97 protein-coding genes and 1 pseudogene (1 of these 98 running past the window's edge) are annotated in these 115,343 nt (G+C 66.6%); 34 read left to right on the forward strand and 64 right to left on the reverse strand.

The features are described from left to right. Positions 1-397: 397 nt before the first annotated feature. The 10 genes from RKE50_RS00005 to RKE50_RS00050 all read right to left on the reverse strand — a co-directional run bounded on the left by RKE50_RS00005 (position 398) and on the right by RKE50_RS00050 (position 13,218). A complete protein-coding gene (locus RKE50_RS00005; protein ID WP_350033354.1) occupies positions 398-1,558 on the reverse strand; it encodes an acyl-CoA dehydrogenase family protein in 1,161 nt (386 codons plus the stop codon). Between the two features lie 68 nt (positions 1,559-1,626). Next, positions 1,627-2,541: an alpha/beta fold hydrolase gene (locus tag RKE50_RS00010; RefSeq protein ID WP_350033355.1), complete on the reverse strand. Its 915-nt coding sequence runs from the start codon at positions 2,539-2,541 to the stop codon at positions 1,627-1,629. A 326-nt stretch (positions 2,542-2,867) separates the two neighbouring features. Then, positions 2,868-5,045, reverse strand: a complete 2,178-nt coding sequence (locus RKE50_RS00015) for a TonB-dependent receptor (protein WP_350033356.1) — start codon at positions 5,043-5,045, stop codon at positions 2,868-2,870. Between the two features lie 222 nt (positions 5,046-5,267). Continuing rightward, the gene (locus RKE50_RS00020; protein WP_350033357.1) at positions 5,268-6,380 is read right to left on the reverse strand and encodes a helix-turn-helix transcriptional regulator; all 1,113 of its coding nucleotides are present in this window, start codon (positions 6,378-6,380) and stop codon (positions 5,268-5,270) included. 58 nt (positions 6,381-6,438) lie between these two features. Then, positions 6,439-6,822 (reverse strand): rhodanese-like domain-containing protein, encoded by a 384-nt coding sequence (locus RKE50_RS00025; protein WP_350033358.1) that lies wholly within the window; start codon positions 6,820-6,822, stop codon positions 6,439-6,441. A gap of 24 nt (positions 6,823-6,846) precedes the next feature. Beyond that, positions 6,847-7,209: a RidA family protein gene (locus RKE50_RS00030; RefSeq protein WP_350033359.1), complete on the reverse strand. Its 363-nt coding sequence runs from the start codon at positions 7,207-7,209 to the stop codon at positions 6,847-6,849. A gap of 31 nt (positions 7,210-7,240) precedes the next feature. Further along, entirely contained in the window at positions 7,241-8,047 is an 807-nt protein-coding gene (locus RKE50_RS00035; protein ID WP_350033360.1) for a hypothetical protein, read from the reverse strand. Further along, positions 8,044-9,027, reverse strand: a complete 984-nt coding sequence (locus RKE50_RS00040) for an electron transfer flavoprotein subunit alpha/FixB family protein (protein WP_350033361.1) — start codon at positions 9,025-9,027, stop codon at positions 8,044-8,046. Before RKE50_RS00040 ends, RKE50_RS00035 begins: the two co-directional genes overlap by 4 nt. Positions 9,028-9,272: 245 nt before the next feature. Then, a complete protein-coding gene (locus tag RKE50_RS00045; protein WP_350033362.1) occupies positions 9,273-11,165 on the reverse strand; it encodes a DUF3483 domain-containing protein in 1,893 nt (630 codons plus the stop codon). A 4-nt stretch (positions 11,166-11,169) separates the two neighbouring features. Beyond that, the gene (locus RKE50_RS00050; RefSeq protein ID WP_350033364.1) at positions 11,170-13,218 is read right to left on the reverse strand and encodes an oxidoreductase; all 2,049 of its coding nucleotides are present in this window, start codon (positions 13,216-13,218) and stop codon (positions 11,170-11,172) included. Between the two features lie 264 nt (positions 13,219-13,482). Between RKE50_RS00050 and RKE50_RS00055 the strand changes: the two genes are divergently transcribed. Both RKE50_RS00055 and RKE50_RS00060 read left to right on the forward strand, forming a co-directional pair. Continuing rightward, positions 13,483-14,181: a GntR family transcriptional regulator gene (locus RKE50_RS00055; RefSeq protein ID WP_350033365.1), complete on the forward strand. Its 699-nt coding sequence runs from the start codon at positions 13,483-13,485 to the stop codon at positions 14,179-14,181. A gap of 130 nt (positions 14,182-14,311) precedes the next feature. Continuing rightward, positions 14,312-15,529 (forward strand): spinster family MFS transporter, encoded by a 1,218-nt coding sequence (locus RKE50_RS00060; RefSeq protein WP_350033366.1) that lies wholly within the window; start codon positions 14,312-14,314, stop codon positions 15,527-15,529. Between the two features lie 68 nt (positions 15,530-15,597). Here the strand turns inward: RKE50_RS00060 and RKE50_RS00065 are convergent, their stop codons facing one another. The 8 genes from RKE50_RS00065 to RKE50_RS00100 all read right to left on the reverse strand — a co-directional run bounded on the left by RKE50_RS00065 (position 15,598) and on the right by RKE50_RS00100 (position 26,966). Beyond that, positions 15,598-16,947, reverse strand: a complete 1,350-nt coding sequence (locus RKE50_RS00065) for an acyl-CoA thioester hydrolase/BAAT C-terminal domain-containing protein (RefSeq protein WP_350033367.1) — start codon at positions 16,945-16,947, stop codon at positions 15,598-15,600. Next, positions 16,944-17,777 (reverse strand): VOC family protein, encoded by an 834-nt coding sequence (locus RKE50_RS00070; protein ID WP_350033368.1) that lies wholly within the window; start codon positions 17,775-17,777, stop codon positions 16,944-16,946. The genes RKE50_RS00065 and RKE50_RS00070 overlap by 4 nt, the downstream gene beginning before the upstream one ends. Before the next feature lie 14 nt (positions 17,778-17,791). Further along, positions 17,792-20,176, reverse strand: coding sequence for a S9 family peptidase (locus tag RKE50_RS00075; RefSeq protein ID WP_350033369.1), 2,385 nt, complete (start codon positions 20,174-20,176; stop codon positions 17,792-17,794). Between the two features lie 23 nt (positions 20,177-20,199). Further along, positions 20,200-21,246, reverse strand: coding sequence for a serine hydrolase domain-containing protein (locus tag RKE50_RS00080; protein ID WP_350033370.1), 1,047 nt, complete (start codon positions 21,244-21,246; stop codon positions 20,200-20,202). Positions 21,247-21,491: 245 nt separating this feature from the next. Then, positions 21,492-23,186 carry a M14 family metallopeptidase gene (locus RKE50_RS00085; RefSeq protein WP_350033371.1) on the reverse strand — a complete coding sequence of 565 codons (1,695 nt, stop codon included), beginning with the start codon at positions 23,184-23,186 and terminating at the stop codon, positions 21,492-21,494. Beyond that, a complete protein-coding gene (locus tag RKE50_RS00090) occupies positions 23,187-24,758 on the reverse strand; it encodes a class I adenylate-forming enzyme family protein (RefSeq protein ID WP_350033373.1) in 1,572 nt (523 codons plus the stop codon). 3 nt (positions 24,759-24,761) lie between these two features. Next, complete coding sequence (locus tag RKE50_RS00095; protein ID WP_350033374.1) at positions 24,762-26,015, reverse strand: thiolase family protein; 1,254 nt, start codon at positions 26,013-26,015, stop codon at positions 24,762-24,764. A 192-nt stretch (positions 26,016-26,207) separates the two neighbouring features. Continuing rightward, entirely contained in the window at positions 26,208-26,966 is a 759-nt protein-coding gene (locus tag RKE50_RS00100) for an enoyl-CoA hydratase/isomerase family protein (RefSeq protein ID WP_350033376.1), read from the reverse strand. 75 nt (positions 26,967-27,041) lie between these two features. Here RKE50_RS00100 and RKE50_RS00105 point away from each other — a divergent pair. Continuing rightward, positions 27,042-27,128, forward strand: a pseudogene (locus tag RKE50_RS00105) (integrase core domain-containing protein); the annotation flags it as partial. A 234-nt stretch (positions 27,129-27,362) separates the two neighbouring features. After that, positions 27,363-28,004: an MSMEG_1061 family FMN-dependent PPOX-type flavoprotein gene (locus RKE50_RS00110; RefSeq protein ID WP_350033378.1), complete on the forward strand. Its 642-nt coding sequence runs from the start codon at positions 27,363-27,365 to the stop codon at positions 28,002-28,004. Between the two features lie 188 nt (positions 28,005-28,192). Here the strand turns inward: RKE50_RS00110 and RKE50_RS00115 are convergent, their stop codons facing one another. The 3 genes from RKE50_RS00115 to RKE50_RS00125 all read right to left on the reverse strand — a co-directional run bounded on the left by RKE50_RS00115 (position 28,193) and on the right by RKE50_RS00125 (position 29,840). Continuing rightward, positions 28,193-28,675 (reverse strand): DUF4345 family protein, encoded by a 483-nt coding sequence (locus tag RKE50_RS00115; RefSeq protein WP_350033380.1) that lies wholly within the window; start codon positions 28,673-28,675, stop codon positions 28,193-28,195. 295 nt (positions 28,676-28,970) lie between these two features. Further along, the gene (locus RKE50_RS00120) at positions 28,971-29,357 is read right to left on the reverse strand and encodes a Sir2 family NAD-dependent protein deacetylase (protein WP_350033609.1); all 387 of its coding nucleotides are present in this window, start codon (positions 29,355-29,357) and stop codon (positions 28,971-28,973) included. Further along, a complete protein-coding gene (locus RKE50_RS00125) occupies positions 29,358-29,840 on the reverse strand; it encodes a DUF2165 family protein (protein ID WP_350033381.1) in 483 nt (160 codons plus the stop codon). A gap of 271 nt (positions 29,841-30,111) precedes the next feature. Here RKE50_RS00125 and RKE50_RS00130 point away from each other — a divergent pair, with 271 nt between their 5' ends. Together RKE50_RS00130 and RKE50_RS00135 are read left to right on the forward strand one after the other, a co-directional pair. Further along, entirely contained in the window at positions 30,112-31,161 is a 1,050-nt protein-coding gene (locus RKE50_RS00130; RefSeq protein ID WP_350033382.1) for a DUF1214 domain-containing protein, read from the forward strand. Between the two features lie 108 nt (positions 31,162-31,269). Further along, on the forward strand, positions 31,270-32,076 hold the full coding sequence (locus RKE50_RS00135; RefSeq protein ID WP_350033383.1) for a hypothetical protein: 807 nt from the start codon (positions 31,270-31,272) through the stop codon (positions 32,074-32,076). A gap of 260 nt (positions 32,077-32,336) precedes the next feature. Here RKE50_RS00135 and RKE50_RS00140 read toward each other — a convergent pair whose 3' ends face one another. From RKE50_RS00140 to RKE50_RS00150, 3 genes are all read right to left on the reverse strand, one after another. Then, on the reverse strand, positions 32,337-33,137 hold the full coding sequence (locus tag RKE50_RS00140; protein WP_350033384.1) for an SIR2 family NAD-dependent protein deacylase: 801 nt from the start codon (positions 33,135-33,137) through the stop codon (positions 32,337-32,339). A gap of 1 nt (position 33,138) precedes the next feature. After that, positions 33,139-35,421, reverse strand: coding sequence for an NADP-dependent malic enzyme (locus RKE50_RS00145; protein WP_350033385.1), 2,283 nt, complete (start codon positions 35,419-35,421; stop codon positions 33,139-33,141). A gap of 73 nt (positions 35,422-35,494) precedes the next feature. Further along, the gene (locus RKE50_RS00150) at positions 35,495-36,502 is read right to left on the reverse strand and encodes a metal-dependent hydrolase (protein ID WP_350033386.1); all 1,008 of its coding nucleotides are present in this window, start codon (positions 36,500-36,502) and stop codon (positions 35,495-35,497) included. Between the two features lie 185 nt (positions 36,503-36,687). Here RKE50_RS00150 and RKE50_RS00155 point away from each other — a divergent pair, with 185 nt between their 5' ends. From RKE50_RS00155 to RKE50_RS00165, 3 genes are read left to right on the forward strand one after another with little or no spacing between them, the layout of a single operon-like run. Further along, entirely contained in the window at positions 36,688-39,120 is a 2,433-nt protein-coding gene (locus RKE50_RS00155) for an acylase (protein ID WP_350033387.1), read from the forward strand. A 4-nt stretch (positions 39,121-39,124) separates the two neighbouring features. Continuing rightward, positions 39,125-40,159: an NAD-dependent epimerase gene (locus RKE50_RS00160; RefSeq protein ID WP_350033388.1), complete on the forward strand. Its 1,035-nt coding sequence runs from the start codon at positions 39,125-39,127 to the stop codon at positions 40,157-40,159. Next, the gene (locus tag RKE50_RS00165) at positions 40,156-41,454 is read left to right on the forward strand and encodes a UDP-glucose dehydrogenase family protein (protein WP_350033389.1); all 1,299 of its coding nucleotides are present in this window, start codon (positions 40,156-40,158) and stop codon (positions 41,452-41,454) included. The genes RKE50_RS00160 and RKE50_RS00165 overlap by 4 nt, the downstream gene beginning before the upstream one ends. Positions 41,455-41,473: 19 nt before the next feature. On the opposite strand, the gene galE is transcribed toward RKE50_RS00165, so the two are convergent. Beyond that, on the reverse strand, positions 41,474-42,502 hold the full coding sequence (gene galE / locus RKE50_RS00170) for a UDP-glucose 4-epimerase GalE (protein WP_350033390.1): 1,029 nt from the start codon (positions 42,500-42,502) through the stop codon (positions 41,474-41,476). A gap of 23 nt (positions 42,503-42,525) precedes the next feature. Then, positions 42,526-43,347 (reverse strand): alpha/beta hydrolase, encoded by an 822-nt coding sequence (locus RKE50_RS00175; RefSeq protein WP_350033391.1) that lies wholly within the window; start codon positions 43,345-43,347, stop codon positions 42,526-42,528. Positions 43,348-43,648: 301 nt separating this feature from the next. On the opposite strand from RKE50_RS00175, the gene RKE50_RS00180 reads away from it, so the two are divergent. Next, a complete protein-coding gene (locus RKE50_RS00180; protein WP_350033393.1) occupies positions 43,649-46,006 on the forward strand; it encodes a putative bifunctional diguanylate cyclase/phosphodiesterase in 2,358 nt (785 codons plus the stop codon). A gap of 11 nt (positions 46,007-46,017) precedes the next feature. On the opposite strand, the gene RKE50_RS00185 is transcribed toward RKE50_RS00180, so the two are convergent. Further along, positions 46,018-46,284, reverse strand: a complete 267-nt coding sequence (locus RKE50_RS00185; RefSeq protein ID WP_350033394.1) for a DUF3144 domain-containing protein — start codon at positions 46,282-46,284, stop codon at positions 46,018-46,020. 124 nt (positions 46,285-46,408) lie between these two features. On the opposite strand from RKE50_RS00185, the gene RKE50_RS00190 reads away from it, so the two are divergent. After that, positions 46,409-47,326 (forward strand): hypothetical protein, encoded by a 918-nt coding sequence (locus tag RKE50_RS00190; RefSeq protein ID WP_350033395.1) that lies wholly within the window; start codon positions 46,409-46,411, stop codon positions 47,324-47,326. 1 nt (position 47,327) lies between these two features. On the opposite strand, the gene RKE50_RS00195 is transcribed toward RKE50_RS00190, so the two are convergent. Then, on the reverse strand, positions 47,328-49,217 hold the full coding sequence (locus tag RKE50_RS00195) for a S8 family serine peptidase (protein WP_350033396.1): 1,890 nt from the start codon (positions 49,215-49,217) through the stop codon (positions 47,328-47,330). Between the two features lie 132 nt (positions 49,218-49,349). Between RKE50_RS00195 and RKE50_RS00200 the strand changes: the two genes are divergently transcribed. Together RKE50_RS00200 and RKE50_RS00205 are read left to right on the forward strand one after the other, a co-directional pair. Next, complete coding sequence (locus RKE50_RS00200; protein ID WP_350033397.1) at positions 49,350-49,853, forward strand: RNA polymerase sigma factor; 504 nt, start codon at positions 49,350-49,352, stop codon at positions 49,851-49,853. 20 nt (positions 49,854-49,873) lie between these two features. Beyond that, positions 49,874-50,599, forward strand: a complete 726-nt coding sequence (locus RKE50_RS00205) for an anti-sigma factor family protein (protein ID WP_350033398.1) — start codon at positions 49,874-49,876, stop codon at positions 50,597-50,599. 476 nt (positions 50,600-51,075) lie between these two features. Here the strand turns inward: RKE50_RS00205 and RKE50_RS00210 are convergent, their stop codons facing one another. Then, positions 51,076-51,504 carry a CBS domain-containing protein gene (locus RKE50_RS00210; protein ID WP_350033399.1) on the reverse strand — a complete coding sequence of 143 codons (429 nt, stop codon included), beginning with the start codon at positions 51,502-51,504 and terminating at the stop codon, positions 51,076-51,078. Between the two features lie 138 nt (positions 51,505-51,642). Here RKE50_RS00210 and RKE50_RS00215 point away from each other — a divergent pair, with 138 nt between their 5' ends. After that, positions 51,643-52,476, forward strand: a complete 834-nt coding sequence (locus tag RKE50_RS00215; protein WP_350033400.1) for an SDR family oxidoreductase — start codon at positions 51,643-51,645, stop codon at positions 52,474-52,476. On the opposite strand, the gene RKE50_RS00220 is transcribed toward RKE50_RS00215, so the two are convergent. Both RKE50_RS00220 and RKE50_RS00225 read right to left on the reverse strand, forming a co-directional pair. Continuing rightward, positions 52,473-52,799 (reverse strand): hypothetical protein, encoded by a 327-nt coding sequence (locus RKE50_RS00220; RefSeq protein ID WP_350033401.1) that lies wholly within the window; start codon positions 52,797-52,799, stop codon positions 52,473-52,475. The two genes, RKE50_RS00215 and RKE50_RS00220, sit on opposite strands and share 4 nt — an antisense overlap. Before the next feature lies 1 nt (position 52,800). Beyond that, positions 52,801-54,105: a sulfite oxidase gene (locus RKE50_RS00225; protein WP_350033403.1), complete on the reverse strand. Its 1,305-nt coding sequence runs from the start codon at positions 54,103-54,105 to the stop codon at positions 52,801-52,803. Positions 54,106-54,183: 78 nt separating this feature from the next. Between RKE50_RS00225 and RKE50_RS00230 the strand changes: the two genes are divergently transcribed. Next, on the forward strand, positions 54,184-54,861 hold the full coding sequence (locus tag RKE50_RS00230) for a hypothetical protein (protein ID WP_350033404.1): 678 nt from the start codon (positions 54,184-54,186) through the stop codon (positions 54,859-54,861). Between the two features lie 42 nt (positions 54,862-54,903). Here RKE50_RS00230 and RKE50_RS00235 read toward each other — a convergent pair whose 3' ends face one another. Together RKE50_RS00235 and RKE50_RS00240 are read right to left on the reverse strand one after the other, a co-directional pair. Beyond that, positions 54,904-57,054, reverse strand: coding sequence for a 3-hydroxyacyl-CoA dehydrogenase NAD-binding domain-containing protein (locus RKE50_RS00235; protein WP_350033406.1), 2,151 nt, complete (start codon positions 57,052-57,054; stop codon positions 54,904-54,906). A gap of 34 nt (positions 57,055-57,088) precedes the next feature. Then, entirely contained in the window at positions 57,089-58,297 is a 1,209-nt protein-coding gene (locus tag RKE50_RS00240; protein WP_350033407.1) for an acetyl-CoA C-acetyltransferase, read from the reverse strand. A 160-nt stretch (positions 58,298-58,457) separates the two neighbouring features. Here RKE50_RS00240 and RKE50_RS00245 point away from each other — a divergent pair, with 160 nt between their 5' ends. Both RKE50_RS00245 and RKE50_RS00250 read left to right on the forward strand, forming a co-directional pair. After that, on the forward strand, positions 58,458-58,886 hold the full coding sequence (locus RKE50_RS00245; protein WP_350033408.1) for a globin family protein: 429 nt from the start codon (positions 58,458-58,460) through the stop codon (positions 58,884-58,886). A gap of 10 nt (positions 58,887-58,896) precedes the next feature. Further along, positions 58,897-59,712, forward strand: coding sequence for a DUF547 domain-containing protein (locus RKE50_RS00250; RefSeq protein WP_350033410.1), 816 nt, complete (start codon positions 58,897-58,899; stop codon positions 59,710-59,712). Here the strand turns inward: RKE50_RS00250 and RKE50_RS00255 are convergent. From RKE50_RS00255 to RKE50_RS00290, 8 genes are all read right to left on the reverse strand, one after another. Then, positions 59,709-60,890 (reverse strand): urate hydroxylase PuuD, encoded by a 1,182-nt coding sequence (locus RKE50_RS00255; RefSeq protein ID WP_350033412.1) that lies wholly within the window; start codon positions 60,888-60,890, stop codon positions 59,709-59,711. The two genes, RKE50_RS00250 and RKE50_RS00255, sit on opposite strands and share 4 nt — an antisense overlap. 1 nt (position 60,891) lies before the next feature. Next, positions 60,892-62,223, reverse strand: a complete 1,332-nt coding sequence (gene guaD, locus RKE50_RS00260) for a guanine deaminase (protein WP_350033413.1) — start codon at positions 62,221-62,223, stop codon at positions 60,892-60,894. Then, a complete protein-coding gene (gene uraH / locus RKE50_RS00265) occupies positions 62,213-62,548 on the reverse strand; it encodes a hydroxyisourate hydrolase (protein ID WP_350033415.1) in 336 nt (111 codons plus the stop codon). The genes guaD and uraH overlap by 11 nt, the downstream gene beginning before the upstream one ends. After that, positions 62,527-63,105, reverse strand: coding sequence for a 2-oxo-4-hydroxy-4-carboxy-5-ureidoimidazoline decarboxylase (gene uraD / locus RKE50_RS00270; protein WP_350033416.1), 579 nt, complete (start codon positions 63,103-63,105; stop codon positions 62,527-62,529). The genes uraH and uraD overlap by 22 nt, the downstream gene beginning before the upstream one ends. Next, on the reverse strand, positions 63,102-63,944 hold the full coding sequence (gene xdhC, locus RKE50_RS00275) for a xanthine dehydrogenase accessory protein XdhC (RefSeq protein ID WP_350033418.1): 843 nt from the start codon (positions 63,942-63,944) through the stop codon (positions 63,102-63,104). Before xdhC ends, uraD begins: the two co-directional genes overlap by 4 nt. Continuing rightward, positions 63,944-66,283: a xanthine dehydrogenase molybdopterin binding subunit gene (gene xdhB / locus RKE50_RS00280; protein WP_350033420.1), complete on the reverse strand. Its 2,340-nt coding sequence runs from the start codon at positions 66,281-66,283 to the stop codon at positions 63,944-63,946. The genes xdhC and xdhB overlap by 1 nt, the downstream gene beginning before the upstream one ends. Next, positions 66,276-67,691 (reverse strand): xanthine dehydrogenase small subunit, encoded by a 1,416-nt coding sequence (gene xdhA, locus RKE50_RS00285; RefSeq protein ID WP_350033422.1) that lies wholly within the window; start codon positions 67,689-67,691, stop codon positions 66,276-66,278. The genes xdhB and xdhA overlap by 8 nt, the downstream gene beginning before the upstream one ends. A gap of 70 nt (positions 67,692-67,761) precedes the next feature. Further along, entirely contained in the window at positions 67,762-69,006 is a 1,245-nt protein-coding gene (locus tag RKE50_RS00290) for an MFS transporter (RefSeq protein WP_350033424.1), read from the reverse strand. A gap of 140 nt (positions 69,007-69,146) precedes the next feature. On the opposite strand from RKE50_RS00290, the gene RKE50_RS00295 reads away from it, so the two are divergent. From RKE50_RS00295 to RKE50_RS00310, 4 genes are all read left to right on the forward strand, one after another. After that, complete coding sequence (locus RKE50_RS00295; protein ID WP_350033425.1) at positions 69,147-70,106, forward strand: sugar ABC transporter substrate-binding protein; 960 nt, start codon at positions 69,147-69,149, stop codon at positions 70,104-70,106. A 12-nt stretch (positions 70,107-70,118) separates the two neighbouring features. Next, complete coding sequence (locus RKE50_RS00300; protein WP_350033427.1) at positions 70,119-71,663, forward strand: sugar ABC transporter ATP-binding protein; 1,545 nt, start codon at positions 70,119-70,121, stop codon at positions 71,661-71,663. Continuing rightward, positions 71,647-72,612, forward strand: a complete 966-nt coding sequence (locus RKE50_RS00305; RefSeq protein WP_350033428.1) for an ABC transporter permease — start codon at positions 71,647-71,649, stop codon at positions 72,610-72,612. The genes RKE50_RS00300 and RKE50_RS00305 overlap by 17 nt, the downstream gene beginning before the upstream one ends. A gap of 86 nt (positions 72,613-72,698) precedes the next feature. Continuing rightward, positions 72,699-73,763 (forward strand): esterase-like activity of phytase family protein, encoded by a 1,065-nt coding sequence (locus RKE50_RS00310; protein WP_350033429.1) that lies wholly within the window; start codon positions 72,699-72,701, stop codon positions 73,761-73,763. Here the strand turns inward: RKE50_RS00310 and RKE50_RS00315 are convergent. Then, positions 73,748-74,761 (reverse strand): adenosine deaminase, encoded by a 1,014-nt coding sequence (locus RKE50_RS00315; RefSeq protein WP_350033431.1) that lies wholly within the window; start codon positions 74,759-74,761, stop codon positions 73,748-73,750. The genes RKE50_RS00310 and RKE50_RS00315 overlap by 16 nt on opposite strands. Positions 74,762-74,865: 104 nt before the next feature. Between RKE50_RS00315 and RKE50_RS00320 the strand changes: the two genes are divergently transcribed. Next, positions 74,866-76,236: an 8-oxoguanine deaminase gene (locus RKE50_RS00320; protein WP_350033432.1), complete on the forward strand. Its 1,371-nt coding sequence runs from the start codon at positions 74,866-74,868 to the stop codon at positions 76,234-76,236. Positions 76,237-76,263: 27 nt separating this feature from the next. On the opposite strand, the gene RKE50_RS00325 is transcribed toward RKE50_RS00320, so the two are convergent. From RKE50_RS00325 to RKE50_RS00360, 8 genes are all read right to left on the reverse strand, one after another. Next, positions 76,264-77,475 (reverse strand): esterase/lipase family protein, encoded by a 1,212-nt coding sequence (locus RKE50_RS00325; RefSeq protein ID WP_350033434.1) that lies wholly within the window; start codon positions 77,473-77,475, stop codon positions 76,264-76,266. Positions 77,476-77,647: 172 nt separating this feature from the next. Then, on the reverse strand, positions 77,648-79,756 hold the full coding sequence (locus tag RKE50_RS00330) for a nucleoside hydrolase (protein WP_350033435.1): 2,109 nt from the start codon (positions 79,754-79,756) through the stop codon (positions 77,648-77,650). After that, positions 79,756-81,045, reverse strand: coding sequence for an allantoate amidohydrolase (locus RKE50_RS00335; protein WP_350033437.1), 1,290 nt, complete (start codon positions 81,043-81,045; stop codon positions 79,756-79,758). The genes RKE50_RS00330 and RKE50_RS00335 overlap by 1 nt, the downstream gene beginning before the upstream one ends. A 16-nt stretch (positions 81,046-81,061) precedes the next feature. Then, positions 81,062-82,303, reverse strand: a complete 1,242-nt coding sequence (locus RKE50_RS00340) for a pyridoxal-phosphate-dependent aminotransferase family protein (protein WP_350033438.1) — start codon at positions 82,301-82,303, stop codon at positions 81,062-81,064. A gap of 10 nt (positions 82,304-82,313) precedes the next feature. Next, on the reverse strand, positions 82,314-83,156 hold the full coding sequence (locus tag RKE50_RS00345; RefSeq protein WP_350033439.1) for a sulfite exporter TauE/SafE family protein: 843 nt from the start codon (positions 83,154-83,156) through the stop codon (positions 82,314-82,316). Then, positions 83,153-84,757: a gamma-glutamyltransferase family protein gene (locus tag RKE50_RS00350; RefSeq protein ID WP_350033440.1), complete on the reverse strand. Its 1,605-nt coding sequence runs from the start codon at positions 84,755-84,757 to the stop codon at positions 83,153-83,155. Before RKE50_RS00350 ends, RKE50_RS00345 begins: the two co-directional genes overlap by 4 nt. Beyond that, on the reverse strand, positions 84,754-85,872 hold the full coding sequence (locus RKE50_RS00355) for a purine nucleoside permease (protein WP_350033441.1): 1,119 nt from the start codon (positions 85,870-85,872) through the stop codon (positions 84,754-84,756). Before RKE50_RS00355 ends, RKE50_RS00350 begins: the two co-directional genes overlap by 4 nt. Then, positions 85,869-87,389 carry an adenosine deaminase family protein gene (locus RKE50_RS00360; protein ID WP_350033442.1) on the reverse strand — a complete coding sequence of 507 codons (1,521 nt, stop codon included), beginning with the start codon at positions 87,387-87,389 and terminating at the stop codon, positions 85,869-85,871. The genes RKE50_RS00355 and RKE50_RS00360 overlap by 4 nt, the downstream gene beginning before the upstream one ends. 224 nt (positions 87,390-87,613) lie before the next feature. Between RKE50_RS00360 and puuE the strand changes: the two genes are divergently transcribed. The 3 genes from puuE to RKE50_RS00375 all read left to right on the forward strand — a co-directional run bounded on the left by puuE (position 87,614) and on the right by RKE50_RS00375 (position 91,854). Continuing rightward, a complete protein-coding gene (gene puuE / locus RKE50_RS00365) occupies positions 87,614-88,549 on the forward strand; it encodes an allantoinase PuuE (protein WP_350033443.1) in 936 nt (311 codons plus the stop codon). After that, positions 88,542-89,168 carry a cupin domain-containing protein gene (locus tag RKE50_RS00370; protein ID WP_350033445.1) on the forward strand — a complete coding sequence of 209 codons (627 nt, stop codon included), beginning with the start codon at positions 88,542-88,544 and terminating at the stop codon, positions 89,166-89,168. The genes puuE and RKE50_RS00370 overlap by 8 nt, the downstream gene beginning before the upstream one ends. Positions 89,169-89,463: 295 nt before the next feature. Further along, entirely contained in the window at positions 89,464-91,854 is a 2,391-nt protein-coding gene (locus RKE50_RS00375) for a TonB-dependent siderophore receptor (RefSeq protein WP_350033447.1), read from the forward strand. A 102-nt stretch (positions 91,855-91,956) separates the two neighbouring features. Here the strand turns inward: RKE50_RS00375 and RKE50_RS00380 are convergent, their stop codons facing one another. Then, the gene (locus RKE50_RS00380; RefSeq protein WP_350033448.1) at positions 91,957-93,303 is read right to left on the reverse strand and encodes a uracil-xanthine permease family protein; all 1,347 of its coding nucleotides are present in this window, start codon (positions 93,301-93,303) and stop codon (positions 91,957-91,959) included. 162 nt (positions 93,304-93,465) lie between these two features. Here RKE50_RS00380 and RKE50_RS00385 point away from each other — a divergent pair, with 162 nt between their 5' ends. Genes RKE50_RS00385 through RKE50_RS00405 form a run of 5 tightly spaced genes read left to right on the forward strand, consistent with a single transcriptional unit; the run spans position 93,466 to position 98,077 of the window. Beyond that, entirely contained in the window at positions 93,466-93,684 is a 219-nt protein-coding gene (locus tag RKE50_RS00385) for an AtzG-like protein (protein WP_350033449.1), read from the forward strand. After that, positions 93,681-95,063, forward strand: coding sequence for an AtzE family amidohydrolase (locus RKE50_RS00390; protein WP_350033450.1), 1,383 nt, complete (start codon positions 93,681-93,683; stop codon positions 95,061-95,063). Before RKE50_RS00385 ends, RKE50_RS00390 begins: the two co-directional genes overlap by 4 nt. Before the next feature lie 55 nt (positions 95,064-95,118). Then, a complete protein-coding gene (locus RKE50_RS00395; protein ID WP_350033451.1) occupies positions 95,119-96,132 on the forward strand; it encodes an adenosine deaminase in 1,014 nt (337 codons plus the stop codon). A 1-nt stretch (position 96,133) separates the two neighbouring features. Beyond that, entirely contained in the window at positions 96,134-97,432 is a 1,299-nt protein-coding gene (locus RKE50_RS00400; protein WP_350033453.1) for an NCS2 family permease, read from the forward strand. A gap of 15 nt (positions 97,433-97,447) precedes the next feature. Next, positions 97,448-98,077: a phosphoribosyltransferase gene (locus RKE50_RS00405; protein ID WP_350033455.1), complete on the forward strand. Its 630-nt coding sequence runs from the start codon at positions 97,448-97,450 to the stop codon at positions 98,075-98,077. An 18-nt stretch (positions 98,078-98,095) separates the two neighbouring features. Here RKE50_RS00405 and RKE50_RS00410 read toward each other — a convergent pair whose 3' ends face one another. The 6 genes from RKE50_RS00410 to RKE50_RS00435 all read right to left on the reverse strand — a co-directional run bounded on the left by RKE50_RS00410 (position 98,096) and on the right by RKE50_RS00435 (position 105,749). Next, entirely contained in the window at positions 98,096-99,703 is a 1,608-nt protein-coding gene (locus RKE50_RS00410; protein ID WP_350033456.1) for a SulP family inorganic anion transporter, read from the reverse strand. 294 nt (positions 99,704-99,997) lie between these two features. Continuing rightward, positions 99,998-100,666, reverse strand: a complete 669-nt coding sequence (locus RKE50_RS00415) for an aspartyl/asparaginyl beta-hydroxylase domain-containing protein (RefSeq protein ID WP_350033457.1) — start codon at positions 100,664-100,666, stop codon at positions 99,998-100,000. After that, on the reverse strand, positions 100,663-102,495 hold the full coding sequence (locus tag RKE50_RS00420; protein WP_350033459.1) for a 7TM domain-containing protein: 1,833 nt from the start codon (positions 102,493-102,495) through the stop codon (positions 100,663-100,665). The genes RKE50_RS00415 and RKE50_RS00420 overlap by 4 nt, the downstream gene beginning before the upstream one ends. Next, entirely contained in the window at positions 102,492-103,685 is a 1,194-nt protein-coding gene (locus RKE50_RS00425) for an HlyD family secretion protein (protein ID WP_350033460.1), read from the reverse strand. Before RKE50_RS00425 ends, RKE50_RS00420 begins: the two co-directional genes overlap by 4 nt. Further along, positions 103,672-104,550 (reverse strand): alpha/beta hydrolase, encoded by an 879-nt coding sequence (locus RKE50_RS00430; protein ID WP_350033462.1) that lies wholly within the window; start codon positions 104,548-104,550, stop codon positions 103,672-103,674. The genes RKE50_RS00425 and RKE50_RS00430 overlap by 14 nt, the downstream gene beginning before the upstream one ends. Further along, a complete protein-coding gene (locus RKE50_RS00435; RefSeq protein ID WP_350033464.1) occupies positions 104,547-105,749 on the reverse strand; it encodes a hypothetical protein in 1,203 nt (400 codons plus the stop codon). The genes RKE50_RS00430 and RKE50_RS00435 overlap by 4 nt, the downstream gene beginning before the upstream one ends. A 174-nt stretch (positions 105,750-105,923) precedes the next feature. Between RKE50_RS00435 and RKE50_RS00440 the strand changes: the two genes are divergently transcribed. Genes RKE50_RS00440 through RKE50_RS00450 form a run of 3 tightly spaced genes read left to right on the forward strand, consistent with a single transcriptional unit; the run spans position 105,924 to position 109,117 of the window. After that, a complete protein-coding gene (locus RKE50_RS00440; protein ID WP_350033466.1) occupies positions 105,924-106,838 on the forward strand; it encodes a ChaN family lipoprotein in 915 nt (304 codons plus the stop codon). A 24-nt stretch (positions 106,839-106,862) separates the two neighbouring features. Further along, a complete protein-coding gene (locus RKE50_RS00445; protein ID WP_350033468.1) occupies positions 106,863-107,456 on the forward strand; it encodes a nucleotidyltransferase family protein in 594 nt (197 codons plus the stop codon). Between the two features lie 32 nt (positions 107,457-107,488). After that, positions 107,489-109,117, forward strand: a complete 1,629-nt coding sequence (locus tag RKE50_RS00450; RefSeq protein WP_350033469.1) for a GGDEF domain-containing protein — start codon at positions 107,489-107,491, stop codon at positions 109,115-109,117. On the opposite strand, the gene RKE50_RS00455 is transcribed toward RKE50_RS00450, so the two are convergent. Genes RKE50_RS00455 through RKE50_RS00475 form a run of 5 tightly spaced genes read right to left on the reverse strand, consistent with a single transcriptional unit; the run spans position 109,097 to position 112,764 of the window. Further along, on the reverse strand, positions 109,097-109,756 hold the full coding sequence (locus tag RKE50_RS00455) for a tetratricopeptide repeat protein (RefSeq protein WP_350033470.1): 660 nt from the start codon (positions 109,754-109,756) through the stop codon (positions 109,097-109,099). The two genes, RKE50_RS00450 and RKE50_RS00455, sit on opposite strands and share 21 nt — an antisense overlap. A 47-nt stretch (positions 109,757-109,803) precedes the next feature. Then, positions 109,804-111,150, reverse strand: coding sequence for an ATP-binding protein (locus tag RKE50_RS00460; RefSeq protein WP_350033471.1), 1,347 nt, complete (start codon positions 111,148-111,150; stop codon positions 109,804-109,806). Next, positions 111,147-111,830 (reverse strand): response regulator, encoded by a 684-nt coding sequence (locus RKE50_RS00465; RefSeq protein WP_350033473.1) that lies wholly within the window; start codon positions 111,828-111,830, stop codon positions 111,147-111,149. The genes RKE50_RS00460 and RKE50_RS00465 overlap by 4 nt, the downstream gene beginning before the upstream one ends. Before the next feature lie 3 nt (positions 111,831-111,833). After that, positions 111,834-112,208 carry a hypothetical protein gene (locus RKE50_RS00470; RefSeq protein WP_350033475.1) on the reverse strand — a complete coding sequence of 125 codons (375 nt, stop codon included), beginning with the start codon at positions 112,206-112,208 and terminating at the stop codon, positions 111,834-111,836. A 40-nt stretch (positions 112,209-112,248) separates the two neighbouring features. Continuing rightward, on the reverse strand, positions 112,249-112,764 hold the full coding sequence (locus tag RKE50_RS00475) for a glycine zipper 2TM domain-containing protein (RefSeq protein ID WP_350033477.1): 516 nt from the start codon (positions 112,762-112,764) through the stop codon (positions 112,249-112,251). 167 nt (positions 112,765-112,931) lie between these two features. Here RKE50_RS00475 and RKE50_RS00480 point away from each other — a divergent pair, with 167 nt between their 5' ends. Then, positions 112,932-113,462, forward strand: a complete 531-nt coding sequence (locus RKE50_RS00480) for a hypothetical protein (protein WP_350033479.1) — start codon at positions 112,932-112,934, stop codon at positions 113,460-113,462. Positions 113,463-113,475: 13 nt separating this feature from the next. On the opposite strand, the gene RKE50_RS00485 is transcribed toward RKE50_RS00480, so the two are convergent. Both RKE50_RS00485 and RKE50_RS00490 read right to left on the reverse strand, forming a co-directional pair. Beyond that, a complete protein-coding gene (locus RKE50_RS00485; protein WP_350033481.1) occupies positions 113,476-115,191 on the reverse strand; it encodes a gamma-glutamyltransferase family protein in 1,716 nt (571 codons plus the stop codon). A gap of 80 nt (positions 115,192-115,271) precedes the next feature. After that, positions 115,272-115,343, reverse strand: the end of a protein-coding gene (locus tag RKE50_RS00490; protein WP_350033483.1) for an Lrp/AsnC family transcriptional regulator. 357 nt of this gene lie beyond the right edge of the window; the window shows 72 of its 429 coding nt (coding positions 358-429); its start codon lies off the right edge, out of view; the stop codon is at positions 115,272-115,274.

The raw sequence follows: 115,343 nt of genomic DNA on the forward strand, positions 1-115,343 counted from the left end.
ATATGTTCCCCCATCTGTACCAGCTATAGGTGACAACAGCTGACACAGGCTTACAACAAGAAAACATCATAACCGTATGTATATATTGAGGTTTTGCAACTTGTCGCAACGCGTCACAACAGCAAATCGGGGCAGGTCTCCGGTACCACTGACCCTATTTATCCATATTTTACAAAGGGTTAAGCCGACGTTCCCCCAACCACCCCTCCGAAAAGGCTCGCGCTTTCGACTCACTGCTGTATAGCAGCTCCCTTCACCCAGCACCTCCCCAAGACTTCGCCGATACGACCGATAATGGCCGAAACTCCGACCATGCACGGAGCTGATTCAGGGGTACTTTCAATAGCGCCAGCCGTCCGAACCTCACAAACAGCGTCGACGAGTTGAATTCAGCCACCTACCTATCCAGTGATCGAGCGATCAGCTCCTTCATGATTTCGTTGGTTCCCCCGTAGATTTTCTGCACCCGGGCGTCTGCGTAGGCTCTGGCGATCGGATACTCGCTCATGAATCCATATCCGCCGAACAACTGAAGACACTCGTCAACTACTTCATTTTGCACCTGCGCACCCCACCACTTGGCCATTGACGCCGTCGATGCATCAAGAGTGCCGTCGTCCAGCCTCGCGACACATTCCGTAATGAAGGCCCGTAGCACCTCAGCCTTGGTTGCAACCTCGGCCAGCTTGAAGCGCGTATTCTGGAAATCGAAGATACGCTGGCCGAACGCCTTGCGCTCTTGCGTGTACTCGAGCGTTTTCTCCAGCGCGCAATCAATCGCCCCCAACCCCATGATGCCAGCCATCAGGCGCTCCCAGCCCAACTGTTCCATGAGCTGGTAAAAGCCAAGGCCCTCTTCCACTCCGAGCAGATTGGTCTGCGGCACGCGCACGTCCTCGAAGAACAGTTCCGCCGTGTCCTGGCCCTTCATCCCGATCTTCTTGAGATTCTGTCCACGGCGAAACCCTTCCAGCCCCTCGGTTTCGACAAAGATCAAGGAGATACTCTTCGACCCTTTGGCGTCGTTGCCGGTGCGGGTCACCACGCAGATCAGATCAGCCGTTGCGCCATTGGTGATAAAGGTCTTGGATCCATTGATGACGTAATACTCGCCATCCTTCACTGCCGATGTCTTGACAGCCTGAAGGTCCGACCCCGTACCAGGCTCGGTCATAGCTATCGCGGCAACACTTTCGCCAGTGGCGAGGCGAGCCAGCCATCTTTCCTTCTGCGAAGCATTCCCATAGGCCTCAAGGTAATGGGCAACGATAGTTTGGATCGGAAAGCCCCAGCTGGTGTCACCGGTACGTGCATAGTGATATACAGCAACTGCATCAAAACTGCGCGCCAACCCGGAACCGCCGTATTGCTCCGAAATGGTGCTGCCCAGAAGGCCTATGGCACCGGCCTTGTTCCAGAACTCACGGTCTACCACCCCCTGCTCGTACCAACGCTCAATATTGGGCGTGGCCTCCGCCTCATAAAACTTCGAAATCGTATCGGCAAACATGCTGTGATCTTCGCTGTACCACGCCGACTTGTTAAATCCTGTGTTCATTTCATCCCCCTATGAACACTCCTTGATTGTGGAAAGCCGCTTCGAGTCTGACTCTCTCATCGGCTTCGCTAACTGTTCGCGCTTTGCTTCTCCAGAATGTCTCGAACCGCACTTACAATTGCGTCGGGTCGATCCAACGTCATCATGTGACTAGCCCCGTCAACGGGACGAAACTCTCCAAGCGGCGAAAGCAGGGCCATTGCCCTATGCGCTTCGACCAGGGTTTCATTGATCAACGGCGGATTTGCCGAATTTATAGTTGCGCTCAGCACGATCAGAGGCACGTCTGGGAATTCACCGCCCATCCTCCCGGCAGCGATTTCGCAGGATTCCGGGAGAGATTCCAATTCCCGGCTCGCCGGAGCCGACGCCAGCCCCCGAAGGGAGTCAGCGTAACGAGCCAACACGGCGTTATCGGTTATCTGTCCCGAGTGTTTCACTAGAAAATCCCGCATGGCGTTCCTACCCCAGAGTCGGCCAAAGCCCAATCGACTCAGGAGACGCTGCAAGCGCAACTGGCGCTTGAAGTTCGGTGCGAGACGTTTGCTCTGTGGGTCAGAATAAAGCGTATGGGGTGTTGGATCGACCAGCACCAGGCCAAGAACATCTTCTGGATACTCAAATGCATGTAGCAAAGCACTCAAGCCCGTCAATGACCAGCCCACTATAACTGCCGGCCGCTGAGCGGGGATCAGCTCGATCATGGCGTGCAAGTCAGCCGCGAGCAGGTCGATTGTTCGCCTATCATTTGCGATATCGCTTCTACCTACACCGGCACGATCATAGACAAGCACCGTGGAAAACCTCGCCAGAGCCTCCACCACCGACCCCCATGTGCCTCCGCCCGAGGCACCGAGTTCAAGCACGACCAGGGGCCCGCTACCACGGAGGGTGGCGTACAGCTCCCGCGAACCTATATTGATTTTTCCTGCAAAGTGGGGGGACGGTTGATATTCGTCTGCTGGGCTTAATTTCCTTGGCATGAACCGTTGATCCCATAACCTGGAGGGGCGGCTTTTCTTTGTGCTCTGCCCGCCTGGTCTCCTGATGCCCGAGGGGTTAAAACAACCTGTGCTCGGCTGCAACCATCCCGGACAAACTCAGAACGTCATCGCTCTCAAAAGACAAAACGCAAACCTGACGAACAAGCGCTTTGCTTACCATTCCAGCAAAAACCCAGACCAACTAAAGATCTAAGAAAAAGCGCTGGTCTGAGTATCAATGACTTCATATCGCCCGGACAGCTTTGGTATGCCGTTGAATCCCCGGCTTGAGCTCGAAATTCCGGGCGGATGCCGGTCATTGGATGTTAGAAACCGAGCTGCAGGTTCACCCCAATTGTGCGCGGACGCGCCCGGGTCATGGGGACGCCGGCGTTCGCATTCGTCGCAAGATTTGTGACGCCGGCATCTTCGTTGAACAGATTCTCACCGGTGAGGTATAGCGTCCAGTTTTCCCCTTGCACCCCCAGCCGGGCTTGCGCAAGCGTGACGGCATCGCTTGTTACGGGGGGAAAGCCCAGGCCATAGTCCGCACGCTCATCAACATACTGAGCGGCGAGGAATGCCATTCCTCTCAACCCAGCCACGCCGAGGTCCCAATTGTAAGTCGCGCTCGCGGCCCAGGTTACTTCCGGCGCGAAAGCCACCTGATCGCCCGACTCAATCCCTGCTCCGGGGAGATCCTCTTGATACTCGGTTCGGTTTACGTTGCCCCCGAATTGCAGCGTCAACCCTTCGACGCCGCGGTACACGAGATTAACCTCAGCACCGATGCCCTCAACATCACCGGCGTTCTCCGAGAAGTTAATTGGTGTGTTTGTGATGGGGCTGATTACGCCCAAAAGAGTAATGACGTCCTGCCAGTCTAGATAGTAAGCAGCCGCCTCGACCGACCATCCACTGTCACTGAGTGTAAGCTTCCCGCCGATCTCGTAACTGATGAGATCTTCTTCATCGGTAAATGACCCGACGGGAATACCGGAAATGGCGCCCGTTAAAATCGACGAGCCTGCGTTAGCGGCCCCGCTTCTAAAACCCTGTGCAATATTGAGGTAGTAAAGAGCGTCATCTGTGGGAGTCCAGCTTAAGTTCAACCTCGCGGTTGGCTTGCTAAAGCTCTCAGTGCGGCGTGCCGGTATACCGAGTTGCTCCAGCGGATCCGTTATTGATGGCAAAAGATCCTCAGCCGAACGGTCATCCTCAAAATATCTTGCGCCCACTAACACGCTGAAGCTGTCCGACAGTTGGTATTCGACTTCACCAAAAAGTGCCCACTGCTCTGACACCAAGCGTGTTTCAGAGGCGGGACTTATGACCTCGCCTATACCGGCCAGCACAAAGCCCGAGTTGAGTCCCTGGTCCTGCTCCATATCCAGGTAGAACGCACCCAAGGTCCAGCTCAAGGCGCCATCGCCCTTGGACGACAACCGCACCTCCTGACTGAATGACTCGTTTTCCAGCGGAAGATTTAGGGGCACTCCATAAATATTAAGCTGCAGATCCTGCGTTGCGTCAATCCAGGAGCTTGCGCTGTAAAGGGCAAATTTTTCGAAGTCATACTCTATAGTAAGACTGTAAAGATCAAACTCAGTCGAGCTTTCAAGTTGAGCCGCCGTAACGGGCTGAACTCCAACAGGTGCAAAGGTCACAGGATCAAAGACCGCGAAAACCGGGGAGAACTCGTAGTCCTCAGTGGCTTCCATTCGACCGCCTTCGTTCGTGTTGTGCCACCACGCACCCTTGACACTCAGCCGGTCGGTCGGTGTGAGAAGCAATTTCGCCCGATAGGTCTCTGACTCAAAACCGTTGTAATCGTCCTCTCCGGTCAGGGGCAAGTCGATAAACCCCTCTCGATCGACCGTGGACGCCACGACTCTTGCCGCTAGAAGATCGTCGACGATGGGAATGTTCAGAGCCCCTTGCGCCTGATAACTGTCCCCTCCTCCGTCAGTGCTGGAGAGCGCCAGGTCCAGCTTGCCGGAGAATTCATTCATGACCGGATCGTTAGTGATGATCCTGACGGTTCCGCCCTGGGAACTCGCCCCATAGAGCGTGCCTTGCGGCCCCCTCAGAACCTCCACTCTCGCCAGGTCAAAGGGGTTAAGTTCAGGAACAAAGGTCTGTCCCACTTGCGTATAGGGCAGGTCATCCAGGTAATAGCCGACGGTAGAATCGCCAACAAGCGCAGAAACACCACGTATCTGGATCGTCGTGATGTTCTCATTTCCGGAAGCCGGACTCACACCCGGAACCTGGGACAAGATATCTGATGTTCGGGTGAGCCCCTGCATCTCGATGGTGGCTCCACTGACTGCGCTGATGGAAAAGGAGGTATCCATCACGGTGGCGGCACCCCGCTTTTCAGCCGTTACGAGCACCTCCTCCAATACGGCCTCTTGCGCAGCGGTTGTCAGTGGAAACACCAGCGTTGCCAGCGCAATATTGCCGCACAGGCGAAAATCGACTTCCTGCTTTTTATCTTGCATTCCCCGTCCCTCGTAAGACGTCAGCTTGTGACACGGACGTTACTCGTGGTTGACGGTTTCATGCTTCCTTGATTGCACCTAGACTTAGGCATCTGCCACGGGAGGCATACGTGAGTCTCCTCCGGGAACGACGCCTTTAGCGCCGCATCACGCGCTAGCAACACAACAAAATGGAGGTCGCAGGGACGAGGGGCCGTCCCCCGGGATTACTGGTGTTGGCGCCTAGGAATGACGAGATAGCCTGAACTGGCTCGGGGTGCAGCGATACGCCTGCCGGAATGCGTCACTGAAACTACCGGGCTTGTCGTAACCGATAGTCAAGGCAATGTCGGTGATAGGTAATGCTGTTTCTTCAAGAAGCCTGCAGGCCTGCGACAACCGCTCCTCGTGGACATACTGGCCCAGGGTTGTACCGAACTCAGCTTTGAACGCCCTCATTATTGTGTTTCTGCTTACGCCAATCTCAGCCGCTAGCGCGTCTCCGGCTACGCTCTGGGACAAGTCTGAATCGACGCGGGCCTTTACCAGGCGGGCAACGGTACCTTGATCCAATCTACGTGAGTGTCCTCTGGGTGTGGCACGAGTTTTACTTTCTCGACCGCTGATCACGTAGCAGGCTAGCTCCCTCGCCTTCCCGGCCATGTAGAGCTTCCTCAGCGTTCCCTCAAACGGACACTCGATAATATCCTGCGCAACGCTCAACGCATGGGCGTCGACATCAATGAGTGCCGGTATATTTGAACGAGTGAATGTCTCGATACGCCGCAGGAACGCCTCGCAATCGCGAGAAGCGGGAAACCCGAACTTGTTGAGCGCGCGGACGTCTTTGAAGACAACTGAAACAAGATGCACATCCAGATCAGCGGCGACTGACGAACAGGCGAGGCATCGCTGAGGGTTGAAGCCCGCCAAGGCAAACGGCGCCCATATCCAGGAACCCTCTGGCTTCTGAACCCCAAGACTCAGCCCCCCGCTCAAGAGTACGGTAAAGACCACATCGCCCTCATGGCAACTCCATACGGAATAAGGGTCTTTATGTACGGAATTCCTGACGCGCAAAAACACGCCGTCATCCAGGTCGATAATCTCGGAAAATCCGCGGCCGAAGCTGGGTTCAAAATCAAAGCGAACACCGGAACCTCCGCAGGTCTGGCGCCAACACCAGGTCTCGCACTGCCCCTGGGGGATGAGCCTCGCTTGCTCGACCTTGAGTGAGAGCTCATCGACAAAGGTAGTTTGCAGATCTGGACATCTGCCCCCTAAAAGCTCGGCAGTGTTGCACAGCCTGTACTCCGAGTTGAAAGGCGTCAGTGATGGCTTCTCGCTCAGTTTCATAAGATCTACCGTTCAAGCCCCGGCTTGAAGAAGAAAACCTGCTGACAGTTTGGCCGCATCAGCCTTTGCCATGCAATTCCAGGTCGGAAGCACGCCATGCCTTCATCCCGCCCTCCATGCATGATGCAGGCAGACCGTAGTCCAGGGCCAGCTTTGTCGCCAGTGCGGCTCGCCCCCCCGACCCACAGACCATGATTAAGGTAGCTCCGGATGTCAGCCTTTCATCGCACATCGGTGATGTCGGATCGAGCGCAAACTCGAGGCCACCTCGGTGACTGTGCACAGATCCGGGAATCACCCCGCTGGCCAGCTCTGCGCTGTCTCTAACGTCGACTACGACGTAGCCAGGATCATCGAGTCTCTCGCTGACCTCGTGCACGCTGATGTGCTCAATGGCAGCCCGTGCGTTCTCTACGATTTCTGCGGATGTTAAGTTGCTCATCTCAAATCTCCTGAAAAAACCGGTTCATGCCCGAGCTGCCACCGCCATGATTTCAACCTTGATTCTCGGGTCGAGCAGCTCCGCTCGTACGGTTGCTCTGGCAGGCAGGTTTTCCGTATCTACCCACTGTGCGTACGCCTCTTTGAATTCTCCGTAATCCTCGAAGGACTGGATAAAAACCTGAAGGGAGAGTAAACGTGATCGATGGCTTCCAGATTTCTGCAGCAGGTCATCAATCTGCGCAAAAATCTCCTTGGCTTGGCCTTTCATATCAAGGTCCCAGTTCTCAGGTATCAGTCCCGCTAGGAACACCAGGCTCCCGTAAGCCACAGCCTTGGAGTACTGGCCCGATACCTCACCGGTTCTGTCGATCTTGTCGTCTGTCATGATTCTCCCTCCTCCAGTGTTTGCAAGAGCTTCAATCAGGGGTGACACCGAGCGCTTTCAGTCGGGCGAGAATCTCGGTGGCGATTAACTCTGGTTCCATCGCATCGTGAAGCTTTCCGGCCCCGCCCTTGAGCGCCGTCACCGCTTTAAGCCGGTCCTCCGCGCTTGCATTGGGGTCAAACGTCGCCAGCGATTTACGCATAGGTAACGCAGCACGCATCTTTGGCGATTGAAGAACTTCCGCGCTTGGGTCGATACGGCGTTCATCGTTGCTGTTAACCCAGCGAAGAGTCCCCTCCCTCGCAAGGACAAACGAGGGGAGTCTCGCCGCCGGCGCCAGCGGTGAAACAGTCATCAACGATCGCCCACGCACCTCAAACTTCTGCCGCACACCGCGCTCTCTAGCCTGCTTTGCCATGAGCACACCATCAGACTCCTCCAGGTGTGTGACATCCGGCAAAACCGGCAAAGCCATCTGCTTTGCCACTTGGTAAGGGAAGACACCGCTGGCACCACCGTCCCGGGCGGCCGACCCCGCAAGGACCAGGTCGTATTCGGCCTCTGAAAGATGAGCGGCCGCCGTTGCCGCAGGCTCGACCCCTGGCTCAGGTGCAAGAATGGAGAGAGAGCCGAGCCCCATCCCCAGGTAATCGCGCAGGGAGCGCTCATCGCTCGGACTACCGACGTGTAGGGCATCAACACAGGCACCGTCGTTCTGTTCGCCAAAGCGTAGGGCGAGCTCAAGTGCCTGGGCGTCCACGCTGGAACGACGCCCTCGACAATTCGCCGGATTTACTCCCACCGCGAGCAGCACGCAAATTCTCGTCAACTTGGTCATTCCGGCGCCACTAACTGCCTTAGCATTTCGCTCATTACCTCATCCGCGTCAGCGATATAGCTGGTGTCTGCGCGCTTGATGATCGGTGCGGCTGCATCGGTGTTGACAGCGAGGACCTCCTCACAATTCTCGATCCCCTGGAGGTGTTGAACTGCGCCTGACAGACCCAGGGCAAGGTATACCTTTGCACTCGATGATCTGCCCGATGCCCCAACCTGCCGATCACGGGGCAAATGACCAGCATCGCAGACGACGCGCGAGCCAGCGCGCGTGGCGTTCAAGGCCACAGCTAAATCATTGAAGAGCTGCCAATCTCTAACTCCGCCACCCCCGCAGAGCACAAAAGGCGCCTCCTCGAGAGCCACATCATCAGCGGGAGAGAACTCGGGCCCGAGGTCGACAAGGGAGCTTTCCGCAGGGGCCAGGCTGACTCCCGACTGGAAAGGAGCCGCCTCAAAACTCATCGACAGGACAGGCGGTACAAACCCCTCCTTCGCAGTCAGCACCATCAACCCTTCATGTACCGCATCGCTCTCGCCAGACTGACAGCGAGTGACGCAGTAGTTGCTTCCAATATCATGCGCCCCAATCGCGGGCGTGACCCCGAGCTCAGCAGCGAGCGACCTCGCTGTGTGCCGACCCAATGCCGTGTCAGAAAACACGAAGGCGCGACAGGTCATCTGAATGCTCAAGGAGCAAAGAGCAGCTTCCACGGCAAACCGGCCATCGCTGGCACGAAGACCCGGGATTACCTCATACCGATCGGCACCGGCCTCAGGCAGCCCGACAGCGTCTGAATCCGACAACGCGATCACGGCCGTGCCCGGGTCAAGCCCTGCAATCTGTCGGGCGGCCGCAAGGCATGTCTTGTCAGCAGCAGTTAGCCGTCCTGCCTCGAGGTCCAGTACGGCAATGACGAAACGCTCGGGGTCGACAACACGATGGACAGGCTTTGGTGTTGACGTGGCGCCGGCTTGCATGACTTTCTTTGAAAGACCCGCATTTACATCAAGCCTTGGACGACCTGACGCAGCGACAGTGTACCGACGGCGCGCCCATGGGTCCTTTCTCAACCGGCGTGAGGCCTGCGAGGTGTAAAATCCCCGCGACTGAATCGGCATCTGAGCAAGATGGATCGCAGCTCGAAGGTCTTTTCGGTCGACCTGCCGTTGCAGCTCACTGACGAGCCTGGCCAGGCTATAGCGGCGACGCGCTACACTATCGCTCATTGGCCCATACCCGTCGGTAGCGCCATGTCGACTAACTCAATGACATCGATCACGTCAGCGTTCTTTTCCGCGACACCATCGAACATCAACGCGCAGTTCGGGCACGCGACCGCTACCAGCGAAGCGCCGGTCTCATGGACTTCCTGCATTCTCAAATCGGGGACACGGATTTCTGACGCGATATCCGTGTAGGCAGCACCTCCTCCCCAGCCACAGCAAAACGACTTCTGCCTGCTTCTTGGCATTTCCTGAAGGTCGACACCCACCAGACGAAGAAGCTCGCGAGGGGCGTCATACTCGCCGTTATAGCGACCCAGGTAGCAAGGGTCATGATAGGTCACAGATTTTGGCTCCAGTGCCTCCACCGTCAGCCGCCCCGTCTGTACCAGGGAATGAACAAACTGCGTGTGATGACGCACAGGAAACTCGGCCTCCAGGAACGAGTACTCTTTGCCAAGTGCCTGGAGCACATGAGGGTCTGCAGTAACAATCGTGTCGAAACTGAACCGGCTCAGCGCATCTACGTTTCGGGCGGCAAGATCCTGAAAGGTCGCCTCATCCCCGAGTCGCCGCGCCAGATCGCCAACATCCGCCTCAAGTTTCCCCAGGGTCGCAAAGTTGACGTTTGCCGCTCTCAGTATGCGAATGAGAGCACGAAGCGTGCGCTGCCCTCTAACATCAAATGAGGCCTCGCCCAGCCATAACAAGACCTCAACCTCTTGCCCTTCTGCAATCTGCGGGATGTTTAAATCTGTCGCCCAGCGATCCCTATGCTCAAGTCGTTTTCCTGACACCGTATCTGTCTCACGGAGGTTGGTCAGCGCCTCAGTCCCTTTGCCCGGCACCTGGCCCAGATGGAGAGTCTGGAAACGTCTGATGTCGACGATCGAGTCGACGTGCTCGATCAGCATAGGACACGCCTCGACACAAGCGCGGCAGGTTGTGCAGGCCCAGATCGTTTCTTCTCGAAGAATGCTGTCCGTTGCGATCAGTGCATCAGTCGTCTGTTGGCGTACCTGCTCCCCGCCTGCATCCCTGTTCCCTCGATAGCCTTTGTCCGTCTTGGGACCAATACTGGAGGCCCACAGATCAAAAATGAGTTTCTTCGGATTGAGCGGTGCTCCGGCAGCATGTGCCGGGCAAACGTCCTCGCACCTTCCGCACTGCACACAGGCATCAAAGGACAACAGCTGTTGCCACCGAAAATCGTTCGCAGAGCCTGCGCCAATTCGATCAGCGGTCAGGTCCACCCAACGCAGGCCGGTCGCAGCAAGTTGGTCCTCGAAGCGCTCCTGGCGTGGATGGAAAATCAAATGGGCAGCGCCTGCGAAGGCGTGCCTCATCGGCCCGATAACCATCCCGGGTAGCAGAAACATAATGCCGAAGATACCGCCCGCGAGTACAAGCACTTCGGGCGCACCCCACCACTCAACCTGCACCTCGAACCACGACGCCCAGAAAGTCAGACACAGGAAAGCCGACAGACCTATCAGAGCGATAGGCAGCAGATCGTATGCGCCCGCCGAGACACGACTCGGCCTGACTGACGTATACCGCCTGATACCGGCCAACACGCCGCCACAGCCCATTAAAAAAGCGGCAATGCCGCCCATGGCAAGCAAAGGCCTGCTGCCATCGCCGAACACCACAGCCACCGCCAGGAGCATCAGGCTTGCCACAAACCCACCGGCAGCAAGGACGTGCATTCTCGCCACATAGACATCGCGACTGACCACGTCGTGGACATCAACGAAGTACCGCCGCGCCAGCACCCAGGGCGCTGCGACCTCCCCATCGCGACGACCTTGCCGCCATTTCGAAATACGAAACAGGGCACCCAGTACGAGCAGACCCAAGCCCACGCAAAAGAGAAAAGCCGCTACTTCCACGATCTCAAATGTCCTTGGCAAAGCGGACACTTTCATAGATCGCCGCATGAATGTTGCGACTGGTCACGGCGTCTCCGACACGAAATAGCGCAAACTCACCGGCTTCATTATTCACTACACGCTGCGGCTCAGCAGCAATCAGTTGGTGGTAATCAACCTCTCCAAGATTCCTGGAACGCGGCTTCAGCTTGAAGTAAAGGTCGTCAAGCGGCAGCGTTCCGTTCTCAATCACGATTTGATCGATCAGCCGCTCCTCCTGCTCACCCGTATATGGGCTCTCCAGTACCGCCACGAGCCGGTCGTCTTCCGGGTAAATCTCAACGAGCTTCTGATCAGGCGTGAAGATCACGTCCAGCTGGTAAAGATGCTTACGATAGAGAGCAGCTTCGGTTAAACCGATATCCTGCCCCATGGCGCGGTCATGAGTGACAAACTCAACCTTTGATCCACGCTGCGCAAGAAACTCGGCACACTGGGGTGCCTGGTGCTCACTGTTGTCATCGTAAACGAGCACGTACTGGGCGCCCTCGACTCGTCCTGAAAGAATGTCCCAGGTGGAAACGGCGAGTTCAGCACCACGGACTTGCGCCGTAGCCGGCGTCCCACCAGTGGCCACGATCACGACGTCGGGGGATTCCGCCAGCACCAGGTCCTCCGTAGCTTCCACCCCAAGGCGCAAATCGACACCCAGCTTCCTTACCTGCAGCGCCAACCACTGGACGATATTGGCGAGCGCCTCGTGCCGGGGGGCCTTTGCGGCGAGGTTCACTTGGCCACCAGCCTCAGCATCACGCTCGAAAAGCACCACCTCATGACCTCGAGACGCAGTGACTCGAGCCGCCTCCAGCCCGGCCGGTCCCGCGCCGATAATGACGACTTTTCTGCTTTCGTCCGCCTTGGCAAACTCATAGGGGATTTCTTGCTCCCGCCCCATCGCGGGATTGTGAATGCAGCGTGCCTGCCCGCGGATGTAGAAACGATCGATGCAGTAGTTGGCACCCACACAGGGGCGTATATCCTCCTCGCGACCTTCGACCATCTTCTTGACGATGTGCGGATCGGCCATATGAGGCCGGGTCATTGCCACCATATCAACGTGGCCATCGGCCACAGCTGCGGCCGCAGTGCGCACATCGGTAATCCTCTGGGCATGGAAAATCGGCACATCGACTTCCTGCTTGACCGCACTTGCCAGATATAGAAATGGCGCTACGGGATACGACATCCCTGGCATCGCAAGTGGATGAGAGATGTGATCTTGCGCTTCCCCCCCCATGATCGACAGGTAATCTACAAGGCCACGACTAACGAGCGTCTTGCAGATCTCGATAGCCTCCGGTTGAGTTAGCCCGCCCTTGCGCATCTCGTCGCCTGATAAACGCGCACCAATGATGAAGTCATCACCCACCTGTTCGCGCATTGCTTCAAGGACCTCGATCAAGAAGCGCGCCCGCTTTTCGAGGGTGCCGCCATAGGCATCGGTGCGCACATTAGACAGAGGAGACAGAAACTGCTCGATTAAATGCATGTAGGCGCCACCTACTTCCACGCCCTGCATGCCACCTTTCTTGCAGCGTAGGGCGCCCTCCCCGAAGCCTCTGACGATACGTCTGATGTCCCAATCCTCGGCCTCCTTCGGAAACGAGTGGTTAGTTGGCTCCCGGATGGTTGACGCTGAAACGATAGGCAGCCAGTAATCTTTGTCCCAGATCGCACGACGCCCCATGTGGCCCAGCTGCGACATAACAGTTGCGCCGTGACTGCGAACAACCTTTGCCAGCTCCTGGAAGTAAGGAATGATCTCGTCATTGGACGTGTCGACGTGCCCTGCTTCCTTGTTAGGGGAGTCCGGTGTCACTGACGCTGTCCCCGCGATCATCGTCATCCCGACGCCGCCTTTCGCTTTTTCTTCCTGGTAACGGCGGTACTGCTCCTGCGGAAGCCCTCCTTGCACGAATCCGGACGAGTGAGCTGTAGACATGATCCGATTTCGGATCGTCACACCCTTGATTGTCAGCGGCTGAAGCAGGATGTCGGTCGGACTATCTGACATTTTTTGACTCCGTTCTTGCCCCTCTACCGCGCCTGAGCGGGGCCATATGAAGGTTTTAGATGAAGTGAAAACAGAGCTAACATGTTACATTGATCGCGTCACTGGTCAACGATAAATTTGACGACCGCCTAAACCACAAAGAAAGTCCTCGCAGTCTGCAGATAAGCTGTTGTTTTATCTTGATAAAAAGTAGATGATAATCACTGCGCGCAATTCACAAGCAGTGAACAGGCTCTCTGAGTCCGATGAAGGACCCTACCTAACATGGCAAAGAAAGGCTTAACGCTTCTCGACACGAGCGAGAGCTCGGACCGCCTCGATATCCGAGCGTACGAAGAGATAAAAAGCCGCATCATCCGCAACGATCTGAAGGCGGGTGAGCGACTCACAGAGGCGTGGTTGGCCGAAGAGCTGGGATTAAGCAAAGCCCCGATTCGCACCGCACTTACCCGCCTCTGCCATGAAAACCTCATGCAATCTGAGCGTCGCGTTGGCTATCAGGTCAGAGGGTTTTCCATCGTGGATGTGCGAGAGGTGTTCCTGCTGCGCGAACTCATCGAACCCGAGGTTGCGCGCCTCGCCGCAGGTCGACTGAGCGATGCAGAGATCGATGAACTCAAATCACTCTGCGAACTGGACTACCAACCCACGGACTCGATCAGCCAAGCCGATTTTCTGTCTGTCAATCGCGCGTTCCATGTGCGGCTGGCTGAATGCACGAGAAATTCCCGACTGATTTCGCTGACCGCTCGCTTGCTGGAGGAGTCGGAACGTTTTCTCCATTTTGCACTGTCCTCGAGACCCCTGGGCACAAGGTTTCAGCAGGAACACCTGGAACTGCTTAGCGTGCTGATCATGGGTGATGCGGAAAAGGCCGGACGGATGGTCAAGGAGCAGGTCCACGGCGGCATGGAGGCGATTATCACCGCCATGCTCCTGCCCGAAAAGGACCAGAATCAGTGATCGGCCCCGCAGCGACAGTTTGCCAATCAGTCAGCTTCCCCCGATCTATGAGGCGTTCAACCGGCAGTCGGGTGGCTTCCCCTCGATGACCACTGGCGCTGCGCCATACCGACCCGCGCATCGGTATCGCATGCTGTTCATACTCTTCCTGGTGGGGGCTTCGAGCTACCTCGACCGAAGCATCATCTCCGTACTGCTTGAACCGATAAGAGCCGAATTCCAGGTATCCGATACCATGCTTGGATTGCTAACGGGGCTCTCGTTTGCGCTGCTCTACGCAACGCTCGGTATCCCGGTAGCGAGGCTGGCCGAGTGGTGGGACAGGCGCAAGATCCTGGCGATTGCGGTGTTGCTTTGGAGTGCCATGACCGCGCTTTGCGGGCTGGCACAGAACTTCACACAACTCTTGATGGCGCGATTTGGCGTGGGCGCGGGGGAATCAGGGACTGTCCCCCCTGCGCACTCACTTATTACCGATTACTTTCCCGTAAATCAGAGGGCGACTGCGCTGGCGGTTTTCTCAGCGTCAGGTGTTGTCGGAACGGTCCTTGGTTTTATCCTTGGCGCCCACCTGACCGAGGAATACGGATGGCGCTTCGCCCTGATCGCCGTCGGGGCACCGGGTGCAGTGCTTGCGCTATTGGCTTACACGCTGCTCGATGAGCCACGCTCTCGGAGACCTCAAGACAACCCGGAGGACCGGGAATCTACTCTGGCGGCGTTCCGTGTTCTGGCGGGCAAGCGCAGCTACATCCGGCTCGTCGGAGGCATGGTTGCCTTCTTCATGCTGTCGTTTGGATCGCTGGCGTTTGCACCTTCTTACCTGATACGTGTACTGGAGATCGACCTGAAGACAGTTGGCAGCATCTATGGCGCGGTGGCAGCCTTCGGATCTCTGCCAGGACTCGTGCTTGGTGGGGTTCTGAGTGACCGGTTTTCCAAACGTGACAAGCGATGGCTTTTCTGGACGGCGAGTGTCGCCATGCTGATTTCGTTCCCGGTCTATCTTATTGGCTTTTCTGTGCCTAACTTTTCGCTATTCATTGCTTTGTCAGCGCTTGGCGCAACACTGCTGAATGTCTGCGTTCCACCGATGTACGCGGCACTGCATGAAATCTGCGGATCACAGAGAAGATCGACCGCAGTCGCGGTTCTGTTTTTCTTCGCCAATCTTCTAGGCATGGGCCTGGGACCGGTAATCGCTGGCGCTTTGAGCGATGCGTTCACCATGTCGTTCGGTAACGAGGGCTTGAGATACGCCATCATGACTTCCTTCACCTTTGCCCTCCCCGCTGCGTGGCTCCTGTACCAAGGAGGGAGACTAATGGTGCAAGATATCGAGCCATAGTCTCCTTCGATGCACCCGTAGGCGCAAGCGCCCAAGGGCTCGGGACTCCTTGCCGGCCTAGCTGAGGTCTAAACTGCCAGATGCTCTTTGAAAAACTCGACCATCCTGCGCCATCCAATACGCTGGAGTGCAGCGATACCTGCGGCACTCCCTCCCATGGTCATGTTGATTGGCAGCAATGGGTGCAGGATCGTGCTGCTAAGCGTGGTGGGCCATCCGGGAAAGGTGAACATGTGCCCTGCTCCTCGGGCCGTTAGACTCTCCACGTCATACTCGTAGCCGTGCGCCTCAAACCGCTTTAGCAGGCGCTCAACCGCCAGCTTCGACGGCCACGCCTCGTCTTCTTCGCCCCAGATGAGTAGCACGGGGCAGCGCATGTTCTCCACGGGAATGGCCGCACGCTCGTAGACATCCGCCGCGGCATAGAATGGCTCCAGGTTCAAGCGAGCGTTGAACAGCTGCAGCTCATTCGGCGCCATGTATTCCTCAGGCACGCGAGACCAGTCTTCCGCTGTGCCCGCCCAGGGAAGCGCATCACCGTTCAGGGTCCAGGCCGCGTGGGGCACCTGCATCTCATCGACCGCGCAAAGATAAAGATCGCCCGGGACAGTCGGTACTGCTGCTTTAACCAGCTCGGGAAAACTCGAAGCGACAACCAGGGTGCCTTCACCACCCTTGGATGGTCCGGTCATGCCAATGCGATCGTGACCGAGGTGCTGTCGAAACCAGAGAATGGCATCCCGGAAGTACTCCAACGGGATCCCGATCTGGTGCTTTGGAAGATCCGCGTAGTTGAAGTAGCCGAGCGCAAGCACCGAGAACCCATGAGAGGCAAGAACGGCGGCATCCTCCCGATACACACCGCCGCCGGAACCGGAGATCATCACGACGCCGGGATAACTGCCCGAATCGATCGGCTCGAAAAGCACACCTCTGATCCGGTCGATTTCGATATTCGTCGAACACACGCTGTCAGGCATGGTCTGGCGTAGAAGCGTTGCCCGGTCTATCTCCTGCCCATCACGGCTTACGGAAAGACAGACCTCGTGTTCGGCTCCTAGGCCAAACTGTGGAAGCCCCATTCGGTGCCCGCGCTTCACTCCCGACTCGGAAGGTGTTTTTCCAGCTTTCTTGAAACTCTCCTCTCCCTCTGGCATCTCCGGCACCATGGACCAGAAAAGACCGCTGAGACCGGTTTCCGAATACGTGCCGGAGGACGGCTTCGCACAGGCCATATCGAGATTTCCTTCCGGGTCCACCGCCACGCTGACCTCGGCTGTCCAGGGGACGCCCTCATCGTCAATCAATTCGCTGCGAACCTGCACAGTCTCCTTTGGCAGGAATCCACTGAGCAGAACGGAAGGCTCCCTGTCCATAATGATCTTTTGCGGCTCCACGGCGATACAGGGGCGGCTCACTGAACACCTCCATCAGTCAAGCGCAGTCGAACACCTGCGGCAAACTCAGCCGCCACATCCAGTGTCCCGGATGACGTCTCGGTAAAGTCTACCTTCGCGCTCACTGCTCGCTTAAACTGCGCCAAATCTGCCATCGCAATCTCTACCGCTGACAAGGTCGGGCCCGGCTCTGCCTCGGCCGCATTCAGCTGCGGCACGATCTGCACCCGACACTTACCCTTACCAAACTCGAGACTGGACGCTCTCTCTTTCAACAAGCCGTGGCCGAACGCGTCGAAGTGCTCTGCGGCTTGAGACAAACTAGGCGACTCCAGGACGACTTGCTTCATCACTCCGCCACCATTGCCATGGGTCTTCCACGCCTTCGCAAACGTGGAATCAGGCCGGTGCTGAACGGAGAAACCTTCCATGTAATGGGCGCTAAAGCTCTTGACTAACGCAAAGCTGCTATAGCAAGTCTCGTGCACCGAACCGTCTGGATGCTGTATCTCCCGCGTAACGTGCTCCTGCAGCGCGGACGGTGCCATACCGATAGATTCACAGTACTCATGTGTTGCTCTAGGATCTTGCATTGACCATACGAGCCCCCATGGCGTGTCTTTACCAGACCTATCCAGCACATCTTTTATCACGGCAAAGGCACCCAGCCGTTCAGGATCCTCGATAGCCAGTAGTTCGATAAAGCTGCCGCCGAGCCAGATCAGTCTGTTCGCCGTGCCAAAGGGGTGTATCGACTTCGCCGTTAAGGTAAACCCCAGCGCCTCATAATCCGCGGAGGCCTGGTTCAGGTCCTTAACGACAATAATGATGTGGTCGACTTCAAAATCCATGTCGCAGGTTCACGCTAGATGAGTGGTCGGGGACCAGGCTTGGCGTTAATCGGTAAGTGAACGTCAGGATCCAGGCCGCGAAGATGCCTCAGAAAATAGTCGATCAGCTGCTTCTGAAAGAAAGGCTCGGCAAACAACGCGTGTGATCTGCCTGGCAGAAACAACAGATCGGGCGCTTTTCCAGCACGCTGTAACGATGCGTAGAAGCGGAGAAGGCTGCTCGGAAGGGCGTTTTCATCCAGGTCCCCATAGGCGAGAAGAAGCTGTCCTCGAAGCGCCTCCGCGTAAGAGGAGGGGGACATCTTGATGTAGTTCGGCGGCTGCTCGTCAGGGTGGCGACGTTCGCGCCGCCCATCACCATAGTCGGGGCTTCCGATATACCGTTCTGCAGCATCGGTAAAAAATGCAGCCGGGTCATAGATGCCAGCGCTTGAAACACCCACATGATAAGTGTCGGGACACAATAACATCGCCATAGCGGAGGCATGACCGCCCCAGGAGTGTCCGTTGACACCCACGCGATCCATATCCATCCAGGACCGCGATTTGGCCAGCTCATGCAGGACGGCAGCGTGATAGCAAACGCCCAGGCGATCCGCCTCGCCGTAGGGCTGATCCTGGAAAGGCTTGCTTCTAAGCGGTGTGCCTGGGCCATCCATAAGCACAACCACGAACCCCATGTCGGCAAGGGTATAGGCACCGTAAACGAACGCTCCGTTCAGCACCTCGTGGAAGTTGCGAGGCTGCGCCACGATCTGAGGACCTGCATAGATCCGCTCGATCACGGGATAGGACAACGATTGATCAAAGTTACGGGGCAGCACCATGACGCCGTGAATACTCTCGCGAAGCCCGGGCAGTACCACCTCGAAAGGTTCTGGCGGTCGCCACCCGATTGATTCGAGAGCTGAGGTGTCAGCGCTGCAGAGGTCCAGGACCGCCGACCCATCAGACCGCCTGAGTGTCGTCCTGGTGGCCGCTTCGCGCGACGATGCGTTGTCGACGAAGTAACTGCCGTCGGGGGATAGCATGGAAGGCGTTCGCAGCCCGGCCAGCACTTTCATGAGATGCAAACCCTGACCGGCAAGCGCGTGATCGAATCCGGCCTCTGTCAACTGCTCGAAACCACTATTCGGCTCTTGCCTATCAAGATCTACACAACAGAGATGGCGGTTGTAGGGGTATTCATCAGGATCCAAACCCGAGGCCGCAAACCAGACTTTCTGCCGCTGCCTATCGACGTAAAGAAGATCCAGAACACGCCAGTCACCTTTTGTTAGAGGCGCAGGTGGAGCCGCGTTATCGAGATCCAGCAAATACAAATGTCCCTCACCCGTAGACTGCGAGTACCAGATGGCTTGGTTTCTATCGGGAAGCACAGCGACAGATGGTGCGTGGTACTCAAAAGACCCGAATTCAGAAAAGGTGCTTGTGGATTCTTCGTGAACGATGCTGACACGCGCGGACTCTGGCGAGATGGCGACCAGCGCGCGTCGCTGAGCATTTCGATTTGCGGCGAGCACGAAGAGCTCCGTGGCATCATCACGCCAGATCGTGAACCCCGTGGTAAGCGCATTTATCTCGAGAGAACCCCATCCCTCGGGAAACTGCAGTTCACTGATCTGGGGGTCATCACTCCTTAAGTCAACCAGCACGTAATCCTGGCGGACACGTCCTGGGTCCCCTGCCAGCGGTAGACGGACGTTGTGGACCCGAGGCCGTAGGGAGCCGTCGTATGGCACCGACTCCATAAACGGGTACGGCTCGACCTCCGATTGGTCGATGCGGGCGCAGAGAAGGAACCGACTATCGGGAGACCAGAAAACCCCCAGTGGCGGAAACTTCGGCAACAACCCTCTGGCGCGATAGATAGCGAGCCTATCGTGGTCCGGCAGCGCGCCGTACCGACGCTCATCGCAGCCGTCAGAAGTAATCCTGGTTGGTTCGCCGCTCTCACCACGCATCCAAAGGTCATAGCCCTCGAGGAACACTGACAGGGTCCCATCGGGGGACGGAAGCTCGGGCGCTGCGGACGTAAGCAACTCAACAGTGTCACCGCCATCGGTGTAGCAGTAGACGTAGCCATTGACTGTAAAGGAGACGGTTGCTGGCGGGCCCTTCAGCGAAATGTCATCAAACGGCAGATCTTCCGCGGCAACGTCGATGGAGAGCAAATCTGAAAGTATCGAAGCAAGTTTCTCGTGATCGAAAGCGGGGGTGACTGAGGCGCTATCAGGATCGCACAAAAGGAATCGTTTTTGCCCATGGCTCCGATCCAGGTACCAGAAGCGATTGCCCTCATCCCCAAGCCAATTCGGCTGCACTTGCGAGTTCGCAACAAGTCCAGCCAGCTGAGTTGGCCAGACCTCGAAGGCCCATTCGTAGCTCTCGGGCTTCACGGTCCGTTGTGAATGACCGGTCCTCATCCCGTTACCGCGGGCAGGATGGTATCGCGCAGCAGGAGCGCCCCGCCGCTCAATCCATCGCCGGAGAAATTCGCGGTCTGCACAACAACTACATCCAGGGCTTTGACAATAAATCCGTACTGCCCGCCCGCGCCTGACAGTGCCACGATCTCATGACCATTGAGCTTCATGTTTCCAATGTGCATGCCATAGCCCGATATGCCGGGAACTTCCGGCGCGCCGATCTCCCGGTAGAAAGCCGCGAGCACCTCACCATCAACACCCGCTGAGGGTATAGTGGCTTCCCGTAACCAATTCGCGGGAACAACCGATCTGCCGCCGAACTCTCCATCCTGGCTGACGCAAAGGACAAATTTCGCAAAGTCTCGCGGCGTCAGCATGAGTCCGGCACAGCCGAGCTCCGCGGGCCATGGCTGCGCGCCAGGAGTGGGAAACTGTCGAGGCCACTCAAAGCGAGTGATGCCCAAAGGTTCAGCGAGCCACTCCCTCGCAAGCTCGGAAAGTGAACTCTGCGACATGTGGCGCAGGGCCTCAGCAATCATCTGGCTATCCGCGCCGCTGTAGCACCAATGTGTTCCCGGATCAGCGACTACCGGCAGATCCGGTCCAAAAAAGAAGTCAACCGGGTCCGGGTTTCTCCCCATCAGCTCGGCGAACTCCATCGTGTTCTGGTAATCGAGGCCAGACTGCATTTTTAAGCAATGGCGGAGTGTGATTCTGCTCTTCCGGGAATCCCAGTGCCCGGGCAAGCGTTCCTGGAAGACCTCGCAGACTGGCTGGTCGATATCGGAAAGCAAGCCCTTGTCCAGGGCAATTCCGACCATGCAGCAAAGCCAGTTCTTGGTGACGGAATGCATGTCGTGCAGTGCGTCCGGTGACCCCTCGTTGAAATAGCGCTCGAACAGCAGCTCACCGTTGTGGATCACCATGAGACTGTCCAACCAGGAGAGGCCTGCCGTCACTGGATCCAGGACCGCAGCAAGTCCATGACTCAGTTCGTCATTATTCGCGCCCGATTTCTCGTCAAATATGTGCGTGCTCATAAGCCCTCCATGATTCCTGTTGGCGCCACCTCGATCGCGTCATTTCGATCAAGCGTCATCCTGCGACCAGCTCCCTCTGCAGGCCTGAATCACTTTGAGAAACAGCCACAGCGCCTGCGCGGTGAGTCTTAATCGAGTGGCTAATGATCGAGGGGTAGGCTCCCGATTTGTGCCTCGGGCCGAGATAGGAAGCAGAGAAATGAATATCAGAAGGATTCACCTGGACTTTCCCGGTCGACATTCCGCTAACCAGCACCCAGGGTAATAGTGCTGCTGGCCTTGCCGGCTCTATCGTGCGCTGCCTCCAGGCGCAGTTCCATTCCTTCCTGGCCATTGACTACCCATTCGATGACCGCCCGATCATCGGTCTGGTCAGAGAGATAGGCCAGCAGCGCTGAGGACACGCGGAAAGCCCGGCCGTTGAGTTCACCACAGTTTTGGGTGGCCCTACCCTGTATAAACTCTGCACCGTCGGGTATTTGCAGGGAAACATTCACGCCGCGCACAGCCTTGACCGCGAGCGATTTCGCACTGCAGTAGGTCGGAAGATAGCCAACGTTTTCAACAACCGCGCGAATCTTCCACTGCTCGGGCCCTAGCTGCGTCGATGTGAAATCTCTAACGTGCAGCAGAGGCGACTGGAGTAGCTGCCAGGAAAACCAATCCGGAAACGGTTCGATCACTTCGTCTAGCAGGTGCGCCGGGGGATTGTAGAGCGTCCGAATGAGATCCCAGCCGCCGATCTCAACCGGACCGAGCTCCGGATGATCGAATTCGTACCAGTCAACGAATCCCGAGGAGCCCAGCACCTCGTCCCCCCAGCGAACCATCTTGAGGTCATCTTCTCCGGGGTGGTCAAAGAACCAGCGGGCAAAGTTTTCTATCTCGACGCCCGCCATCTGGTGCGGTGCCCAGTACTCGACAATCCACGTGTAAATGCCGAAGTTTTCATAGCCCCACTCGACCGAGCCATGAATACTCTCTCCGTGATTGATCCTGAACCCGGAATAGGCATCTTTCGCTGGATAACCGGAAAGTTGAGTGCCCCTTTCCCCCACAGCCTTGTAATGCGCCAAATCGGTGAACGGCAATTCGGTATCGGGTTTCGCAAAACCCGGCCGCAGGAAAACACCGCTGAAGGTGTGACCAGCAACCCAGGTGAAAATGTTGGGATGATCGGACACAAACCTGGCCAATGCCTGCGTCTCTGGCTCCGACAAACTGTACCGCCCTGCGCCCTGCTGCTGACCTTCAGTCACCCAGTTTGACGGCCAGTTCCTGTTGAAATCGACACCTTCCCTTGGGCTTACCGACGGTATCTCGTCAGGCTGCGCGCCCTCGATGGACCCCTCCGCAAACAACCGGTAGTAGTCACCGCCTTCCTCTACGGGATCGCGGGGCACCATAACTCTCGAATCCTCCGGGTGATGCTTCCAGCGACCGTTGGGGTCTTTCACCCGCATCGAGAGAATCCGTCCATCGCCATCGATGTCTTCAGTCAGCATCCGAGGATAGTCACCCTGCGAATGAAAGTAGGGTTTCGTGCCAGATCGCAAGAAACGCGGTCTGGCTGCAAGCGCGGCCTCAGCGCCATCCGGATTCACTCTCGGTATCACGTAGAACGCTCGCGTATCGAGACACCTCTTGACATGATCGTCAGTGCCGACCGTCGAGAGCATCCGCTCAACGTGGTGTATGGCTACTGAGGAGGCTGTGAGCTCTACAGCATGAATGTTGCCATCAAGCAAAAGCGCGGGTTTATCTGCGGCGGGCCCTGTTGCCTTGTTGGTGAGCTCCAAAACCCAGATTTCTCGGCCTTCATGGCTCCTGCCAATTGACCAGAGTCGAAGAAAGTCGCGATGGCTAGCCTCTAAAGCTTTAAGCTTCTCAGTTAAAGCTTCGTAGTTAAGGAAGCACTCTTGTGGCATATCCGCTCTCACTCAGCGCTCCTCTGCATTGGCGCTGGCCATAAATACTTCAACCAGCTCACGCTTAAGAACTTTTCCCAGGGTATTGCGTGGAAAGTCCGACCGCCAGTGAACAACTTTTTGCAGACGCTGGAATTTAGAAAGGCGTCCATTTGCCCATTCACGAACCCCATCAGTATCCAGCTCTTCCAGCTCTGAACGAACAAACGCGACCGGCACCTCACCCCATTTCGGATCGGGCACACCAATCACCGCTGCATCGGTGACCGCGTCGTTAGTCCGCAGCGTGTTTTCGATATCGATGGGAAAAACATTCAACCCGCCTGAAATAATCATGTCCTTTACACGACCTCGGATGTACAGGTAGCCAAGCTCATCGAACTCGCCGATGTCTCCGGTTCGCATGAAGCTCTTGCCGTCTTCCGATTCCCACCGAATGCCCTCGTTGAGATCACCGCCTCCCCAATACCGAGCCATCTGGTAGCGAGAGCGCGCGACGATCTCGCCGATACCAGGCTTCGCGACCTCACTGCCGGACTCGTCGATGAGTCGGAATTCCGAGAGAGGCAACGCTCTTCCAACTGAATCCGGTCGCTGCAACATCTCATCGGGACGAATGACCGTTGCCGCCACTTCGGTCAGCCCCCACAGCTCGTACAGGCGGTCGGGCAACTCAGCCATAAGTCGCGCCTTCATCGCCGGAGGCATTGGCGCACCTGCCGTGATCATGCAGCTGAAACTCTCCATGAGTTCAGGACGGTACAGGCCGGAATCAAACAGCAGTTGAAACTGTGTGGGAACGATAAAAGCGTGCGTTGGGCCCCACTCACTGCACGTGGCGAGAAACCTTTCAACTTCAAAACCTCTGCTCAGGAAAATGCATGCTCCGGTAGCCAGTGCCGGCAAGATGATCATCCAGCTACCGTTGGTATAGGGTGGGGTGCTGACCAATGCGCGAGAACCGCTGTGCATTGAAAAGGCAATGGCAGCGTTCTGCCCGGCTACGATCCGCGCATCGTGCGAATGCACTGCGCCTTTGGGGAGCCCTGTCGTTCCGGAAGAATAGATAATGCTGCATGCACCATCCACATACGAGGCATGGGCCTCGACACCGAGAGAGATCGCTTCTTCGCCGAGTCTGCACCAGGGTGGCAGAGATTGCTGTGATCCCGAGGAGTGGGAGGCTTCTACAAGGCTCTCGTACTCTTCTGAAACCACTATTGTGCGCGCTCCGGCGTCGACGACGAGTCTTGCCACGTCATCGGCAGACAGCATCGTGGAGATCGGCGCGATCACCGCACCGGCCCGCATCGCGCCGAAGATGGTTACGTATGCATCTATGGAGTTACTGACGAGGAACGCGACGCGATCGCCCTCCTTCAATCCGGCCCGAAGAAAATGCCTTGCGCTCTCGGAAACACGCTCGTCAAACTCGGACCAGGACAGTACGAGTCCGCCCTCTCGCAGTGCCTCATCATTTGGGCGCGCCTTGGCGTTGTCTTCGATAAGCCCATCTACACGAAGGCTATAGGGCTTCAGCCCGACAGGCGCTTCCACGTCTACTGTATCCGTTTCCGACTTCACCGTTCAGCGCTCCAGAATCGTTACAAACGCCACGGATTCATCAAAACCGATGACCCCTCCGCCGTTTTCAGCGAGCGCCAGGTGCGCGTTGGGGACCTGCCGTTCGCCTGCTTCACCACGGAGCTGCTCTACTAATTCAACAACCATGGAGACTCCCGTAGCACCGATCGGATGCCCCTTGGACACCAACCCTCCGGACGTATTGAGTGGCGTATCACCGTGGATGCCTGCCCGCCCTTCCTCGATAAACGGGCCACCTTGCCCGGGTGGGCAGAAGCCGAGCATCTCCAACTGATAAATCTCAGAGAATGAGGATGCATCGTGGACTTCCACGACATCGATATCTGAAGGCATCACTCCGGCTCTACGAAACGCTTTTTCCGCAGCGACTTTTGAGAGCCCCGGTTCGTCTAGCGCGCGATACTTCCCTCCGGCACTCTCGCAGGCGAGTACCTTAACCGCACGATTCCTCAACGCCTCGCTAGAAGAGCGAAGATAATCATCCGAAACAAGGAGTAACGCCGCTGCGCCATCGCCCATAGGAGCGCACATGTGCTTGGTGAGCGGAAATGAAATTTCGCGAGCGCTCAACACGTCCTCCACGGTTAGTGGATTTCGGTACTGCGCGCGCTTATTCAGAACGCCAAAGTTGTGAGACTTGGCCGCCGCGGCTGCAAGATGCTCCTGCGTCGTGCCGTAGGTCTGCATGTGCCAGGCCGCCTGCATCGCGTACGTATCCATGAACATGGATCGATCGGCAGGGACGTCGAAGGGGATTCCAACCGCCTTTCCCGCGGCCGAGTAGTAGTCGCGCCACTCATGCTCGTCAAAGCGATCAATACCACCTTTAAACATCTCGGCGGTCGCTGACGCTGGGCGCTCGGGGTCCAGCATCTTCTCAACCCCGACGACAAGAGCCACGTCGATACAACCGGCAAGAATCTCCGCATACGCTCCTCGAAGAGCGGATGAGCCACTCGCGCAAGCGTTGTGAACATTGATCATCGGGACACGCTCTGGGAACAGTCCCTGACGCACCAATGGTGTGAACAGCACCTGGGCACCGCAACTGGTCTGCCCCGTAGTGTAGAGCGTGGTATTTGAAAACCATGCAGACTCGATGTCAGAGCCATCGACGGCATCGATGTCTCGGAGCAGGCCCTCATACACCTCGCGGGTCAGGGCTTTGTAGGATTGATCAATCTTTTTGCCAAACGCTGTTGAAAAGGCGCCCAGCACATACACATCAGTTGCCAAAGTTAGGCCTATATAAATTTTGTTATCCGAACGTTTGGCAAATTTGCACTGCGCAGTTATCGCCGCGCTTCCTCAAGTGCAACTCAGCTTCGGAAATTGCACCGAACGGCGACGCGTATGCACCGGTTTATGACAAGGCAGCAAGTGACGCCGCCACGATAGCTTTGCCGCCGCAGGCTGAAAATGACAAACCTAGTGACGTAGCAGCGAATGCAGTATCGCCTGCGCGTCTTCGGACTGGAGGCGTTGCCCGAGCGATCGAAACTCAGCTGCTATGCGCGCATCCAGCGGCTCGACACATCGATTCAGCAACCGTTTGGTCTCCACCAGTCCTTCACGAGGATTGCTCGCAATCTGCTTAGCAAGGGTCAATGCGCGGGCTGCGCCATCACCATCCGCGACACTCTCCAACGCCAGACCTAACTCGCATGCTCGGGCGGCGTCGACGACTGCACCTGTCAACAGCAAGTAGCGGGCCTGCAAGGATCCAACGCGCTCAGCCAGTAGCAGCGTACTACCAGCCTCGGGAACGAGCCCCAGCGTAATAAAGGGAAATCGCATCGACGCCGACGCCTCGACGATCACCAGGTCGCAATGCAATAAGGCTGTGGCGCCAAAGCCGATTGCTCTTCCCTGCACAGCAGCAATAAGGGGCTTTTCGATCTCTGCGAGGCGGTGTGCCGCGTCAGTAGAGTGGAAGCGACTCCTGTCGTCCAGGTGGCTCCATTCCGCGGGATGGCGATGCAGAAATCCTTCGATATCGTTGCCGGAACTGAAGTCCTTACCGGCGGCCAGCAATACGATGACCGACACGCTATCGTCCTGCTCAAGCATCGCCAACGCTTCGCTCAGCGAGCCATACATGTCTTCATTGAACGCGTTTAGTGTCTCAGGACGGTTGAGCGTAACAACACCAACCCCGTCTGTCCGTTCCAAAGAGATGTACTTCATTGTTTTCCTCCGAAGTCCTGATCATTCACACGCTCGGAGCGACCGTTCCCTGGTTAAGGCTGGAAGCCCACACGGCACGCCTTCGTCGAGTCGTTCAACGGCAGGTTTAGAGATTACTGCCTGAACCGAATTGGGTTCGCCGTCCCGGACGACGCACGCTAGCCTATCAAGGCTTGGCATTACCACTACAACCACGAGAGACCGCATCGGTCATTTGGCAAGAATCCTCCGGTGGTATCAGCCAAGGATGCTGCCTGGTACATTCAGTTTCCCACATTGAGCCCTGCTCACATGCAGGGGTACGGTCAAGCCCGTCCCATGGTTGCGTACCGTCGACTGGGGCGGCAAGGTAAGCGTGGGATTGATAAGGGCGAGTTTCCCGGGAGGGCCGCTAGCATGACAGAACACGATGAATCCGCAGACTTCGAGTTCATAGAGACAGCACAGGCGCTTGAAGAAAACTATGGTGAACCGCTGGAGATTGCAAAAGCGATCATGCTGGACAGCCTGGACGACTATCACACCGCCTTCATCAACGCCTCGCCCTTCTGCTGCATCGCCACCGCCGATGGTAACGGGCAACCCACCATCTCACCCAAGGGGGACGCGCCCGGCTTCGTCAAAGTCATCGACCCCAACACGCTGCTGATACCGGACCGCATGGGTAACAACAAGCTCGAGTCGTTTCACAACCTGATTGAAAATCCCCGACTGGGTCTGATTTTCTTTGTGCCCGGGCACAGGGAGACACTCAGGGTATCGGGGACGGCTCGTCTGCTGAAAAGCAGCGAGCAGTGGGCCTACAGTGAGGTCGATGGCCGCCACCTCGATGTCGGCCTCCTGATCACGGTAACGAAGAGCTACTTCCACTGTGGCAAGGCGGTCATCAGGTCAAAGCTCTGGACAAACGAATACCGGCCGAGGGAACAGATCATGCCCTCCTTTGGCCAGATCATTGGCGAGCAGTCAAAGTCCGGTGAGCAGGCGTCAGTGATGGAGCAGGTGGTTGAACAGGCCTATCAGGATGAACTCTACTGAATTGGTGGCCGGCCGGCGGTCCGGGAGTCCTTGTGCACACGCCGGGCGGTAGCGTCGACAACTACCCGGTTCGCTAACCGGCAACAGGCACGCGTTAGCTGCCTGCTCCAGAGGTGCCAGCCGGCTATCCGCTTCCGACCCACAAACGGCTGTCCTGATGGTTCTCCCTGAAGTCGCAGGAGTGACGGTCAGGCAGAGGGCGGCCTTTGGGTCCGGCGCAGTACCACCCAGGCGGCGAAAAGCACCGCTGACAGTACGAACTCAACGATGGTCAGGAGCACGAAGAGCACCGTGGGCTCACCGACATTGATCCAGGAAAAAAGCCGTCCAATGCCGCCGGCGAAGAACAGGAAAATCAGCCAGCCTGCCCAACGCATGAACTCCTCCAGGCGACGCGCCGCCAGAAGCAGTAGCACGCCGTATACTCCCCAGAAAACGGAATAGAAACGAAACTCGTTGTCCACGTTGACCCCGGCGAGGTCGCCGACGTCACTCGCCGGTAAGCCCGTCAGTCGCAACACTTGATCGAATGCTGCTGCCGTTGTCATCACGCCGAACAGAAAGTTCGACACGGCGATCCCAAGGGCTGAAACGCCCAGCACGATGAACCCAATACGCAAAATCATGCGAGCCAACGCCATGGCTTTACCCTCGCCTGCTGTGCCGACCACTCCCGCTTGTCCACCGCGGGTGAGGCAGCCGGCTTGTCAGCGACAGGCGAAGACGCATGGGCACGTAACGAGAGTTGGTGCAGTCACTTGACCCTGTCCCCGATGCTGAGCCACCTCGCCAGCCCTTGCAATCTACTTGAAGATGGCCGGTAGAGGCTAGCCCGGGCCCGGCCGAAAGCCGACCCGCGGGTCCGGCCACAGCGTTCCCGCGAAAACATATCCAGAATTCACATGAAGTTTTGCATCTAACCTTCTGCAAGCGATCGATTTAGAATCGCCAGCCCTGGCGTACCGTTCAGGCCTGGGCAAGCGCGGGCAGCACCTCCTCGGCGCGACCGGGGACCGGGCGGACGCCCGGGGGCGCATCGGCTGAGGGGTCGATAGACCAGCAGGCGCGGTTGGCTGCGCGCGAATCCTCGACGATCCAGTCGGTGATACCGACGGAGAAGGACGTGCCCGCGAAGAGCACCAGGTCCGCCGTGGGCAGGTAGGCCAGCACGCGCTCGAAGCCGTAGTCCGGGTGGCTCTGGTAGTGCTCGTCGAACCAAAGCACGTGGGGGCGCAGCAGGCCGTCGCCGCAGTGCGGGCAGCGCGGCAGTTGCTCGGGAGAACCGGCGCCGCGTAAGGCCTCGAAAGCGCTGAGTTCGAAAGGTGGCCGTCTGCTAACCCGACGCCCGCCCAGTCAGTCGTCGGCTCTTATCATCAGCCATACGGCAGCATGCTGTAGCGCATAGAAGGAGGCATCCCTGAGGGCGTTGACCCCGGCCTCTACCTGCCACATCTGGAAAAAAGCGCCGCCAAAGGCCCCGAAGATGCCGAACCAGATAATGACGGCCAGCCCGCTGCCGGCCAGGGCGTAGGTCTTCGCGGCGTTGAACTCGGCGCTACTGGCGTTACGTCGCCTTAGAAGATCGGCGGCGCCCTTAGCGCAAAGCATCCCCGCCAGCAGTTCGAGCAGGATGATAATCCAGAGCATCAGCTTGATGAGCAACGGGGACTTGATGGCGAAAGCGAAGGTTTTCGGATAGGCCTCATGGCCCTCCATCGCTGTCATTGTACCGACGAACCATTCCGCTGAGCCGAGATTCGCAATGTTCTGCAGTGCGTAGAACAGGCAGAACAGTGATGCGAATGCCGCGAGCGCAGTCTTGAGATAACGAAGCACCATCTTTCCCCAACTTTTTTATTGTGCGAGCAATAGCTTAGCTACGGGAGAGCGAAGCGCCAGCCTCAATCGCATGCGACCCGCAGCAGGCCATCGCATAAGGCTTATGACCAGGCCTCGTTCGCGATGTGAGAGCGATCCCTGGCGAAGACACCAGATAGTTGCGTCTGGCGCGAAATGACCGTTGGATCAATTGCAGCTGCGTTACCCTCCATCGGAGGGTGGATGGGCATACGTCGCGAATGGCAACACGACAGAGGGTGCAGGGGCTGTGAAAGCGATACCGACGATGATGGGCGCAGCCACCGTGGCGCTGATGTTGGTCAACGGATCGATGGCTCGAGAGAAAAACACCGAGCAGATGGCTGACGACGCTGCCGTGCCGGTGAACATCACCAATGCGGTTCGGGCTGAAACCGATACTATGATTCGGGTCCAGATCGAAACCTTTGACTTGCAGTTCGGAAAGCTAATGCATCTGCGCGACCCCATGACTGCTGAGAACCAGTCCGTCATTCGGGTGAATCAGGACACGCTCTACAGCTCCACAGTTCTGGACCTGGCTGAACCGGTAAGCGTCACGCTTCCAGACGCCGGCGGGCGCTTTCAATCCATGCTTGTCATAAGCCAGGACCACTACAACTTCGGTGAAGCAAAGCCCGGAACTTACCTATTGACTGAAGAAGAAGTGGGTACGCGCTTTGCCTACCTGCTTTTCCGGACTTTCATCGATGTTATGGACCCCGAGGACATTGCAGCAGCTCACGCTGCACAGGATGGAATAAGAGTTTCTGGAGGAGGTCAGGGTCCCTTTGAGGCGCCGAACTGGAGCTTGAAAGACCTCAAGAAGGCGCGCAGCGCAGTCAATGCCTTATCCGAGCTTGGCTACGACACCCGTGTAGCCTTCGGTCGCAAAAGCGAGGTGGAGCCTCTGCAGCATCTGTTAGGAGCGCTTGGTGGATGGGGCGGGCAGCCCCCGTCGATGGCTATCTACGAGAGCCGAGTGGTCGAAAAAAATGATGGCGATACGCCCTATGTGCTTACCGTGAAGGATGTGCCGGTTGACGCTTTCTGGTCCGTAACGGTTTACAACTCCGAGGGTTTCCTGGAGGCGAACGATACGGGGCGAAGTAACTACAACAACTTCAGTGCGGAGCCGAACGCGGACGGTTCCTTCACGATTCACTTCGGCGGTGACCCGACGAAAATCAACTATTTGCCCGTCCCGGAGAACTGGACCTGGGTGGTGAGGCTGCACCAGCCGCGAGAGGAGATCATCGATGGCAGCTGGACTTTCCCCGACCCTGTGCCTCTACCGTAGAGCGGCTAAGCCGGCTGAGTGGCCCAGACCCGCGGCAGCTCGCCGGCCTGAATGACCAGAGACGTGGCTTTTCTTTTTCGATCCGCTCCGTAGCGAGGCCAGTGAAAAATGAACGCAATGAACGGAATAAAGACAATGGCTGTCGTATTGATGATGACGGCCCTGTGTACGGCAGAGGTCCCGCCGGCCCTTGGGGAGGAAGAAATGCCCGAAGTGTTTGCCGACGGCGCCGGTGCCGTGTACGAGCGTGTTGACAATGTGCACCAGGTACGATTCATCGAGATCTTCCTGACCGGCCGCGAGGCAAGTACGGGGAACATCGTCGCCGCCGTCTACAACACCATGTACACCCCCAGGGGCATCCCGGCGTCGAAAGACACTTCCCCGCAAGCGCTGCTCGAGGGCCTCGATTTCGACCGAATTAAAGAGGAATACGGTGTCCTCGGTGCGTCCTTGAACGGCCCGAAACTCTGCCTGCCCGATTGGGTTGAAATCGATGTCGGGGTGCAAAGGGATTTCGACGGTCTTGCGGCCGCGTGGGTCGCCCAGCTGAACCTGGGTAACAGCGCCACCGCCAGTGAAAAAGCGCCCTACGAGCCCACGACTATCGCCCGCGACAGCGGGTTGGGTTGGAACAAGGGCAGGACCGTGATTCTCCTTGACGATGCGGACGGCAACACCTGGATCATGAAAGGGTTCGAGCTGGGCCTCGAACCGCAACGCACTTACGAGGAATTCCTGGCCGCCCTGCCAGGCGTTTACCAGGAGCTCCCGGAGGGATGGAAGGTGCGGGTCAAGACGCTGGAGGAGGATCTGATCGAGAGGCCGGAAGGCGGAGTCGCCTCCATCATGCCGGACGAGTTCTTCAATGTCTTCGACAAGACCGGGCCGGGCATGACCAATTACAAGCCGTAGTACTTTTCCAACATGCGTAGGGCGCTTTGATGGCATCCACCGTCAGGGTGGCCGGCCTGCACGGGAAACGGCGCAAGGCGTAAACATCACTCTCGATGCACGGCCCGCTTTGAAGGGTTTTTTGCCTGCAGCTGGCCGGGAGCGGCCTTCACGCGGATGCCCTCCGCGTTTCCGCGGAAACTTTTCTAGAAATCACTTCAAGTATCGCGTCCATCCTGCTGCACAGGCGCAGCATCGCAGCGCGGGCCTCGCTGTGCCGGTCAGCCCGGAGCGAGGGCGGGCAGCACCTCTTCGGCCCGCCCCGGGATCGGGCGCACGCCCGGGGGCGCATCGGCCGAGGGGTCGATAGACCAGCAGGCGCGGTTGGCTGCGCGCGAATCCTCGACGATCCAGTCGGTGATGCCGACGGAGAAAGAGGTACCCGCGAAGAGCACGATGTCCGCCGTGGGCAGGTAGGCGAGCACGCGCTCGAAGCCGTAGTCCGGGTGGCTCTGGTAGTGCTCGTCGAACCAGAGCACGTGGGGGCGGAGCAGGCCGTCGCCGCAGTGCGGGCAGCGCGGCAACTGCTCGGGGGAACCGGCGCCGCGGAAGGCCTCGAATGCGCTCAGTTCGAAATCCAGCGTGCCGAAGGCGCCCTCGGGACAGTGCGGCGATGCGCAGCGTACCTTGCGCGCCTTGCCATGGATCTCCACCAGGGCGCGGGAACCGGCCCGGTGATGCAGGCCGTCGATGTTCTGCGTGACCAGCAGGGTGCTCGCCCCGCGGGCTTCCAGCGCGTCCTCGAGGGCGACGAGGGCCCGGTGCGCCGGGTTCGGCTCGGCGCCGGCCACCCGCTCGAAGCGGGCCAGGTACCAGGCCCAGGCATCCGCCGGGTCGCGGCGGAAATGGCCCAGCGTCGCCTTTTCCATGATGTCGTTCTTCCACACGGCACCGGGGTCCGTACCGCGGAAGGTGTCTATGCCGGAGGCGAGGGAGACGCCTGCGCCGGTCACGAAGAGCACGGCCCGGGCGCGGGCCAGGGCCTCCGCGAGTTCCTCGATGGCCGCCGCGGTAGCGCTCATCTCAGGCGTAGTGGGATACGTCCGTACCGGCGAGCGCGGAGATGTTCAGCAGCCCGCGGGCGGTGATGGACGGGGTCACGATGTGCACCGTGTTGTCCATGCCCATGAGGATCGGCCCCACCTCCAGCGCGCCGGCACGCATCTTGAGGATGTTGCGCACGCCGGAGGCGGCGTCGCCGTTGGCGAAGACGAGTACGTTGGCCGGGCCCTTGAGCCGCGAGTGCGGGAAGATGCGGCTGCGCAGCTCCGGGTCCAGGGCCGCGTCCGTGTGCATCTCCCCCTCGTAGTCGAAGTCCGGCTCGCGCAGCGCCAGCAGCTCCATGGCCGCGCGCATGCGCCGGCCGGAGTCGATGTCGAGGTTGCCGAACTGGGAGTGGGAGCAGAGCGCGATGTTCGGCCGGAGCCCGAAGCGGCGCACATGGCGGGCGGCGCCGATGACCGTTTCGCAGATCTCCTCCGGCGTGGGCTCCGGGTGCACGTGGGTGTCCGCGATGAACAGCGGTTCGTCCTCCATGATCATCAGCGACAGGGCGCCAACGGCGTGACGACCGTCCCGGGCCAGGACCTGGCGGATGTAGTTGAGGTGCCAGAGATACTGGCCGAAGGTGCCGCAGATCATGCAGTCGGCGTCGCCCAGGTGCACCATGATGGCTGCGATGGCCGTGGTGTTCGTGCGCATGATGACCTTGGCGAGGTCGGGCGTGACGCCGCGCCGCGCCATCAGCGACAGGTAGGTCTCCCAGTAGGCACGGTAGCGCGGGTCCTTCGCCGGGTCGACGATGTCGAAGTCCTCGCCGGGACGCATGCTCAGGCCCGCGCGCTCGCAGCCGCGGAGGATGACCTCGGGGCGGCCGATGAGAATGGGCCGGTCGGTCATCTCCTCGCTGATGGACTGCGCCGCGCGGAGCACGCGCTCGTCCTCCCCCTCGGCGAAGACGATGCGGCGCTCGGACTGGGCCGCGGCGGCGAACACCGGCCGCATGAGCATCGCCGAGCGGAACACGGAGCTGTCGAGGCGGGTCTTGTAGGCCTCGAAGTCGTCCACGGGACGGGTGGCGACCCCCGATTCCATCGCCGCCCGGGCCACGGCGGTCGCGACCACGCCCATGAGGCGCGGGTCGAAGGGCTTGGGAATGAGATAGTCCGCGCCGAAGACCAGCTGCTCACCCTGGTAGGCAGCGGCCGCCTCGGCGCTGGTCGTGGCCCGCGCCAGCGCGGCGATCCCGTCGATGCAGGCGAGCTGCATGGCGTCGTTGATCTCGGTGGCACCCACATCCAGCGCGCCGCGGAAAATGAACGGGAAGCAGAGGACGTTGTTCACCTGGTTCGGGTAATCGGAGCGGCCGGTGGCGATGATCGCGTCGGGCGCCGCCTCGCGGACCTGGTCCGGCATGATCTCAGGCACCGGGTTGGCCAGGGCGAAGACGATGGGCCGCTCGGCCATGCGGCCGACCAGCGCGCCGTCGAGCACCCCGGGGCCCGAGAGGCCGAGAAACAGGTCCGCCCCCTCGATGACATCGGCGAGGGCGCGCGCGGCGGTGGGCTGGGCGAAGGCGGCCTTCTGCGGGTTCATGTCCTCGCTGCGGCCCTCGTAGACCACGCCGTGCAGGTCCACCAGCCAGATGTTCTCGCGGCGAACGCCGAGCTTGAGCAGCATGTTAAGGCAGGCGATGCCGGCTGCGCCGCCGCCCGTGGAGACGACCTTGATGTCCTCGAAGCGCTTGCCGGCGATACGCAGGGCGTTGGTCGCCGCGGCGCCGACCACGATGGCCGTACCGTGCTGGTCGTCGTGGAAGACCGGGATGTTCATGCGCTCGCGGCAGCGCTTCTCCACCACGAAGCAGTCCGGGGCCTTGATGTCCTCGAGGTTCACCGCGCCGAAGGAGGGTTCCATGGCGCAGATGATGTCGGCGAGCTTCTCCGGGTCGGACTCATCGAGCTCGATGTCGAAGCAGTCGATGTTGGCGAACTTCTTGAACAGGACGGCCTTCCCTTCCATGACAGGCTTGGAGGCCAGGGCGCCGATGTTGCCGAGGCCAAGCACGGCACTGCCGTTGGTCACCACGGCCACCAGGTTGCCGCGGGCGGTGTAGTCCGCGGCGCGGCTCGCGTCGGCCCGGATCTCCAGGCAGGCCTCGGCCACGCCCGGCGAATAGGCGCGGGCCAGGTCCTGGCCGTTGGCCAGCGGCTTGGTCGCGCGGATCTCCAGCTTTCCGGGCTTGGGATAGCGGTGGTAGCGCAGTGCCGCCTCGCGGGCGGCCTGGCGGCTCTTGTCGTCGTCCATGGCGATTCAGTTCCGAAAGCGGTCGGTCAGGTCAGGGCAGTGCCGAGTATAAAGCACGCAGGCGGCGCGGCGTTCAACAGTCGGCCGCCGAAAGCAGCCGCCAGAGCCGCGGCAGCGCGGTCTGCGGATCACCGCGGTGCACGACATACGCGGCGTGCGCCGAAGGTTCCTTTGCCGGATCGAGCTCGAGGCTCCACAGCGCGTTGATCTCGTTCGGTACCAGCGAATAGCGGATGTCGATGACCCGGTTCGACCCCGGGGCGGCGAGGGCCACGTAGCCGGCGCTGAACCAGCGGAAGCGCTCGATGTCCCGCGCCTGCTGCGAGGCCGGGTCCAGCCAGGGCAGGTCACGGTCAAGGTCGAGCACGGGAATGGAGTCCCCCGGGCATTGGAGCGGCGCCCAGCCGGTGCGCACCGCGTCCACGAAGAAACGCCCCTCTGCCCGGTAGACCGTCTTCCAGAGGAGGATGTTGGCAAAGCTGGGCTTGGCGACGACCCCGGCGGTTGCGTGGCCGCGCGCCCGCGCCAGTTCCTCCCCGAGTGCGCGCGCCGCCTCCCGCTGGAGGAGCCCGAGACCGAGATAGCCGATGGCCCAGCACAGGCCGAGGACCGCGAAACGCCGGCGGCCCGTCCAGGCGGCGACGACGACTGCCAGCGCCAGCGGCAGGGAGAACAGCGGGTCGATGATGGAGACCACGTTCCAGGCGATGCGCACGTCCGAGAACGGCCAGAACAGCTGCGTGCCATAGGTCGTGCAGGCGTCGAGGAGACCGTGGGTCGCGTAGCCCAGCGTGCAGAAGCCCCAGGTGGCCAGCGGCGTCAATCCTCGCCGCCGGCCGAGGAGCGGGTGCAGCAGCAGCGCGCAGAGGGCGCCGCCGAAGGGGATGAACAGCAGCGAGTGGGTGAACTGCCGGTGGTACTCGAGGAAGAGAAGCGGGTCTTCGCTGGAGCGGATGAGCACGTCGAGGTCCGGCGTCATCCCGGCGAGAAAGCCCAGGAGCCCGGCCACGGCCACCGCGCCCCGCCGCGCAGCGGCCTGGGGCAGGGCCGCGCCGGCGAGTCCCTGGGTCAGCGGATCCATCTGCGCTCCTCGAGTAGTTGAAAATCAGGGGCGCAGCCGCCCGGGGCGCGCCATTGTAGTCGACCCGGTGCGCCCGGGGACAGCGGCTGCAGCATAGATGGGGAAGCCAGGCGGGGCGACCGGTGATAGGCTATGGCTCCGTCCGCCAGGACGCCCGCAGGCATACAGGAAAAAGGAGCACCCCCATGCCTCAACCGCTGCGCCGCGTCGCCCGGCTTACCCCCGCCTGCCTGGTGTTCCTCGCCGCCTGCCAGGGCGGCCCCGCCGACGACGGCGGCTACCGGGCCGAGGTGATTCGCACCAGCCACGGCGTCGCCCACATTACCGCCGATGACTTCGGCAGCCTCGGCTACGGCGAGGGCTACGCCGCCGCCGAGGACCACGGCTGTCACATCGCCCGCGGCCTGGCGGCTGCCCGCGGCGAGCTGGCGCGCTACTTTGGTCCCGGCGACGAGCAGCGCAACGTGGTGTCCGACAGCGTTGTCCGCGCCATCGGCATCCCGGCGCAGGCGCGGGCCGCCTTCGCCGCCGAGGACGCAACCAACCGCGACTGGCTGACCGGCTACACGGCGGGCTACAACCGCTACCTCGCGGAGCAGGGCGAGGCCGCCCCCGGCAGCTGGTGCGCCGGCGAGGACTGGGTGCGCCCGGCGACGCCGGAGGACTTCACGGGCCGCATGGTACTCCTGGCCCAGACCCTGCCGCGCATGGCCGGTGCCCTCGCGGCGGCCCAGCCGCCGGCGGCGGCCAGCACGGCGGCGGTGAGTGACCGGCTGGTCGAGGAGGCGGCGGACGCCATGGCGCTGTCCGGCCTCGGCTCCAACGCCTGGGCCCTCGGCAGCGAGCGGACCGAGAACGGCCGCGGCCTGCTGCTAGCCAACCCGCACTATCCCTGGTACGGCGGCAACCGCTTCTGGGAAAAGCACCTGACCATTCCCGACACCCTCGACGTCTACGGCGCCCACCTCCTCGGTGCCCCCGGTGTGGCCATCGGCTTCAACCGCGGGGTGGCCTGGTCGCACACGGTGTCGGACAGCGAACGTGTCGTGCTCTACCAGCTGGACCTTGTGCCCGGCGAACCGACCAGCTATTTCCTCGAAGGTGAGCCGCGATCCATGACCTCGCGCACGGTCAGGGTACCGGTACTCGGCGAGGACGGCGCGGTCACGGAGATCGAGCGCACGCTGTGGTTCAGCCATCTCGGACCGGTCCTGGTCATGCCCGGCATGCCCTGGACCGAGACCACGGCGTTCACGGCCCGCGACGCCAACGCCGAAAACACCTACCTCCTCTCCCAGTGGCGGGCCATGAACCTGGCTACCGACCTCGACAGCTTCATCGAGGCGCATCGCCGCTGGAACGCGATGCCCTGGGTCAACACCATGGCGGCGAGCGCCGACGGCCGCGCGCTCTACCTGGACAATTCCACGGTCGGCAACCTGAGCGAGGAGGCGATCAGCCTCTGGCAGGAGCGCCTGGCGAGCGACCCGCGCACGGCGAACCTGTACGCGGAGCGGGGCATGATCCTGCTGGACGGGAGTGACAGTCGCTTCGCCTGGGTGGACGTGCCCGGCACACCGGTGCCCGGCACCGTACCCTTCGAACGGCGGCCCCGCCTGGAGCGCCGCGACTACATCTTCAATGCCAACGACAGCTACTGGCTGACCCAGCCGGCGGCGCCGCTCACCGGCTACTCGCCCCTCTACGGCCCGGAGGCCACGGCACGCAGCCTGCGCACGCGCATGAACGTGCAGCTTCTCGCCCCCGACAGCGCCTACGGCTATGCCGGCGAGGACGGCCGCTTCAACCGGAAGGAAATACAGGAAGCGCTGTTCTCCAACCGCAGCCTCGCGGCAGAGTTGCTTAAGGACCGGCTGGTCGATGCCTGCCGGGCCACGCCCACCGTGACCGTCGACGGCGAGCGCCGCGACCTCGCGGCGGCCTGCGACGCCCTCGCCGCCTTTGACGGCCGCTTTGACGAGGACAGCCGCGGCGCCGTGCTCTTCCGCGAGTGGCTGAGCCGCTACGAGTACGCGGAGCACTTCGATGCCGGCAGCCTCTTCGCGGAGCCCTTCGACGCGGCGCGACCGGTCACCACGCCGGCAGGGCTCGCCGACGCGGCGCGGGCCCTGGAGCAGCTTGCCGCTGCGGTCGCGGTCCTCGAGGCCGCGGGGCTGCCGGTCGATGCCCCGCTCGGTGCGGCACAGGCGGCCTACCGCGGGGACGAGCGCTTTCCCGTCCACGGCGGTAACCGCTACGAGGGTGTGGCGAACCTGCAGGTATCCGCGGCGCCCGGCGAGCCACTGCTGCCGGCAGACCTCGGCCACCCCAATGGCGATCTCGATACCGCCCCGGTGGCCGACTCGCGGCTGCTCACGGCCTCGGGCTACCCCATCGTGCACGGCAGCAGCCTCATCCTGACGCTCGCCTTCGAGGAGGCGGGGCCCGTGGGTGAGGCTTTGCTGACCTACAGCCAGTCGGGCGATCCCGCCTCGCCCTGGTTCAGCGACCAGACAGCGCTTTACCGGGCCAAGACCTGGCGGCCCGTACACTTCACGCGCGAGTCGGTCGAGGCAGATCTGCAGTCGCGCCAGGTACTCCGGGGGCCGCGGGACTGACGACGTGAAAGTTCTCGTCACCGGCATCGCCGGCTTCATCGGTTTCCACGTCGCCCGGGCGCTGCTCGCCCGCGGCGACCGGGTCCTTGGCGTCGACAACTTCAACGACTATTACGACGTGCAGCTGAAACGCGACCGGCTGGCGGCGCTGGCGCCGGGCGCCGGAGACCGCCTCGAAACGGTGGAGCTGGATATCGCCGATGCGGCGGCGCTGCGCTCGCTGGTGGCCGACGAAGGGCCGGACGCCGTCGTACATCTCGCCGCCCAGGCCGGTGTGCGCTACTCGCTGGAGCACCCCCACGCCTACACGCACAGCAACATCAACGGTTTCCTCGCCGTGCTCGAGGCCTGCCGTCATCACCCGGTCAAGCACCTCGTGTACGCCTCGTCGAGCTCGGTCTACGGCCTCAATGCCCACATGCCCTTCTCCGTGCACGACAACGTGGACCACCCGGTGTCGCTCTACGCGGCGACCAAGAAAGCCAACGAGCTCATGGCCCACAGCTATGCGCACCTCTACGGCATACCCACCACGGGGCTTCGCTTCTTCACGGTCTACGGGCCCTGGGGCCGGCCGGACATGGCCTATTTCCTGTTCACCCGTGCCATCCTCGCGGGCGAGCCGATCAGGGTCTTCAACGCCGGTGAAATGGCGCGGGACTTCACCTACATCGACGACATCGTCGAGGGCGTGGTGCGGGTGCTGGACCGCCCGGCCACCGCCGACCCCGCCTGGTCCGCCGCTTCGCCGGACCCCGGGAGCAGCTGCGCGCCGTACCGGGTGTTCAACATCGGCAATAACCAGCCGGTACGCCTGCTCGACTTCATCGATACGATTGAGGCGGCGCTGGGCCGCGAGGCCGTGAAGGATTTCCAGCCCATGCAGCCCGGTGACGTCACGGCCACCTGCGCCGACATCGATGCCCTGGGCGCCTGGACCGGCTACCGCCCCTCGACGCCCCTCGCCGAGGGCCTGGCGCAGTTCACGGCCTGGTACCGGGACTACTACGGACAGAGAGAGGACAGCAAACAGCCATGAACGTGGTCATGATCGGCGCCGGTTACGTGGGCCTCGTCAGCGGGGCCTGTTTCGCCGAGTTCGGCGCCCGCGTCACCTGTGTGGACAAGTCACCGGAACGGATCGCCGCGCTGTCGCGCGGCGAGATACCCATCTACGAGCCCGGTCTCGACGACCTGGTTGCGCGCAACGTCGCCGGCGGCCGGCTGCATTTCAGCGGCGAGCTGGCCGGCCCGGTGGCGGCAGCCGACCTGGTATTCATCGCCGTCGGCACCCCGACGCGCCGCGGTGACGGTCACGCGGATCTCCAGTACGTCTACGCCGCCGCCACGGAGCTGGCGGCCCACCTGAACGGCTACACCGTGATCGTCGACAAGTCGACGGTGCCCGTGGGCACCGCCCGGGAGGTGCAGCGGCTGGTGCGCAAGGCGAACCCGGGGGCGGACTTCGACGTGGCCTCGAACCCCGAGTTCCTGCGCGAGGGCTCGGCAATCGGCGACTTCCTGCGCCCGGACCGGGTGGTGCTCGGGGTGGAGTCCGAGCGTGCCGAGGCTCGGCTGCGCGAGCTCTACCGGCCCCTGAACCTCATCGAGGCGCCGATCCTGGTGACGGACCTCGAGAGCGCGGAGCTCATCAAGTACGCGGCCAATGCGTTCCTCGCCACCAAGATCAGCTTCATCAACGAGATCAGCCAGCTCTGCGAGGCGACCGGCGCGGACGTGAACCTGGTCGCCAAGGGCATGGACGGACGCATCGGGCCCAAGTTTCTCCACGCCGGGCCCGGCTACGGCGGCTCCTGCTTTCCCAAGGATACGCTCGCCCTGATCCGCATCGCCCAGGAGCATGGCCTGTCGAGCCGCATCGTGGAGGCGACGGTGGAAGTGAACGCCTCGCAGAAGGCGCGCATGGTCGCAAAGATCCGCCAGGCCCTGGGTGGCAGCGAAGCCGACAAGCGCATCGCGGTACTCGGCCTCACCTTCAAGCCGGAAACGGACGACATGCGCGACGCGCCCGCGCTCGCCATTCTCCCGGCGCTCGCGGACAAGGGCGCGCAGGTCGTCGCCCATGACCCGCAGGGAGTGGACGAGGCCCGCGACCTGCTGCCGGACACGGTGCATTACGCCGGTACCATCGAGGAGGCGCTGGAGGGCGCCGACGCCCTGGTGCTGCTGACCGAGTGGAACCAGTACCGCGGCCTCGACCTCGCCCGCACCCGCGAGCTGATGCGCGGCAATGCCTTCATCGATCTGCGCAACGTGTACGAGCGGAAGCTCATCGAGGGCGCCGGCTTCGCCTACACGGCCGTGGGCCGCTAGGAAGACGCGCCCGCCGGCGTCAGGCTGCCGGGAAACCCTCCGGGTTCTCACGCTGCCAGCGCCAGGCGTCTTCGCACATGCGCTCCAGCCCTAGGCGCGCCTCCCAGCCGAGCAGCGTGCGGGCGCGCTCCGGGTCGGCGTAGCAGCAGGCGATGTCGCCGGGGCGCCGTGCCACCACCTTTGCCGCGATGGGCCGGCCGCTGGCCCGGCGGAACGCCTCGACCACCTCGAGTACCGAGTAGCCGCGCCCGGTGCCGAGGTTAAGCGCCAGTGGCGCGTCGCCGCGGACCTGCTCGAGCCCCTCGAGCGCCGCCGCATGCCCGGCGGCGAGATCCATGACGTGTATGTAGTCACGCACGCCGGTGCCGTCGGCGGTCGGGTAGTCGTCGCCGTAGATGGAGAGACAGTCTCTCCGGCCGACGGCGACCTGGGCGACGAAGGGCACGAGGTTGTTCGGTACGCCCCGGGGGTCTTCGCCGATCAGGCCGCTCTCGTGGGCGCCCACCGGGTTGAAATAGCGCAGCGTCATCAGCTGCCAGCCGGACCCGGAAGCGGCCAGGTCCTTGAGAAGCTCCTCGACCATGAGCTTGCTGCGACCGTAGGGGTTGGTCGCCCGCAGCGGCGCGTCCTCGCGGATCGGCACCTCGTCCGGGTCGCCGTACACCGTCGCGGAAGAGCTGAAGACCAGCCGCCGGATGCCGCAGTCGGCCATCGCGCCCAGCAGGGACAGCGTGCCACCGACGTTGTTGTCGTAGTAGCGAAGCGGTTCTGCGACGGACTCGCCGACGGCCTTCAGCCCGGCGAAGTGGATCACCGAATCCGGCCGCTCTCGTTCCAGTACCTGGCGCACGGCCGCCCCGTCGCGCAGGTCCACCGCATGCACGGGCATCGCTTTCCCGGTAATGGCCTGCAGGCGTGGCAGCACCCCCCGGGAGCTGTTGCTGAAGTTGTCCAGCAGAACGACCTCGGCGCCGCGCGCCGCCAGCTCGACGGCGCAATGGGCCCCGATGTAGCCGCAGCCACCGGTCAACAGCACTTTACCCTGCATGCGAATCCTCCCCTGGCGCCAGTCTAGCGGGACCCCGGCCTAAGCGGAACGTCCCCACCGCCAGGCGGCTGCCGGGCGGCGAGCAGTTCCTCGAGCTGGCGCAGCATCCGCGCCGTATCCGCGGGTGTGGACAGCCGGTGGTCAGCGTCCTTCACCAGCGTGAGCGCCACGTCCCCCGCCAGCGTATCGAGGAGGGCCAGGGATTCGCTGGCGGACACGCTGGCATCTGCCGTGCCGTGAATGATGCGCACGGGCACCGGCAGCGACAACGCGGAGCCATCGAGCAGGCAATGGGATCGCCCCTCTTCGAGCAGCTGCCGGCCGATCGCATAGGGGCGCTCGCCGGGATAATCGCTCGGCAGTTCGCAGGCGCCCTCCGCGGCGAGCTGGGCCAGCCGCGCCTCACCGAGCTGCCGCGGCAGCAGCCGCTCGGTGAAATCTGCCGCCGGCGCCAGCAGCAGGAGCCCGGTACAGCGCTCCGGCCGCCGCCGGGCGAGCAGCAGCGCCAGCCAGCCGCCGAGGGAAGAGCCGACGAGGACCTGCGGCCCTTCGGCGGCCGCATCGAGCACCCGCGTCGCATCGTCCAGCCAGCCGCCGATCGTCCCGTCCACCAGCCGGCCGCCGGAGTCGCCGTGGCCGCGGTAGTCGAAGCGCGTGAAGGCCCGTCCCGCGCTCACGCACCAGCGGTCGAGGGCCGTGGCCTTGTTGCCGCGCATGTCGGAGTTGAAACCGCCGAGAAAAAACACGCCGGGGTCGCAACCGCGCTGCTGGCAGTAGGCGAGCGGCGTGCCGTCGACGGCGCTGAGAAAGCGCGCGATCTGCTCACTTACCATCCCTTCAGGCATAGCCAACCCTCCGCCTCATTACTTAATGGTCTGCTGGACGCTCGAAAACCGCCATGCTACTTTCACGACAGCCTGAAACAAAGCGCATGAAAGGCTGAAACAAGGCGGTTACAGCGACTGCCGGCGAGGTCCCCCGATCACGTATTCGTGCAGGGACCACGAGGGGGCAACACAACCTCGCCGCAGAAGCACAACGCTGTGCCCGCATTACCCTGAAAAACTGTTCCCGGGAATCGGGGGTAACAATGAGAACCGAGACAGCGCCCTGGCGCCCTGTGCAGCCCGCGGAAGGCGCCGGCCGATGAACCTGTCGATCTCCGGCAAGATCAACCTGCTGATCACCGCGCTGGCGGTGACGGCCGGCATCAGCCTCGTCCTCTTCATCGGCCAGCGCGAGTACGCCCACCAGCGCGACCAGCTGGTCCTCCAGGCCTCCACCGCGGTCTCCGGCCAGCCACACCTGCAGCTCACGCTCTACTTCCGCGAGCCGGCGGAGATCAACGCCGTGCTCGATCAATTCCTCAAGCTGTCGCCGGCGGTGCGCCACGCCGTACTCCGGGACAGCGTCGGCGATGTCATCGTCCGGGCGGACCGGCCCTGGGCCGAGGGCACGCTGTTGCCGCGCTTCAGTGATGCCCGCGGCGACCGGTCCCCGCTCGAGCAGTCGCTGTTCACTCACCACAGCCGCTTCGCACCCCCGGGCTTCGCCGCCGTGGCGGCGATCACCGGTGGCGAAACGGTAACCGAGTTGATGCTGCCGATCACGTCCCTCGTGAACCCGACCGTGCCCGGTCTGTCGCGGGAGGATTTCGCATTGACCCTGGCCAATCCGAACCAGGTGAACAGCATCTTCGTCAGCGGCTACATCGACCTCGGTATCAGCAGCCTGATGCTCGTTGCGCAAACCGTTCCCGCGGTCACCCTGTCGGCGGGCTTCGGCCTGGCTATCGTGCTGTTCTGTGCCCTCATCGCCCGCTTTACCACGCGCGGTATTACCCGTCCCCTGAGGGAGATGGCGGCGGTCGCCGACGACATCGCCGCGGGCAAGCAGGCCGAGATGCTGAAGATTCGCGGCAGCGGCGAAATCAGTGATATCGCCAACGTCCTGAACACGGTCATCGCCGGCATGGCGGGGGAGAAGCAGCGCATGCACACGGATCGGCGGCTGCTGTCGATGAAAGTGGATGAGCGCGATGCGCAGCTGACCGAGCGGCAGCAGAAGCTGGACCGCGCGGTGAAGCGGGTGACCGAGACCAAGGACCGGTTGCGGCACCTCGCCTACTTCGACACGCTGACCTCCCTGCCCAACCGGCGCCTTTTCACCGAGCAGCTGTCGCTGCTGCTCAAGCTCGCGGCACGCAACAAGCAGCAGGTCGGCCTGATGCTGCTGGACCTCGACAACTTCAAGCGCGTCAACGACTCCCTCGGGCACCGCGCCGGCGATGAACTGCTGAAGGAGGTGGGCAACCGGCTGGCCAAAAGCGTCCGCGAATCGGACGTTATCCACCGCAATGCCGACGACGAGGCGCGCATGGATCTCTCGCGCATGGGCGGCGACGAGTTCACCTTGGTGCTCAACCAGCTGGACCACGCCGAGGGCGCGAGCCGCGTGGCCGCACGCCTCGCCGAGGCTATCGCCCGCCCCTTCTCGTTGAACGGGCAGGAGATCATCATCACCTGCTCCATCGGCATCGCCCTGGCCCCCGAGCACGCGGAGGATGTGGAAGGACTGCTGCGCGCGGCGGACACCGCCATGTTCAACGCCAAGAAGCAGGGGCGGAACCGCTACCTGTTCTACCGGGAGGACATGGAGGGAGCGAACCTGGAGCGCCTGAAGCTGGAAACGGAACTGCGCAAGGCCCGGGAACGCGACCAGCTGCTACTGCACTACCAGCCCCAGGTCGACTCGCGCAGCGGCGAAATCGTCGGCACCGAGTCGCTCGTGCGCTGGCAGCACCCGGAGTTCGGCATGGTCCCGCCCTTCAAGTGGATCGACCTCGCCGAGGAGCTGGGCATCATCAACGAGATCGGGGAGTGGGTGCTACGCCGCGCGTGCGCGGACCTGGTCTCGCTCCGCGAGGAAGGGCTCCCCCTGCCCAGGGTTTCCGTGAACGTCTCGGCACTGCAGTTCACCGACGGCTTCGTCGATCTCGTGGGGTCCGTGCTCGAGGATACCGGCCTGCCGCCGGAAGCGCTGCAGATCGAGCTCACCGAGGGCATCATGATCGGCAGCCAGAACGGCGCCGTGCGGATCGTCGAGGACCTCAAGGCCCTGGGTGTTCGGATCGCCATCGATGATTTCGGCACGGGCTATTCGTCCCTCAGCTACCTCACCCGGCTGCCCCTGGACGAGCTGAAGATCGATCGCAGCTTCGTACTCGGGCTCGCCAGGGGTGAGCGCAACGCCGAGCTGGTCCGCGGGATCATCGCCATGGCCAGGAGCCTGCATCTCGAGCTCGTTGTCGAGGGCGTAGAGAGCCCGGAAGAGCTCGCCTTTTTCCAGCACGAGGGCGCCGAGGTGATCCAGGGCTACCTGTTCAGCGCGCCGGTACCGCTGGAGAGGCTGCGCCCCCTGCTGCAACCGGCCTACTTCGAGCGGCAGATCGACCGCCTCACGCGCAAGCTCGCCAGCGGCGACATCCAGCTCGAGCAGGCTTGAGCAGGCCGGGGCTACTGCTGGCCCGCCTGCGCCTGGCGCTGCTTCAGTGCCTGGATCTTGGTCAGGTTCTGCTTGTAGGCATCCGTGATTTTCTCGATGCCGGATTCGGTCAGGCCGCCGTCGTTGCCCGCCACGCTGTAGATCGCGTGCAGGGCCGAGGCCGACATGAGGGACCAGGACACGACGTCGACGCCGATGCCCTCGTTTTTCATGCTGTTGGCGAGTTCGATAAAGCGCTCCATGCACGCCTGGTGCTGCTCGTGCCTGTCTTCGGCCATGGGCCCGGTCTCCGTGGAATTTGTGAGGGGCGGAGTTTACCATTGTCTCCGCGCGGCTTCCGGCCGCTTCGGCGAGGCGCCGTCCTCGGCACCCCGATCCCAGGCTGAAGGAACCGACGCCCGCATGCCCACCCCCCGACGCCTCTGCCTGTTCGCGCTCGCCGTGCTCGCCGCCGGCGCGGCCGCGCAGGAGGACGGGGAACGCTCCCGGGAATGGCGTGGCGAGGTCGGCGTCGGCGCCGAATACGACACCAATGTTTCCGTGGACGAGGTGGACGTGACCTCCGGCGAGGCCGATTCCGCCTGGCTCGTGGACTTCGAACTGGGCGTCACCCAGCCCCTCGGCAAGCAGACCGATCTGAATCTCAACTACGACTTCAGCCAGGCGACCTACGAGCGTTTCTCCCGGGTCGACCGGCAGACCCACATCCTGGGCGCGGATATCGGCACCGACCTGGGCAAGGCCAACACCGGCGTCTCGGCCTACTACATCAACTCCCGCCTGGATGGTGAGCCTTTTCTCGAGTACCTGCGCCTGTCCCCGTCGCTGTCGGGCTTCCTGGCCAAGAAGTGGTTCGCCCGGGGCGCCTATGTCTTTTCCGAGCGCACCATCGAGGACCGCGCCGACCGGGACGCCACGACTCATTCCGGCGAGGCGGACCTCTACTACTTCCACCGCGGCCTGCGCAGCTACTTCAACATCGGCTACCGCTACCGGGACGAGGACGCGACGGCCGCGCGCTTCGATTTCCGCTCCCACGGGCTGAAGCTGCGCTATATACGCCGTTTCGACCTGTTCGAGCGCCAGGCCAAGGTGGAGCTCGCCTGGCGCTTCGAGGCCCGGCGGTACCTTTCACCGACGCCGAGCATCGGCGAGGATCGGGAGGACGATCGAGCGCGCTGGAAACTGGACCTGGAAGTGCCGCTGACGCGGCGGCTGGCGATACAGACCTACGCCAGCTACGGGAACTATGAGTCGAACCTGCCGCGTGCCGACTTCACGCAGACCATTGTCGGCGCGCGGCTGAGCTACGGCTGGTAGCTCAGTTCGCGGCGAGCGTCAGCAGGCCGTAACCGTAGATATCGTCGCGGCCCGGCGGCCCGAGGTCGAGAGCGCTGCGATAGAGCAGATCGACGATGTTATCCGCGGGCTGGAGCTGGCGCAGCCGCGCCGCGGCGGTAACGGCGAAGGGTACGGCGAAGGAAGTGCCGGAGGACGCCGCGTAGCCGCCCCCCGGGCGCGCGTGGCGCAGGTCGACGCCCGGCGCGGCCAGGGCCAGGTAGTCGCCGCGGTTGGCGAGGCGGAATACCCGCTGCCCCGCATCCACGGCCGTAACCGCCACCACCGAGCCGTAGGCCGCCGGGTACATGGGCCGGGCCATCGGGCCGCCGTTGCCGGCCGCCGCCATGATCACCACGTTCTCCCCGGCGGCGCGCTCGAGTGCCGTTTCCAGCAGCCGGTTCGGCGGGCCGGCGAGGCTGATGTTGATGACGTCGACGCCGGAGGACATGAGCCAGTCCACCGCGCGGATCAGGCTCACCGTGCTGGCAATCTCGCCCTGGTCCCGGTCGAGCTCGAATACCGAGGCCGCATAGACCTCGGCCTTCGGCGCGAGGCCCAGGTAGTCGTCGGCACTGCCGGCGATGATGGAGGCGATTGCCGTACCGTGCTCCGCCGGCATCTTCGCACCGGGCCGCGCGAAGGAGCGGGTGCTGATGCTCGAGCGCGCCAGCGCCGGGTGGCTGAGGTCGACATCGCTGTCGATCATGCCGACGCGCAGGGACAGGTTGTCCAGGTCTGCGGGGGGCGGCATGGCCGTGCGCGGCAGCACGCCAGCGCCCTCGGCAACGAGCGGCGCACCCGCGGTGTAGATGTGGTTCAGGTCGACCTCGGCGCGGTCCTTGCCCACCACGTCGAGAACGCCCTGGCGAACCTCGGTGATATCGAAGCTCGAGGGGGCGGCGACCTCGGCGAGGCGCAGGCCCAGCCCCGGCAGCTCCGTCACCGTGTCAAACAGGTAACCCTGCTCGTCGAGTTCCTCGAAGACCGCCGGCTCGGCCATGACCAGCCACTGCTCCTTGAGGATCCGGTCCTCGTTGACCTCGAGGTGACTTTCCAGGTCCTCGACGATCTCGTCGATCTCGGTCTCGAGGCGCTCTTCGATGGCGGCGACGACCTGAGCCTCCACGTCTTCTTCCACGGCGCTTTCCACCGCGTCCTCCACGCCCGCTTCCACGTCGTCCTCGACGCTGGCGGCGACCGATTCTTCCACCGCTTCCTCGACACTGGCAGCAACGGATTCCTCCACTGATTCCTCGACGGTCTCGGCGACGCTCTCCTCGACGGATTCCTCCACGGTCGCCTCGACCGATTCCTCAACGGATTCTTCCACCGAGGCCTCGACGGACTCCTCGACCGTGGCGGCCACCTCCTCCTCCACGGTCTCCTCGACGCTCTCCTCGACGGACGCCTGCACGGACTCCTCGACAGTGGCGGCGACCTCTTCCTCGACGGACTCCTCGACCGTCTCGGCGACGCTTTCCTCGATCGACTCCTCGACCGTGTCATCCACCGACTGTTCGATGGTCTCCTCGATGTCTTCCTCGATATTCTCCTGGATGTTCTGCTCGGTAACCTGCTCGACCTGGTCCTCGACGACGTCCGCGACTTCTTCCTCGACAGCATCTTCGACCGCTTCTTCGACGACCTCCTCGACCTGTTCCTCCACCTCGTCCTCGATTTCCTCCTCGACCGGGTCGGGCCCGAGGAAGCCCCCCACGGGCAGCTGAGCCCGGGCGGGGGCGGTGCTCAGCGCGAGAGCCACCGCCAGGGCGAGGGCAACGGCGGGCAGCCAGGCAGCCAGCTCGCGCAGGGCTTGCGCGGGCAGGCGAACTGCTGCTGGCTTGGAGGGAAAGTCCGGGTATCGATTCATGTTCTGTACCTGCGGCGAGGCAAGGCCGCTCGGGCCGGGAATCCGCTACGTTGACGGACCGGGGGCAGATAAATTCCAGCCGGTGGAATAAACTGGCGCACCCGATCGTCCTCAAAGTGTAGCAGGGAAAGCATGTCGTCGCTCAACGCCAGGCAGCGCAATGACCTGATGGCCGAACTCCAGGGCCTGAGGCGCTTCTGCCTGTCGCTCACCGGCGCAGTGGCCGACGCGGACGACCTCCTGCAGGCAACGGTGGAGCGCATGCTCGAGAAAGGCATGCCCGAGGACGCCCACACCGCCAAGTGGGTCTACCGGGTCTGCAAGAACATCTGGATCGACGAGATGCGCTCCAGGGAGGTTCGCCAGCGCTACTCCCCGGCCGTGCAGGCGGGCACCGATGACACGGTGCCCTCCGCGGAAGTACAGGCCGGCGGCGAGCGCAACCTGCGGGCCGTCAACGAGGCGCTGGGCCGGTTGCCGGACGAGCAGCGGCTGGCCCTGATGCTGGTGACCATTGACGGCAAGAGCTACGCCGAGGCGGCGGAGATCCTGCAGGTGCCCGTGGGGACGATCATGAGCCGGATCGCCCGGGCGCGGAAGAACTTATTGACGGACAGCGCCCTCAGGGACCTTTGACGCCGGGGCGGGCAAGACAGGTGAAGACGATGACGGACCGGGATTACGAACTGCTGTCGCAGTACCTTGACGGAGAGCTGGATGCCGGGGCGACCGCTGCCCTGGAGCACCGGCTGGCCAACGAACCCGACCTCGCCGATCTCCTCGCGCGGCTCCGCCGCCTCGACGCCCACGTCGCCGCCAGTGTCTGCGCGGCCGCCACGGACAGCGTCCCCGAGCATGTCGCCGCCCTGCTGCACGACGACGGCAAGGTGGTCCCGCTGCGCCGCCCGCTCAAGCGCGCGGCCTGGCCGGCGGCCCTCGCCGCCTCGGTGGTGGCCACCCTCGCCCTGCTGCTGGTTCCCGGCGAAGACGGCCGGCAGCCCCTTACCGGCAGCGACGCCCTCCTCGCCGGCGCGCTGGAATCGGAACCGTCGCGCGCCGACGGCTGGGTCGCGCTCGCCGACGGTCGCGCGCTGCAACCGGTACTCACCTTCCCCGACCGCGACGGCAACTGGTGCCGCGAGTTCCTGCTCCGCGACGATGACCAGGACTGGCGCGGCGTCGCCTGCCGGGAAGCGGGTCGCTGGGAAACCCAGGTCGTCGCCCGGGAAGCCTTCCTCGCCGCCGAAGAGGCCTACCGCCCCGCGGGCGCCAGCGACAACGACAAGGTGGCCGGCTTCATCACCCGCAATGCCGCCGATATCGCCCTCGGCGCCAGCGAGGAGCAGGCGCTCATCGCCAGCGACTGGCAGGACGCCCGCTAGCACCCGGCACGCAGCGCACTCGGCCCACTCAAAGCAGTTCACTCCAAGCAGTTCCCACAGCAGCCGATCGCGGCTGCTGTAGCGCTTCTGCGGCTGCCTTGGCTGCGTTAGCTAGCAACACTGACTGGACTGAACGATTACCGGGAAAGGAAAAACAGGTAAAGAAAAGAAACGCGGGGCCCGCAGGCCCCGAGGACCGCGGGCAGGAGCGCTAGCAAGAACTGCCCGGCGGTTCCCGCTACCTGCAGCGCGTCAACGCATGCCGGCGACCCATGTCGCCGCCGAACATACCGTGCACAGGCAGCCTTGAGAGGATGAGGAGCACGCCTACCGCCCCGGGATGACCCTATGCTGGGACTATCCCGGACCCAATGGCTGGAAGGCGCTCCCTCATGAGGGTTTCACTCCACCCTTGCCTTGTTGACGGGTGGTAGGGGACCTTATTCCAGCAATATGCGGGCAGGGGCGAATTTTTTTCAGGCGGGCCGCTTCACGAGCTTGCGGCGGGAGTGCTCCATGAGCGCCCAGAGGATGTTGCTGGAGCTGACCTGCCCCACCAGCGCACCGTCCTCGATCACGGGACGCCGGCGCTGCTTGGTGCGCAGCATGTCCTGGGCGACCTCGACGATGTTGTCCCCGGGGCGACAGGCATTGACGTCGGCGGTCATGGCCTCGTGCACGAAGGACATTTCCGGGTCGCCATCGTTGTAGATCGCAGCGAGTACCGCCTCGATGCAGTCGAGCTCGGAGAGGACACCGACCGGGCGCCCGCTGTCGTCAACGACGGTGACCCCGGTGAGCTTGTACTCCACGAGCGTCTCGATGGCCTGCACGAGGTTGGCATCGCGGTGGATCGTCAGCGGCTTGCGCCGCATGCAATCGGCAATCTTGGTCGGTTGCGGCATCGGCTGGCTCCTTGAGCGCGTCTTGTATCGGCGACGTTACCGCCGCCGCGACGCCGAGTCCAGCGTGGGCCGCGAACCGCGCGAGGCGTGCTATCGTTGGCCCGTTCCGGCTACCACGCACAGTCCAGGGAGAACATCATGAGCAAGGGTTTCGCTTTCAACGGCGCCGTCGTCTGGATCACCGGTGCCTCCTCGGGCATCGGCGAGGAGTTCGCGCGCCAGGCCGCGGCGAAAGGCGCGAAACTGGTCCTCTCGGCCCGGCAGCAGCCGGAACTCGAGCGCGTGCGCGATGCCTGCCTGGCGGCGGGCTCGCCGGACGTACTGGTGCTGCCCCTGGACGTGCTCGACCATGACGCCATGACGGCGAAGACCCGCGCGGTCGTCGATCACTTCGGCCGTATCGACCTGCTGGTGAACAACGCCGGCATCTCGCAGCGCTCGTTCTGCGTGGACACCGACTTCTCCGTCTACCGGCAGATGATGGAGATCAACGTGCTCGGCCAGATCGCCCTGACCCAGGCGGTGCTGCCGGTGATGCTCGAGCAGGGCAGCGGCCATATCGCGGTCACGGCCAGTGTCGCCGGCAAGGTCGGCGCGCCGATGCGGACCGGGTACTGCGCCGCCAAGCACGCGGTCATGGGCTTCTTCGACGCCCTGCGCACGGAGGTCGCCGCCGACAACATCGCCGTCACCACCATCACCCCCGGCTTCATCCGCACCAACGTTGCCCGCAATGCACTGACCGCGGACGGGACCCCCCTCGGCAAGGACGACGACGACATTGCCGGCGGCATGGCCGTGGAGGACTGCGTGCGCGAAATCGTCGCCGGTTTCGAGGCGGGCACGCCGGAAATCGCCGTCGGCGGCGAGATGGAGCTCGGGCTGCTCAGGCTCAAGCGTGAAAACCCGGAACAGGCCTTCGACCTGCTGGCACAAATGGCGGCCGATGCCCGCGCGAAGACCGCCGGCTAGCGGGGCGGCAGCAGCGCCGGCGGCAGGGGCGCGCGCCGGCCCTGCGGGGTCGGCCCGTAGTGCGCAGCCAGGTAATCGAGGATCGGCTCCTCGTCGTCACCGAGCGGCCAGAGACCCTGCGTTTCCTGCATCCAGCGGATCATCGTCTGCCAGCCGGCACGGTCGGCCCGGTTCTGGATCACCAGCCGGGCGCCGTGGCAGACAGTGCAGTGCCGGCTGACCAGGGCTGCCCCGGGCGCAACCACCAGCCCCTCCGCCAGCGGCGCATCTTCCGCTGCCGCGACCAGGGGCAGGAGCAGGCACAGCGCCAGCCGGATACGCACCTCAGGCCACCCGCACCGCGATACGGTGGCAGGCGTTGTTGAGGTATCCGCGCGGGTTCCAGCCCGGCACAACCATGGGCTGGGCGCGGCCCGCACTGTCCGCGGCCCTGGCCCAGACCTCGTAATAGCCGGCCCGGGGGAAACGCAGCTCGCCGCGGAAGCGCTGCCAGGCCAGGCGGTTCGGCGGCGGATCGAGCGTGGCCGGCTGCCAGGTCTGACCGAAATCGATGGACAGGTCCACGCGCGCCACGGCCAGGTCGCCGGCCCACGCGTGGCCGCGAACCGCCAGCGGACTGCTGCCGTGATCAATGCCCGAGCGCGGAAAGGTGATCAGTGACTTCACCGGCATGGACTCGATGATGCACATGGCGTCCGCGGGAACGGATGCGCCGGGCCTCACCGGGTCGCAGGGAACCCGGTAGGACTGGCCGCCCATCTTGGCGCCGTCATGCACCCGGTCGCGGATGCCGAGCCGGTTCACCCACTTGCCCGACGCCGAGGCCGGCCAGCCGCCCGCGACGAGGCGCAGCGGCGCGCCGTGCAACAGCGGGATCGGCTCGTCGTTGAGCGCCCAGGCCAGCAGCGTCTCGTCCTCCCGGGCTTTTGCGATGGGGATGCCGCGGCTGATGGCCTCCTTTGCCGGATCGCCCGAGAGGTGGCTGTCGGCGCCGTGATAGGCCACGTACACAGCGCCCTCCCCCACGCCGGCCGCGTCGAGCAGCTCGCGGAGCCGCAGGCCGGTCCACGCGCCACAGCTGACCGCGCCCGTGGTCCACTGGTTGCCGCGGGCCGGCGGATTGAACTCGTGGCGGCCGTTGCCGCCGCACTCGAGCACGAGCCGGTAGCGGTAAGCCTGGAAGCGCGCCTTCAGTTCGGCCAGGGTAAACACCAGGGGCCGGGGCACGGCCTCACCGTCGATCACCAGCCGCCAGCCTGCCGCGTCAATGCCCGACGGCGGCAGGCCATTGTTGCGCACGAACATGTGCGACGCCGGCGTGACCGGGTCGTCGAGGAGGTGGGCGGGTGTTTCGGCGTTCAGAGGACGGTCGTTCAGGATGCGCAGGCCCGGGACCTTGCCGGGGATGACGAAGTCGCTGTCGCTGTCCGCCAGCGCCGCCGGAATCAGGCCTGCCGGCATCAGCGGTGCAAAAGCCACCTCTGCGCCGAGTAGCGCGGCCATGCGCCCGGCGCCGCCCAGGAACCCCCGGCGCGTGACCGGATCGGAGCGTCGGCCGAAGGCAAGCCAGTCCGCCGCAAGCGGGTCTTCCCGGAAAAGTTCGTGCAGCCCGCGGTCGTGTCTTTTCATGCTGTTTCTCCCAGAACCGGTGACCGGTGCGGTATCGCCGCTAGAGCGTGCCAACGCCTGATCGGCTACCATCGTGCCATGCCCCGCACCGCCGCCCTGATGCTGTTCCTCGCCCTGTTGCTCCCGGGCTGCGGGGGCTATGAACTCAAGAATATCGCAAAGTCGGACATCGACCTGGTCACCGACGAGTTCATCGACGAGACCCGCGCACTGGTGCGGGAGCTGACAGAGAAGCTCTATGCGCGCAACCCCGGGGAACTGCGCAAGGTGGCCGGCATGACGGTGGAGCGACGCCTGCAGTTGCTCAAGGACACACCGGGACCGCTGGACTTCCCCGAGCTCGGGGGCCGCGAGGGCATCGTCGCCCTGGAGGTGGTGTTCAACCCGGCCTTCGAGGGAGACCGGGTATTTGCCCTTGTCGCCGGCCTCGGCGGCATGCTGCGCCAGGCCTACGGCTATAACACGGAGACCTACCTGCTCTCGGAGCCGCTGGAGCCGGAAGCGCTGAAGACCAGCGCGCGCAATATCGAGATCCTCGTGTGGCGCCTGAAAAACACGCGCCGCGCCGACGGCCGGCCCTTCCTGGTCACCAGCGAGTACCGCGGGGTGGTGGACAACCTGTCCTTCGAGCGACTGTTCGGCAAGCTCATCGCCCTGCAGGAAATGATGGCGCGCATCGCGGGGGACGCCGGCGACCGCCGCGTCACCCGGGCGGTGCACGCGGCGTCCTCCATGTTCATCCCCCTGCCGATCTAGCTAGCACGGCCGCGGACCGCTGAAGAACAGGCGGCGCGGGCCTCAGGCGGCCGCCTTCGTCTCCTCGGCGGCACGCTCCCGGGCGATCTGCGGCGGCTCGAAGCGCTCGCCGTAGGCCGCCGCGAGCTCCTCGCAGCGGGCGACGAAGCGGCCGTAGCCGTAGGTCTTCACGAACTGCAGGAAGCCCCCGGTCCACGGCGGTGCGCCGATGCCCATGATGGAACCGATGTTGCCGTCCTCCTCGGAGCGCAGCACGCCCGACTCGAGGCACTTGAGCGACTCGATCACCTGGCGGAACAGGAGCCGGTCCTTGACGTCCTGCTCGGGCACGCAGATTTCCGGGTTGTAGTAGAGCTCGAGGAGCTTCGGCCAGATGGCCCGGCCGCCGTCCCCGGCGTACTCGTAGAAGCCGCCGCCGTGGTGCCGGCCGCCACGACCGTATTCTTCCACCAGCGTGTTGATGACGCCGCGGGTCACGCTGCCGTCGCCCCACTGGTCGAGTACTCCCATTTCCTTCCAGGTCTGCTGCGCCTTGCGGGTCAGCTCCAGGCTCACCTCGTCGTAGACCTGCAGCGGGCCCACGGGCATGCCCACGGCCTTGCCGAGGTTGTCGATGAGTACCGGGTGCATGCCCTCGGCAAGCAGCCGCACGCCCTCGTCGAGATAGGTGCCGAAGGTGCGCGAGGTGAAGAAGCCGAGGGAGTCGTTCACGACGATCGGCGTCTTGCGGATCTGCTGCGTGTAATCGAACGCTTTCGCCAGCGCCTCGTCGGAGGTCTGCTCACCCATGATGATTTCCACCAGGGGCATCTTGTCCACCGGGGAGAAGAAGTGGATGCCGATGAAGTTCGCCGGCTTTTCGCTGGCCTCTGCCAGCTGCGTGATCGGCAGGCTGGACGTGTTCGAGCCCCAGACGCCGCCCTCGGCAAGGTACTGCTCGCTCTTGCGGGTGATCTCGTGCTTCAGGGCCATGTTCTCGAAAACGGCCTCGATGATGAGGTCACAGCCGGCGAGATCCGCGTCCTCGGCCGTGGGCTTGATCAGGGCCAGCACCTCGCTGCGCTGCTCCGGGGTCATGCGGCCGCGCTCCACGCGCTTATCGAGGAGCCCCTCGGAATAGGCCTTACCCTTTTCGGCCGCCTCGAGGGAGACGTCCTTGAGGATCACCTCGATGCCCGCCATGGCGGATACGTAGGCGATGCCCTGCCCCATCATGCCGGCGCCCAGCACACCGACTTTCTTCGTGCTGGTCTTCGGAATCCCGTCCGGGCGGCTCGCGCCGCCGTTCACCTTGTTCAGCCCGAAGAAAAAGGTGCTGATCATGTTCTTCGCCTGCGGCGTGGTCACCAGGTGGGTCAGGCCGCGGGATTCGACGACGAGGGCGGTCTCCAGGTCCAGGCGCGCCGCCTGCACCGCCACGTCGAGAATCTTCTCCGGCGCCGGCAGCAGGCCGCGGGTCTTCTGCCGCAGCATGGCCGTGGCGGCCGGAATAAGCTGGGCGATCTTCGGCGAGTTGGCATCGCCGCCGGGAATGCGGAAGCCCTTCCGATCCCAGGGCTGCACCGCCGCCTCGGGGTCGTCGCGGTTGGCGAGGATCCAGGCCTTCGCCGCCGGCACGAGTTCCTCCTTCTCACGCACCACGTCGTGGATCATGCCTTCGTCCAGGGCCTTGCCCGGCGCGATGCGCTTGCCTTCCAGGAGGTAGGGCAGGGCCTTCTCGAGGCCCAGCAGCTTGGTCAGGCGGACCACGCCGCCGCCCCCGGGCAGCAGCCCCAGGGTGACCTCCGGCAGGCCGAGCTGCACGCTCTTGTCGTCCCAGGCGATGCGGTGGTTGCAGGCCAGGCAGAGCTCGAAGCCGCCGCCGAGGGCGGCGCCGTTGATGGCTGCAACTACCGGCACCGGCAGTTTCTCGAGGCGGCGCAGCTGGTCTTTCACCGTATCGATACCGCCCTTGAAGCGCTCGACATCCGCCGGCGTCACCGCCAGCAGCTCGTGGAGGTCGCCGCCGGCGAAGAACACCTTCTTGGCAGACGCGATGACGACGCCGGTGAGGCCGTCTTCCTGCTCGAGGCGGGCGACGGTCTCGCCCATGGCCTCGCGGTACTCATCGTTCATGGCATTGACCGGCCCGGTCATGTCCATGGTGACGATCACGATGCCGTCGGCGTCCTTGTCGTAGTGGAACACGCTCATGTCTTGAATCCTGTCCGTAATGGCTGCAAGTGCGTCAGACGCGCTCGATGATGGTGGAGATGCCCATGCCGCCGCCCACGCAGAGGGACAGCATGGCGCGCGTGAGGTCGCGGCGCTCCAGCTCGTCGAGCATGGTGCTGACCAGCATGGCGCCGGTCGCCCCCAGCGGGTGGCCCATGGCGATGGCGCCCCCGTTGACGTTGGTGACGCTGTGGTCGATTTCCAGGTCGCGCATGTAGCGCAGGGCGACCGAGGCGAAGGCCTCGTTGATTTCCCAGAGATCGATATCCGCGGTGGTCATGCCGGCCTTCTTCAGGCACTTCTTCGCCGCCGGCCCGGGGCCCGTGAGCATGATCACCGGGTCCGTGGCGAGGACGGCGGTGGCGACGATGCGGGCACGGGGTGTCAGGCCGAGGTCCTTGCCGGCCTTTTCGCTGCCGATGAGCACGGCACTAGCGCCGTCGACGATGCCCGAGGAGTTGCCGGGCGTATGCACGTGGTCGACGCGATCCAGGGTCGGGTACTTCGCCAGGATGACGTCGTCGAAACCCAGGCCGCCCATCATCGCGAAGGAGGGGTTGAGCTGGGCGAGGCCTTCCTGGGTCGTGCCCGGCTTGATGAAGTCGTCGCGCTCGAGGATGGTGAGGCCATTCTCGTCGACCACCGGCACCACCGAGCGGTCGAACCAGCCGCTGTCCCGGGCGTGGGCGGCGCGGCGCTGCGACTCGACGGCGAAGGCGTCGACGTCCTGGCGGCTCCAGCCCTCCAGGGTGGCGATGGTATCGGCGCCGATGCCCTGGGGCACGAAGCCGGTCTTCGCGGCGAAGGCCGGGTCGCCGCCCATGGGGCCGCCGTTGGAGCCCATGGGAACGCGGGACATGCTCTCCACCCCCCCGGCCACCACCAGGTCCTCCCAGCCGGAGGCCACCTTCTGTGCCGCGATGTTCACCGCCTCCAGACCCGAGGCGCAGAAGCGGTCGAGCTGGACACCGGCGACCGATTCGTCCCAGTCGGCGTTCATGACGATCATCTTGGCGATGTCGCTGCCCTGCTCGCCGATGGGCGTTACGCAGCCCATGACCACGTCATCGACGTAGGCGGTATCGAGTTCATGGCGCGCCTGCAGGGCCCGCAGCAGGCCCGCGCCGAGGTCGATGGGCTTGACCTCGTGCAGGGTGCCTCCGGGCTTGCCCTTGCTGCGGGGGGTGCGCACGGCGTCGTAGATATAGGCTTCGTTCGGCATGGTCTCGTCCCGTGGGGTCCACTTGAGAGCCCGCATTCTGCCGCCCGCGGCTCGCGGGGGGCAATGACGCCAGCGCCCCGCCCAATTGACCGAAAGTGACAGCGCCGCGAGCGCCGCCGTGCTATCCTCGCGGCCCCGCCCGCGGCATGGACAGGAACGGATGGGCAACGCGACGATCAACTACGGCGATGTCTTCGACGCCAGCTTTCACCGCATTCTCGGCGACGGCGCCTTCAATCCTGCCTTCACGTCCCGCTTTTACGAGATCTTCCTCGGCAGGGACCCGGCTATCGCCGACCGCTTCGCCAACACGGACATGAGCGCGCAGAAGACGATGCTGCACGACTCCCTGTTCACGCTGGTGGACTTCTACCGCAACCGCGTGCTCACGCCGCAGCTGCGCCGCCTGGCCGCCATTCACAGCCGGGCCCAGCACGATATCCCGGCGGACCTCTACGACCGCTGGATGAACGCGCTGGCCGCCGCCGTGGCGGAATTCGACCCGGAATACGACGAGGACGTGGGCCTGGCGTGGCGCCTGGTCCTCTCCCCCGGCATCACCTACATGCGCTATTCCTACGACCGCTGAGGCCCCTGCCGTGATCCGCGCACTACGCATCGTCCTGCTGCTTGCCGTCGCTGTCCCGGGGGCGGTACTGGCCGCCCCGCCGGACCACGCGCCCTGGACCGCGCTGCTCGAAGCGCACGTGCGCCCGATCGACGGCGGTGCGAGCACCGTCGTGGACTACGACGGCTTCGCCCGGGACCGGCTCGCCCTCAATCGCTACCTCGACAGCCTGTCGGCGGTGACGCAGGCGGACTTCGACCGCTGGGGTAACGACGAGCAGCTCGCCTTCCTGATCAATGCCTACAACGGGTACACGATTGCCCTCGTGCTGTCGGGCTGGCCGGACCTCGAATCGATCAAGGACCTCGGCGGCTGGCTGCGCACCCCCTGGGAGAAACGCTTCTTCCGCCTGCTCGGCGAGCGTCGCTCCCTGGACGACGTGGAACACGGGCTGATCCGCGGCAGCGGCCGCTACGAAGAGCCGCGGATCCATTTTGCGGTGAACTGCGCGAGCATCGGCTGCCCCGCGCTGCGCCGGGAGGCCTACCTCGGCGCCCGCCTCGACGCCCAGCTGGAGGACCAGGCCCGGCGCTTCCTCGGCGACGAGAGCCGCAACCGGGTCGAGGACGACGCCGTGGCCGTCTCGCCGCTGTTCAAGTGGTACCGGGAGGACTTCACCGCCGGCTGGCGCGGGGCCGACAGCCTCGGCGCCTTCCTAGCGTTGTACGCCGATGCGCTCGGACCGCAAAGCGCAGATCGTGCCGCCCTCGAGGCCGGCGACCTGCCCGTGCGCTTCCTCGACTACGACTGGAGCCTCAACAGCGCCTCTCCCCCCCGCGAGCGCTAGCGTTCGCGCAGCCAGGCGAGCAGCGCCGCGCGCTCCGCGTCCGCCATGGCCGTCACGTTCCCCAGGGGCATGTAGCCGGTCCCCAGCGCCGTCGCCGCGCGGGCGGCCGCCGCGTCCACGGCGGCCAGGGTCTCCAGCTCGAGGCCCAGGGGAGCGGCGGCCATGCCGGGCCAGCTCGGTGCCTGCGCGTGGCAGACCGTGCAGTGCGTCTGTACCAGCGCCAGCGCCTCGGCATCGGAGAGCCGCGGCCCCGCGCCTGCCACGGCGCGGCTGCCGTCCCAGGCCAGCCAGCCGGCCACGGCCAGGAAGCCCGCGAAGGCGATCACGAGAATCGCGGGGCGCACGATGCCCCGATGTCGCAGGTTGAAGAAGTGGCGCGCGAAAGCCGCCAGCGCGAGCAGCAGGAACAATAACAGCGGCGCGGCGCGATGACCGTAGAGCACCGGGTAGTGATTGCTGATCATGCACAGCAGCACCGGCAGCGTGAAGTAGTTGTTGTGCGTCGAGCGCAGCTTGGCCTGGGCCAGCCCCGCCAGCGGCGGCGCTCCCCCGCTCTCCAGGCTGTGCACGAAGGCCCGCTGCGCCGGGATGATGCCGAGGAAGACATTGCCGGCCATGACGGTGCCGAGCAGCATGCCCACGTGCAGGGCCGCCGCGCGCGGCGCGAAGAGCTGGAAGGCCAGCCAGCACACCAGCGCCGTGAACGCGACCATGAGGCCCGCGAACAGCCCCTGGCGCGCGCCCAGCGGGCTGCGCAGCAGCACCTCGTACACCGCCACACCCGCCGCCAGGAACAACAGGCTGGCGAGCACCGCCGCCCCAGGCCCCGGCACCCAGGTGTCCTCGCCGGCGAGCAGCGTCGGCGCCTGCAGGTAGTAGACGAGGCAGAGCAGGAGGAAGCCGGACAGCCAGGTGGCGTAGGCCTCCCAGTAGAACCAGTGCAGCCGGTCGGGCATGGCCGGAGGCGCCCCCCGGTACTTGCTCACCTCGTAGATGCCGCCGCCGTGGAAGGACCAGAGGTCCCCGGCGACGCCGGCCCCGGCCTTCTCCGGCGGCGGTGCCTGCAGCGAGTTGTCCAGCCAGATGAAGTAGAAGCTGGCACCGATCCAGGCGATGCCGAAGATCAGGTGCGCCCAGCGCACCAGCAGCGCCGCGAGATCCCAGAGCGTCGCCTCCACCTCAGCCCTCCACCACCAGCCGCCCGTCGCGGTTGCGGCACTGGCCGGCGACCCAGGTCTCGCGCACCAGGCGGTCGTCGCCGAGGATCTGGTACGCGAACCACTCCTCGGCGATGTCCCGGCAGGCGGCCACCCGCCCGGCGAGGAGCGGAATCTCCCGCGGGTTCAGGCGCAGGAAGTCGGCGTCCGAACCCGGCGCCAAGGTGCCAATGCGCGCCTCCAGCCCCAGCGCTCGTGCGTTGCCCAGGGTGATGGCGTGGAAGGCATCCAGCGGCGGCAGCGGGTGACCACCGAGCTGGCACACCTTGTAGGCGTCGGCCAGGGTCCCGAGCATGGACAGGTCCGTGCCCGCGCCGACGTCGGAGGCAATCGTTACCGGCACGCCGGCCGCGGCGAAGGCCTGCCAGTTGAACAGCCCGCTGCCGAGGAACAGGTTCGAGCTGGGACAGAAGGCGACCAGCGCGCCGGTCTCGGCGAGGCGACGGATCTCGCCGGCCTCGAGATGCAGGCAGTGGGCGAACACCGAGCGTTCGGTACACAGGCCGTGGGCATCGTAGGTGTCGAGGTAGTGCGCCGCCTCCGGGAACAGCTCGCGCACCGCCGCCACTTCCCGGGGGTTCTCCGCGAGGTGGGTCTGCAGGTAGACGCCCGGGTGATCGCGCAGTAGTTGCCCGGCGCCGGCGAGCTGCGCCGGCGAGGAGGTAATGGAGAAGCGCGGCGTCACAGCGTAGGCGAGGCGATCGCGGCCGTGCCAGCGCTCGATCAGTTCGCGGGACTCGGCAATGCCGCCCTCGGCACTGTCGCGCAGCGCCTCGGGGGCATTGCGGTCCATGAGTACCTTGCCGGCGATGAGGCAGAGTCCGCGCGCCTCGGCGGCAGCGAAGAGCGCGTCGGTGGCGTGGTGATGGCTGGTGGCATAGACCATGGCGCTGGTCGTGCCCTGGCAGAGGAGCGCATCGAGGAAGTCTGCCATGGCCACGCGGGCGAAGGCCTCGTCGGCGAAGCGCGCCTCGGCGGGGAAGGTGTAGCGCTCGAGCCACTCCAGGAGCTGCTCGCCGTGGGAACCGATGACGTCGAGCTGCGGCGCATGCACGTGGGTGTCGACAAAGCCCGGCACGACCAGGTCGCCGCCGAGATCGGTGCAGGCAGCGAGATCGAGGCCCTGCGCCTCGGCCGCCGCAGCCGTCTCGAGCCCGGCGATCCGCGAGCCCTCGACGACCAGCACGCCGTCCTCGAGGTACTCGACGCGATAACCGCCGGTGGCCTCCGGCAGGCAGTGCAGGAAGCGGCCGCGAAAGCGGTGGACACTCCCGGCCGTGGCCTCAGCTGCCACGGTAGGTGCTGTAGCCGTAGGCCGAGAGCAGCAGCGGCACGTGGTAGTGCTCGGCGCCATCGATGCGGAAGGCGACCGTGACCTCCGGGTAGAACGTAACCTCCGCACGGGCGGCGAACCAGTCACCGGTCGCGAACACGAGCCGGTAGACGCCGGGCACCAGGGAGACGGCGGGCGTCCAGCTCGCCACGCGGCCGTCATCGTCGGTCACGCCGCGGGCCAGGGCATCACCGGCCGCATCGATCAGGGCCACCGCGAGGCCCGCCGCAGGCCGGCCGCGGCCGAGATCGAGCACGTGGCTGCTCAGGGTGGCTGTTTCGGCCATGGGGCTGTCTCCTGTTGCTGTAATCGGTTGCCGGACCCACCGCCCGGCGCCTGGCCCGTCAATCCCTCGATCGCGGCGGCGAGGCGCAGGCGGGTTATCGCAGCCTGCTCCCGCGCGGCGTTGGCCAGTTCCGAGGCGCGGTCGTTGGGCAGCCGCTCGCGCAGCAGGTCGCGCATGGCCGGCGCCGACTTCCCGCTGGCGCAGACGATGAAAATGAAGTCATGCCGGTCTTCGTAGGCGCGGTTCAGGGCGAGCAGGTCCGCAAGCACCTCGTCATCGGCCTCCGCCACCTGGCCCTGCTCACGCGCCGCCGGCGCGAAGCGGTCGCGCAGCGCCGCGAGGTCACCGATACGGGCATGGCCGGAGAAGGCCTCGAGCAGCGCCGCCTCATCCATGCGCTGCCAGTGCCGGGCCGCCGCCTCGAGGAGCGCGGCAGCGTCGCCGAAGGGGCGCTCTGCGAGCATGGCCTCCACCCAGGGCGTGCAGTGGCAGGCGTGAAACAGCAGCCGGTGCGCGTCTTCCGGCGGTGCCGCGTTGAACTCGTCCAGGGTCATCATTCGGTCGCGGGCTCCAGCAGTCGCCGCAGCTGGCGCCAGTCGAGAGCGCCGTCGCGCCCTTCGTCCGCTCCTGAGCCGCGCTGCAGCAGGCCCGCGGCGATGGCGATGGCGACGGCCATCGGCCGCTTGCCGGGCACCGTCGCCAGGCCCACGGGGCACTCGAGGCGGTCGATGAGCGCCGCCGGCATGCCGTCGCGGGCCAGGCGGGTGCGGAAGCGCTCCGCCTTTGTCCGCGAGCCGATGAGGCCGACGTTGCGCCAGCGGAAATCCGCGAGCAGCGCGCGAACGAGGCGGTAGTCGAGCTCGTGGTCGTGGGTCAGCACGAGGACCTCCGCACCATCCGGCAGGGTGGAGAGCGCGTCCAGCGGGTCGGCGAGGTGCACGGCACGAACGCCCGGCGGCGATGCCGACAGCAGCTCGGCGCGGTTGTCGATCCAGTGTACGCGGAACGCGAGTTCCGCCAGCATGGGCACCAGCGCCCGCGCCACGTGCCCGGCGCCGAACACCACCGCGTCGCCCTCACCGGGCCGGATCAGCTCGAACAGCACGCTGACGCTGCCGCCGCAGCACTGCCGCGCCTCGGCGCCGAGGGGTATGCCCGCGACCTGCTGCTGCGTCGTGCCGCCGGCGAGCATCGCCCGGGCCCGCTGGATCACCAGGAACTCGAGTTGCCCGCCGCCGATGCTGGCCCAGCTGTCCTCGCCGGTGATGACCATCTTGGCGCCGGCTTCCCGCGGCGTGGAGCCCGCGGTGCTGAGCACCGTCGCGAGCACGTAGGCCTCGCCGCGGCGCTCCCGTTCCGCCGCTGCCGCCGCCCAGCTGCCGCCGTGCAGGGCCATCAGGCAGGCCTCCCGGCGCGCGCTTCCTCGATGGCCCAGTAGACGCGCTCCGGCGTCGCCGGGGGATCGAGGCGCGGGTTGAAACGGTAGTCGCAGAAGCTCGCGCAGGCGTCGCGGAGCGCGCACCAGGTCGAGACGGCGAGCATCAGCGGCGGTTCGCCCACGGCCTTCGAGCGGTAGATCGTTTCGGCGTGGTTGGCGCGGTCGAAGAGACGCACCTCGAGCTCCGCCGGCAGGTCGAAGGCGGTGGGGATCTTGTAGTTTGCCGGGCTGTCGGAGAGCAGGCGTCCGCGGTCGTCCCAGGCCAGCTCTTCCGTGGTCAGCCAGCCGAGGCCCTGCACGAAACCGCCCTCGATCTGCCCTAGGTCGATGGCCGGGTTCAGGGAGTCGCCGACGTCGTGGAGGATGTCGACCCGCTCCAGCCGGTACTCCCCGGTGAGCGCGCTCACCCGCACCTGGCTGCAGGCGGCGCCACCCGCGAAGTAGTAGAAGGGCCGGCCCCAGGCCGCCTCGCGGTCGAAATCGATCGCCGGCGTGCGGTAGAAGCCGTTGGCGCTCAGGGAGACGCGCGCGAGGTAGGCCTGCTTGATGAAATCCTCGAAGGGCAGGCTCTCGCCGCCGGCGTGCACCCGGTCGTCGGCGAACTCGACCTCGCCGGCATCGCAGCCAAAGTGCTCTGCGGCAAACGCCACGAGCCCGCGCTTGATGCGGTTGCAGGCATCGAGCGCCGCCATGCCGTTCATGTCCGCGCCCGAGGATGCGGCGGTCGGTGACGTATTCGGCACCTTGTCGGTCCGCGTGGCGCTGACGAGGACGCGCTCGTAGCGCACGCCCAGGGCCCGGGCGACCACCTGCGCGACCTTCGTGTGCAGCCCCTGCCCCATCTCCGTACCGCCGTGGTTCAGGTGAATGCTGCCGTCGGTGTAGATATGCACCAGGGCGCCGGCCTGGTTCAGGTGCTTGGCGGTGAAGGAGATGCCGAACTTCACCGGCGTCAGTGCAAGACCGCGGCGGACCTCGTCCTGCGACGCGTTGAAGCGGGCGACGGCCTCGCGCCGTGCCCGGTACGCGCAGCTGTCGGCGAGCTGGCGCATGAGGTCCGGCAGCACCGACTCCTCGATGGGCTGTCCGTAGGGCGTCACGTCGCCCTCGGCGTAGAGGTTGTCCAGGCGCACATCCAGCGGATCGCGGCCGACCCGCCGCGCGATGTCGTCGAGCATGGCCTCGGCGGTGATCAGCCCCTGGGGGCCGCCGAAGCCGCGGAAAGCCGTGTTCGAGACCTTGTCGGTGCGGCAGTAGAGCCCGCGGATGCGCGCGGCCTGGAAGTTGTAGGCGTTGTCGGCATGGAACATGGCGCGGTCGACGATGCCCTGGGAGAGGTCCGCCGAGCAGCCGCAGTCACCGGCCAGCACCATGCTGACGCCTTTGAGCCGCCCGCGGTCGTCGAAGCCCGCGCGGTAGCGGTTCCAGAAGGGGTGGCGCTTGCCCGTCTGTACCATGTCGTCGCGCCGCGGCAGGCGGTGGCGCACCGGCCGGCGGGTGCGCACGGCGAACAGCGCGGCCAGGCAGGCCGGCATCGCCGCCTGCGATTCCTTGCCGCCGAAGCCGCCGCCCATGCGCCGCACCTCCGCCTGCACCGCGTGGATGGGCAGGCCGAGCACGCCGGCGACCAGCTTCTGCACCTCGCTCGGGTGCTGGCTGGAGCTGTACACGTGCACCCCGCCCTCCTCGGTCGGCTCGGCGGTGGCGACCTGCCCCTCCAGGTAGAAGTGCTCCTGGCCGGCCATGCGCAGCTCACCGTCGAGGGTCAGCGGCGCCGCCAGCAGCGCGGCCTCCGGCTCGCGCAGGCAGAATTCGTGGGGCGGCAGCACGTAGTACTCGCGCTCGACCGCTGTGCTGAGATCGACGATGGCTTCCAGCGGCTCACAGTCGATGTCCGCGAGCGCCACGGCCTGCTGCGCGGCCTCGAAGCTGGTCGCCGCCACGGCAAAGACCGGCTGCCCGAGGTAGAGGACCTCGCCGTCGGCGAGCAGCGGGTCGCCAGCGAAGACCGGGGCGATATCGCCGTTGCCGGGAATATCGGCGGCGCTGATCACGTCGACCACGCCCGGAGCCACCCGCACCCGCGACAGGTCCAGGCGCGTCAGCCGGCCGCGGGCGACCGTTGCGCGGCCCGTGGCGACGTGCAGCTGGTTCGGGTAGGTCGGCATATCGTCGACGTACACGGCCGTGCCCGCGACATGGCGCCAGGCCGAATCCTGCGGCAGCCCCTTGCCGACCGGATCCGCGGACCCCTTGCCGACGGGCTCCTGCGGCGCTTGCGGGGCAAGCTTACGCATGCAGCGGCTCCACGGCGTCGATGCCGAGATCGATGCCGTCCCTGAGTTCCCGCAGCGCGCGGCGCAGCAATGCCGCGGCCATCGCGCGGCGGTAGGCGGCGCTGGCGCGCACGTCGTCGATGGGCGTGAAGGTCTCCGCGACCGCGCTGCAGGCCCGCTCTATCGTGCGGTCGTCGAGTGTCGCCGCGGTGAGCACGCCCTCAACGATAGTGGCGCGGAGCGGTGTCGCGGCCATGCCGCCGTAGGCCACCCGGACCTCACCCACCCGGTCGCCGCTGAGTTCCAGCGACAGGGCGAGCAGCACCGTGGAGATGTCGTCCTCGAAACGCTTGCTCAGCTTGAAGATACGGTGCGGCCGCGAAAGCGAGCCCCGGGGGATCTGCACGGCAGCGACGTACTCGCCGGCTTCCAGCACCGTGTCGCGGTAAGCGCGGTGGAATGACTCCACCGGCACCTCGCGCCGGCGCCCGTCGGCGCCGGCGATTTCCACGCGCGCATCCCAGGCCAGGAGCACCGGCGGCATGTCGGCAATCGGCGAGCCATTGGCGAGGTTGCCGCCGAGGGTGCCGCGGTTGCGGATCTGCCGCGAACCGAGGCGCTCGAGCATGGCGACGAGCGGCGGCGACAGCCCGGCAAAACAGTCTTCCAGCGCACTGTAGGGCACCGCCGCGCCGATACGCAGCGCGTCGCCCCGGTCCTCGACGGCACAGAGCTCGGCTACCGCAGTGATATCGACCACCGGGTCCGGTGCCGCGTACTGCTGGGTGATCTCGAGCACGGCATCCGTGCCGCCGGCGACCAGCCAGGCACCGGGATGCTCGCGCAGCAGGGCCTGCAGGGCGGCTTCCTTGCGGGGGCGGTAATAGCCGGCCGGCAGTGCCTCACCGTGGTTCGCGTCCGCGGCCGGCGCACCGCTTTCGGGCACCACCGGCGCCGGCGCGTAGTCGTACATGCGCCGGCCCGCCTCGAGAATCGGGCGATAGCCGGTACAGCGGCAGAGATTACCGGCAATGGCCTCGCGGATGGCCTCATCACCGCGGCCACCCCCGGCGTAGAGCCCGGCGAGGGACATGACGAAACCCGGTGTGCAGAAGCCGCACTGGGAGCCGTGGCAGTCGACCATGGCCGCCTGCACCGGGTGGCGACCCGGGCCCTCGCTGCCGGCGAGCCCCTCGACCGTCACCACGGCCTCACCGGCGACGCTGCCGAGGAGCGTGATGCAGCTGTTCACGCTTCGCGGCGCCTCGCCGGGACGGGCGATGAGCACCGTGCAAGCACCGCAGTCGCCGGACGCGCAGCCCTCCTTGGTGCCGCAGAGACCGGCGCGGGTGCGCAGGAAACGCAACAGCGTCTGCGAGGGCGGACTGCCCGTCGCGTCGATGGTTTCTCCGTTGACCGTCAGCTGCACCGTACCCGCGCCGCCCTACCGCTGCCTATCCGGTAAACGGTAGCAAATAACTTGCCAGCGCGGCAGGCGTTCAGGCGCCGCCGCTCTCCCCGGCCCCGGTACCCGCGGCCGCCGTGCCCGCGCCCGCCAGGCGCGGCAGCAGCGCGAGGCAGGCGATACCGGCGACCGCCAGCGCGAGGGCGACGGCGGCCAGCGCAGCGAGCCCGTCGGTGACCAGGGGCGCCGCCAGGGCGGTGCCCCCGGCCGTTGCCGCCATCACGAACAGCAGCACGAGCGCGGAGGCCCGCGCGTCGTCGCCGTGCGAGGCCTGCAGCGCGCAGTAGAAACCGGGCGGCCCGCGCAGGCCGAAGCCCATGTTGAAGGGCAGAAAGAGACCGATGATCACGGCCATGTCGCGGCCCCCCGCCAGGCCGTAGGCGAAGAGCGCGCCGAGGCCGGCCAGGGAGAGCAGGCTGCCGCCGAGGATGACGCGCTCGGCGCCGTAGCGCGCCACCACGCGGCTCGCCAGGTTGGCGGCGATGATGAAGGTGGTGATGCCGCAGACCTGCATGGTGATGAAGTCGCCAAGGGTGCCGTCAAGCGTCGCCGTGATCACCACCGGCATGCCGAAGACGTAGACCAGCAGGCTGCCGAGGGCCAGGCCCTGGCTGAGCGCATAGCGATGGAAGACCGGGTCGGTCAGCAGCACGATGTAGCTGTGCCCGCTGCGGCGGGCGGCGACCGGCGGCAGGATCCGTCCCGCCACGGCGACGAGTGTCGCCAGGGCCAGGGCGAGCCCGCCGGTGACCAGGAACGAGGCCTGCCAGCCGCCCCGGTGCAGCAGCCACACACCGATGATCGGCGCGATGGCCGGCGCCAGGGACTCGACGCTGCCGATGAAGCCGATAGCGCGCATCGCGCCGCGGGGGCTGAACAGCGCGCGCACCATGCCCGGCGCCACCACCGCCGCGCAGGAGGCGGCCACCCCCTGCAGGAACCGGAGCAGCACCAGCACGGACAGCGTCGGCGACGCCGCCGCAGCGAGGGAGGTCATGCCGTAAAGCCCGAGGGCGAGCACCAGCAGGCGGCGGTTGTCGTGGCGCGCACCGATCTCCCCGAACAGCACGAGACCGATGCCGGTGCCCGCGGCGAAGGTCGCGAGAACGAGCTGCGCCTGCGCGGCATTACCGCCGAGCGCGGACGGCAGCGTCGGCACCGCCGGCAGCACCAGGTCCGTGCCCGCAAGGCCCAGCAGCGTGCACGCGATGAGCAGCGCCGTGGCGGCCACGGCGCGGGATTGTGCAATAGCGGTTGCCCCCTCGGGCGCGGATGACATGGGCAGACCCCGGCGGTCGGTGACTGGAAAGGGGCGCAAGGATAGCAGAGACCCGCCCGCCGTCGATTGCGCCGGCGGGGGGAACTTGCTTTACTCAGCGCACCGCCACGACAGACCGCACCGACAGCCGGGAGACCCCCATGACCCTGCCCCGCCGCCTGCGCGCCGCCGGCGCCGCCTGCCTGACCCTCCTGTTCCTCGCAGCCTGCGGCGGCGAGGCCGAACCGGTACCGGAAACCCCCGGCAAGCCCCGCGTCGCGCTGGTAATGAAGTCCCTGGCCAACGAGTTCTTCATCAGCATGGCGGCCGGCGCCCGGGCCCACCAGGCCGAGCACGCCGACCGCTACGAACTCATCGTCAACGGCATCAAGAACGAGAGCGATCTCGCGCAGCAGGTATCGCTGGTCGAGCAGATGATGGCGTCGCAGGTGGACGTGATCGTCATCGCCCCGGCGGATTCGAAAGGGCTGCTGCCGGTGGCCAAGCGTGCGGTCGACCAGGGCATCGTGGTCGTCAACATCGACAACCGCCTGGACGCCGAGGCGCTTGCCGGCATGGACCTGCGCATCCCCTTCGTGGGGCCGGACAACCGCGAGGGGGCCTATCGCGTGGGCCTGGCCCTTGCGGAAACGCTGGAGCCCGGTGCCGGGGTGGCCATCATCGGCGGCATCCCCAGCGCCTTCAACGCCCGGCAGCGGGCCGCGGGCTTCCGCGACGCCATGGCCGAGGCCGGCATGACCGTCGTCACCGAGCAGGCCGCGGACTGGGAGCAGGCCAAGGCGGCCACGGTCGCCGCCGCTATTCTCAACGAGAACCCGCAGCTATCCGCCCTGCTCTGCGCCAACGACAGCATGGCCCTGGGCGCTGTCGCCGCCGTGCGCCAGGCCGGACGCCGCGGTGAGGTGGCGGTGGTCGGCTTCGACAATATCTCTGCCGCCCGCGACCTCATCGCCGGCGGCGACATGCTCGCGACCGCCGAGCAGTACGGCGACCAGCTCGCGGTTTTCGGCATCGAGTACGCCCTGCAGGTACTGGAATCCGGGGCCGCGCCGCAGGACCGCAAGACCCCCGTGGACGTCGTCACCGCGGAAGACCTCTGAGCCCCGGCCGGCGTGGACGCCCTGCTCTCGATCAGCGGCCTGCACAAGGCCTTTGCCGCGCCGGTGCTGCGCGGCGTGGACTTCACGCTGCGGCGCGGGGAGATTCACGCCCTCATGGGCAGCAACGGCGCCGGCAAGAGCACGCTCTGCAACATCGTCACCGGGCTCCTCGCCGCCGACCGCGGTGCGTTGACCCTGGCCGGCCGGCCGCACCGTCCGCGCTCGCTGCGCGAAGCGGAAGCGGCCGGCGTGCGCATGGTCATGCAGGAGCTGAACCTCTTCCCCGCCCTCAGCATCGCCGAGAACCTCAGCTTCCAGCGCCTCGGCAACGGGCTGGGCCTGCTGTCCCGGCGCCGCCTCGCGGAACGGGCCCGGGCCGCGCTGGAACGGGTGGGCCTCGCCGACCTCGACCCGGCGCTGCCGGTTGCGCGGCTCGGCGTCGGCCAGCGGCAGTTGCTGGAGATCGCCCGGGCTCTCGCCGACGAGCCGCGACTGCTGATCCTCGACGAGCCCACCGCCGCGCTCACAGACCCGCAGATCCACCAGCTCTTCGGCGAGCTCCGGCGCCTGCGTGAGGCCGGCGCCGGCATCATCTACATCTCCCACCGCATGGACGAGATCTGCCAGATCGCCGACCGCGTCTCCGTGCTCCGCGATGGCGAACTGGTTGCCACGGAAGCGGCGGCCGACCTCGACAGCGACCGCATCGTGGAACTGATGGCCGGCGCACCGCTCGAGCGGCCGGCGCGCAGTGCGGGCGGCGCCGCCGGTGACGCGCTGATGAAAGTCGAGGGCCTGGGCCGCGGCGGGGTCTTCGACGACATCAGCTTCGCGCTGCGGGCGGGCGAGGTACTGGGCATCGCCGGGCTCATCGGCGCCGGGCGCACGGAGCTCCTGCGTGCGCTCTTCGGCGCGGACCCGGCCGACCGCGGCGGGCTGCGCCTCGCCGCCGACGGCTTCGCGACGGCGCACCGCTTCCGCCGGCCGGCCGACGCGATGGCCGCCGGCATCGGCCTCGTCGTGGAGGACCGGCGCGAGCAGGGACTGCTGCTGCCGCTGGGTATCGACCGCAATATCAGCCTGGCCAGCTATGGCGCGCTCAAGGGGCCGGGCGGACTCATCGACCGTGCCGCGGAATCCGCCCTGGCCGCGCGCTACTGCGAGGCCCTGGCCGTGCACTGTGCCGGCACCGGTCAGCCGGTGCGGGAGCTCTCCGGCGGCAACCAGCAGAAGGTACTCATCGCCCGCTGGCTGGCCCGGGACTTTCCCGTGCTGCTGTTCGACGAGCCGGGCCGCGGCGTCGACGCCAGCGCCAAGGCGCGCATTCATACGCTGATCCGCGAGGCGGCGGACGCCGGCCGCGGCGTCGTCGTGGTCTCCAGTGAGAACGACGAACTGTTCGCGGTGAGCGATCGCATCCTCGCCCTTTCCCGGGGCCGGCTGGCCGGCGAGTTCGACGCGGCGACGGTCACCGAGGAGGCACTGCTCGCGGCCTGTTTCCGCTACCACGGCCGGGATCACGACGAAGAGGAGGTATCCCGTGCCGCGACGCCCTGAGATCCGGCTGCCCTGGAACTCCCTCGGCCTGGTCGCCGTACTCGCGCTGCTGGTACTGCTGTTCAGTCTGCAGAGCGACTATTTCTTTTCCGCGGTGACCTTCCGCACCCTCGCCAACCAGATCCCGACGCTGACGGTGATCGCCGTCGGCATGACCTACGTGCTGCTGGTAGCGGGTATCGACCTGTCCGTGGGCTCGGTCATGGCGCTCTGCGCGGCGCTCATGGGCGTGCTCATGGTGGATGCCGGCTGGCCGCTGCCGGCAGCACTGCTGGCCAGCCTCGCGGCGGGCCTGGCCTGCGGCCTGGCCAACGGCGCGATCAGCGCGCACTGGCGCATCCCCTCCTTCGTGGTGACCCTGGGCATGCTCGAGATCGCCCGCGGCGGCGCCTACCTCGTCACCGGCTCGCAGACCCGCTACCTCGGCGGCGCCGTCGGCGCCATCGGTGATCCGCTGCCGGGACTGGGCCTGTCCCCGGCACTCCTGGTCGCCCTGGCCGTGGTCGCCGTCGCCCAGTTCCTGCTGCTGCGCACCGTGTTCGGCCGCTACCTCGTGGCCATCGGCACCAACGAGGAAGCGGCGCGCCTCTCGGGGATCAACACCGGGCGCTGGAAGGCCCTGGTGTTCGCCATCGCCGGCCTGCTCGCCGCCCTCGGCGGCGTGTTCCAGCTCGGCTACCTGCAGAGCGCCGACCCGAACGCCGGCATCGGCCTGGAGCTGTCGGCCATCGCCGCCGTGGTCATCGGCGGGACCAGCCTTTCCGGCGGCCGCGGTTCCGTGGTCAACAGCTTCCTCGGCGTGCTGATCATCGCCGTGATGCAGACGGGCCTCGCCCAGCTCGGTGTCTCGGAGCCCGGCAAGCGCATCATCACCGGCGCGGTCATCATCGTCGCGGTCCTGATCGACCAGTACCGGGAACCGCTGGCGGCCCGCTTCGCCCGGCGATGAATACGGGCCCGGCGACCGGCCCCGAAGCGCCTGCGGTTGCGCCGGCGCGAGGGCGTGCCTCGCGCCGGGCCGGCTGGCGGACGGGCATGGCGGTGCTCTGCACGCTGCTGCTGGCGGCCGGGTGCCGGGATCCCGCGGGAACACCGCCCGGGGAGGTCACCGCTCGCGCGCTCGCGCCGGCCCTGCGTATCGAGCCCATCGTCGACGAGCTCCACGGCGCCTCCTGCCCGGCGGGCACCGCCTTCGCAGCCCTGCCCCCGATCCCGCTCGAGGTCACCCCGGTGGAGCTCGCGGAGATCGACCCCGCCGACGACCTGCCCGGGGCCGCCTTCGCCGGCGGCTGGCAGCTGGCGAGCCCCGCCCCTGCCTTCGGCGGCCTTTCCGGGCTCGCTGCCCGCGGCGACCGGGCGCTGCTGGCCGTCAGCGACCGCGGCGCGTTCGTGGAAATCGAGCTCGATGATGGCGTGCCCGTCGCCGCGCGGCTGGCGCCGATGGACCTGCAGGCGCCGGGCGACAAGGCGGACCGGGACGCGGAGGGGCTGGCAATCTACGGCAGCCTGGCGCTGGTCAGCTTTGAACACGACCACCGGGTCCTCGCCTTCGACCTGGACGGCTGCGGCGCGGCGGCGCGCGGTGCAGTCGTCGCGGTCTTCGGCGACGCGATCGGCGGTCTTACCCGAACGCTGGCGCCGAATCACGGCGCCGAGGGACTTGCCCTGGCCACCGGCGGTGAGCTGTTCCTCGCGCTCGAGCTTAACGACGGCGGGCTGCCGCTGGCGCGGCTGGCCGCGGACGGCACCGCCTCGGTCAGCGCGCGTATCCCGCCCCGGGGCCGGCCCGTTCTCACCGGCATCGATGCGACCGCGACGACGCTCTACGCGGTGCTCCGCGACTATCTGCCGGGTGTCGGCAACCACATCGAGGTGCTGGCGCTTCCTCTCGGGCCCGACGGCCCCGAAGTCAGCGCGGTGCGCCGGGTGCTGCGGCTGGCGCCGCGCCAGGGCACGGACAACTTCGAGGGGATCGCGCTGGCACCCCGGGGCGACGGGGGCCTGCGCCTCTGGCTGGTCGCCGACGACAACTTCTCGCGCCGGCAGCGGACCCTGCTCTACGCCTTCGACCTCCGGGACGGCCCTCAACCCGCACCGTAGGCCGCCAGGTCCTCGCGCAGCTGCGCGCGCGCCGCCGCGCCCAGAAAGCTCGCATCGATGGCGTTGTCGAGCAGGCGCCTCGCCGTGGGTATGTCGAGGCCGAGCTCGCGGTGGAGCGCCAGGAAATTCTCGGTGAGGTAGCCGCCGAAGTAGGCCGGGTCGTCCGAGTTCACGGTCACCGCCACCCCCGCGTCCAGCAGCTGTGGCAGCGTGTGGTCCGCGAGGCGGTCGAAGACACGCAGGCGCACATTGGACAGGGGGCAGACCGTGAGCGGAATGCGCTCCCGCGCCAGGCGCTCGACCAGGGCCGGGTCCTCCACCGCGCGCACACCGTGGTCGATGCGCTCGACGCCGAGCACATCGAGGGCGTCGCGGACAAAGGCCGCAGGCCCCTCCTCGCCGGCGTGGGCGGTGCGCCGGTAGCCGCGCTCCCGGGCGGCGGCGTAGAGCCGGGCAAAACCCGCCGGGGGATGATCGCGCTCGGCGCTGGCGAGGCCGATGGCGGCGAAGTGGCAGCGCCAGGGCTCGGCGGCCTCGAGCTGCGCCAGGGCCTCGGCTTCCGGCAGGTGGCGCAGGAAGCTGAGAATCAGGGCCACCGACTGACCCCAGCCCCGGCCCGCATCGTCGATGGCGGCGCTGAAGCCTGCCATGACCGTGTCGAGGCTGACCCCCTGGGGCGCGTAGGTCTGCGGCTCGACCATGATCTCCGCGTGCACGATGCGCTCGCTGCGGCACACGGCGAGGTAGTCACCCATGAGCTGGTAGAAGTCCTCTTCCGTGCGCAGCACGGAGGCGCCGTGGTAGTAGAGGTCGAGGAAACTCTGCAGATCCGTGAAGGCGCAGGCCGCCTCCACGTCGGCCTCGCTGGCGTAGGGCAGCGCGACACCGTTCTTTTCCGCAAGCTCCAGCAGGCGCCGGGGCTTGAGCGAACCGTCGATGTGCAGGTGCAGTTCGCATTTCGGGGCGCCGCGGATCCAGCGCTCGAAGTCTTCACTCACGGGGGCTCTCCTCGCCGCGCATCAAGGCGCCCGATAATGGCCCCTGGCCGGCCGTGGTGCAACGCGACCGTGCTAACGTAGGCGTTTTTCCGCGGAGAGCGACCGTGCAGGAACGCGAACCCAACCCGCGCTGGCTCGCCGGGCCGGCGGCCTGCTGGACCGGCACCGGCGCCGATGCCGACGGCGGCATCGTCATCGAAGGCAACCGCATTGTCGAGCTGGTCCCCGCGGGTGCCGAGGCGCGTACCCCGGGGGCACGGCGCGAATCCATCGCCGGCCTCGTCCTCCTGCCCGGGCTGGTGAACTGCCACCACCACTTCTACCAGACCCTGACCCGCGCCTTTCCCGCCGCGCAGCAGAAGGAACTGTTCGAGTGGCTGCAGGCGCTTTACCCGGTCTGGGCCGGGATCGACGGCGAGGCCGTCACCGTGTCGACCGAGCTGGCGCTCTGCGAACTGCTGCTCTCCGGCTGCACTACCGCCGTCGACCACCACTACCTGTTCTCCGCGAGCAGCGGCGACGCCATCGACCGGCAGGTCGAGGCCGCCGCGGACCTGGGCGCGCGGGTCGTACTGACCCGCGGCTCCATGAGCCTAGGCAGCTCCCGCGGCGGCCTGCCCCCGGACAGAGTGGTGCAGGACGAGGACGCGATCGTCGCCGACTGCGAGCGGCTCCTCGCGCGCTACCACGATCCGGGGGACGACGCGCTGTGCCAGGTCGCCCTGGCGCCCTGCTCGCCCTTCTCCGTCTCCGGCGAGCTCATGACCGCGGTCGCTGCGCTGGCGACGGAGCGCGGCGCCCTGCTGCACACGCACCTCGGCGAGACCGAGGACGAGAACAGGTTCTGCCTCGAGCACTACGGCAAGCGCCCGGTGGACTACCTCGAGGCCACCGGCTGGCTGCGCCCCGGTACCTGGCTGGCCCACGGTATCCATTTCACGGACGCCGAGATCGCCCGCCTGGGCGCGGCGCGCGTGGCGGTGAGCCACTGCCCATCCTCCAACCTCTTCCTCGGCTCCGGGCTCTGCCCGGTGCTCGACCTCGAGGCTGCCGGCTGCCCGGTGGGCATCGGCGTCGACGGTTCCGCCTCCAACGACCATTCCAACCTCATGGAGGAAGTCCGGCAGGCAATGCTGGTGCAGCGGCTGCGCTACGGCAGCGCGGCCGTGGCGGCCACGGACGCCCTGCGCTGGGGCACCGCGGGGGGCGCCGCGCTCCTCGACCGCCCGGCTCTCGGCCGGCTGGCGGTAGGTGCCGTCGCGGACCTCGCCCTCTTCGATCCGGCCGAGGACCTGCGCTTCTCCGGCGCCGGCGACCTGGTCGCGGCGCTGGTCACCAGCGGCGCCCGGCGGGCGCGGCACGTCATGGTCGACGGCCGCTGGCGCGTCCGCGACTACGCGCTGGAGGGCGTGGATCTCGATGCGCTGCGCAGCCGCCATGCGGCCTGCGCGCGGCGGCTGCAGGCGAACGCCTGAGGGTCAGGCAGGCGCCGGGCGCAAGGGTCAGGCGTCGCCGAACCAGTCCAGCAGCTGCCGGTGCACGCGCTCGTCATCGAGCAGGTCGAAGTGGTTCCGCTCGTGGAAGACGCGGCAGTTGTCCGGCTCCACGGCGAGGCGCCGGAGATCGTCGTCGTGGTGACCGGACGCACTGCCCAGGCGGACCAGCAGGTCGCCGAGGGCATCGCCCAGCGGATCGCGCTCGTGCCGCCCCACCGAGGCCGCGAGGAAGTACCAGGCAACGCCCGGCGTCAGCGGCACGGGGCGCCGCCGGTCCTCGGACAGCAGGCCCGTCGGGCTTTCGGCCCAGTCCTCGTCCAGGAGGTCACCGTGGCGCAGGTCGGCCACGCCCGCGCTGAGCCGTTCGCCGAAGGCAAAAGGCGCCACGTAGGGCACGCGCCGGAGCAGTGCATCCACCGTGTGCCCGGCCTTGGCCAGCATCGAGCCATGGTGGGGCGAGCCGAGACAGGCGACGCGGGCGAGCTGGCCGAGCCACCCGAGGCCCCGCGCCTCGGCGTACCAGCAGGCGCTGCGGATCACCAGCCCGCCCATGCTGTGACCCACCAGGGTCAGCGAGGCCACCGGTACCGGCCAGGCGGCGCAGAGCTGCTCGAGAAGCGTCGCCAGCTCCTGCCCGTTCGTGGAGATATGGCGCCCGGTGTTGTAGCGCAGGTACAGCGGTGTCCAGCCGAGCCCGGCCTCGAGCCGGTCGCCGATGCTGGCCCGGCCGCGGCGCCACCAGTCGCGCTCCGACAGGCCCAGGCCGTGCACCAGCACCACCAGGTGCGGGCTCACCGCGGGCAGCGCGCACTGCAGGCGCCCGCTCTCGAGCGCGAGCGGTGTCGTCGCCGTGCGCAGCTGCATGGGGATGGCGAGGGGATTCCCGGTGGCCTCGAGGTGGTCGCCGCGGGCACCGTTGAGGGCGGCGGCGATGCTCACCTCCACGCCCGATTCCCGCGCCTCCCCGACCGCGTCGGGCCACAGCGCCAGCGAGCGGTCCACGGCGGCACCGACCAGGCCGTTCACCCCGCGCACCGTCGAGTAGACGCCCGCGGCGACCAGGCCGTGCGCGCGCGTCGGCGCCGCCGGCGCTGCGGCCCACGGCGCCGGCAGGCGGGCGATGGTCTCGTGCATCTGCTCGACCGTGGTAGTCACGCCCCCGACCGTGTCGAAGGCCAGGCGCGCGGTCCCGCGCAACAAGTCCCGGGTTACAGGCATCGGTGGACTCCTCCCTGCCAGGTGCAGCGTGGCGGCCGCATTCATGGGCACATCGCAGCTTTGCGGGGCGGCGGGGGGGGGGAAGTCTCCCGCGCTCACCCCGGCTACCTGCGAAGACTGCTTTCCTCCGGCAAGCTTAGCCCAGGCCGGGCACGCCGGCTCGCAGCGGGTGTCAGCTTTCCTCGTCCGGCGCCCGGGGGAGCGGCGTGGTGAGGGTATCGAGGAACAGGGCAAAGGCCGCCTCGGCGTCGGTTTCCAGGCACACGGTGGCCGGCCTGCGACCGCTGTCGGGTGCCGGGGCCAGGGCGCCGGCGCTGGCGGCATCGAGGTGCCGGCGCGGCGAGCCGTCGCCGGCCCGGTCGGGCATGGAGAGGTCCGACCCGGGGAGCCAGGGTTTGTCGGTCCCGGCGGCGGCCACCGCCAGCGGCATCGTCTCGCCGCGGCAGAAACGCCCGGGGTCGACCACGGTCATGGCGGCGAGAACGTCCCAGTAATAGTACTCCCCGGAGTCGATGAACCAGTCGTTGGCGTCGAGGACCCGGTCCCACCACGCCGCTGCCGGGTTGTCGGCCCGGGCCTTCAGTTCCGCCGCGACGGCGGGCGTGACGCGGACATCGTTGGTCACGTCCAGGCCCACGACCTCGACGGCGAGCGGCCCGGCGAAGACGCGGTCCGCTGCCACCGGGTCCACGTACAGGTTCCACTCCGCCCGCGTATTCGGGTGACCGTCCGTGAAACCCGGCACGATAATGTTCCCCGCCTCGCGCAGGTTGCCGCCCATGATCACGAGCCGGTCGACCTTTGCCGCATCGTCCGGGTAGCGCTCGAGCCACTGGGCGATGTTCGTGAGCGGGCCCGTGGCCAGCAGCGTGACCGGCCGGTCACTGTCCGCGACCGCCGCGTGAATGAGGTCCACCGCGTGCCCGTTCCAGGGCGCGCGCTCGCTCGGCTGGACCGCGACATCGGACAGCTTGTCCATGTCCTCCTGCCAGGGCTCGGGGAACACGAAGTAGCCATCGAGTGGCACCGGGTCGCCACAGGCCGCCGGGATGGCGGCGCCCGCGGCGGCCAGGTCCGCCAGGGCGAGGGCGTTGGCGACGCCGGGCCCGCAGTGTGCCTCGCCGCTGCCGGCCACGGTAATGGCGCGCAGGTCCACGACCGGGTGGCGGGCGAGGAACAGCAGCGCCGCCCAGTCATCGATCGCCATGTCCGTATCGAAGACCACCGGGGTGGGCCGCGGCGGCGCCGCCTCGAAGCTCGCCCAGTCGGCGAGCAGGGCCTCGAGGGCGGCATTGCCGACGCGCCAGGCGGCTTCCAGCGCCGGCCGGCCCTCGTCCGGGTACGGCGCGGTGGTACTCCAGGCGGCCGTCTTTCCCGGCGGCGGCAGGGTGAAATTGCTCGCCGTGCGCAGCACCAGCACCCGGTCCGGGTCCACGAGCCCCTCGCGGGCGAGGCGGTGTAGCGCCGTGAGCGTGCCGCTGTCCTCCATGTTCGAGGTCATGAACTCCATGCGGCTGCCCGCGTAGAGCGGCACCCAGTCATTGGCCCACCGGTTCAGGTGCGCGCCGTGCCAGTAGGTGCTCGCCGAGAGGGTCTCGCCCACGGTCACGAAGGGCGGGCGCTGCGCGTTCGGGAAGCCCTCGTAGGCCGCGCGGAAGGCCTGCAGCGCCGGCGTGTCCGGCAGCGCGACAGCGCGCGTCTGGCGGAAGGCCCAGTCCGCGAGCACCGGGTTCAGAGCGAAGCTGATCGTATCGAGGGTCCAGCCCGTGGACACATCCTGCGGCCCCTGCGCCGGCTCGTCCGCACCCAGGGGGATGAAGCCGTAGGGCCAATGGTCGGGAATCTCCCGGGCGTCGATCTCGTAGACGAGGTCGCCGTCGACCACCGCGCGCGCCCAGGCGGCGGAACCCAGGGACAGGTCTTCCGGGTCGGCACCGGCGATGCCCGCGACCAGCCAGTAGGCGCGCGACAGGTCGAAGCGCGGATCGAGGCCGAGGGCCATGATGGACGCGGTCGCATTGGGAATGCCGCCGCCGACGCAGATAAGCAGCACGCCCTCTTCTGTCAGGTACAGCGGGTACTCGCCGAGGGGAAACGGGTAGCTTTCGGCGATCTCCGCACGCTCGACCCAGAACTGCAGCTCCCCCGGCCGGTCGCCCGTTGGCTCACCGTATTCGAACATGGTGACGACCACGGCGCGCACGGGCACGGGTTCCGCGAGTACCGCGGGCGCCAGGCTGCCGGCCAGCAGCGCACAGAACAGTGTCAGGATGCTGCGCATCAGGGGTTCTCCTCTCGTTCCCGGGCCGCGAGGGCCCGCAGGGTCAGTTCCAGCGCCGCGAGGGCCGCGGCGACATCGTCTTCCGTGACCGACTCCGCCGGGTGATGGCTGATGCCCTCGGCGCAGCGGACAAAGAGCATGCCCACATCGGTGATCGCCGCCAGGCTCATGGCATCGTGGCCGGCGCCGGAGACGATGGACACGGGGCTGAGCCGGAGCTCGAGCACTACGTTCTCGAGCACCCGCTGCAGCCAGCTCGCGCACTCGACCGCCGCCGCCCGGTGCGTCTCCTCCCAGGCGACGCGCATGCCCCGGCTGCCGGTGAGCCGGCCCACCTCTTCCTGCAGCGCCTCCACCGCCAGGTCCCGCGTGTGGTCCCGGCCGGCGCGGATATCCACGCTGAACTCGCAGTCCCCGGGAATCACGTTGGGCGCGCCGGGGTAGCACTGCAACTGGCCGACGGTGGCGACGATCTCGAAGCGGGCGGCGATGCGCTCCACCAGGTGCACGGCCCCCGCGGCGGCGACCAGCGCGTCCTGGCGCATGTTCATCGGCACCGTCCCCGCGTGCCCGGCGCGGCCGCTCACGCGGACGCGGAAGCGCCGCGCGCCCGCGATGCTGGGCACAACCCCAAGGGGCTGGTGATTCTCTTCGAGCACCGGGCCCTGCTCGATGTGCACCTCGAGGTAGCCGAGGAGGTCATCGCCCGCCCGGCTCGCGCCGCCGATGGCGGCCGGGTCGCAGCCGAAAGCGCTTAGCGCCTCGCCCAGGGTGGTGCCGTCCCGGTCGCGCAGGTCGAACCAGGCCGGCTCCCAGGTGCCGGCGACGGCGCGGCTGCCTAGGAGCGTAGTGCCGAAGCGCGCCCCCTCCTCGTCGCCGAAGCCGAGCAGGTCGACGTGGAAAGGCAGCGGCTCCCCCGCAGTATTAAAGCCCGCCATCGCCTCCAGGGCCAGGAGCACGCCGAGGATGCCGTCGTACTTGCCGGCGTTCCTCACCGTGTCCAGGTGGGAGCCGAGGAGCAGGGTCCGTCGCGCAGCGGGGTCGGTCGCGGCGAGGCGGCCGCAGAGGTTACCCGCGGCATCCTGCCAGGCGGCCAGGCCGGCCTCCTCCAGCCAGCCGGCGACGAGGGCGTTACAGCGCGCGTGCTCCGGCGTGAGATAGCTGCGGTAGACGCCGTCCTCGATGGAGGAAATGGCCGCCAGCTCGTCGCAGCGCGCCATCACCCGTGCCGCCGCCGCGCGCTGGGCGGGGCTTGGCTCGAAGGCGGGCTCTGCGGGCGGGATATCCACGGCTTTGCCTCCGGCCTCAGGCGAACACGTCGAGGGCGGCGGCCACGGCCTCCCCGGCCGGGGCGGCAAAACCCTCCCGGCGCAGGCACTGCTCGAGACAGGCGAGGGTGGTGAGGACAGCGTCGCGGCGGGCGTTGTAGCCCATGGTGCCGATGCGCCAGATCACGCCGTGCAGGGGGCCGAAGGAGGTGCCGATCTCGATGGCGAAGTGCGCGAGCATACGACCGCGGACCGCATCGCCGTCGACGCCGTCGGGAATGTATACGCCGACCACGTTGTGCATGCGGTGGGCCTGGTCGCCAAAGAGGTGAAGCCCCATGGCGGCGAGGCCGGCGGCGAGAGCCTCGCCCGCCACCCGGTGCCGCTCGACGACGTTGTCGATGCCCTCCTCGAGGGCGATGCGCGCGCACTCGCGGGCGCCGTAGAGCATGCTGGTGGCTTCCGTGTGGTGGTTCAGGCGGGCCTCGCTCCAGTAGTCCATGATCATGGCCAGGTCGAAGTAGTTCGAGCGGATGCGCTCACCCCCCGCGTCCTCGTCGCCCTCGGCGCGGATGCCGCGCTCCACGTGGCGCCGCTCGCGGATGACCGCCGCGGCCCGGTCGGACAGGGTCACCGGGGCGATGCCCGAGGGACCGCCGAGGCATTTCTGCAGGCCCGCGGAGACCGCGTCCAGGCCCCAGTCATCGGTCTCGAAGGGGTTGCCGACGATGGACGCGGTGCAGTCGCAGTAGAACAGCACCTCGCGCTCGCGGCAGAGGCGGCCGAGCTCGTCCAGGGGCTGGCACATCGTGGTCGAGGTATCGCCCTGCACCGTGGCGAGGAGCTTCGGCCGCACCCGGTCCAGGGCCTCGGCGATTTGCGCCGGGTCGCAGACTTCCCCCCAGGGCACGCTGATCGTGTGCACTTCCGCCCCGCAGCGCTCGGCGATCTCCGTCAGCAGCTGGCCGAAGCGGCCCGTCACCGGCACCAGCACCCGGTCACCGGGCTCCAGCAGCGACACCAGGCAGGCCTCGATGCCGCCGCGGGCGGTGCTGTCGACGAGGAAGGTCCAGCGGTTCTGCGTGCGGAAAACCTCGCGGTACAGGGCCATCGCCTGGTTCATGCAGGCGGTCATGGACGGGTCGAACTGACCCACGAGCTGGTGCGACATGGCCTGCAGCACGCGCGGGTCGCAAGTGATCGGCCCGGGGCCCATGAGCAGGCGCGGCGGCGGCAGGAAGGTCGAGCGCAGCGCCGGCGGCAGGTCATCGAAGTTCACAGGGTCACTCCTAGGACAGGGGGTCGAGCAGCGGCCCGGCCAGCTGCCACAGCATGCGGCCGCCCACCACGAGGAGGAAGGCCGAAAAAATCCTCTTCAGGGTCACGCCCGACAGGCCGCTGCCGAGCTTCACGCCCACCGGTGCAAACAGCATGGTCATCGGCACGATCGCGAGAAAGCCCGGCAGGTTCACGGCACCGAGCGTTCCGACGGGCGCGTCCGCCGGCGTGTCCGGCAGGACCAGCATGAGCAGCGCGCCCGGGAGCGCGATCACCAGGCCGAAGAGCGCCGCGGTGCCCACGGCGCGGTGCGCGACCACGTTGAAGGCCGTCATCGCCGTGACGCCGAGGGTGCCACCGCCGATGCCCATCATCACCGAGATGCCGCCGATCACCGCGGCGGTCAGCCACTGCCAGGGACGCGCCGGCAGTCCGTCGCGCAGCGGCGGCGCGTTGGGACGGAAAATGTTGTTGAGCGCGATCGCGACAGCGACCACGCCGAAGACGCCGGTAAGCAGCAGGCCGTTGACGTGGGACGCAGTGACACTGCCGAGCACCACCCCGGCCACCATCGCCGGCAGCCAGGCCCGGAACAGCACAAGGTCGACGTTGCCGCGGGCGTGGTGCGCCCGGGCCGAGGCGATGCTGGTGGGGACGATGGTCAGCAGGGAGGTGCTGGTGGCGATGAGCATTGCCGAAGACGGCGAAATGTCCAGGGACTGGAACACGAGGAACAGCACCGGGACGATGACGATACCACCGCCGACCCCGAGCAGGCCGGCGAGGATGCCGGCGAGGATACCGGCTCCGACCAGGGCGGCGAGAACCGGCCACCACTCGATGATCGCACTCACGCGGTGTCCCCTGCGCGGCCGACGGGCGCTGCGCCGTCGCTGCGCGGATCCGTCGCCGCGATCACGGTTCCGTCCGCCGCCTGGCAGACGGCGCCGGCGTGACCCATGAGCTCGCTGTGCGCCGGGACTTCACGCACCGAGTGGCCGAAAGCGCGCAGGCCCGGCGCCAGCCGCGGGAACAGGTCCGCCTCGAGCTTGAGGTCCTGGCTGTCGTCGCCCCAGGTACGGCCGAGGAGCCAGCGGCCGCGGGCGATCGCCTCGGCGAGGGGCTCACCGCCGTAGTGGTAGCGGGTGAACAGCGCCGCCTGGGTCTGCGGCTGCCCCTCCCCGCCCATGGTGCCGTAGGCCAGGCGCCGGCCGTCATCGAAGAGCGCCAGCGCCGGGTTGAGCGTATGCCGCGGCTTGCGCCGGGGCCCGAGGGCGTTGCGGTCCGCCGGGTTGCGGCTGAAGCCGAGGCCGCGGTTGTTCCAGCTGAGGCCGTAGTCCGGGTGCACCACGCCGGCGCCGAACTCCCAGTAGATACTCTGGATGAAGCTGACCAGGCAGCCCTCGCGGTCCACAGCGCCCATCCAGACCGTGTCACCGCGCTCCGCGCGCCGCGGCCAGGGGCTCGCGCGCGAGTCGTCGATCGCCGCGACGTGCCGGCGCAGCGCAGCGGGCTCGAGCAGACCGGGCCAGCGCTCGGACAGGCGCGACGGATCCGCGACCTCGGCATCGCGCACCGTGAAGGCGCGCTTGGTAGCCTCTACCAGCGCGTGCACCGCCTCGAGTTCCGACGGCGACGGATGCGCCCGGCGCCAGCCGTCATAGATGGCGAGAATGAGCAGCGATGCGATGCCCTGGGTCGGCGCCGGCAGGTTGAACACCCGGGCACCGGCGAGGCGGGCCGTGAGTGGCGTGACCCGGCGCGCGCGGTAGGCCGCGAAGTCCTCCCGGCGCAGCGGGCTGCCCTCGCTCGCCAGCCAATCGGAAAGCTCCGTGGCCAGCGCGCCCCGGTAAACGGACTCCGTGCCCTCGGCGGCAACCCGCTCGAGGAAGCGGGCGAGGCCCGGGTTGGCGAGCGGCTCGCCGGCGGCAAGCGGCCGGCCCTGCGGACAGAACACCGCCTGGTAGGCGGCGGCCTCGGCGAGCTCCGGCTGCACTTTTTCGCTGGCCGCGGCCAGGCTCGCGGTGACCGTGATGCCGTCGCGGGCCAGCGCGGCAGCCGGGGCCACCAGTTCGCCCAGGGGCCGGGCCGGGTAGTCGTACTCGGCGGCACAGGCGCGGGCCTCGCGCCAGCCGTCGAGGGTACCGCCCAGGCAGAGCGCCGCCGGACCGCCGCGCGCGGGGACCCCGTCCAGCCCCTGCCCGGCATACCACTCGGGGGTGGCCAGCGCCGCGCTGAAGCCGCAGGCATCGATGGCGACGGGGTTTTCGCCCGGGGCCTGCAGCAGCCAGAAGCCGTCGCCGCCGAGGCTGTTCATGTGCGGGTAGACGACGCTGATTGCCGCCGAGGCGGCGATCATGGCATCGATGGCCGAGGCGCCATCCTCGAGGAGCGCCTGGCCGATCTGCGCCGCCGCGGCGTGCGGCGCGCTGAACGCAACCTGCCGCGCGCTCACGGGCTGTCGAGATCGGCGGGCGTCGGCGTGCGCTCGCCGTACTTATCCCAGTTGGCGAGGAGCGTGTCGATGACCCGCGAGCCCACCAGGTAGGCGGACTCCAGGGAGGCGTCCAGCCCCGCGTAGCCCTCGTTCTCGGCGAGGAGGTTCTCCGCGGCGCTGACGCCGGGCGGCGGCATGGTGTAGTTGCTGGCGGTGCGCAGCACCATGACCCGGTCGCGGTCGACGCGGCCGGCGCGGTCGAGCCAGGTGATGGACTGCATGGTGCCCGTTTCCTCCATGGCGGAGGTGACGAATTCACCCTCGCCGTCGGACCAGTAGTCCACCCAGTCGTTGGCCCAGTCATTGAGAATCCCGCCGTGCCAGAAGGTCAGCGCCGCCAGGTTGTCGCCCTTGAGGACGAAGGGCGGCTTCTGCGCGTTCGGGTGCTCGGTGTAGCGCTCGCGGGTCTCGGCGAGGGACGCGGAATCCGGCAGCTCGATGTCCTTCGTCAGCTGGAAGGCCCATTCGGTGAGCGCCGGGTTGAGGCGGAACATTTCACCGGTCGGCTCCGGCCGGTCGGGGTCGAAGGGCTCGTCCGTGTAGCGGGCCAGGTAGCCGTACTTCCAGTCCTCGGGCATTTCCCGCGGGTCGATCTCGTGCGCGAGGTCGCCGTCCACCAGGTACTCGGCCCAGGCCGCGGAACCGATGGAGGCGTCCTCCGGGTCGACGCCGGAAATGCCGGCGACCAGCCAGTAGGCGCGGGTGAGATCGAAGCGCGGATCCATGCCCAGCATCATCACCGAGGCCGCGGCCTTGGCGGTACCGATACCGGTCACCATGACCAGCAGCTTCGACGCCGGGTCGTAGTACAGGTCGTGGTGCGCCGGGAAAGCGATCCGCTCGCTGAGATCCCGGCGTTCCAGCCAGAGCTGGAACTCCCCGGCCTGGTCGTCGCGGTCCTCGCCGATCTCGAACATGGTCACCAGCACGGCGCGGACCTCCTTCGGCGCCGGTGCGGCGGGCGCTTCCGGTGCGGCGGGCGGTGGCGGTGCCGCCGGCTCGCAGGCAGCCAGGGCAAGCAGGGCGCCGAGGCAGAGGGCCAGGGCGGGAGCCAGGGAGAGAGAACGGGTCATGGGGTCTCCTCGGTTTCGGTGGATGCGGGGGCGAGGTCGCAGAGCGCATAGCGACGGCAGAGAAAGCCGTGACTGCGGGCGTCGGCGGCGAGCACCGCTGCGGGGTTGCCCGCCAGGCGCCGCTCGAAGTCGGCGAGGCGCCTGGCGTAACGGCCGAGAAGCTCCGTCTTCAGGGGCGCCGGGGCGAAGCTGTAGCTCAGGCTGTTGCGCGACAGGCCGACCAGCTCGTCCCAGGACAGGTTGAACTCGCGCACGGCGACGAAGAACTCGTCGGTCAGGTTCGAGTCCCACATGCCGCGGTCGTCGGTGGACAGCGCCACCGGGATACCGGTGCGCAGGTACTCGGGAAAGGGATGCTGCGCGTAGTCGTCGACGTACTCCAGCAGCAGGTTGGAAATCAGGTTGATCTCCACGAGGTAGGGCCCGTGGCGCATGAGGCGCAGCGTGTCCGGGTCGGTGATCAGGTTGACTCCATGGCCGATGCGGTCGGCGCCCAGCAGCAGCGTGTCGCGCACGTGGTCGTTGGGCTCATCGACCTCGCCCGCGTGGATCGACAGGCGCACGCCGTGGTGCTCGCGACGCAGTGCCCGCAGCGTGTCCAGGAACCGCAGCGGGTACCCCTTGTCGTTGTCCTCGCGGCCGACCATGTTCACCGCGACGAACAGGTCGCGGTTGCGCGCGACGAACGCGTAGAGCGTGCGCAGCATCTCCTCGGCGTTCGGAGCGAAGCGCAGGATCGCCACCTGCAGCTTCACCGCGACCCCCGTGGCCGTCGCGTCCGCCTCGCGCAACCGCTCGCGGTAGATGGCGGCCACCTCGTCGGGTGCCAGGCGGCTGCCATCCGGGTGGAGGAAGCCGAGGACACCGATCATGGTCTCGAGGTAAAGCACCCCCTCGCGCCCGAACGCCTGCATGTTGCGCACCAGCGCATCGGCCGTGAAATACGGGTTGAAGTAGAGATCGGCCATGCGCTGCCAGTGGGTCTGGAAGAACTCGTCACGGCCCTCGTGCGCCTTGTCCAGCACCATGCTGTCCAGCCAGGCCCGGCGCTGGCTGTCATCGAGGTCCTCGAGGCGCTCGAACTCACCCTGCTCACAGGGGGACAGCTGCTGCCAGTGGCTCTCCTGCAGCGTGAGGAAAAGCAGCAGGTACGGATCCGGCCCGAAGGCGTCGCCACCATAGGGCCGGCAGTTGTTGATGCGCACCCGCGTGTAGAAGTGATAGCCGCGCTCGGCCTGGGCCAGGGCGAGCTCATAGAACCAGTCGTCGAGGACCGAGCCGGAGAGGTGGTTATGCAGGTCGCCGCCCTTGGGCATGGCGTAGAGGAAGCGGTAGAGCTCCTCGTCGGTCGCCTCGCTCTTGAAGCGCTCGAACCACGCCCCGGTGTCCGCCGGTGGCGGCGCCGCCCCCGCGCCACCGGCGAGCACTGCCAGGAAAGCAGCGGCCGCGAGGCACAGCCCGCCGGCCCAGCCACGGCGCCGGCGCGGCGGCGTTGGCGGGGTGTGTCGTTCAGTCACGGAAGGTCTCCAGCATGCACAGCGTAGAACAGGGATCGGAGAGCAAGAAGAGTGCCACCGTCTCCCTGTGCAGAACCCCGTGATTATGGCACGGCGGCGGCACCCGCCGCACCAGTGCAGGGCAGCCTGCGCCAGCCGGGTGCAGCACGGGCAGCGACGGCCCGGCCGGGGCGGTGGTATGGTACTTGCCTTCCCGGGGGCAACCCCGACGGAGAGAGCGACCCGTGACCGACCCCTACCCCCGAGACCTGCGCGGCTACGGCCAGCACCCGCCGAACTTCCGCCTGCCGGGCCACGCGCGCATCGCCGTGCAGTTCGTCGTCAACTACGAAGAGGGGGGCGAGAACTGCGTCCTTCACGGCGACCCCGCTTCGGAGACCTTTCTCTCGGAGATCATCGGCGCCGAGGCGTACCGGGACCGGCACATGAGCATGGAGTCCCTGTACGAGTACGGCAGCCGGGCGGGGTTCTGGCGCCTGCACCGGCTGTTCACGCGCCGGCGGGTACCGGTGACGGCCTTCGCGGTCACCAGCGCGATCGCCCGCAACCCGGAGGCCGTGGCCGCCATGCGCGAGGCGGACTGGGAGATCGCCTGCCACGGCCTGCGCTGGATCAGCTACCAGCAGGTCCCGGAGGCCGTGGAGCGCGAGCACATGCAGCGCGCCATCGCCTGGCACGAGGAGCTGACGGGCGCGCGCCCGCTGGGGTGGTACACGGGCCGGGACAGCCCGAACACCCGGCCCCTGCTGCTGGAGGCCGGCGGCTTCCTCTACGACTCGGACTCCTACGCCGACGACCTGCCCTACTGGGTCGGCGGCCCCGCCGGCCCGCACCTCGTCATTCCCTACACGCTGGACACGAACGACATGCGCTTCGCCACGGCCCAGGGCTTCAACAGCGGTGACCAGTTCTTTGCCTACCTGCGCGACGCCTTCGACGTGCTCTACGCCGAGGGAGAGCAGTGCCCGAAGCTGCTCAACATCGGCCTGCACTGCCGCCTCGCCGGGCGCCCCGGCCGCTTCCGGGCCCTGCAGCGCTTCATCGACCACGTGCAGGCCCACGACCACGTCTGGCTCTGCCGGCGCGAGGACCTCGCCCGGCACTGGCACGAAAACCATCACCCGGACCTTCACCTGAACCACGGAGACACCCATGACTGACACCCCGCGCCGGCGCCGCGGCGCCGCTTTCGCCGCCGGCAGCCTCGTCGCCACGGGCCTCGCCGCCACCCTCAACGCGGGCGCGGCGGCGGCCGCGCCTTCGGTGGACGAGCTGGTGCGCGAGCTCGGCCTAGAGGCCCACGTGGAGGGCGGCTACTTCCGCCGAACCTACGCGGCGGAAGACCACCCGCGGGTGGCCACGCCCGCGGGCGAGCGCTACAGCCTGACCTCGATCTTCTACCTGCTCACGCGCGAGTCCCCGACGGGCCACTTCCACCGCAACCGCTCGGACATCGTTCACTACTTTCAGCTCGGCGATCCCATTACCTATTACCTGCTCCACCCGGACGGGCGCCTGGAGACCGTAGTCATGGGCCAGGACGTGGCCGCCGGCCAGCGCCTGCAGCTCACGGTCCCCGGCGGCATCTGGAAGGCCTCTTCCCTCGGCGACGGCCCGCATGGCTACGGCCTGATCAGCGAAGCAGTGAGCCCCGGTTTCGACTACGCGGACATGACCCTCGGTGACGCCGCCACGCTGGCCGAAGCCTTCCCCGAGCACGCGGACCTCGTGCGGCGCCTCGCCCACGGCGACGGGAAAAGTACCCAAGGCGGACGTTGACGCTTACCCCCGGCGTACGCACCATTCCGGTGCGCCTGCGCCAGCCTGAGCAGCTTCGGTGTTCCCCGTGCCGCTTGCCGTGCCCCGGCGCCGGTCCACGGCGACGCCAACCCCCTGATTCAAGGGAACATTCACCTGAATGATGCCCGGCCACCGGGATAGAGGCGGCCTTGGCATCAATTCTGCTAAGCAAAGCGCAGTAGCTGAAACTGCGACGCCACAAAAACGTGGTCAACAGCGTCGCAAACGGGCCCCGGCAACACCGGTGGCCGCTTGGTCCTGTTGAGGAGAAACCATGAACGTACCCGCGAAACGCCTGCCGCTGGCCGCGGCAATCACCGCGACCCTGGCCGCCGGCCAGCCCCTGCTGGCCCTGGGGCAGGAAAACCCGGCCCTGGAGGAAATCGTCGTCACCGGCTCCCTGCGCAGCCTGCCGGGCGAAGACGTCGACGTCTTCGGCTTCGGCAAATCGCTGCTCGAGACGCCGCGCTCGGTGTCCACGATCAGCTCCGAGCAGATGGAGCGCTTCAACGTCAACGACATCGACGAGCTGGTCGCTTTCTCGCCGGGTACCTTCACCCAGTCCTTCTTCGGCGTCGCCGGCTCCCTCGACGTGCGCGGCACCCCGGGCGAGACCTACTTCCGCGGCGTGCGCCGGGTCGACAACCCGGGCAACTACGCCACCCCGATCGCCGCGGCAGACCGTATCGACATCGTCCGCGGCCCGGCCTCGCCGATCTACGGCCCGTCCAAGATCGGCGGTTACCTCAACTTCAACCCAAAGTCAGCGCGGGTGGGCTCGGGCGAGTACCTCGACAAGACCACCGGGGGCCTGTCCTACACGACCGGCAAGTGGGATCGCCAGGTGATCTCCGGCGACATCGGCGGGCGCCTGTCTGACAACGCCGGCTACTACCTCTACGGCGAGTACGAGGACTCGGACAGCTTCTACGACAACACGTCCACCGAGAACACGATCCTGCAGGCCGCCTTCGACGTGGATGTCACCGACAAGCTGCATATCCAGTTCGGGGGTATGTACCACGACTTCCTGGGCAACCAGGTCGCCGGCTGGAACCGGATCAGCCAGGACCTTATCGACAACGGCACCTACCTGACCGGCACCGCGCAGTCCCTGGACGCGGACGGCAGCGGCAAGATCTCCCACCAGGAGTACAACGCCGCGGGGATCTCTCAATTCATCCTGTTCCCAAGTTTCGTCACCGAGGAAGAATTGAACCCACTGAGCGCCCTCAACAACCCGGGTACGACCACGCTCAGCCCGAGCAACGTGCTCGTTGACCCGAACGACGAGCTGGACAACGAGACGATCACGCTCTATTTCGACGCGATCTACACCGCTGACAACGGTCTCGAGATCAAGAACCAGCTCTTCTACGAGAGCCTCGAGAACAACAACGAGAACGCCTATGGCTTCTCCCAGGCCGGTGAGACCTGGGTTTTCGAGGAGAAGCTGGTCTTCGGCTACACCATGCAGGGCAATGGCGTAACCTCCCGGCTGCAGTTCTCACCGTCGGTCCGCTACACCGACTTCGACCGCGGCCAGGACTACATCAACGAGTACTTCGATCGTCGCGACCTCTCCCAGTCCGCCGCCGAGCGTGACCCGTCCCTGGACACGCGGCTCCTGTCGACGCAGATCGACGACGACTACAGCGAGTACCAGTACGGCGACTACACCATGTGGGGCCTCGCGTTCCTCGGTGACTTCACCTGGGACAACGGCCTGAACATCACCCTGGGCCTACGCCAGGACTGGATCGACATGGAGTCGAACACGCCGCTGGACAAGCTGCTGTTCCCGCCGGAGGACCTGGTGGCGAACTTCCCGGGCGGCGTCGCCACCTACAGTGACAGTGACGATATCTTCTCCTGGACCGCCAGCGTCAGCTGGGATACGCCGATCGGCCTGATTCCCTACGTGACCATGTCCGAGCAGTCGACGATCATCGCCGACCAGATGGGCGACCTGCCGCTGGAGCTCGTGCGCACGGGCAACGCGACGGATGTCTCCGAGCTGTTCGAGGTCGGCCTCAAGGGAAGCTATCTCGACGACTCGCTGTTCTTCGCCCTGTCCTACTACGAGCAGGAGCGCACTGACTTCAGCGCCCAGGCCATCGTTACCAACGCGTCTACCAAGACCGAGGGCATCGAGGCCGAGCTGCGCTGGGTAGTGACGCCGCAGCTGGTGGTCACCGCCGGCTGGACCAACCTCGAGATCACCATGGTGTCCGCTGTCGAGGAAGGCACGCTGTTCAGCTTCTTCGGCACCGACGACATCCCGCAGGTTGATTACTCGCTCGTCGCCGGTGGCCAGGTCATCGGCCTGATCCCGGCGTCCGACGGCCTCAAGCAGGGTATTCCGGAGAACATCTACACGGCGACGGCCACCTACGACTTCGACAACGGCTTCGCGATCAATGCCAGCGTCATCGACGTCGACTCGACCTTCTCCGGTTTCTCCCAGTCCGTGAAGCTGCCCGCCTACACGCTGGTTAACGCGGGTGTGACCTTCGAGTCAGAGCACTGGAAGCTCAGCCTGACCGGCAAGAACCTCACGGACGAGGAGTACTTCCGCTCCAACTTCCCCAACCTCTTCGGCAGCCAGATCGTGCTGCCGGAACTCCCGCGTCACTGGGTCGCCAAGGTGGACTACCGCTTCTAGCGGCCCCAACGACTGCATCCAGTCCATGCAGCCTTCCAAGCCCTCGCAAGAGGGCTTTTTTTTTGCCGCGTGTTTTCTACGAAAGGAGTAGTTGCCCGGCGGTCAGGTCAGCCCGGCGGCGAGCGCGCGGCGGGGCACCAGCAACTCGAGTGCCATGGCGAGGAAGGCGCCGTTGGAAACCGGGAACTGGAGGAACAGGGCCGCGGGCCCCTCGAGGCCGGCGCGCCCGGTGACTGCGGCGAGAAGCCAGCCGCCGGCGGCAGCGCCGGCGGCGATGCACCAGCCCCGGCGGCCGATGGCACCGCCGGCCAGGAGGCCCCAGCCGGCCCGTGCGACCATGAGAAAGAGCAGCAGCGTGCTGCCGTAGAGGACGGCCTCCGGCAGCGCCTGCAGCTGGGCGGCCACCGCCGGCAGCAGGCCCAGGGCCACGAGCAGCGCCGCGACCACGAAGCCGATACGCCGGCTGGCGATGCCGGTGAGGCGGATCACGCCGTTGTTCTGGCTGAAGGTCGTGTTCGGAAAGGTCCCGGCCAGCGCCGCAAGCAGGGAGTTGAGCGCATCACCCAGGATGCCACCGCGCACGCGCTGCCAGTAGCCGGTCCCGCGCGTGGGCAACCCGCTGAGGGACGCCGTGGCCGTCAGGTCGCCGACGGACTCGGTCGCCGAAACGAGGAACACCGGGAATAGCAGCAGGAACACGCCGACGTCGAAGCCGAAGCCATAGGGCAGGAGCCGGGGCAGGTAGAGCCCCCCGGCGGCTGCGGCGCCTTCGCCGAACAACCCGAGAGCCGCCGCGAGCAGCGCGCCCCCGGCGAGGCCCCCGAGTACGCTGCACAGGCGGCACCAGGGCGAGAGCCGGGTTGCCAGCCACAGGGTCAGGGCGAAGACGCTTACCGTCAGCAGCGCCAGGGTGGCCGTCGGCGCACCCGGGGCCGTACTGGTCCGGCACAGGTTCTCGAGCGTGGAGAGCACGAGCGTGAGCCCGATGAGCAGCACCGTGGTGCCGGTCACCGTCGGAGTCAGCAGCCGCTGAAGCCGGCGGATTCCCAGGGCGAGTAGCCCGGTGAGCACCGCGGCGACGGCGCAGCATCCGAAGATCACGGCCAGGCGCTCGCGGGCCGGCATGGCCTCCGGCAGGCCGTGGAAGGCAAACAGCACCGGCCCGATGAACGTGAAGCTCGTGCCCTGGATCGCCAGCAGGCCGGAACCGATACCGTAGCGTCCGGCGACCTGGATCGCGGTCGCCACGCCGGAGACGAACAGGGACGCCGCGAGGATCGCCCGGGTCTCCGCCGCCGGCAGGCCCATGCCGACGGCCATGATGAGCGGCGCCGTGACGATGCCACCGAAGACCGCCAGCAGGTGCTGGAGCCCGGCGAGGAAAGCCCGCGGCAGCGGCAGCCGGTCCGCGTGGCCGTAGAGCAGCGGGGCGGCGGAAAGCACGGACATGGCGGGTCCTCCCGATCGAGCCAGCATGGCGTGTCGCTTGTTCCTGCCGCTTTGGCCTGCAAGTTCGGTGCCGCACGGCAGCGCGCGACGTACTGGCATACTGTTTGCTGTGTTTTCGGGCCTCCTGCGGCTCGCCGGCGACTGCGAAAGAGACCACCTGCCATGGATGACACGCCGATCACCGACGCTGAACTCGATGCCCTCGCCACCCTCGCGGGGCTGACAATCCCGGCTCACTGCCGGGACGGCGTACGCCTGCATCTGGCCACGGCGCACCGCATGCTCCACGCGCTGGAGCCGCTGACAGGGGACGCGGACGATCTCGCCCTCGCCCCGGTCTTCGACCCGGCCCCCGGCAACGACGGAGCGGGCAGCGCGTGAACGGGGCCTCCGCCCTGGCCGGCGCCGTGCGCCGCGGCGAGCTCAGCGCCGGCGAAACCGTCGCGCGGGCCCTGCACCGCATCGACGCGGCGAACGGCACGATCAACGCTTTCACCGCCGTGGTCGCCGAACGCGCCCGGGCACGGGCGGCCGCGCTCGACCGGGGCCTCGCCGCCGGCGAAGACCCGGGCCCGCTCGCCGGCGTGCCCTTCGCGGTGAAGAACCTGTTCGACGTGGCAGGTCTCACCACCACCGCCGGCAGCCTGATCAACCGCGACCTGCCCCCGGCGGCGGTGGATGCCGTGCTCGTCCGACGCCTCGAAGCCGCCGGCGCCGTGCTGGTGGGCAGCCTGCACATGGGCGAATACGCCTACGACTTCACCGGCGAGAACGCCCACGACGGCCCCTGCCGGAACCCGCACGATCCCGGGCGCATGACCGGCGGCTCCTCCTCCGGTGCGGGCGCCGCCGTTGGCGGCGGTCTCGTGCCCGTCGCGCTCGGATCGGACACCAACGGCTCGATCCGCGTGCCCGCCTCCCTCTGCGGGGTCTTCGGCCTCAAGCCGACCTACGGCCGCCTGCCGCGCACGGGCACGTACCCGTTCTGCGACAGCCTCGACCACGTGGGGCCGCTCGCGGCGACGGCGACGGACCTGGCCCTGGCCTATGACGCACTGCAGGGCTTCGACCGCGGCGATCCGGCCTGCGCCCGTCGCGCCCCGGAACCTGTGCTCGCCACCCTCACCGCCGGGCTCGACGGTGTCCGCGTCGCGCGGGCCGGCGGCTTCTTCGCCGCTGAGGACTACCCGCAGGCCCGCGCCGCCGTGGACCGCGTCTGCGCGGCGCTCGGTGCCGACCGGGAGGAGTCGCTGCCCGGTGCCGCCGCGGGCCGCGCCGCCGCCTACTTGGTCACCAACGCCGAGGGCGCTGCACTCCACTGCCGCCACCTGCGCGAGCGGGTGAACGACTTCGACCCGGATACCCGCGACCGCTTCCTCGCCGGCGCTCTCCTCCCCGCCGGCTGGTACCTGCAGGCGCAGGCCGCGCGCCGGGCCTGGCGGGAGGAGATGGCCACGCTGTTCCGGCGCACGGACCTGCTCGTGGCCCCGTGTACACCCTGCCCCGCGCCGCCCATCGGCACGCGCCACCTCGAGCTTGCGGGGCGCAGGGAGCTGCTGCGGCCCAACCTCGGCCTGTTCACCCAGCCTTTTTCCTGCATCGGCCTGCCGGCGCTCAGCGTGCCGCTCTGGCTGCCCGGCGAGGCACTCCCGATCGGCGTGCAGCTGGTTGCCGCCCCCTGGCGCGAAGACCTCTGCCTGCGCGCAGCGCAGGTCCTGGCCGAGGCCGGCGTTGCCGAAGCGCGACCGGGGGTGGTGTAATGCCGACCCCCGGCCAGCGCCCCAGACCCATCCTGCCAACCGCGGAGACACCGTCATGAGAGACTTCATCCAGGCCCTGCCCAAGGCCGAGCTGCACGTCCACCTCGAGGGCACGCTGGAACCGGAGCACATCTTTGCCCTCGCCCAGCGCAACGCTATCGCGCTCGAGTACGAGCGGCCCGAGGACGTGGTCGCGGCCTATGACTTCCACGACCTGCCCTCCTTCCTGAAGATCTACTACGCCGCCATGGACGTGCTGCGGGAAGAAGAGGACTTCTACGAGCTCGCCTGGCACTACTTCCAGCGCGCGGCCGCGCAGCACGTCGTCTACGTCGAACCTTTCTTCGACCCGCAGGCGCACACGGTACGCGGCGTGCCCTTCGAGACGGTGATCAACGGCATCAGCCGCGCGCAGCAGGATGCCGCGGAAAAGCTCGGGGTCGAGAGCAACCTCATCCTGTGCTTCCTGCGCGACATGAGCGCCGAATCCGCCGCGGAGACGCTGGCCGCCGCGGAACCCTTCCTCGACCGCATCATCGGCGTCGGCCTCGACTCGGACGAGAAGGACAACCCGCCGTCGAAGTTTGCCGAGGTGTTCGCCCGCGCCCGGGCGCTCGGCCTCAAGCTGACCATGCACTGCGACGTGAACCAGAAAGACATCCTCGACCACATCCGCGAGTGCCTGGACCTCATCGCCGTCGACCGCATCGACCACGGCATCAACGCGCTGGAAGATCCCGCGCTGTGCGAGGCCATCGTCGAGCGCGGCCTCGGCCTCACGATCTGCCCCGTGTCCAACCGCTTCGTCGTGCAGAACCTCACCGGCGACGAGATCCGGCAGATGCTCGCCAGGGGCATGCGCGCGACGATCAACTCCGATGACCCGGCCTATTTCCGCGCCTACCTCAACGAGAACTTCGAGGCACTGGTGGACGAGGTGGCCTTTACAGAGGCGGAAATCCTGCAGCTCGTGCGCAACGCCTTCACCGTGAGCTGGCTCACGGAGTCCCGCAAGACCGATTATCTCGCCCGGGTGGACGCCGCCTCGCGCAGCGCGGTCGCGCACTGACATGGCCGGGCTTCTCGAGACGCGCTTCGGCATCGAGGCGCAGGGCAGCAGCGTCCGCCGCGAAGTCATGGCGGGCGTCACGACCTTCCTCGCCATGGCCTACATCACCGTGGTCAACCCGGCGATCCTCTCCGAGGCAGGCATGGACTTCGGTGCCGTGTTCGTCGCCACCTGCCTGGCCGCGGCCATCGGCACGGCGGTCATGGGCCTCTATGCCAACTACCCGGTGGCGCAGGCCCCGGGCATGGGCCAGAACGCCTTCTTCACCTACGGCATCGTCCTCGGCATGGGCTACGCCTGGCAGACCGCCCTCGGCGCCGTGCTCATTTCCGGCATCATCTTCATCGTCCTGTCCGTGCTGCCGGTGCGGGAGTGGCTCATCAATGCCATCCCCCGTTCCCTGAAGCTCGGCATCTCGGCGGGGATCGGCCTGTTCCTCGGCATCATCGCGCTGACCGGCAGTGACATCATCGTCCGCGACCCGGCGACGCTGGTGTCCCTCGGCGACCTCGCCGCCCTGCCGGCGACGCTGCTGCTGGTGGGCTTCGTGGTCATCGCGGCGCTGTCCGCTCGCCGGATCACCGGCGCCGTGGTCATCGGCATGCTGCTGGTCACGGTACTGGGCTGGGCGACCGGGGCCGCCGAGTTCCAGGGTGTCGTCTCCGCGCCGCCCTCGCTGACGACCTTCCTGTCGCTGGATCTCGCCGGCGCTTTCGACCTGTCCATGGTGACGGTGGTGCTCACGCTGCTGCTGGTGGATGTCTTCGACACCGCCGGGACGCTCGTGGGTGTCGCCAACCGTGCCGGCATGCTCGACGAGAACGGCCACCTGCCACGGCTGCGCCGGGCCCTGCTCGCCGACTCCAGCGCCACCGCCATCGGCGCACTGCTCGGGACCTCCTCCACCACCAGCTACATCGAGAGCGCTGCCGGTGTCGAGGCCGGCGGGCGCACGGGCCTAGCCTCCGTGACGACCGCGGGCCTGTTCCTGCTCTGCCTCTTCATCGCACCGCTGGCGCAGAGCATCCCCGCCTTCGCTACCGGCGCGGCACTGCTGTTCGTCGCCTGCATCATGGCGCGGGCGCTCGAGGACCTCGACTGGGCCAACGTGACGGAAGCCACGCCGGCCGTGGTGACGGCGCTGGCGGTGCCCCTGTCCTACTCTATCGCCGACGGCATCGGCCTGGGTTTCATCACCTATGCGGCCATCAAGCTCGTCTCCGGCCACGGCCGCGAGTGCCCGGCGGCGGTCTATGTGGTGGCGGCGATCTTCATGCTAAAGTTCGCCTTCCTCGGCTAGGGCGGCGACAGTTTCATGGACGATACAGTCACTAACGAGACAGTCACTAAGCAGACAGACACCAGCGACAAGGTCGCGGATGACAAGGTCTACATCTCCGCCAACGACCTGCTGGTGGATTCCTTCCGGCTTGCCCAGCAGATCTATGACAGCGGCTTCCGCCCGGACTTCATCATCGGCGTCTGGCGCGGCGGCGCGCCGGTGGGCATCGCGATCCAGGAGTACCTGGAGTACGTCGGCATCCACACCGACCACATCGCCATCCGCACCTCGTCCTACTACGGCATCAACAAGCAGGACAAGACGGTGCGCGTGCACGGCCTCGACTACATCATCGACAACGTCAACGCCGAGCACCAGGTATTGCTCGTGGACGACGTCTTCGACTCGGGCCGCAGCATCCGCGCCATCTTCGACAAGCTCCGCGCCAGGGCCCGGCGCAACATGCCCGAGACCATGCGCGTCGCCACGCCCTGGTACAAGCCGGCCAAGAACGTCACCGACATCACACCGGACTACTACGTGCACGAGACGGACGCCTGGCTGGTCTTCCCCCACGAGCTCGTCGGCCTGACGCCGGAGGAGATTCTCGCCAACAAGGGCGACCTCGCCAGCACTATCAGCCCCGGACTCCACGAGCCCTGAGCACACGCGCCCCCGGGCTCAGCTGACGCGGCGGATCTGTTCCAGCGCCGCCTCCAGGGCGACCACGCGATCGGGGTAGATCCGCTCCGGGTCCAGGTCGCGGTCCGCTTCCAGCCCCGACAATACCTTGTGCAGCTCTTCCCGCATGGCCGCCACATAGACCTGGCGTCCTGCGCGCTTTGCGTCGGCGACGATGTCCGCTATCGCCCGGGCCGAAGACACGTCCAGGAACGGGACCCGCGAGAAGTCGAGGATCAGCACGAATGCATCATCGTGTGCATGGGTGCGGACCTCGTGACCGAGGTTGGCGGCAGCGCCGAAGCTCAGCGGCCCGCCGAAGTCGAACACATTCACCCGGTTCCCGGCCTCCTCGATCAGTTCCTGCTCGCGCGGCAGCAATTCCCGCTGCGGGTGGTTGGCGACGCGCTCGAGCTGGAGTGCGGCAACCTGGCGCACAAAGGCCAGGGCGGCCACCACGACGCCTACACCAACCGCGGTAATCAGGTCGACGAAGACCGTCAGCAGGAGCACGATCAGCATCAGGAACAGCTCCAGCCGCGGACCGCGGTGGGCGAGACGCAGGTAGCTCCAGTCGATGATGTCGGTACCGACCTTGCTGAGGATACCGGCCAGCGCTGCATGGGGAATCTTCGCCGCGAGCGGGCCGAGAGCGAGGACGATAACCAGCAGCAGCACCGCATGCACCATGCCCGAGATCCGGCTCGCACCGCCGGCACGGATATTCACGACCGTGCGCATCGTGGCGCCCGCGCCAGGGAGACTCCCGAACAATCCCGCCAGGCCGTTGCCGATGCCCTGGCCGATCAGTTCACGGTCCGGGTCGTGCTTGCCGCGGGTCATGTTGTCGGCAACCAGCGACGTCAGCAGGCTGTCGATGGCTCCGAGCACCGCGAGGACGAACGCGGCCTGGACCACGGGCAGCGCGGACGAGCGCTCGAAGCCGGGCAGCTGCAGTGCAGGCAGCGCCGAGGGGATGTCGCCGAGCACCGGCGCGCCGGGGTAGAACAGGCTCACGGCCGTGCCCGCGAAGAGCGCGGCGAGAGCACCGGGGAAGTAGGCGCTGAGCCGCGCCGGCCAGGCATAGCCCACCAGCAGCGTCACGGCGCCGACCACGAGCGCGGGCAGGTTGAGTTCGCCCAGGGCAACGGGCAGTACGAGCAGCGCGCCGAGTACGTCCCCCGGCGGCTCTGCGCCGAGGAGGCGACCGAGCTGGAGCAGAATGATGATGATACCGATACCGCTCATGAAACCCGAGACTACCGGGTAGGGTACGAGCTGGATGTACTGGCCAAAGCGGAAGACGCCGAACAGGACCTGGATAATTCCGGCAAGCAGGACAGCGGCGAAGACGAGATCCGGCCGGTCGGGGAAGCCGGCAAAGAGGCCCGCAAAGACCACGACCATGGGGCCGGTGGGGCCGGAGATATTAGTCGGCGTGCCACCGAACAGGGACGCAAAGAACCCGACGATAATCGCCCCGTAGAGGCCCGCCACCGGCCCCGCACCGGAGGCGACGCCGAAGGCCAGCGCCAGGGGCAGCGCCACGACACCGGCGGTGATACCGCCGAAGAGATCTCCGCGAAGCTGACCGAGGCGTGCTTGCATGGGCCCCTTTCCTGGCCGGGCCCTGGGGCCGGTGACGAAGTCGGGCCACACCCGGTCGGGCTGTGTGAAGGCGGCGGTTGCCGGGTCATACCGGCGAGCGGGCGTGGCCACTAGAATAGTCTCATGATAACAGACAGGCCTCCTGCCATGGCGCGCTGCCAGCGCTTTGCTGCCTTCAGCCTGCTGCTAGCCGTCGCGACCGCGGTGGCGGACGCCGGAAGCGCTCCCCGACAACATGGGCGACCTCGCCAGTACCATCAGCTCTGGGCTGCACTAACCCTGAGCGCGAGCCCACTAGCCCGCATGGTTGCGCGGGACTTCGGCGCCCTGCTGAGCAGCACCCCACGCCGCGCGCAGCGGCAAGGTCATCCCCTCCTCTCGATGACGCGCCTCGTGTAGCTGTTCCCGCGCCAGCGCAAGCCGCGCCCGCGGCAGCAGATCGAAGATGAGGTGAATGCGGTCCTCGGCGCCGTCATTGAACGCCTCGTGCACGGCCCGGTTGTCGAACCACCACAGTTCGCCCTCGCGCATGCGGACCTCTTCGTCGCCAGCGCGCAGCCAGGAGCCGAGGGAAGAGCGAAGTACAAGGTGGTGACGCTCGTGCAGGCGGTAGTACTCGCCGCGATCGATGTGAGGGTAGACACGTCGTCCGGCCGGCAGGCAGACCACCTTTGCCCGGCCCGGTTCGCACTCGAGTTCCTCCGCCACCTTGGAGATCAGCGTACACAGCCCGGGAAAGCGCGTGGAGCCCGTAGTCCACCGGCTTTCCTGGACGTCACGCCGCGCGCGCCCATGGCAGCGGGACTTGCGCAGGCCGCGCAGGGGAATGGCAAGCGCCTCACGCTGAACGCGCACCTTCTCCTGGCGACCGGTTTGCTGCTGCCACGCATCGGTGACGGCCGCAAGCTCATCGAGCAGCGGGCGTACGGCTACGCCGGTGCGGATCAGTTTGAAACTATTCATGACAGGCCTCCTGCACTTGTTTCCGGTTGTAGCGCTGATAGCGCAGCTAGGGGTATTGGTTGAGGGTTGCCTCCGCGGGGGCGGAGCAGGGACTGCACCAGCGTTGCGTACTCGATCCCGGCCGCCGCCGCCGCAACAGCCAGCGCACCCCGCGGTGTGAACAGGTCCACGGCGCGCACAGCCTCGATCGTGACCTCGCCTTCCTCGGTAACCGCCAGGTCGACGCGCGCGAAATCCCGGCAGCGAAGAATGGCAAAGGCCCTGGCGGCCGCGTCTTCCGCGGCGTCACGCTGCACCGGCGCCAGGCCTCCGGCCGGGCGGTGCCCGCCACGGCGGGAGCGACGCTCGAGAAGCGGCAGCACTCGCGGAGCGACAGCCGACTGCTCGCCCGCAAGCACAACGGCGTGCAGGCGACGTCCGCCGGGCTGCCGGGTGAAGAGGGGCGTATCGCCGTCGGCAAGCACCTGTTTACGCGCGCGCTCCAGCGCTGCCTCGGTCGCCGCGTGGAGCGGTTCGCGGTCTCCCTGGAAACGGTGGTGAACAAGCAGGGGCGCCAGCTGATACTGGTCTGCACTGGTCATATCGACCACGGCAGGCGCCGAGAGACCGTGACGTTCGAGCAGAGCGAACAACTGCAGTCGATCACTGAGGGACGCCATGGCCAGCGGGTCCGGGCCGCTGTAGGGCACACCGATCATCTCGCAGTACGCGGGTACCTGGCACAGGCGGCCTGTCCCCTGCACACCGCCCGCGCAGTTGATCACCCGCGCACGATCCGGCGGCCGGGTCCCGAAGAAGCTGCGCAGACGCTGGTAGAGCCGTGCATCCGCCTCGATGACAGCGACGCGGTGACCGGCGCTGCGCAGGGCGTCGACCAGCGGCTGTACCGAGTCGAGCCGGTAGCGCCTGGGAGGCTCGCTGCCGTCGTGAGCCAGTACCGCCTTGTTCCAGCGGTTGCGCACTACCGCAACGGAAAGTCCCTCCTCCGCCTCCACGGCCGCCGCACCGGGCCGAAAGTCCTCGAGCAGGCGCCAGTCCATGAACTCGGACACGAGCACGGTGAGGGCCAGCTGCGTCACGATGAGCTCCGGGCAGGCGAGAGTCAGCTCGCGCAGCGCGGGTACCGATGCCAGCGCCGCGATGGCCATGGCGAGGAGAATCGTGGCACTGGTGCGCCAGGCGGCCATCGCGGTACTTTCACGCGCGACGGTATCCGCAATACTCTCGGCGAGCATGGCGAGGATGACGACCGGGAAGAACGCGAAGCTGGTCAGCATGCTCGAATCGACATGGGCCCCGAAAAGCAGGCCCGTGACCATCGTCGCCGCCACGATCGTGAGGATGGTCGCCACGCGGGCATAGAGCGGCATGCCGGATGCGCGCATGAACGGCCGCACCAGCACGACGGTCAGGGCAATGATGGCGATGAGAAGCAGGCTGGGCAGAACGCCGATCTCCTGCATGCCGATGGCGATGAGAATGGCGCGAAAGCCGAGCACCCGCACGCCGAGGCTGAGACGGGTCAGCGCGACCAGCAGCGCCGCCAGCGGCAGCATCACGATATGCAGCACCGTGTCCCGGTCGACGGCGGGCACCCAGTGCAGCGTGAGATGGTCGTTGAGCCAGGCACCGAGAGCGGTTGCCGCGGGCCCTGCCGAACCCGACAGCGCCAGGATGCGCAGCGCCATCGCCGACAGCGGCAGTACCGCCGCCACCACCAGCAACGCCAGCGCGTGCGGTCGCAGGCCGTTGCGCGGCCGCTGCGCACGCAGGCGCCCGGCGAACCATTGCCCGCGACCGGTGGGCGCCGGCGTCAAGGCAACGCTCATGGCTTCACCCGCTCGATGTCGACGACCATGGAAATACCCGGACGCAGCACGTCCGGCAGTTCATCGAGGACAATGGCGACACCGACCAGTGGCGCCTGCTGCAGGCGCTCGCCGCGGGGTTTGGGCAGGTAGTCGAGGGGCATCTCGAAATCGGTGGCGAGGCCGACGGTGGCAACCACGCCGGTGACTGCCTGGCCGCGCAACGCCGGGGAGGAAACCCGCACCGCGCTGCCCGGTGCGATATCGGCGAGATCAGCCTCGCCGATCCACGCTTCGACCCAGCTTCGGTCGCTGAACCACATGCTGAGGGCCGGCGTGCCGACGTCCATGGCCATACCGGGCTGCACCAGGCGCCGGATGATGGCGCCGTCAGCCGGCGCGCGGATGACGGTGGCCTCGAGATCGGCCTCGGCCCGGGCCAACTCCGCGGCAGCGGTGTCGCGCTGCGCTGCGAGCACGTGCAGCTGCTTTTCGCGCAGTTCGAGCTCGCGCTGCGCGTGCCGCGCCTCGGCAAGGGCGTTCTCCGCCGCTTCCTGCTCGGCAACCGCGGCCCGGGCAAGAGCCGCAGCGGTCCGCGCCTTGGCCGCCGCGTCCCGCACCGCTTCCTTCGAGATCGCGCGCCCGGGCAGCAGGGATTGCCGGGTATCGTGAAAAGCATTGGCATCCTCGGCCCTGCTCTCCGCGGCTGCCAACGCCGCCGTCACCCGGCGGAGCTCCGCTTCCGCCCCGGCCACCTGCATCCGCAGCCGCTCCCGGTCAAGCTCGATGGCGGTCCGCTCCACCTCGAGGCGGGCCTCCAGCGCCGCATGCTCGGAGCGCGCGCGCGCCACTTCCGCGCGAAGGTGGCGATCCTCCAGCTCCACCAGCGTATCGCCCTTCTGCACCGTGTCCCCGGCATCGACGTGTACTGCCGTGACCAGCCCTGCGATGCGGGCGCCGGGTTCGGAAAGGTGCGCGCGCACCATCGCATTTCGGGAAGTTACGAAGCCCGCCTGATGCTGCAGCCAGAGGAACGCCGGCACGAGCGCGGCGGCCAGCAGTACGAGCGCTACCAGGGAACCTGCGCCCGGGCGCCAGCGGCGCCGGTGCGGAAGCGTTTCCCGCGCCGGCTCACCTTCGCGAAGCACCAGGCCGTCGGGCTCGACCGGGACCTCCCTGCCGCGCTCGACCTCGAGCTTACGCGCCAGCATGACAGGCCTCCCCCGGTTGTATCCCGCAGACCAGGGGCCCCGACGCCGTCGCCACCGTTTCGCCCGCCTCCCCCGCTCCGCTGTCCAGCAGCGCAGCCTCGATAAGCACCAGCAGCCGGCCGCGCTCGAGGAACTCGGAAAAGTCGTGGCCGACAGCCGGCACCTCCAGGTAGGAGACCCGTGAGGTCTGGTGGTGCTGGCGCGCCGCGAGACGCAGGTGTGCCACCCAGTTGCGGGCGCGTTCGACGCGGGTCCTGCCCTGGCTCGCATCCAGCTCCGGCGACTGGCGCAGGTTGCGCGTGCCCGTGTCCTCGGCGCCGACGATTACCGTCATCGGCACCTGGAGGAACTGTTCGGGATTCAGGCTATAGCCGCGCAGGCTGTGCGCGGTACGAAGGCCCCGGGGGAAAGCGACGCTGTCACTGGGGAACGTGTACCAACCGGCGGCCACGGCGACCAGGTGGCGTACCCGCCGTGGGTGCGCCATGGCATAGCGATGGGCGAACTGTGCACCGCCGGAAAACCCCGCGAGGTAGAACGGCGCCGCTCGTGCGCCGCTGAAGTCATCGAGGCAGGCATCGAGGAAGCGGTCCGCGCGGAGCCCGTCCGCACCGCGGCCGAGGCGCTGGTAACGCGGGTGACGCTCGCTGCTGAAATAGGGCGCGACAAGCGGGCAACCCAGGCGGTCACAGAGCCCACGCAGGGCGCTGGCCTGCTCCTCGACCTGCCGGTTGTAGCCGTGCACGAACACGAGCGGCGTGGCGGCGGCAGCACAACCGGGCGGCCGGTAACTGTAGTAGGCGATCCCGGGCACGCCGGGAGAACGGTGTGCTCTCAGAGAGTTCCCTGGCTGCGACTGTTTCATGATGCGAGCTCCGCGGTCTCCTCAAGAAACGCCGAGGCGAGCCGCTCGGCAATGGTCGCCGTTGCGAGTTCTTCGCGACTGAAGCTGTCGAGGCCGGTCGCTTCCAGGGCCTCCCGGCGCTGCAGGGGAGACGCAGACAGCAGCCCCGAGAGGGCAAGCACGGGCACCGGCTGCCCGGCGAGGGCAGCCACACCGGCGCTGGCGCCCATCGCGTCGCGGGCGGCAAGCACGATGCCAGCGACTGAGGCGGCAAAGCGCGGCGAGCGGATCAGCCGGGACGTTTCCCGCTGGTACACACCGTCGGCCACTTCCATGACCACCGTGTCGATACCGTCGGCGCCCATGACCGCGAGCAGCCGCTCCATGGCCGCCTCGATCTTCTCGAGGGGCTGAAGGTAGGTTGTCGGCAGGCCGGCATCGGTGAAGTCGAGTACCCGGTCGGCACCCGCATCCTCGAGCAGCCAGGTGTCGCCACCGGCCCCGGTCCCGGTGATCTTGATATAGCCCGTCCGCCGCCCCGCCGCACGCAGGCCGCGCACGAGATGCGCCGCGGTCTGGGTCTTGCCGGCATCCATCGCCGTACCGAGCACAGCGAGCACACACGGCCGCTGAGGCGGCGACTTCGGCGCCGCGACCGCAAAGTCGGCAAGATTCAACGGCCGCCCCTCGGCGTCAGCCAGCAGTCCGAGGGGCTTGATCGCCGTCGGCCCCTTGTTGATCCGGTCGTGCCAGGACAGGGCGCGGGCCGCGATACCGCCGCCTGCAACCAGGTGACAGGCGGCGAGGCCGGCCGGTACTTCCGCCTCGAACTGCTCACAGGCATAGCGGTTGCCGTAGGCGACGATGACCTCGTCGCCCGGGAACAGGCGACGACGGCGTCCATCGACCAGCTGCAGGTTGCAGTGGTGGCCCAGCCGTTCGACGCGGGCCAGCACCAGGTCACCGACGCGGGGCCGAACCGTGCCACAGAGCAGCGCGGCGGCGGCAGCGCGATCCACCCGACGCGTGGTGTAGGCCCAGCTGCGATGCGCGTTGACCGCTACGGGCAGCGGCTTCAGGTGCGCATCACGCCGTTCGCCACCCCCTGCACCGGCGTCCTCCACGTTCTCCATCAGCGCGCGCGTCGCCGCGGCCACCGCTGCTTCGCTGCTTTCCGCAAGGGCCGCCTGCCAGGCTGCCAGGTGCTCGATGTTGGTCATGCTGTCTCTCCTCGGGTTTTTGGCTGGCACTGAATGGGAAAATAATCCCAATCAAGGAATCGGTCAAGTGAATTAGGATTTTTTTCCCAAATCATCGCAATGACAGGCGGACGTGCACGCAAGGGCCCGCCGGGCTCATTACAATGGAGGCTCCGACAGCCTGCGGAGTGACCCATGTTACGAATGCCGTACCAGTTGCTGTTTCCCAGCATCCTGTGCCTGGTGGCCAGCAGCGGGATAGCGGCTCGCGAGCCGTATGCACCGACACGCTACTGGTCCACCGCGACGGGAACGTGGCTGAGCGTCGGGCGCGTGGCCGAAGCCGTGGCCGGGGCCGACTATCTCCTCCTCGGCGAAATCCACGACAACCCGGCGCACCACCTCGGACAGGCGGACCTGCTGAGGCGCTTCCCCGGCGAGGAGGTCGCGGTAGGTTTCGAGCAGTTGGACAGCGCGCAGGCCGCGGGGCTCGAGGCGGCGCTCGCCAGTGACGACCCGCTCGCGGCGCTGCCCGCCAGCGTGGCCTGGGCAGACGCCGGCTGGCCGCCCTGGGCGCTCTATGCACCGGTGTTCGCCGCCGCGCTGGACAGCGGCTACGCCCTCGTCCCCCTCTCCTTCCCCCGGCGCGAAGCCTTTGCCGTTGCGGATTCGGGCTTCAGCGCGGTACTACCCCCGGACGCGCTCACCACCCTGGCGCCGGAGAGCCTGCTCGATGCACAGGCACAGGAGACCCTGGAACAGGAACTGGCCGATGCCCACTGCGGCAAGCTGCCCGCCGAGATGCTGCCCGCCATGGCGACGGTACAGGTCGCGCGGGACGCGCACATGGCCTGGCGCCAGGTCAGCGCCGGTGAGCGCGGCGTACTGGTGCTGGGTGCAGGCCACGCGCGTCGGGACCGTGCCGTCCCGCGTTTCCTCGCGCGCCTGGTGCCCGACGCCCGCATCGCGGTGGTCGTCTTCATCGAGGAGCGCCCGGACGCGACCTTCCCCGCCGACTACCCGGAAGCGCAGCCCGGCTTCGCCGACTTCGTCGCCGTGACCGATGCAGCAGAACGCCCCGACCCCTGCGCGGGCATCGGCGAACATTGAACGGCCAACATTGAAAGGCGGGCATTGAAAGTCGGCGTCCTGCTGCTCGCGGCCGGCCGCGGTACCCGCTTCGGCAGCGACAAGCGACGTGCGCGCCTACCGGACGGCGAGCTGCTCCTGGACCGCAGCATCGCCGCCATCGAGCAGACCGGCCTCCCACTCCGGGTAGCCCTAGGCCCCGACGACAGCGCCCTGGCGCGGGCGCTGCGCGCACGGGCCATCGAAACGATCCGCTGTGCCGCCGCGCCCCGCGGCATGGGCGCGACCCTCGCCGACGCCGTGCGGCAACTGCCGGCCTGGGACGCGGTACTGGTCGCCCTGGGCGATATGCCCTGGCTGCGTCCGGAGAGCATCGCCGCGGTGGCGCGGGCGGCCGGGCCGTCAGCGATCTGCATTCCCTGCCACGGCGGGCGCCGGGGCCACCCGGTGGCCTTCGGGGCCCGCTTCCTGCCCGAGCTGGGCGCGCTCGATGGCGACCGCGGTGCGCGAGACCTGCTGCTGCAACACTCGGCGGTAGTGCGAGAACTGCCTGTCGACGACCCGGGCATTCTGCGCGATGTGGACCGCCCGGCGGACCTGCAACGCCCGCCGCTATACCACGGGCCGCAGCGGAGCTAAACTAAAGCGCGAACTGCGAAGAGGGATGCCGCGTGCCGCTGTTCCCGCCGGATGCCAACCCGCCGCTGTCGCGTTGGCGCTTCGGCCTGATAGCCGCCATCATCGCCTGGCAGTCGCTGAACACCGCGGCGCTGCACAGCGCGCTTTTCGGCAGTGCCTTCGCACCGTTTTTCCCCACTCCCTGGTCCCACGTGCTGCTCAAGGCCCTCGCCGCGGCAGTACTCGCCTACGCGGCCGTCCGCGGGCGCAACTCGCCGACGCTGCCGTCGCTGGCGCTCCTCTGCGGCGCCCTCGCGCTCGGCGCCTGGTCCAGCCTGCTGTTCCAGTACGACATGGACTTCTACCGGGCGCCGGGGGCGCCCTGGGCCGACCTCCTGAACCTGGTCAGCTACGCCCTCATCTGCCTGGCTATTCTGTGGCTGCCGACGCACGGCGCGGTCTTCACTTCCCAGCGCATGCTGCTGACGGACCTGCTCATCGCCCTCGGCGCCTTCGCCCTTCTGGTGTGGGAGTTCGTCCTGCTGCCGGGGCGCAACGCGGAACAAGCGCCGGCGATCCTCACTACTCTCGTGGAAATCGGCTACCCGGTGCTCGACGCCTCGCTGCTCTCGGCGCTGCTGCTGAAGTTCCCGATTTCGCGCCTCGGCCCCAACCGCCTGGCCTTCCGCCTGTTGGCCACTTCGGTGCTGCTCCTGTTCCTCGCCGATACCGCTTTCGGCACCCATCTCTTCCTGCAGCGCAGCGATACCTTGCTCCTCGTGGCGGAGCTGCTCTACAGCTTCGCCGCTATCGGCATGCTCGCCGCCGGTCTGCGCTATGCGCGGGCGGCGCGCCTGCACCCGACACCGGCAGCGCGGGAGAAGAACCAGATCGACCTGTCCCCGGTGAGCGTGGCCATGATGGCCGCCGTACTCAGCGCCCTGTTCTTCGAGGTGCTGCTGAAGGACGAGCCCAGCAAGCGCATCCTCCTCGGCACGGGCGCACTGATGATGCTGCTGCTCTACCGGCAGATGCTCACCCACGCGCTGCGCAAGGCGTGGATGGAGGCCCAGGAGCAGCGCCTGCAGGCCACCGTCGACGAACGCACGCGGGAACTCGCCGAGGCCAACCGCAAGCTGGAGCAGCTGGCGGAACTCGATGCGCTGACCGGCCTGCCCAACCGGCGGGCCCTGGAACGCAAGCTCAACGAAAGCTGGCACATGTGTGCGCGTCTCGGCGAACCGCTGGCCGTGGCTCTCATCGACATCGACTTCTTCAAGCCCTACAACGACAACTACGGCCACGGCGAAGGCGACAAGTGCCTGCGCGCCGTGTCCCAGGCCCTGGCCAAGCACCTGCGCCGCGGCACGGACCTGGTGGCCCGCTACGGCGGCGAGGAGTTCGCCGTGGTCATGCCGCTGACCCGGGCGAAGGCGGCTTACGGCTTCATGGAGGACCTGCGCGCCGCCGTCGCCGCACGCCAGCTCGTGCACGAGCACTCGTCGGTCGCCGACCGGGTCACCATCAGCATCGGCGTCGCCGACTGCCAGCCGAAAGCCGGGAACCACTGGCAGCCCCTCCTCGACAGCGCCGACAAGGCGCTCTACGCGGCGAAGGAAGCCGGGCGCAACCGCGTGCAGCTCGCGACTGAACCCCGGGGCTCACTGCACGAGGTGATCTGAGGTTTCCCTGGGCTGGCGATCGTTCGAGCAGCCGGTCTCGCCGTCCTCGCAGCCGTTCGCGGGTGCTTCCGGCGCGGTGGCGGGCAGCGCCGGCAGCACCGCCGGGCGCACGCCGGCCTCGCGCAGGTCGGTAAAGCGGCGCCACGCTTCGCGGTTCCCCGCCATGGCAGCGCGTGCATACCAGGCGGCGGCAACCGGCAGGTCCTTTTCGACGCCGCTGCCCTGCTCGTAGGAGTAGGCCAGGTTCACCTGCGCGGGAAGATGCCCGCGCTCCGCCGCGGCGCGAAACAGGCGCACCGTCTCCTCGAGGTCCTGCTCCACGCCGCGGCCGTCGAGGTAGAGCAGCGCGAGGTTGTACTCGGCGTCGGCCAGCCCCTGCGCGGCGGCGCGGCGATACCAGCGCGCCGCCGTCGCCGCGTCGCGAGCGACGCCCTGTCCCCGCTCGTGGGCGAGGCCCACGGCGAACTGCGCGCGGGCCTGTCCCGCCTCGGCGAGCGGCAGCCACTGCGCAAGCGCCGCCGCATGCTCGCCCCGCTGCCAGGCCGCCTCGCCGGCCGCGTAGTCCTCCGCAGCCGCGCCGGACGCCAGCACCGCCAGCAGCAGCGCTGCCAGCCAGCGGCCTTCAGTCGATCCTTTCAAGAGCACTGTTCCTTCAGCTGCAGGACGCGGCCAGTGTAGCGGAGCGGTCACGGCAGGCGCACAAGCACCCGCGCTCCACCGAGCTCGCTGTCCTCGAGCGCGAGCTCGCCCCGCTGCGCGTTGACGATCTCCAGCACGACGGCAAGGCCAATGCCCTGGCCCTCCCGCCGCGTATCCGCCCGGGCGCCGCGGTGCAGCAGCAGGTCGCGCAGTTCCGGCGAGATGCCGGCGCCGTCGTCCTCCACCGTGAGCACCAGGCCCTCGCCGCCGTTGCCGCCGGCAACCCTGGCCCGCACCCGGCTCTCCGCGTACTTGCAAGCGTTGTCGAGCACGTTGCCCAGCAGCTCCATGAGGTCGCGTTCGTCACCGCGGAAACGCGCCTCCGCGGGGCAGTGCGTCTCCAGGGTCAGCTGCCGGTCGGCGTAGACCTTGAGCAGCGTCGTGCGCAGCCGCTCCAGCACCGGCGCCACCGGCACGCGCTGCAGCAGGCGGCTGCTGCCGCCCGCGGCGCGCTGCAGGTGCCAGCCGATCACCTGTTCCATGCGCTCCAGCTGCTCATTGAGGAGCTGCGGATAGGCGGCATCCCTCGGCTCCGCGTTGCGCAGCACCGCAAGCGGTGTCTTCAGGCTGTGGGCCAGGTCAGCCAGCGTGTTGCGCATGCGCTCCCGTCGCTGCTGCTCCCCGCTGAGCAGCAGCTGCAGGTTCTCGGTTACCGGGCGCACCTCCCGCGGCCAGGGCCCGTCGAGGCGCACGGCCTCCCCGGCCTCGATGCGGGCGATATCCCCCGCCAGCCGCCCGAGCGGGCGCAGACCCCAGGCGAGGATCAGCCCCTGCACCGCCAGCAGCACCAGGGTCGTCGCACCCAGCCAGAGCCAGAGGCTGCGGCGGAAGGCAGCGATATCCGCATCGCGGGGCGCGGTGCTCTCGGCGACGATGAAGCGCAGCGGAACGGCGGCGCCACCTTCCATTTCCCAGAGCACCTGGTAGGCATGGCGCAAAAGCCCGTCGCGCTGCGAGCGATGCCGCTGCCCCGGGCCCAGGGCGGGGATGCCAGCGGTGAGCGCGGCCAGCGGCTGCGGCAGCAGCGCCGCCGAAGGCGACAGCCAGAGCGGTTCGCCGCTGCCGGCCGTGACCAGCGCGTAGAGGCCGGAATTCGGTTGCGCGAGCCGTGGCTCCAGCGGCACCAGCGGCAGCGACAGCGACAGGTCCCCGTCGAAGTCGGCCTGCGCCAGCAGCGCCAGCACCTGCAGCTGCAGCCGTTCGCCGGCGGCCGCGTCCAGGGCCAGCCGGTGCGCGCGCTCGAGGGACCAGCCGGTGAGCCCCAGGGCCAGCGGCAGGAGCAGCGCCGAGGCAAGGAACAACCGTGCCGCGAGGGACAGGGGGCGGCGACTCATGCGCTCGCCCGCTCCAGGGTGAAACGGTAGCCGGCGCCGCGCACGGTCTCGATCGGGGTGAGGCTGCCCTCCGGGTCGAGCTTGCGCCGCAGGCGGGCGATGAACTGCTCGATCACGTTGCCGTCGCGGTCATGGTCGTGGTCGTAGAGGTGATCGAGGAGCTCGCTGCGCGAGATGACCTCGCCGGCCCGGTGCGCGAGGTAGGCGAGAGTGTTGTACTCGTAGGCCGTGAGGGTCAGTTCCTCGTCGCCGCGGCACACCCGGCGCGCGCTGAAATCGATGCGCAGCGGTCCGTAGTCCGCCACGCTCGAGCGCCGGCCCTCCACGCGTCGGAGCAGCGCACGCACCCGCGCCTCCACCTCCTCCAGGTAGAACGGCTTGGTCACGTAGTCGTCGGCACCTGCCTCGAGCCCACCGACCTTGTCCTGCCAGTCGGCGCGGGCCGTGAGAATGAGGATGGGCATGGCGCGCCCGGCTTCCCGCCAGCCGCGGACCAGGTCCATGCCGGCCACATCGGGCAGGCCGAGGTCGACGATGGCGATGTCGCAGGGATACTCGCTCGCCAGCCACGCGGCCTCGCGGCCGTCCGGCGCCTCGTCGACGACGAAACCCGCGGCGCGGAAGTGGCCCGCGAGGCGTTCGCGCAACCGGGCATCGTCCTCGACGATGAGCAGCCGCACCGCTCAGTCCTCGATGGTCACGGTGGTCACGCGGCCGTCCTCGCCGAGGAGCCGGACCCGGTAGCCGTCGCGGGAGCGGCCGACCGCGAGCGCGCGGCCGCCGTAGCGACGCTGTGCTTCCGCCGCCGCAGCGCGCGCGCCGCTATCGCCGCCGCCCGGCGCCACGAGCGACTCTCGCGGCGGACGCTCGCGGCTGTCGTAGCGCTTCCCGTCCCGATTCTCATCGCGGTCCCCGTCGCGCGCGTCGCGGTCGCGCTCGAGCGCGCGCAGGATGCGCTCCTGCCAGGCCTCGAGCCCGTTGTCATCGGCACGGGTGCCGGCGCTGCCCGCAAACAGGGCGAAGACGAGCAGTGGCAGGCAGAGCCAGCGAGCAGGCATGGGTACGGTCCAGCGGCAGGCCGCCCCGGAGCCCGGGGGCTCAGGGCAGCGGTTTCAGCTCCACACGGACCGGGATGGTGGCACCGGGATCCCGGGCCGTGCGCGTCTCATAAATGGTATCGCCATAGCGGTAGCTGACGCGATAGCCGCTGACACGCTCCCGTTCCCGAAGTTCGTACTCGACGGTGCACACATCCTCCGTGACGTAGTAGCCGTCGTCGCGCTGCTGGCGCCGGCCGATGTCGTTCCCGACCGACGCGCCGAGCACCGCGCCCGCCCCGGCGATGACGCCCTGGTGGCCGGTGTCATCGCCGATGGCGCCGCCGAGCGTCCCGCCGAGCACCGCGCCGAGGATGGCCGGCGTCGCCGAGCGGCTGTGGCCGCGCTCGACCACGCGCACGCGCTCGGCGCGGCAGGTCTCGTGCGGAATGCGCTCAGAGACCACCTCGACCAGCGGCTGCACGGACACCACCGGCGCGTCGATGACCGTGCTGTGGGTCTGCCCCAGGGCAAGAGCCGGGGCGCTGAGAGCAAGGGCAAGCAGAGTCTTTTTCACGGATGCATCCTCCTGTTCAACCTGCCTGCCATGATGCGACCGCGATGCTGAACGGACGCTGAACGGCGCACGGAAATTCAGCGGCTTTGTTCAGGCTGGGTTCAGGGAGGGGCGGGCAGCATGGGACCGTGCACTGTACCGGTGTACGCGAGTGAAGGAGGCAACCCATGGTACGCAGCATCACCACCCTTGCCCTGGCAGCGGCGCTGGTCGCCGCTGCACCGGGTCCCGCGCTGGCGGACCGCGATGAGCGCTGGGATGACCGTCGGGATCACCGTTGGGATGACAGGGCCCACCGGGGCCATTACGGACGCTGGGACCGCGACGACCGGCGACACCGGGGCTGGCGGTCGAACCACTGGCGCCGCGATCACTGGCGGGACTACCGGCGCTGGCAGTGGTACCGCGGCGCGCCGCGCCACCGTTGGTACGGCGGCTGGTATACGGCCCCGCGGCATCCCTGGTACCCGCGCTACGGATACCGGGATCGCTGGCACTGGGGGCCGGGCGTGATCGGCGGGGCCATCATCGGCTCGGCCATTACCGGCTCACTGCTCGACGGCGACGACTGCCGCGACTGCGTGCGCTACCGCGACAGGCAGCCCTCGCGGTTAGTCACCGGCTGCTACCGCCTCGAGCGCGGAGCGGACGGCTACGAGCGGCGCATCGAGCTGCCGGCGAGCGAGTGCCGGCGCTAGCCGGCCGCGCGACTCAGGGCGCGACGCTGCGCACGGTGCCCTCGCGCCGCGGGTCCGCCGCACCGACGAGGCCCTGCGCCGTGACCCGGATGACGTGCAGCCCGGAGTTCTCCCCCTCGCGCTCCTGCACCGGGTAGCCCCGCTCTGCCAGCGCGTCGGCGAGCGTATCGCCGGCATCCGTGCCGACCTCTACCCGCACGGAGCGGCCGCGGGCGATGATGTTCGGGAACGCCACGGCCTCGTCGACGGAGAGCCCCCAGTCGAAGACGCCGAGCAGGCTCTTGGCCACGTAGGCCGGGATGGAATTGCCCCCGGGCGAACCGGTGACCATGGCCAGTTCACCACTGGCGTCGTCGAAGACCAGCGTCGGCGACATGGACGAGCGCGGCCGCTTCCCGGGGCCCACGGCGTTGGCCGGGTGCGGCCCGCTGTCCGGGACCTCGCGGGCGAAATCCGTCATCTCGTTGTTGAGGAGGAACCCGGCGGCCCAGCGGGCACTGCCGAAGGGCGCTTCCACCGTCGCCGTGAAGGAGACGGCGTTGCCCTCCCCGTCGACGATCGACAGGTGCGTGGTACCGGCAATCTCCTGCGTGGTATCCGCGCCGTGGCGCGCCGCCCGCGGCAGGCCCAGCAGCACCGCGTCGGGGTCGCCGTGCACCGCCTCGGCGTCCGGCGCCGCCCGGTCACCGGCGCGCGCTTCGATGTAGCGCGGGTCGAGCAGGTGGCGCAGCGACAGCGTCATCGCATCCGGGTCGCCGAAGTAGTGGTCCCGGTCGGCGTAGGCGAGGCGCTGCGCGTCGACGAAGCTGGCGATGCGCTCTTCTCGATCGGCGTCCTCGGGCAGCAGCGCGTCGTAGAGGCTGGCGACGAGAATCTCCATGGCCCCGGAACTCGGCGGCGTCGCGCTGCAGATGCGCAGGGAACGCCAGGGCCCGCAGACCGCGTCGCGCTCCACGGGGCGATAGGCCGCGATATCGCCGAGGCTCAGCGTACCGGGGTCGGGCTCCCGGGCCACCGCGGCAACGATCTCGGCGGCGACGTGACCGCCATAGAACGCGTGGATGCCCTCATCGGCCAATGCTTTCAGCGTCTTCGCATACTCGGGGTTCGCGCGGCGATCGCCCGCCTGCAGCGCCTCGCCATCCGGATAGAAATAGGCCGCCGTCTCCGGGTTCTCGTCGAGGCGCGTGTACTGCTTCATGCGCTCGAGCAGCCCGGCGAGCCGCGGCGACACCTCGAAGCCCGCCTCCGCCAGGCGGATCGCCGGCTGGAACAGGTCGGCCCAGGGCAGCTTGCCGTGGCGGTCGTGCGCCTGCCTGTACATGGCCACCACGCCCGGCACCCCCACCGCGAGACCGGACTGCCAGGCATCGAGGAAACCCATGACCTCGCCGTCGCGCATGAACATGTCGACCCGGGCGCCGGCGGGTGCGGTCTCGCGGCCGTCGTGGAAGACGATACGGTCCGGCGCGCGGTCATAGACCAGCATGAAGCCGCCACCGCCGAGGCCGGAGCTCTGCGGCTCCACCAGCCCGAGCACGGCGTGCGCCGCGATCGCCGCATCCACCGCGTGGCCGCCGCGCTCGAGCATCGCGATGGCGGCGTCCGTGGCGTAGGGGTTGGCGACCGCCGCCATGGCGCCGTGGGGCCAGCTCTCATCGGCCGTCGCAGCGCGCAGCTGCAAGGCCGTGGCTACTGCGACCAGCAACAGGATTTTCAGTCGTGACATCGTGGCTTTCCGCTCTGCTGTGGGGCGCATGGTACCGGATGGAAGGAGCTAGCGCAGGGGCGCGTGCTGCGACACTGACCTCAGCGCTGCAGCTTCGTTTCGAGGATCACGGACGACTTGGTGCGCAGCACCCCGCGCAGTTCGCTGATGCG

Origin of the sequence: Pseudohaliea sp. (assembly GCF_040217025.1) — a bacterium.
In the GTDB taxonomy this organism is placed as follows: Bacteria; Pseudomonadota; Gammaproteobacteria; order Pseudomonadales; family Halieaceae; genus Pseudohaliea.

Bases quoted from the DNA above. Each gene is read 5' to 3' on its own strand.
- RKE50_RS00005 (WP_350033354.1), bottom strand. From the start codon at position 1,558: ATGAACACAGGATTTAACAAGTCGGCGTGGTACAGCGAAGATCACAGC.
- RKE50_RS00010 (WP_350033355.1), bottom strand. From the start codon at position 2,541: ATGCCAAGGAAATTAAGCCCAGCAGACGAATATCAACCGTCCCCCCAC.
- RKE50_RS00015 (WP_350033356.1), bottom strand. From the start codon at position 5,045: ATGCAAGATAAAAAGCAGGAAGTCGATTTTCGCCTGTGCGGCAATATT.
- RKE50_RS00020 (WP_350033357.1), bottom strand. From the start codon at position 6,380: ATGAAACTGAGCGAGAAGCCATCACTGACGCCTTTCAACTCGGAGTAC.
- RKE50_RS00025 (WP_350033358.1), bottom strand. From the start codon at position 6,822: ATGAGCAACTTAACATCCGCAGAAATCGTAGAGAACGCACGGGCTGCC.
- RKE50_RS00030 (WP_350033359.1), bottom strand. From the start codon at position 7,209: ATGACAGACGACAAGATCGACAGAACCGGTGAGGTATCGGGCCAGTAC.
- RKE50_RS00035 (WP_350033360.1), bottom strand. From the start codon at position 8,047: ATGACCAAGTTGACGAGAATTTGCGTGCTGCTCGCGGTGGGAGTAAAT.
- RKE50_RS00040 (WP_350033361.1), bottom strand. From the start codon at position 9,027: ATGCAAGCCGGCGCCACGTCAACACCAAAGCCTGTCCATCGTGTTGTC.
- RKE50_RS00050 (WP_350033364.1), bottom strand. From the start codon at position 13,218: ATGTCAGATAGTCCGACCGACATCCTGCTTCAGCCGCTGACAATCAAG.
- RKE50_RS00055 (WP_350033365.1), top strand. From the start codon at position 13,483: ATGGCAAAGAAAGGCTTAACGCTTCTCGACACGAGCGAGAGCTCGGAC.
- RKE50_RS00060 (WP_350033366.1), top strand. From the start codon at position 14,312: ATGCTGTTCATACTCTTCCTGGTGGGGGCTTCGAGCTACCTCGACCGA.
- RKE50_RS00070 (WP_350033368.1), bottom strand. From the start codon at position 17,777: ATGGATTTTGAAGTCGACCACATCATTATTGTCGTTAAGGACCTGAAC.
- RKE50_RS00080 (WP_350033370.1), bottom strand. From the start codon at position 21,246: ATGAGCACGCACATATTTGACGAGAAATCGGGCGCGAATAATGACGAA.
- RKE50_RS00100 (WP_350033376.1), bottom strand. From the start codon at position 26,966: ATGAAGTACATCTCTTTGGAACGGACAGACGGGGTTGGTGTTGTTACG.
- RKE50_RS00110 (WP_350033378.1), top strand. From the start codon at position 27,363: ATGACAGAACACGATGAATCCGCAGACTTCGAGTTCATAGAGACAGCA.
- RKE50_RS00135 (WP_350033383.1), top strand. From the start codon at position 31,270: ATGAACGCAATGAACGGAATAAAGACAATGGCTGTCGTATTGATGATG.
- RKE50_RS00140 (WP_350033384.1), bottom strand. From the start codon at position 33,137: ATGAGCGCTACCGCGGCGGCCATCGAGGAACTCGCGGAGGCCCTGGCC.
- RKE50_RS00145 (WP_350033385.1), bottom strand. From the start codon at position 35,421: ATGGACGACGACAAGAGCCGCCAGGCCGCCCGCGAGGCGGCACTGCGC.
- RKE50_RS00150 (WP_350033386.1), bottom strand. From the start codon at position 36,502: ATGGATCCGCTGACCCAGGGACTCGCCGGCGCGGCCCTGCCCCAGGCC.
- RKE50_RS00155 (WP_350033387.1), top strand. From the start codon at position 36,688: ATGCCTCAACCGCTGCGCCGCGTCGCCCGGCTTACCCCCGCCTGCCTG.
- RKE50_RS00165 (WP_350033389.1), top strand. From the start codon at position 40,156: ATGAACGTGGTCATGATCGGCGCCGGTTACGTGGGCCTCGTCAGCGGG.
- galE (WP_350033390.1), bottom strand. From the start codon at position 42,502: ATGCAGGGTAAAGTGCTGTTGACCGGTGGCTGCGGCTACATCGGGGCC.
- RKE50_RS00175 (WP_350033391.1), bottom strand. From the start codon at position 43,347: ATGCCTGAAGGGATGGTAAGTGAGCAGATCGCGCGCTTTCTCAGCGCC.
- RKE50_RS00180 (WP_350033393.1), top strand. From the start codon at position 43,649: ATGAACCTGTCGATCTCCGGCAAGATCAACCTGCTGATCACCGCGCTG.
- RKE50_RS00185 (WP_350033394.1), bottom strand. From the start codon at position 46,284: ATGGCCGAAGACAGGCACGAGCAGCACCAGGCGTGCATGGAGCGCTTT.
- RKE50_RS00190 (WP_350033395.1), top strand. From the start codon at position 46,409: ATGCCCACCCCCCGACGCCTCTGCCTGTTCGCGCTCGCCGTGCTCGCC.
- RKE50_RS00195 (WP_350033396.1), bottom strand. From the start codon at position 49,217: ATGAATCGATACCCGGACTTTCCCTCCAAGCCAGCAGCAGTTCGCCTG.
- RKE50_RS00200 (WP_350033397.1), top strand. From the start codon at position 49,350: ATGTCGTCGCTCAACGCCAGGCAGCGCAATGACCTGATGGCCGAACTC.
- RKE50_RS00210 (WP_350033399.1), bottom strand. From the start codon at position 51,504: ATGCCGCAACCGACCAAGATTGCCGATTGCATGCGGCGCAAGCCGCTG.
- RKE50_RS00215 (WP_350033400.1), top strand. From the start codon at position 51,643: ATGAGCAAGGGTTTCGCTTTCAACGGCGCCGTCGTCTGGATCACCGGT.
- RKE50_RS00225 (WP_350033403.1), bottom strand. From the start codon at position 54,105: ATGAAAAGACACGACCGCGGGCTGCACGAACTTTTCCGGGAAGACCCG.
- RKE50_RS00230 (WP_350033404.1), top strand. From the start codon at position 54,184: ATGCCCCGCACCGCCGCCCTGATGCTGTTCCTCGCCCTGTTGCTCCCG.
- RKE50_RS00235 (WP_350033406.1), bottom strand. From the start codon at position 57,054: ATGAGCGTGTTCCACTACGACAAGGACGCCGACGGCATCGTGATCGTC.
- RKE50_RS00240 (WP_350033407.1), bottom strand. From the start codon at position 58,297: ATGCCGAACGAAGCCTATATCTACGACGCCGTGCGCACCCCCCGCAGC.
- RKE50_RS00245 (WP_350033408.1), top strand. From the start codon at position 58,458: ATGGGCAACGCGACGATCAACTACGGCGATGTCTTCGACGCCAGCTTT.
- uraH (WP_350033415.1), bottom strand. From the start codon at position 62,548: ATGGCCGAAACAGCCACCCTGAGCAGCCACGTGCTCGATCTCGGCCGC.
- uraD (WP_350033416.1), bottom strand. From the start codon at position 63,105: ATGATGACCCTGGACGAGTTCAACGCGGCACCGCCGGAAGACGCGCAC.
- xdhC (WP_350033418.1), bottom strand. From the start codon at position 63,944: ATGGCCCTGCACGGCGGCAGCTGGGCGGCGGCAGCGGCGGAACGGGAG.
- xdhB (WP_350033420.1), bottom strand. From the start codon at position 66,283: ATGCGTAAGCTTGCCCCGCAAGCGCCGCAGGAGCCCGTCGGCAAGGGG.
- RKE50_RS00290 (WP_350033424.1), bottom strand. From the start codon at position 69,006: ATGTCATCCGCGCCCGAGGGGGCAACCGCTATTGCACAATCCCGCGCC.
- RKE50_RS00295 (WP_350033425.1), top strand. From the start codon at position 69,147: ATGACCCTGCCCCGCCGCCTGCGCGCCGCCGGCGCCGCCTGCCTGACC.
- RKE50_RS00310 (WP_350033429.1), top strand. From the start codon at position 72,699: ATGGCGGTGCTCTGCACGCTGCTGCTGGCGGCCGGGTGCCGGGATCCC.
- RKE50_RS00325 (WP_350033434.1), bottom strand. From the start codon at position 77,475: ATGCCTGTAACCCGGGACTTGTTGCGCGGGACCGCGCGCCTGGCCTTC.
- RKE50_RS00330 (WP_350033435.1), bottom strand. From the start codon at position 79,756: ATGCGCAGCATCCTGACACTGTTCTGTGCGCTGCTGGCCGGCAGCCTG.
- RKE50_RS00355 (WP_350033441.1), bottom strand. From the start codon at position 85,872: ATGACCCGTTCTCTCTCCCTGGCTCCCGCCCTGGCCCTCTGCCTCGGC.
- RKE50_RS00370 (WP_350033445.1), top strand. From the start codon at position 88,542: ATGACTGACACCCCGCGCCGGCGCCGCGGCGCCGCTTTCGCCGCCGGC.
- RKE50_RS00375 (WP_350033447.1), top strand. From the start codon at position 89,464: ATGAACGTACCCGCGAAACGCCTGCCGCTGGCCGCGGCAATCACCGCG.
- RKE50_RS00380 (WP_350033448.1), bottom strand. From the start codon at position 93,303: ATGTCCGTGCTTTCCGCCGCCCCGCTGCTCTACGGCCACGCGGACCGG.
- RKE50_RS00385 (WP_350033449.1), top strand. From the start codon at position 93,466: ATGGATGACACGCCGATCACCGACGCTGAACTCGATGCCCTCGCCACC.
- RKE50_RS00395 (WP_350033451.1), top strand. From the start codon at position 95,119: ATGAGAGACTTCATCCAGGCCCTGCCCAAGGCCGAGCTGCACGTCCAC.
- RKE50_RS00400 (WP_350033453.1), top strand. From the start codon at position 96,134: ATGGCCGGGCTTCTCGAGACGCGCTTCGGCATCGAGGCGCAGGGCAGC.
- RKE50_RS00405 (WP_350033455.1), top strand. From the start codon at position 97,448: ATGGACGATACAGTCACTAACGAGACAGTCACTAAGCAGACAGACACC.
- RKE50_RS00410 (WP_350033456.1), bottom strand. From the start codon at position 99,703: ATGCAAGCACGCCTCGGTCAGCTTCGCGGAGATCTCTTCGGCGGTATC.
- RKE50_RS00415 (WP_350033457.1), bottom strand. From the start codon at position 100,666: ATGAATAGTTTCAAACTGATCCGCACCGGCGTAGCCGTACGCCCGCTG.
- RKE50_RS00420 (WP_350033459.1), bottom strand. From the start codon at position 102,495: ATGAGCGTTGCCTTGACGCCGGCGCCCACCGGTCGCGGGCAATGGTTC.
- RKE50_RS00425 (WP_350033460.1), bottom strand. From the start codon at position 103,685: ATGCTGGCGCGTAAGCTCGAGGTCGAGCGCGGCAGGGAGGTCCCGGTC.
- RKE50_RS00430 (WP_350033462.1), bottom strand. From the start codon at position 104,550: ATGAAACAGTCGCAGCCAGGGAACTCTCTGAGAGCACACCGTTCTCCC.
- RKE50_RS00435 (WP_350033464.1), bottom strand. From the start codon at position 105,749: ATGACCAACATCGAGCACCTGGCAGCCTGGCAGGCGGCCCTTGCGGAA.
- RKE50_RS00440 (WP_350033466.1), top strand. From the start codon at position 105,924: ATGTTACGAATGCCGTACCAGTTGCTGTTTCCCAGCATCCTGTGCCTG.
- RKE50_RS00460 (WP_350033471.1), bottom strand. From the start codon at position 111,150: ATGAGTCGCCGCCCCCTGTCCCTCGCGGCACGGTTGTTCCTTGCCTCG.
- RKE50_RS00470 (WP_350033475.1), bottom strand. From the start codon at position 112,208: ATGCCTGCTCGCTGGCTCTGCCTGCCACTGCTCGTCTTCGCCCTGTTT.
- RKE50_RS00480 (WP_350033479.1), top strand. From the start codon at position 112,932: ATGGTACGCAGCATCACCACCCTTGCCCTGGCAGCGGCGCTGGTCGCC.
- RKE50_RS00485 (WP_350033481.1), bottom strand. From the start codon at position 115,191: ATGTCACGACTGAAAATCCTGTTGCTGGTCGCAGTAGCCACGGCCTTG.